We start from the raw sequence: 115,343 nt of genomic DNA, 5'->3' as shown, positions 1-115,343 counted from the left end.
AAAAGGCATCCTTAAAACAGAGTTCACTTCTGAGTTTACAAAGGATGAGTTCGAAGCAGTTGTTAAAAAGACACAGCACTACATTAAGGAAGGGGATATCTTCCAATGTGTTGTATCTAATCGTCGTGAAGCTGAGTTTGAAGGTAGCTTGTTAAATGCATACCGCGTATTGCGTACGTTGAACCCATCTCCATATATGTTCTACTTATCTGGTGGCGATGTAGAGCTTACAGGTGCCTCGCCAGAAACATTGGTAAAATTAACGGACGGCAAAATGTATACCTTCCCAATTGCAGGCACTATGCGTCGCGGTAAAAACGAAGCAGAGGATCTCGCTATTGAGGAAAAACTCATCAATGACGAAAAAGAGTTGGCTGAACATAACATGCTCGTTGACCTTGGCCGTAACGACTTAGGTAAAATTGCTAAATTCGGTTCTGTAAAAGTTGAAGCATTGCATATGCTGCAACGTTTCTCTCATGTAATTCATATTACATCTACTGTAAGCGGTGACATTCAAGACGGCAAAGATGCTCTGGATGCTATCGGTGCTACATTGCCGGCAGGCACATTGTCCGGGGCTCCTAAAATCCGTGCTATCGAGATTTTACACGAACTTGAAAAAAGCCCACGCGGTGTATACGGTGGCGCTGTAGGTTACATTGATTTCTCTGGTAACATGGACGTATGTATCGGTATCCGCATGGCTATGAATAAAGGCGGTAAGGTCTATGTTCGCGCTGGCGCAGGTATCGTTCGTGATAGCGTACCTGCTAGTGAATACAATGAAACATTGATTAAAGGCCAATCCATGATTTCCGCAATTACAGATGCACAGGAGGTAGAATAATGGTACTCCTTATAGATAATTACGATAGCTTCTCCTTCAATTTATACCAATTAGTAGGCTCTATCGATCCAGATATTAAAGTCATCCGCAGTGATGAATTAACAGTTGAAGAAATCCGTGCTTTAAAACCAGACTATGTAATACTTTCACCAGGACCTGGCAGACCAGCTGATGCGGGCGTATACGAAGACCTATTGCGCGAATGCAAAGGTGAATTCCCAATCCTCGGCGTATGCCTTGGTCACCAAGCCATCGGCGAAGTATTCGGCGGCACCGTTTCCTACGCAAAACAAGTTATGCACGGCAAACAAAGCGTAGCCAAACAAGTACACCCATCCAAAATCCTTAAAGGCGTACCAGAACAATTTGAAGTGGCTCGCTACCACTCATTGGCGATTATTGACGAAACAATGCCAAGCGAACTCATCGTTACATCCATTACCGATGACGGCGAAGTAATGAGCGTAGAACACAAAGACTACCCAATCTACGGTGTGCAATTCCATCCGGAATCCATCATGACACCGAACGGGGAACAAATGATTCGCAATTTCTTACAAAAATAGCTACAGTCTATTTTAGGTATTCGAGGGGCTATTTTTAAGATCTAGAACGATAAGGCAGAAATAAGGTCTCTCGGAACTCCGATGGCCACCCACCCCACTATGTGGGGCCGCCAAGTCGTTCCTTAAGATCTTATTTCCTGCCAACTGAATCTAGACAGTACCTAATAATAGCCCCTCTACAATACATTAGATGAACTGTAGATATATTTTCTAAAAAATATGCGAATCAGAACCCCTTATCTAAGAAGTGGTGGTGCGTAGCACCACCATTCCCACCCCCTATAAAGGAATGACCTGTGCGTTACTCCATATAATGCGCAGGATCATTTGATAATAGTTTGTTTGAGGGATATCTATTAAATTGGTATGATTTTGTTGATAGGTTCGATTGGGTTATGTGTGAAGCCGACTTGGCGCCCCGCATAGCGGGGGGTGGCCTCTTGGAGGCTGAGGGCATGACCCAATCGGTACCGACTAGGTAGAATGGTATTAATTTAATAGATATCCTCAAAAGGAGATTTAAAATGATTAAAGACGCATTATATGCAGTAACGCATGGTCAGGATTTATCCTACGATCTTGCTAAAGATACAATGAATAAAATTATGAGTGGCGAGGTAGCCGAGGTTCCTATGGCTGGTTTCTTGTGTGCTCTTGCAGCGAAAGGCCCTACTGTAGATGAGGTTACGGCTTTCGCTGAGGTTATGCGCGAGAAGGCTGGTTCTGTGCCTCATGAAGGTACTGTTGTAGAAATCGTAGGTACTGGCGGCGACGAAGCTAATACGTTCAACATTTCTACTACATCTGGTTTTATCATTTCTGCAGCAGGTATTCCTGTAGCGAAACATGGTAACCGCAGTGTATCTAGTAAATGTGGCGCTGCTGACTTAATCGAAGCATTGGGCGCTAAATTAGAGCTTAATGGCGAACAAAACGAAGCAGTTCTTAATAAAGCAAATATGTGCTTTATGTTTGCCCCTGTATATCACCAAGCTATGAAGTATGCAGGACCTGTACGTAAAGCGTTAGGCGTTCGTACCGTATTTAATATCCTTGGACCTTTGGCAAACCCAGCAGGTGCTACAGTAGAGTTGATGGGCGTGTACGATAAATCTTTAGTAGAACCATTGGCTCGCGTATTGGCTAACCTTGGCGTTAAACGCGGTGCAGTGGTACACGGCTTTGACGGCCTTGATGAAATTACAGCTACCAACAAAACGTACGTATGCGAAATTAATAATGGCACTTTCACAAGCTATGAATTCGACCCTAAAGAATATGGTTTCGAATATGCTGATAAAACTGAGCTTGAAGGTGGCGACGCTACTGTAAATGCTGCGATTACACGCCGCGTTCTCGGTGGTGAGCAAGGTGGTAAACGCACAGCCGTTCTTCTTAACGCTGGTATGGCGATTTATCTTGCAAAAGATGGCATTACATTAGCAGAAGGCATTGAAGAGGCGAAAAATATGATCGACTCTGGCAAGGCGCTTGCCACAATGGAACAATTTGTGAAAGCAACCCAAGAGGTATAACCATTGATTTTAGATAAGATTGTAGAGGCTACCAAAGTTCGAGTGGCCCAAGAAAAAGAGGTGGAAACGCCTGAGGCTGTGAAAGCAGCGGCCTTAGCGTTACCATCCGATACAGGATTTCCTTTTGAAGCAGCCCTTCGCCAGCAAGACTTTAACTTCATTTGCGAAGTAAAGAAGGCGTCTCCTTCAAAGGGTATTATTGCTGAACATTTTCCATATTTAGACATCGCCAAAGAATATGAAGTAGCTGGTGCAGCAGCCATCTCTGTATTGACTGAGCCAGACTTCTTTAAAGGGGACAAAAAATATTTGCAAGAAATTGCTAGTACTGTAAAAATCCCTGTCCTTCGCAAGGACTTCATCATCGATGAATACCAAATCTACCAAGCGAAGGTGTGGGGCGCTAGTGCTATCCTCTTGATTTGCGCGTGCTTAGATGTGCCTACATTGACGAAGTTCCGTGAGTTAGCCGACTCTCTTGGCTTGTCCTCCTTAGTAGAGGCTCACGATGAGCATGAGGTACAAATGGCTATCGATTGCGGTGCCCGCATTATTGGCGTTAATAATCGCAACTTGAAAGACTTTACTGTAGACGTACAAAATAGCGTGCGCTTGCGTAATCTTGTTGAAGACGATGTGATCTTCGTATCTGAAAGTGGCCTAGAAACGCCAAAGGATATCCAAGTATTGCGCGATAACAACATCGGCGTAGCCTTGATGGGTGAAACCTTTATGCGTTCGCCTAACAAGGTTGAGAAACTGGCATATCTCTACGGCCCGACTTACTACACTCCGAAGGTTAAGATGTGTGGCATCTCTAAGGTGGAAACAATCCCTGCTGTAGTAGAAGCAAAGCCAGACTACATGGGCCTTGTATTTGCACCAAGTAAACGACAAGTTACTGTAGATCAAGCTAAAACATTAGTGGAAGAACTACATAAACAATATGCAAAAACTTATGATACAAATACGGTGCCAGTGAACGCTGAGGGAACACAAGATACTAATGGATTTGGCGAAGAAAACACCAATTCTGAAGCTATTAAAACGGTAGGCGTCTTCGTCAATGAAACGTTAGATAATCTCGTTATAATCGTTAAAGAAGTCAATCTTGATGCGGTGCAATTGCACGGCGATGAAGATGAAGCTTTCATCCAAGCTCTCAAAGAGAAAACAGACGTAGAGGTTTGGAAGGCTGTTCAAATCCGAAGTGCTGCAAATGCAGAAGAGTGGATCGATAGCAGTGCTGATATGTTATTATTTGATGCGTACCACAAGGACGAGCGTGGCGGTACGGGTGAAGTGTTCGACTGGTCTTGCTTGGATGAGTTTGAACGTCCGTTTATGCTTGCAGGTGGGATCGACAGTACTAACGTGGCGCGTGCTATCCGCACAGTTCGCCCTTATGGCATAGATATTAGTAGCGGCATTGAAACAAATGGCGTGAAAGACGATGAGAAGATTAAAGCTTTCACAAACATCGTGAGAACCATAGCTCACTAAATGTTGAAAGAATAAGGCCTATTATAGGCGAGTAATCATAGAAAATACATAAATCTAAGATATAATAATATTTTAGACACATCCGATGGAATTCATCGATTGTTGAGATAGATGCCAGTAGTAACGCTATACAGGCGTGCTAGCAGGAATGGTATATGGAAAGGTAAGTTATATGAGTGAACAAAGACATGGTTATTTTGGCTCCTTCGGTGGCCAATTTATGCCAGAAACATTGATGAATGCAGTCATCGAATTGGAAGAGGCATACAACAAGTACAAAGATGATCCTGATTTCGTGCGCGAACTTGAGGATTTACATAAAAAATATACAGGTCGTCCATCCCTTTTATACTATGCAGAACGCATGACAAAGGACCTTGGGGGCGCTAAAATCTACTTAAAACGTGAAGATTTGAACCATACTGGGTCTCACAAATTGAACAATGTAATCGGTCAAATGCTATTGGCAAAACGGATGGGTAAAACTCGTGTTATTGCTGAAACTGGTGCAGGTCAACATGGTGTGGCAACAGCTACTATTGCTGCGTTAATGGGCATGGAATGTGAAGTATACATGGGTGCTGAAGACTGTGAACGTCAAGCGCTTAATGTATATCGCATGGAGTTATTAGGCACTAAGGTGCATCCTGTAACAAGTGGTACTAGTACGTTAAAAGATGCTGTTTCTGAAGCATTGCGCGAATGGACAAACCGCATGTCTGATACGCACTATGTGTTGGGCTCTGTTATGGGCGCTCATCCATTCCCTATGATCGTTCGTGACTTCCAATCCATCATCAGCCGTGAAGCGCGTGAGCAAATCCTTGAAGCAGAAGGTAAATTGCCAACAGCTGTTATGGCTTGTGTAGGTGGCGGTTCCAATGCGATGGGGATGTTCTATCACTTTATTCCTGATGAAGGCGTTCGCCTCATCGGTTGTGAAGCAGCAGGTCGCGGTATCGATACAGAGGAACATGCAGCGACAATTGCAAAAGGTTCTGTTGGTATCTTCCATGGCATGAAATCTTACTTCTGCCAAGACGAAGACGGCCAAATTGCTCCAGTATATTCTATCTCCGCAGGTCTTGATTACCCTGGTATCGGTCCTGAACATGCGTACTTGCACGATAGTGGTCGCGCTGAATATGTACCTGTAACGGATGATGAAGCAGTAGATGCTTTCGAATATTTGTCTCGTTTAGAGGGCATTATTCCAGCTATTGAAAGTGCTCATGCAGTGGCACATGCGCGTAAAATTGCGCCTACTATGAGCAAGGACGATATCATTATTATTTGTTTATCTGGTCGCGGTGACAAAGACGTAGCGGCTATGGCGAAATATAGAGGGGTGGATCTTCATGAGTAAAATTAAAGACGCTTTCACAAAGGGCAAGGCATTCATCCCATTCATCAGTGCTGGTGATCATGGCATTGAGAATACAGAACGTTATATTCGCGTCATGGTGAAAGCCGGCGCCGACATGGTAGAAATTGGTATTCCTTTCTCCGATCCAACAGCGGAAGGCCCAGTAATTCAAGAAGCGAGCACACGCGCATTATCTACAGGCGTAAAAATTCACGATATCTTTGATATGGTGCGTCGTTTGCGCAGTGCTGATGATGCAGTGACAGTACCACTCGTGTTCATGACCTACTTGAACCCAATCTATGTATTCGGTCGTGAAAAATTCTTTACCCTCTGCGAAGAGGTTGGTATCTCTGGTGTTATCGTGCCAGACATGCCCTTTGAAGAAAAAGGGGAACTCGGGAGTGTAGCCAATAAACATGGCGTTGAAGTGGTATCCTTGATTGCTCCTACATCTGAAAACCGCATCGAAATGATTGCAAAAGACGCAGAAGGTTTTGTGTACTGTGTGTCTTCCCTCGGGGTTACAGGCATGCGTAGCGAAATCAAAACGGATATTAAATCCATCGTTGAGACAATTCGCAAATATACAGATATTCCTGTAGCCGTTGGTTTTGGTATTTCTAAGCCAGAACAAGCGGAAGCAATGGCGCGCGTATCTGACGGTGCTATCGTAGGCTCTGCTATCGTTAAAATCGTGGCAGAACACGGCGAACATGCAGACCAAGCGTTGTTTGATTACGTACAATCTATGAAACAAGCTGTGCTAAAAGCTGACGCATAATAACAGCTACCGCATAATAAAATAGATAATACAATACATAATAAAAGGACGTTATACATGTGTATAACGTCCTTTTTAGGTTAGTTAGTTTAGTTATGTGTTATATGACTGGATAACCAGTTATGAAAGGGGAATGATTAGCCGTTTGTAGATTCGGAACGTTGATGACGTTCACTGCGTTTTGCAGTTGCATTTTTGTCATGTTTTTCACGTTCAGAAATTTTGTGTTTTCTATGTTTCTTTTGATCTGGTTTGAACCATGGATGAGCACTGCTATCTACTGTGCCATCATCGTTCTTTTCCATGCGATGGTTTTCACCAATTTTGAAGTGGTAATCTTTGGCTTGTGCTACATTGGCACCAATACCAACTGATAAGAATGCTGCCAAGCTGGCCATAGCTACTACTTTAGTCAATTTAGCGTTCATAATTATTATCTCCTATACAAACTTAATTGCACGAATTTTAGTTGTAAAAAATATATTATTAGTATAGATAAAATTGATGAACAAAAAATGAAATGATAGGGTTGGTAAAGCATAGTATAATAGGGTTATCTAAGTTTGTATCATATCTAAATATAGTAGGAGATTTATGAAGCAGAGAGTATTTGAAATCCTCTATCGTGAGCTAGTAGAAAACTATGCGAATCATAAGGGACGAACAACGACAGCCGACTTTTGGCTTACCATCAGTGCTATGACCTTTGTATACGGTCTAGTTACATTTATAACAGGTCTTGCCACCTTCATACCTTCTGGATTTTTATATGCCATATCCTTAGGGGGTGGCGTATTGACGGCATTAACAGTAGTGTTAGTGTTGCCCACCATTATGATGGTAGCGAGACGGTTACGTGATTCTAATAATGATCCAACCTTGATGATTCTCATCTTTGTGCCTATTTTAGGATGGATTGCGTTGCTCTTTTTGTTGTGTAAGAGATCGGCCCCCACACAAGAAGCAAGCATAATTAATGAACAGATATCTGTAGAACCTAGTATACATGAGAAGCGATCTGTTTCGGGAGCCTTCATCGTGGCTCTTCTTGTTTTAGGCTGGGTTGTAAACAGTGTAGGTACATCTATGATGGGACATAACTATATGATAGAAGAAACTGCCTTTGGAAACTTGGGGCAGGGGGCTTTCACCAAAAAAGCAAATCGTTTATTACATAGTGATTCTGCTACTACAGAAGGCTATTTAGTGGTACAAGAGTATTACAAAGCACTTGCTAATGGCGATTATCATAGTGCGTATCGCGATTTGAGCAGTCGTGAAATGGAACGATACGGCACCTTTGATCTCTGGCAGCAGTCTAAGGCAAAGGAACAACGCTCTGCTGTGGAATCTATACGATTAGACTATGTATCACAAGATACTGATGATGATGTAGAGGTGGACTATTTAGGATATAGGGTGGACTTCGTAGATGGACAACCATCTATGCTAGTACGTTTATATAATATTGGTAACGGCTGGAAAATCATTGGTTTTGAAGAGTTTGAGGAGGACTAGTATGGCATCTGTAAATGTATACGATTTAAACTATACCGATGCCTTCGTGCTAGGCATCAAAAACTACGCTAATTTTAAAGGTCGTGCGAGCCGTAGTGAATACTGGCGGTTCATGGCTGGAATGATGATGGTTCAAGGAGTGCTAGGGGTTGTAGCGATCCTCTGTAAAGGTGTGGGTCTCTATAATTTTGAGTCTATAATTGACACGATTACTCTATTAGTAACTCTGTTTTTCGTGATTCCTAATATTGCCATCACAACGCGACGTATGCATGATATTGGGCGCAGTGGCTGGACCCAGATAATTTCCTTTATTCCAATTATTGGGTTATTTATATTCTTAACCTATGAATTGAAACGTGGCGATGAAGGGGAGAATGGTTACGGTGAAAGAACTGCCTATATTCCTATTACTACTAGTATAAGTCAATCCACGGGTCTCGAAGAAACTCCATCTCGAAAACAAGACTGGATTATGGGTATTACCATCTTTGTTCTTCAATCCATCGTCTTTGGTGATACTATCGGTGATATATTATGGTATGGCATTAATGCCAATGGCTATATATAGTAATAACCTGTATCAAATAGCATACTTATTATTTTATTTTATAAAAGTTTAACAACTCCTTTATAGACAATATAACACTTTGTAGTAAAATGAAATCAAGATGAATTCAAAAATATAGATATGATTACTTCAAAACATATCTAAGTTACTATATGTGTTAAAGCAACAGGACTTTATGAGCTTCACTGTTTCCTGCTGTGGATGGAAGGAGTTTATTATGAGACCTTGTCCATATTGTGGACATGAGGTGTTAAAAAGTGAACGATACTGTCCAAACTGTGGACGTATCCGCAAAGCACCCATTTCGCTAGATAAATATAGTCTAGGAATGATTGAAAACTTTAAACAATGCTTTGTTTATAAATACGCTGACTTTGAAGGCCGTGCTAGCCGTAGCGAATATTGGAATTTCTTTTTGATGTACCAATTGCTCTTTGTAGCCATTCTATTTACCTGTGCGTTCTTGAGCTATATTAGTCCGCTCTCTAGTGCCGTTGGTGTAGGCTTCGGGCTAGTTATTCTTGTACTTATGTCCGTTGTTATGGTCATTCCTGGCGTAGCTGTTGCCGTACGACGCTTGCACGATCAAGGCCGTTCTGGTGGTCTTGTGTTTATTGGTGTTGTTCCTGTCATTGGTACAATTATATTGTTAGTGTTGATGGCTCTTCCTGGTGAAAGCCACGACAACCGCTTTGGCTCACCAACAGGCCATGTTATCCTAACGAAACAAATGGCTCATGAAATTGGTTTAATAGATGCGACACCTACAACAGGTCTTACAGCAGGACTACTATGTGCGATCTTTGTACTATGGTTCCTAGTGGATCGATTGCTAATGACTAGTGCGATGTAAACTATATATACAAATAACAGCCTCTTGCATGGTGCAGGAGGCTGTTTTGTTGTATAATAAATTAATTTCAATTTGTCATTTTATAGGAGAGAATTATGACTGATTTAAACATTAAAAACTTGGCGTATATTGATAACTTCAAGCATTCTGTAGTTGGTAATTTTGTTAATTTTAGTACTAGAGCTAGTCGCAGTGAATATTGGCGCTTTACAGCAGTTACAGTTGTCATAGGTTTTGTACTTACTCTATTAAGATTTATTTTTGGACATTCATTCTTGGGATCCTTCTTTAATTTATTATCCTTTGCTTACACTTGTGCTGTATTCTTACCGTCTGTTGGTATTGCAGTTCGTCGTTTGCATGATATTAATAAATCTGGATGGTTTTTGCTACTTCCATTTGTTCCAATCATCGGTCTTGTATATGTCATTTATTTATTGGCTAAACCAGGTGATGTAGGCGATAACCAATATGGTTCCCCAGTAAGCTATGAAACAATCACAGCTGAAGAAGCTGCCCGTACTGGCCTTAAAGAAACACCATCTGAAAGTATGGACCAAAAAGCAATGCTAGCATGTATTTGTCTCACAGTTCTTAATATTTGGATGTCCTTTTTAGGACTATAATGTAAAGTCTATTTATATGAATATGCCACCTTTATTGGAACATAATAAAGGTGGCATTTTTATGTGTTACATCTATAAATTTAAACTATCTATACAGTTGACAACTCCCCCTCACGAGACATATAATTATCTATTATATGAAGATTGCGTTGAAAAAGACGGCATGTCTCAGAAGGATTTAGTAGAGACCAAACTCATGGGCTGAAAGGTTTGGAAATCTAGAGATTTGCGGATCACTTTGGAGCAAGCAGGAACCCTGCCGGTGAACACCGTTATATGTCTAAGTGGCTTTCACAAAATGAAGCCTAGTTATTTCGTATGCTCGGAATATTCTAGCTTTCACAGAAGGTCAGTAGGGTGGTACCACGGATATTACGTCCGTCCCTTCGGGGGCGGGCGATTTTTTTATGTAAAAGGAGCACATCATGGATTACGGTAAGACGTTACATTTGCCTGAAACAGAATTCCCAATGCGCGGCAATTTGCCTAAGCGCGAACCAGAAATCTTAAAATTCTGGGAAGACAACAAAATTTATCAAAAACGTTTGGAATTGCGTAAAGACGCAAAACCTTTCATTTTGCATGATGGCCCTCCATATGCGAACGGTAAATTGCACATCGGTCATGCCCTCAACAAAACGTTGAAGGACATTATCATGAAATACAAGACTATGACTGGTCATTATACACGTTATATCCCTGGTTGGGATACACACGGTTTGCCAATCGAGCATGCGGTTATTAAAAACACTGGTCTTAACCGTCATGAAATGGCTCCATTGGACTTGCGCAACAAATGTAAGGAATATGCATTGGAATGCGTAGAAAACCAAAAGCAAGACTTCATTCGCTTTGGTGTATTAGGCGAATGGGAACGCCCTTATTTGACATTGCGCCCTGAGTTTGAAGTAAAACAACTTGGCATCTTTGGCGAAATGGCGAAACGTGGCCATATCTACAAAGGTCTTAAAACTGTATACTGGTGTACTCACTGCGAAACTGCATTGGCAGAAGCAGAAATCGAATACGCTGAGAAAAAATCCTTCTCTATCTACGTAAAATTCCCTTACGTATCCGAGAAAAAGGTGACATTGCCAGCTGGCGTAGATCCAAAACAAGCATACTCTGTTATTTGGACAACTACTCCTTGGACAATGCCTGCCAACGTAGCTATTTCCGTTAACCCTGACCTTGAATATGGTTGGGTAAAAGTAGGCGACGAATACTACTTGATGGCTACTGAACTCGTTGATGCGGCTATGAAAGATATCGGTATCGAAGACTACGAAATCGTAAATCGTTTCTCCGGCGCAGACTTAGAATTGGCTGAATTCAAACATCCATTCGTAGAACGTAATTCTACTGTATTGTGTGGCGATCATGTAACACTTGAAGCAGGTACTGGTTGTGTACATACAGCTCCTGCACACGGTGAAGACGACTTTAACATCGTTATGCGTTATAACAAGGAAGGCAAAACTGAGCTTCCTATCGTATCCCTTGTTAACGAAACTGGTAACTACACTAAACAAGTAGACGACAACCGTTATGGCGATACTGAATTCCCATTGGCTGGCGTAGAAATTCACGATGCAGAAGTGCCTGTTATTAAAATCTTGGCGCACAACAATTCATTGCTTCACAAATCTAGCTTGCGTCACCAATATGCTCACTGCTGGCGTTGTAAAAATCCTGTAATCTACCGTGCTACAGAACAATGGTTCTCCTCTGTAGATGGGTACCGTCAACAAGCGCTTGATGCGATCGACAACCAAGTACAATGGATTCCTAAATGGGGCCATGATCGTATCTTCAACATGGTTCGCGACCGTGGTGACTGGGTAATTTCCCGTCAACGTATTTGGGGCGTGCCAATTCCTATTTACTATTGTGAAAGCTGCGGCGAGCATATCATCAACGATGATACTATCAAAGCATTACAAGCAAAAGTAGCTGTAGAAGGCTCTGATGCTTGGTGGGCTCACAGTGCAAAAGAATTATTGCCAGAAGGTTTCAAATGTCCTCATTGTGGTCATGATGAGTTCAAAAAAGAAACAGACATCATGGACGTATGGTTCGACTCTGGTTCCTCTTGGGCTGGCGTACTTGAAGTTAACGGCTTAGATGTACCATGTGCTATGTACCTTGAAGGTTCTGACCAACATCGCGGTTGGTTCAACTCTTCCTTGTTGACTGCAGTGGCAACAACAGGTAAAGCACCATACAACTCCGTATTGACTCACGGCTTCGTTGTGGACGGTGAAGGTCGCAAAATGTCTAAATCTGTAGGTAATACAGTAGCTCCTAGCGACATCATCGACGTATACGGCGCTGACGTTATGCGTTTGTGGGTATCCTCCGCGGATTACCAAGCAGACGTACGTTTGTCCAAAGACATCGTAAAACAATTATCCGAAGTATATCGTAAAATCCGTAATACATTCCGATTCTTGCTTGGTAACTTGGATGACTTCAATCCAAACACTGACAAAGTGGCTTATGCAGATATGTCCGAATTCGATAAATGGGCATTGTTGCGCTTAGAAGAAGTACGTCAAAAGGTTACTGAAGCATACGAAAACTATGAATTCCACATGTTATACCATGCAATTCATAACTTCTGTACAGTAGACTTGAGCTCCATCTACCTTGATGTAATGAAAGATACTATGTATGCTGAAAGCAAAAACAACGTAGCTCGTCGTTCTGCTCAAACAGCAATGTACGAAATCTTGAAAACATTGGTAGCTATGGTATCTCCTGTACTTTCTTTCACAGCAGAAGAAGTTTGGAAATACATGCCTAAAGAAGAAGGCATGCCTGAATCCGTTATGCTTCAAGATTGGCCACAAGGTCATCCTGAACACTTCAACCAAGAATTGGCTGATAAATGGAACCAATTATTAGACTTGCGTACATCCGTACAAAAAGCATTGGAATTGGCTCGTCAAAACAAAACAATCGGTCACCCATTGGATGCATCCGTTACAGTATATGCTGAAGGCGCTGCATTCGACGCATTGAACGCTCTTGGTGAAGAAGGCTTGGCTAAACTTGTTATCGTATCCGAAGCTCACATCGTAAATGGCGCTGCTCCAGCAGAGGCTGTAAAAGACGAAGAAACAGGCGTTGCAACAGTAGTTGCTCCATCTGAACTTGAAAAATGTGAACGTTGCTGGATCCACCGCGATACAGTAGGTCGAGATAGCGAACACCCTACACTTTGTCATCGCTGTGCAGAGGTTGTTAAGTCTCTATAATCAAAAGTGTGTAATACTTAAGATAACCTTGTGTATTATGCTTTGACTGTTAAATAGAAACCCTTTTCTATACTATCTTTAGTTATTCTTATACTAAAGTAGTGAGAGAAGGGTTTTCTTGTTATATGTATCCCTCCTGTAAGTGCGTTTATGAAAATCTATATCTCTTAGTTTGTTGATTATTAAAATTTTATAGAAATTTATGAATTCATTGTATGCTATCTTTCTCATGTAACTATTCATATCAATTAAGACTTCGTTATTTGGTTCATGAAATTTTAATGTGTAAATTTTTACGCATTTCATATAAAAACTAATTTCCTGGTTTAAGATGTTTATAGTTAGTTTAGTTCTTGTTCTTATATGAGAAGGAGGAAGAGAAATGGTTGCAGCAATCGTTAAAGCAATCTTGGCAGCGCTTACTGGTTTAGCTAACGCTTTACTGCCTTTATTCAAATAACAATTTCATTCCCCAGCAAAAAGACCACCCAGCTTGCGGGTGGTCTTTTTCTTATATTATTGTCTTTAGACTGGTTCGCGATGTAGTCGCGAATCATTAAACCACCCGCTATGCGGGTGCGGCAACGAAAGTTATACAAAAAAATCACCTTGCTTAAGTATAATGTAGGTGTTCAAGCCGCATTATATGCAAAAGAAAGGTGATTTTATATGGCAACAAAGACACAGAGCCTTGCGCACACAAAATGGTTATGCAAATACCACATAGTATTTACACCTAAGTATAGACGTAAAGTTATATATAATCAATACAGAAATAGTTTACGTGAAATATTGAGACGTTTATGTGAATATAAGGGCGTCAAGATTATCGAGGGGGAGCTTATGGCTGATCATGTGCATATGCTAGTATTAATCCCACCTAAAATATCAGTATCATCTTTTATGGGATACTTAAAAGGGAAAAGTGCACTAATGATGTTCGATAAACACGCAAACTTAAAGTATAAATTTGGAAATCGACACTTTTGGTCCGAGGGTTATTATGTTAGTACAGTAGGTTTAAATGAGGCTACAGTAAAGAAATATATACGTGAGCAAGAGTTACATGACCAAATGAAAGATAAGCTTAGTGTAAAAGAATATGAGGACCCTTTTAAGGGTAGCAAGTAATACACATCCCCTTTAAGGGGAACGTTACGAGTCAATGGCTATGCGGCTTGAACGTAGTGAAAGCCAGCGCCTTTAGACGCTGGCCTAGTACTACGGGCTTATAGCCCGTGAGCAAACCACCCGTTTTACGGGTGGTTCTGATTGTACGCCGAATAGGCATGACTAACCCCAGTTAAACTGGGGGTCAGTAAAATCTCTTGATTCCAGCACATTTAAGTGTATCGAATTTTATGGGATATTTAAAAAGCAAAAGTAGCCTCATGATATTCGATAAATATGTAAATATAAAATATTAGTATGGAAATAGACATTTCTGGTGTAGAGGATATTATGTGGATGCGGTAGGACGATACGAAGGAGCGATAAAAGAGCATATTAGGAATCAACTACAAGAAGATATAGCACAAGATACATTAAACTTTAAAGAATATACCAATCCGTTTACGAGTGAGCCAGTAAAATAGGCAAAAGAAAAGCCTTCGAGTAGGGAGGCGGCCAGTGGTAATAGGGGGGATTAGATTATTCAATGCGCTCTTTAGAGGGATACCACTAGAGAAAGCCCCTTATAGGGTCAGAGTAAACTACCTGTTCTACGGATGGTTATGATTGTATTTTATTGGTAATTAAAAGTGAGTTATTAAAAGTGAGTTATGATGATTTAGATGTTTTTTAAATCTCGTTTATATACAAGTATTCGTGTTGACCTTATCGAAAATCATTCATATAATTAAAGTGAAATAACAATGAAACATTCTCTGTGTGGAGATATAAGAGGGAGAAGATAGAATGAAAGATTATTTAATATTAAAATCTATGGTCTTGGGGACCATAGCATGTGCATTTAGTGCTATAGGTTTTGCAGCAGATGTACAAAATGGACATGGCCAAGGTATTGCAGACTCTACTACAGAAGTGAATGGGGCTAAGCATGAAGCAGTTCGTTCTAGCTGGATGGATCGTACTGATGTGGTAGTCGGCGTTGGTATGAAAGATTCGAAAGAGACGCATACACAGCACCATGCTGTTGGGTCACCACCGAGAACTGATCTACATACTGTAACTTCGAAAAGTTTAAAATCTACTGAAATCAATAAATTGTATATTGAGACCTTGCAACCTATAACCCATTATGATGAAAATGCTAAAAGCGTTGTCTTTGTACAAGGTCGCATTGGGCGCAGTGGAGAAAAAATTTCATCTTATAAATTAGATAGTTATTTGGAGCCAGCCAGACCTGCAGGGACGTTTATAAGACACGATAAACAAACAGATAAGAAAGAATCCTTAGGGATGAATGCTAATATTGGTATTGGCTATCGTCGCCTTAGCAAAGGTGAACATGCTTATGTTGGTGTTAATGCGTTCTATGACCATGTGTTTAAAGGTGGTTATAAGCGTGTTAGTGGCGGTGTAGAATATGTGGCAGGCCTGAATGAATTTCATGCTAATCTGTACCGAAATCTGGGGACTGATGATAGAAAATATACAGGGCTCCATGGGCGTAGTGTTGTATTGGGTGATCCCGCAGGATTGTATCCATACGGTAGAGATTCTGATACAAGTCTTTATAATTATGGTGTGGTTTCTTATGAAAATCATTGGATGCTATCAGAAAAGGTTGCTGCCAGTGGATTTGATGTAGGATACTCACGAACTTTCAAAAATGCTCGTTGGGCTCGTGTCTATGCGGACTATTATAATTGGCGTGGTAGAGAGGCTGTAAGAGTAGGGTATCATAAATTAAAAAAACGTGATGCCATAAAAGGTTTTAAAGTGGGTGCAGAATTCCATATCACACCGCATCTTACTCTTGATGCGGGTTACCAAACAGCATCTCATCATTTGAGTGGTCCTTATGCGACCTTGAAATATACCATCGGTACATCCAAGTTTGCTTGGCGTGGTGGTAAACATAGTGAAAGCGCTATTACAACGGCTCGTTCTAAGATGCTTGATAAGGTACATCGTAGCGACATGATTGTACAAGAAACTGTGGAAAATACTTATGAACAGCAGTTTGTCGATGTTGGTTTATAGGGGATTACGTGTTCATTACCCTCATGATCATCTATAATAGTTTAGCTTGTTCATAGGTTATAAAAAGGAGCTAGTACATTATGTACTAGCTCTTTTTATGTTCTCGGTTATTTCTATTGTAATGCCTTAGGTACGCTGAGTTTTTTCCAGTTGTCTAGCTCAGGAATTTCTAAGGTATTAATCGTTTTTTGAATCCAGTAGTTTAATGATACTTCGTTACCTAAATGTTGTTCAAATAGATAGGTATTACCTGGCGTATTTAGAGGGTTTCCATCCTTGTCGATAGAGTGGCGCACGGATTCTTTTAGATAGAGTTGAACTCTAAATGGATTTGCGTGATTGCCTCTGAAAATGAAATAGGATGGGCCAATAAAGTCATGAGTACGGACATTAATTTGTTCGTATTTTTTGTCTTTTAAGCCTTGTAGTGCAGTTTGTATCATGGCGTTAGCATCGTCGTATTCTTCAAGTAGGAATGCTTGTTGATCTACATCGAGTACATAATGCCAAGTCGGCTTTTCCTCGTTCGTTTCGATAGACCAGTTGTCTCCTAATATAGGCAATTGGTGCGTATCGTAGAGGTCTTTTAATAGCTGAATGGTATTCTCTTTTTTGAATAGTGCTCGATAGATCATCTCTTGACCTTCTGTAGGGTCATAACCATGTATTCTGACTTGGTACGTATCACGTAGCATACGCTTTACATCTAGCTTAAAAATGTTGCGTAGCTTGTCTGGAACGGATAGGAAATGATTGTAAAAGCTAAGTTTCATTTCGTCTTGTGATGCTAAGGCGTGCTCGATGGTTTGCCAATCATATAAGGTAGTGTCCCATAAGAAGTCATCCATGTTTACAGATAAACGTGCTGCATTTTGAGGCCATTCCGTATGACCAGGACGTACTGTGGTTGTAGACTCTGTAATACCTTCCTTGTAGCGCCAATGGCCATCAACCTCTTCAAAGGCCGCTAACCGTTCTTCTGCTTCATCATCGATAGAAATATCTTTTAACTCTTCATCTAGATTAGCCTTGTGAGACAGAATGTATTGATGGGATTCTTCGTAATAGGCTACTGCAGAATCTAAATCAGGTTTGCCTGAAACATAGCCTTTTTCATAGGCATAGCCTAAGGCAACGCGCGTTAAAGCTCGTGTAATATTATAGAAGAGAACGCGATCTTCCTCTTCTAATGCGCGCTTTTCTTCATCTAGTACACGTGTTAAGGATTGTACACCAAAGCGTATATTTTTCGTTACACCAAAACCATGGATGCGCATGTAACCAATGTATGGCAAGGAGAACATAAAGCGTTCTTTGGTCGCTGCCATGTGAGTTAGATCTGCAATGAGGCCCCAGTCGAGCGGTAGGTGGCCAATGTGGAAGATATAGCCAAAGGCAGCTTGTAATGCAGCATAGCCGGCATCACTGAAATATTTAGTAGCTGCACGGCGGTAGAGTCCAATCGCTTTTACAGGATTATAGGGAATGACTCTGCGGAGCTCTTTTGCATCATAGAAATGATAGTAATAATCTGCCAATTCAGCGGTGCTTTCAGCTTGACCTAAGGCGGCACCTTTCGTAAACCATGTGAAAGCGTCCTCAAATTTTCCATGTTCATGACAGTCTAGGCCGGTGTAGAGCATCATCGTAGGATTGCCTAGCTCAGCAGCGGTTAAAGCCACGCGGCGGGCGTTATCAAAATCGCCTTCATCGATATAAATGTTGCGTAAATTGCCTTGGAACATGGCGAGACCGTTATCGAGTGCTCTATTAAACCATTCCTTGGCGAGATTCGTAGCATTTTCCTGTAATGTTTCATTGGAAATAGTACCTTGTAAGGCTATAAGGCGTTCCTGTATAGAACCTTTTTGCAAGCTCTGTTGGATACGTTTTGCCAAACTTAGGCGCGGTGGTGTAATCATATTCCTCGCAAGACTAATGCGGTCGTCATCACGCCAGAAAAAGACATTGCCTATAATGTATTGGCAGAAGGCATCACCTTGCTCTGCGTAGTCGTAAACAATACGAAATGCATCGTCAAAAGATATTAACATATCCTTTTCGACTGTAGGTGTAATCGTTCCATTGATACGCAATGCTTGTAAGGTACCGATAGGACTACAACGGCGAATGCTATCGTGCAAGCATTGATAGGTGCGCATGTTATTTTCTGGGAAGTTTGATTCCTCCCATGTAAAGCGTGGCCCTGCATAGATACGAGCCAATAAAGCATACGCATCAGCTAACTCACGAGCCTCTGAATCGCTGGCTATTTTTAATGCGTCCTCTTTAGATTCGATTTCATTTTCAATCGAGGTCGTCATATCGTTTCTTAATGCCCGGTGATTCGGTTGTTCAGGAGTATGTTGATTATTTACAATCAGTTCTAATTGGCGCAAACCTTCTTGAGCCATTTCTTGATTGTAAGATGTGAAAATCATGTGGAAGACCTTTTGTAGGCGTTCCGTAAAGTACTGTGCCATAAGGCCTCCTTTGATTAATTACATTTACTATAGAATACGTATTTATTATATAACGAACGCGAGGGACCGTAAAAGAGGGATTAGAATAAAAAATCCCCTCTGAAAGAACTTTGAAATCACAATACTGTGAGTCCTGTAGTCTTTCAGAGGGGGCATATTTATCCTAGTTCATAGAGATAGATATTATTTTTTGTTGTAATCGCCGAACCATTTGTCGTAGATTTTTTGGTAAGTGCCGTCTTCTTTAAGTTCTTTAAGAGCTTTGTTAACAGCTTCTTGTAAAGCTTTGTTGCCTTTTTTCACGCCAAGAACTGTACCTTCAGCTTTAGTAGGTTCGCCTACGAGTTTAAGGTCTTGATCAGCACCTTGTTTGAGGTAGTACATAGCTACTGCGTTATCGATGATAGCACCGTCGATTGTACCAGCTTTCAATTCCATGAAGATATTAGCATTGGAATCGATTTGTTTTACTGTTGTACCAGGAATTTTTTGAGCCATTTCAACAGGGATTGTACCAATTTGAGCACCTACAGTTTTACCTGCTAATTCATCCATGTTGTGGATTGTTGTGTTGTCTTTACGAACAACTGTGATGAAACCGCCTTGATCGAAGTATACATCGGAGAAGTCCAATGCTTTTTCACGTTCAGGTGTAGCATTGATACCTGCTGCGATCATGTCGATATCGCCAGATTGAACTGCTGGAATCAAAGCATCGAAGCCCATAGATTTGAATTCCATTTTTAAACCAAGTTTTTTAGCAATTGCTTCGGACAAATCAACGTCGAAACCAACGTATTTGTCGCCTTCAGTAAATTCGAATGGTGGGAATGTAGTTTCAGAACCTACACGCAATACACCTTCTTGTTGTGTCATTTTTGGTTTGTCATTGCCACAACCAGCCAATAAACCCATTGCTGCTACCGCTACGAGGGCGATGGCTGTCAATTTTTTGAACTTAAACATAGAAACCTCCTCAAACATCCATATACATGGTTTATCAAATTCTGTTTATATTGTACGGAATTTTACAATAATAGGCAATAACATTGTATAATTAAGAGTAAATGAGTTTTATATTTATCATTATATTTAAAATTTTTATTTAAGATGGCTCACTCTTAGGCCATACTTTATAGTAATATAAGATTTTCTATTTTAGGTTGTAGAGTATCTTCATTCTTTACAATCATTGGCGTATATACATGGAGGCACTATGTCCCTTACGAATACCTTTTCTGATCTTTGTAAAAGCTTCGCACTTGATGCGTTTGCCATCAATTATACATTAGCTAAGAACCCTGAACTTTCCAGTCGTGAATTTGAATCCGTCAAAACGATCGGCGCCGTTCTTGAAAAACATGGCATGGATGTAACCTATGAATTCTGTAATTTGCCGACAGCGTTCAAGGCTTCTGCAGTGAAAGTAGATAACTCAAAAGGTCGTTTGGCAATTTTATGTGAATATGATGCACTCCCTGAAGTAGGCCATGCATGTGGTCATTCTGCCAGTGGCTCTATGAGTGTTCTGGCAGCATTAACCCTACATAAAATGCAACAAGACGGCGTTGCTTTCAATATGGACATCGATATCATCGGTACACCTGATGAAGAAGCCACAGGTTGCAAGGTGGATATGTGTAACGCAGGGGTGTTTAAAGAGTATGATTTTGCTATCATGGTTCACCTTGATGGAGAAGAAACACGACCTAATTCCCAATTCTTGGCGCTCGACTGTTTCCGCGCTCGTTATCACGGTAAACCAGCTCATGCAGCTGGTGAACCTTGGAATGGTATCAATGCTGTAAACGGTGTGCAACTCGCTATTCATGCGATGGATATGATGCGTCAACAAGTACGTCCTGAAAGTCGTATTGGCACGTGGATCATTGCCGGTGGTACCGCATCCAATGTTATTCCTGAATTCGGTGAATTAGAAGTGACGGTGCGTCATACTGAACGTGAATATTTGAATGGCTTATCTGAACAGATTAAGAACATCTTTGAAGGTGCCGCCCTCTGTACAGGCACTACTGTAGATGTAGAGTTTTACGGTAATCCTTATGATGATATGAACCAAAACCATAGAGGCACAGCTCTCATTGAAGACGTAATGTCTGATATGGGCATTGATTTCAAACCAGGTCCAGCAGATATTGGGGGCAGCTCAGACATCGGTAATGTTAGCTATCAATGTGCTGCATTCCATCCAAAATTGCGACTCGCTGGGGAAGATAAGGTGTGCCACTCTAAAGAATTCGCTGCGGCTATGTTAGAATCTACCATTGAACAAACAATTGTGGACGGAGCTAATATTATAGGCCGCACCTTGTTAAGATTGGTAGAAAATCCAGCTGTATTAGAAGAAATCGTTGCTGAATTTAATGCAACTAAATAAAGCTTTTTCTATATCTATCAGGATGGCTGTAATAGTGTAGGTAGAATTCATGGTCTTTTTCAGATCTATTAATGATGGATGATAATGAGATGTTTCCGTTTATGAAGCTCTGAATCTTGGTGAAATAGGCACCTAACTCACGGTCGTGATAATAGAGCGCCCAGACCACGTTATTTCCAGCGATGACTGGAATGTACTTAAACTCAAGAAATTCAAATAAACCAGCGATAGTGATATCATCTGGAACGACAAATTCCTCCCGATGATGATTCATATCATCGCCTGCACAAACTGCATCTCGATCCATTATGATGCGCATATGATTTCACTTCCTATCTATGTCGATTACTATTTACGTATTTTTATAGAGATATTTGGGACGGGATTACTTTACATTTTAATGCTATATTTCAATCCCTAAATTTCAATCGTTATATTTTTGCTTATATATACATCTAAATATTACTGTACTACTGATTTACAATAATATCTATCCATTTATATACCATATTGAAGGAGGCTTCATGTCCTCAACTGAAACATTACAAATTAAAAACTATATAGGTCTTACTGGTGATAAACCCATCCGATTCATTGCATCTGATGTAGATGGTACGTTGGTTAACGATGCCAAGGCCATCCCCGATGACGCTATAGAGGCGATTCGTGCAGCTCGTGAAAGTGGCATTCGCGTAGCCATCGCTTCTGGTCGTGCTTGGAATGAGATGAATGATGTCATCGAGAAACTGCCATGCTTACGCTATTTCATGTGTACTAATGGTGCTTATGTAATGGATAAGGAAGAAAATCGCACGCTGTTCCATGTTACCTTTGATAAAGAACAAGCACTCTATTTGTTGCGCAAACTCTTAACCTATGGCGTCTATGTGGAGGCCTATGTGAAAGATAAAATCTATGGCATGTATCCACCATCTCGTTGTATTACACCGGAACGCTTAGGTGCATGCTTAGATGAACGTAAGGAAGGTAATGATAGTGATGCAAAGAGTTCCCATAGCGTAATGGACAATCATATACCTTCTGATACAGAAAAACATTTGCCAGGTGAAACACATGATCACTATGCTTTAGCCGAAGGTGATGCAGCGGCACATGCAAATATGTCTGAGTGTGAAGTAGAACAGTCTAATTTCTTCTTTAGACCTAATATCCGTCCATTTATCTTGGCAACCCGTACGATGGTATGTGATTTGCTAGCTCATATGGAATTCTTAGACGAAGGTCCTGAAAAAATGCAAATCTTCTACGGCGATGAGCCTATGCGCCAACGTATCTTACAAGACTTACGCGATGAATACCAAGGTATGTCCCATGATGGTACGGGCCGTGAACGTTTCTATGATGTACTACTCTCTAGTGAAGGTAACTTAGAATTCGTATTACCCCATACCACAAAGGGAACAGCCGTAGAGGCCTTGGCAAATCACTGGGGCTTTAATCCAGATGAAGTAATGACACTGGGCGACAGTGAAAATGATCTTTCCATGCTACGCTTTGCTGGTGCTAGTGTTGCTATGGGGAACGGTAAACCGAATATTAAAGAAGCAGCCCGTTACGTGACTACAGATAACAACCATCAAGGTGCGGCTAAAGCAATCTATTCAGCTATTGCTTACAACAATGAATTACTTAAGAATCAGTAATCATATCTAAAATTAAAGATACTACCAGTTAAAAGTAAATCTTTCTAATTTGGATTATGATTGATATATGTAAATCTGAGATACTACCAGTTAAAAGTAAAACGTTCTAATCTGGATTATGATTAATATATGTAAATCTGAGATACTACCAGTTAAAAGTAAATCCTTCTAACCTGGATTGAGCTCGATATACATATAAATTTCAGATACTACCAGTTAAAAATAAATACTTTTAACTGGTAGTATCTGAAAAAACTATATATTTAATGGTTGGTTTTTATCCAAACCATAGGAGGTGATGTAGGATGGGGAATCTAAAATTTCATATAGATGATACATGTGTTAAATGTGGTGCATGTGCCGTAGATTGTCCTGTTCAATGCATCACCAAAGGGGAGACTCGATTTAATATTGGAAAAGGCTGTATCGGTTGTGGCGATTGTTATTCAATCTGTCCCGTTGGAGCTGTAAAAATGACTCCAAAATCCGAACATTAAAATCTTTTCTATAAATTTCATACGGAATATATGGAGTCCATATACTTCGTATGGTATAATGAAATGTAATGAAAATTAGCGTTTGCTTCGAAAAAACGCACCCCCAGTACAGAAATGTATGGGCATTAAAAAATAGTGAATATACTTTCACAAATAGATGCATATGGAGGAAGGCATGGAAAACAAGGAATTTGTTATTGTTGTTGACTTTGGTGGTCAATATAATCAATTGATCGCGCGCCGTGTTCGTGAAAATCACGTATACTGCGAAGTATATCCATACAACAAAGCGCTGGACAAAATTAAAGAATTAAAACCGCAAGGTATCATCTTCACAGGTGGCCCTAACAGCGTGTATGAAGAAAACTCTCCAAAAATCGAAAAAGAGATTTTTGAACTTGGTATTCCTATCCTTGGCATGTGCTATGGTATGCAATTTATGGCGCATACATTGGGGGGCGAAGTTAAATCTGCGGACAACCGTGAATTTGGTAAAACACCTACTAAAGTGGATACTACATCCCCATTGTTCAAAGGTTTGGACGAAGACCAAGTTGTTTGGATGTCCCACGTTGACTATGTAGCAAAAGTACCTGAAGGTTTCGAAATTGTTGCTCATACAAAAGACTGCCCTGTTGCATCCATGCAAAACAAAGAGCGTAAATTATACGCTATGCAATACCATGCAGAAGTATTGCACACTGAACATGGTAAAGAAATGCTTCACAACTTCTTGTACGAAGTATGTGGTTTCACAGGCACATGGACAATGGCAAACTATGCAAAAACTGCTATTGAAGACATCCGCAACACTGTAGGCGATGGCAAAGTATTATTGGCATTATCCGGCGGTGTAGATAGCTCCGTTGCAGCAGCTCTTATTTCTAAAGCCGTAGGCGACCAATTGACTTGTATCTTCGTTGACCATGGTTTAATGCGTAAAAACGAAGGTGATGAAGTTGAAGCAGCTTTCAAAGATTCCGGCATGCATTTCATCCGCGTCGATGCAGAAAAACGTTTCTTAGATAAATTGGCTGGTCTTGAAGATCCAGAAGCAAAACGTAAAGCCATCGGCGAAGAATTCATCCGCGTATTCGAAGACGAAGGCCGTAAAATCGGCTCCGTTGACTTCTTGGCGCAAGGTACAATCTACCCTGACGTTATCGAGTCCGGTACTGGCGAAGCAGAAGTTATTAAATCTCACCACAACGTAGGCGGCTTGCCTGCAGTTGTAGACTTCAAAGGCCTTATTGAACCATTGCGCAACCTCTTCAAAGACGAAGTGCGTGAACTTGGTTCTGAATTAGGTTTGGCTGATTACCTCGTATGGCGTCAACCATTCCCAGGTCCTGGTCTTGCTATCCGCGTAATGGGCGAAATCACGAAAGAAAAACTCGACATCTTGCGTGATGCGGACTACATCTTCCGCGACGAAATTGCAAAAGCTGGTCTTGATCGTAGCATCAACCAATATTTTGCAGTATTAACATCTACACGTACTGTAGGCGTTATGGGTGACTTCCGTACATACGATTACACATTGGCATTGCGTGGCGTAACAACAACAGACTTCATGACTGCTGATTGGGCACGCATCCCTTACGACGTATTGGATACAATCTCCCGCCGTATCGTAAACGAAGTACAACACATCAACCGTATCGTGTACGATATTACATCTAAACCACCTGCAACAATTGAGTGGGAATAGATACCTTAGCTTTATTTTACGGTTATGGAGGTATTCATGAATCCTTCTCCACTGCGCTACCCAGGAGGAAAACATAAACTATATAATTATGTTTCTCGTTTAATAAAAGAAAATGGTTGCACTACATATATTGAGCCTTTTTGTGGTGGAGCAGCAGTTGCATTGGAACTTTTATTTAATGGACTGGTTAATCGTATAATATTAAATGATTATGATTTTACAATTTTTTGCTTTTGGGAAAGTATTTTATATCGTACAGATGAATTTATTCAGTTAGTAACAAACACAGAAGTGACTATAGAAGAGTGGCATAGACAAAAAGCAATTCGAGATAATCTTTCAAATCATAGTAATTTAGAAATTGGATTTTCAACATTTTTTTTAAATAGAACCAATCGTTCCGGAATTGTTGATAAAGCGGGTCCTATAGGTGGATTAGAACAAACCGGAGAATACTTAATAGATTGTAGATTTAATAAATTAAGGCTTATTAAACAAATTGAAAGAATTGCAGCGTATAGAGAAAAGATTAGTATATATAATTTAGAAGCCCTTGATTTTATTGAAAATGTAATTTTAAACAAAAGAAAGACCTTTACTTTTTTTGATCCGCCTTATTATAGTAAAGGTCCTGGGTTATATAAAAATTTTTATTCTCATGGTGATCATGTTAATTTGGCTAATATGATATTAAGTAGATTAAAAAATCGGATGTGGATTGTTACATATGATAATATAAATGCCATAAAAGCGATGTACTCTAGTGTATGTAATATTGAGTTTAAATTGAATTATTCTTTACAAAATAAACGTTCAGCTAGTGAAATAATGTTCTATGCGAGAAAACTTAAAAGACCAAAAAATGAAGAAGAATATCTAACAATTTTATTTAATGGAGCATAATAAGTAATGGGAGAGATTAAAAAATTAAAAATTAAAGATCTACTCAATTATTTTGAAAATCCTCGACATGTTATCGGAACTAATGAAGTAGATACTTTAAAAAAATTATTTAATTCTGTTGGTGTTCAATATATGCTTAACTTAGCTGATGATATACAAAAGAATGGTTTATTAGGTAATCAGCAAATTGTAGTTGTTTATTCAAATGATTTAAAAAGGTATATTGTTTATGAAGGTAATCGAAGAGTTGCGGTATTAAAACTTCTTTTAGAGCCAGATAAATTTAGTTTCTTAGATGTAGCAACTAAAGATAAAGCTCAGAAAATTAGTCAAAAAGGGAATATTTCTGAGGAAATTAGCTGTTATGTTACTAATGAAAAAGATGCTTTTTTTATTATGGAGAGATTACATTCAGGTGAAGACAAAGGCAAAGGAACTAAACAGTGGTCGGCACGTGAAAAAGAAAATTTTAAGGTTAGGATGAATCATGAAAAAACACTCTCATATTTGGTGGATTTTTATGTAAAAAAATACTTTGATGATTTAGATATTACCAATATCTTACCATTTACTACTATTGAAAGAATATTTAATAATAGGGTAATAAAGAGGAGAATTGGTTTAGATGTTTCTGATGAGGGAACTTTTACAAAAAAGCGCATGCAATTAGTAATAGATGCTTCTAAATGGGTTGTAAAAGAGTCAGAGAACGCAGGGATTGCTGTCACTCGTTTATTTAATAAAGCAGGTACTATAGAGGATAAATTATTACCTTGGATTAGTGATTATAATATTAGATTACTTAATAAGGAAAAGGAAAGTCTTAATGATGAAATAGGTTCTGATAGTCAATCTAAAGGTATAACTGTTACTAAGAATCAAAAGAATGATGAAATACCTATTACGAAAAATCAAGACCCTTTAAATGTTAATGATATAAAATCAGTTAAACCGGCACAAAATAATATTATAACTACTCAGGGGAATACTAAAATTTTACCGTATTTTTTCCAAGGGCTTAATTATAGTAATTTATTGCCATCAGATGTAGATTCGCATGGTGTATCCGCTATATGTAAAGAGTTAGAATTATTTTCAGAAAAGAAACTTGTGAAATATTATCCTATAGCAACAGCATTTCTTGTACGTGCAATTATTGAGCAAGCCATAATATATTATTCTAAAAAACATACGATTCAAGGATCAGATCAACTGATTTGGTCCCGTGTAAAAAAAGATTCAGGAAAACTTAGTAGGATTATAGATAACTATAATAAAAATTTAGCTAACTATATTACAGATAAAAAAATTCAGGGTTATTTTAATAAACTATTTAAGGATTATAGTGAAAATGTGGATCCGTTAAATTGGGTAATACATAGACCTCATGAATTTCGTTTAGATGCCAATAGTTTAATTCAATTACCACAAAAAGGTTTATTAACGATTATAAACTATTTGTTATCTAATGAAGCATAGGGTTAGAAACTAGGTACATCTTTAAGCATGGTATATTAAAAAATAATAAATGTTGGAATGATACATTTTGTATTGTTCCAGCATTATTTTTATATATAATATAAGATTAATATTTTAAGGAAGAACAAGCTATTTTTAATATAATGATAGATTGGATTGACTGTATTTTAATTGGTTAATCATAGTTATATAATGAGGTCCTATGAAAATCACAAGATCTTTTGGAGCGTATTTTAAATATTCTCTCCATGATGCAAGGGTACAAAAAATAGAATACGCAGATGGTAATTTAACGTTTACCTTTAATTATATTTTCTCTTATGATAATAGTGGTGAACAGACTCACAAGGCTAAGATTGTATTTGAGAAATGTGATATTGATGATTTAGAAATTCTCGTCTTTGATAGTACAATATTAGATACTTTCACAGGTAAAAGAATTGAGTTACCTCAGTATCAACAGGAGTATAGTGAAAGTGAGTTTGAGGTCATTACGGAGACCTATAATTGGGGACGTGCTGCATTCCAAGGATGGTTGTGGACTGAAGGAAATCCTGTTCACTGTATAATGAACATATACTTTACAGGCAAAATGGTATATATAATCGATGAGGCCTAATATGAGTTAATATGTTGTTAGTTTTTGAAATTGTAAATTACTTTGTTATAAAAGCAGATACGGAGTTCTTTATTATGGAAGGTGTTAATTCTGTAAGGATGTAAGGATATGAAAATTTTAAAAGAATTTTTAGATAGCCCTAAATATTTAGATATTATAGAGGAATTAGGGCCTGATAACTTTAATAAAGAACTACAAAGTATAGAAATTCAAGAGCTAAGAAATCGATTGAATCAAAGACAATTCTTATTAGAAGGGTTTAATTGCAAGTTATATTCTGAGGAAGAGTTAATGCAGTTTTTCGAGCAATTAATAGAATACAATCGTAAAGAACTGATTCTTTGGAGTAAAGCCTTTTGGCAATACAGTGATGAAACTTGTGAAGAATATCCTGATGGGGATTTTACGAAAGGCGAAGAATTAGATAGAGAAGATACATCAACTATACTTGAATTAGGAAAATATTCTATAACAAGTATTGCTTTGTATATGATTGAATTTGATATTTTGAAAAATCACCCAGAAATATTAGAAGACTATTATAAAAGATTGCATATTCCCGGTGCAGTGAAATACGGACGAGAAATTAAGGCGCTTTATAAAAGTCTTTTTAGTTAAAATATATAGAAGATAAGGAAATTAAAAAAAGGTTCTAGATTGATCAGATAATCTTAACATAGAACAATTTAGCTTTTGCTCGGATATACTTTACAGGCAATATGGTATATGTAATTGATGAGGCCTAATATGAGTGATTTAGATTTTACTATTAGTTGCACTGTTACCTTCTGTAGCAAGAAGAATACGAAACCACCAAATTTGAATAATGGAAAGTATAGTCCTCATATAGTTATCAAAGGTAGTGAGGAACATTTTGAAATCAACGTTATTGATGGTGAGGATGTTATCTTTAATGAGCCCATACGAGCCAATGCGTTGCCAGTGAATGAGGATGTAGATTATTCTAGCTTACAAGTTGGTACAGAGTTCTTTATCCTGGAAGGTAGTACTATTGTTGGAGAGGGAGTTGTAAAAGAAATCTTCCAACATACACCATATGAGAAGAAATAGTTGTGAGGATTGTATCCTCTGGAGTGTATATGATTAACATAGTTGATGGCAAACCGTATTTAGATCAAGTAAAGGCATTAATTCTTGAGTATACCCAATGGCTTGGTCGTGATTTGTCCTTTCAGAATTTAGATAAGGAATTAGCAGATATTGCTGAGAAATATACGGCTCCCAATGGTGAGTTATTAGTAGCTATCGATGATAATGACACGATACTCGGCATGGTGGCGTATTATCAGCATAGTGAGGCCCGTTGTGAAATGAAACGTCTCTATGTACGTCCTGAGGGGCGTGGACATGCTCTTGGCGATCGTCTTATTGAAAGTATCATGGATCATGCTAAGGCCTCTGGTTATAAAGAAATGGTATTAGATACAATTGAACCATTACAAGCAGCCATCCATTTGTACAAGAAGCATGGCTTTACTGAATGTGAGCCGTATTATCATAACCCTATGGATGATGTTATCTATATGAGTAAATCACTTATTTGATAGCATCTATTAGATAGTGTATGTATAAGAATCTTGAAATCTAGGTTCTAAGAAACTAGGAGTTCATTGGAGGAGCTGTTATGGCGATTACCTATACTGAAGAGCGAAATTTTACGCCCCAGCAGGTAGCAGATTTATCTCTATCTGTTCGTTGGGTGGTAGGCAAGTATCCTGATCGATTGCATAAGGCTCTGATGAATTCATCTCGTGTGATTTCTGCGTGGGATGGTGACCGTTTAGTTGGTCTTATCCGGGTCATGGATGATAGCGAGCTAGTGTGCTTTATAAACTATGTGCTAGTTCATCCTGATTATCAGGGGCATGGCATTGCAGGTCATTTACTAGAAATGGTGAAAACCGCTTACAAGTCTTACTTGTATATCAATGTTATGATTGGCGACAGCAAGAATGCACCATTTTACGAGAAACACGGCTTTAAGGTAAAAGAAAATTCCTTGCCAATGCAGTATCGTAACGTGCCTAAATACACAGATAAATAATTAGCAAATTACTATAAGGCTACACATAGTTATATGTATGTGTAGCCTTTATGGTGTAAACCATTTATACTAAAAATGGTTTATTGTTAACGGATTTACCTTAAAAGGTAATCTTTACAAATATAGGGTTATATAAATAGCTCAATACATAAAGATATTAAGAAGGACATTAATATGTTAATACGAAAAGCGACAATTGCAGATTTAGATTTAGTGACACATATAGAAGCAACGTGCTTCCCACCTGCTGAGGCAGCACCTCGTGAGGCTTTTGAAGAGCGGTTAAGGTATTATGCTGGTCAGTTTTTAATTGCCTTTGAAGGCGATACGCCAATAGGTTTTATCGATGGCTTCGTAACAGATGATGAAATTTTAACGGATGAGATGTTTGCTGATGCATCCTTACATGATCCTAACGGTGCATGGCAGATGATATTTGGTTTGAATACAATGCCAGAGTATCGGAAACGCGGTGTAGGTGGTAAGTTAATTGAGGCTTTCATTGACCTTGCGAGAGAGGAAAAGCGTAAGGGTGTTATTTTGACTTGTAAGGAAGAAAAGATTCATTATTACGCCAAGTTTGGCTTTGTCAATGAAGGTGAGTCTGAATCGGATCACGGCGGCGCTAAATGGTACCAAATGCGGATTGTGTTTTAGGTGCTTAGAAATGAGTAGGGATTAACTATTTATGGTTTTACAATAAAACTGGATATAATAGTTCCCATAAAAGAAGCTGAAATCTTTGCAGTGCAGCATTGATTTCAGCTTCTTTTTGTTGGGAAGATATGTATTTTGAAGGAGTCTGATTAAAAATAATTAAATAATTTCTTTAACTTGTGCCACGCCTTTATCGGTCAGCATATAGTACCCATTTGTTACATACAACAAGCCTTGTTTCTTAAGGTGTGATGCGGCTTGGTGTGTATAGTCTGGCTTCCAGTTCAAGTGTTCGTGAATGGTGCCGATACCATTTTCAATGGCTGCCACAGGTGTATTCATATGGGTATAGATGTGGCAGAGCATCATCGTTTCTCGATAGTGACGACGCAAGTGGCGTTGGCGAAGATAGGTTGCAATATAGCCTGTCTTTGGCGTGCAAATAACGGCAACTAATAAGGCGAGACCGATCGTTGTTGCGATAGCGCCTGCAATGGATACGTCTAGGGTGAAAGCGACTTCCGTACCGATAACGGCACAGATAATGCCGATGATGATACTGCTAGTGAGCATGGCTTTCACAGAGTCAGTCCATAAATAAGCGATAACCGCAGGTCCAATCATGAGGCCGATAACGAGGATAGCACCTACCGCTTGGAATGAAGCCACCACGGTAAGGGATACCATGGTCATCAGCACGTAATGGATGAGGGCTGGCATGAAGCCGAAGAGCCCTGCTAATAATGGGTCGAAGGTAGATAGCTGCAATTCCTTGTAGAAGAGCATAACTAATACGAGGTTGATTACCGCTACCCCCAGGGAAATCCATAGTGATACAGGACCTAGGTCGGTACCGTTTACAATCCATCTGTCGAATGGGGCGAACGCGATTTCCCCTAGAAGTGCCGTATCTACGTCAAGGTGTGCGTTACCACTATAGAGACTGACGAGGATGATGGCAATGGAGAAGAGGAGCGGGAAGATGATACCAATGGACGCGTCTTCGTTGACGAGGCCCGTGTTATGAATCATCTCTGTAAGCCACACCGTTCCTACGCCAACTACGGTTGCCCCTACTAAAAGCAAGGGGGAGTTTAAGTCTTCCGTTACAAAGAAAGCGAGCACGATGCCGAGGAATACGGTGTGCGTAATGGCGTCAGCCATCATGGACATGCGGCGTAGCACAAGGAATACACCAGGGATAGCGCACGCGATGGATACTGCGATGGCGATGAGTAAAATCTCTGTATGTACTGTCATGGGGTACCTCCTATGCGAGGCTGTCCACCCTCTGCTCTATATATCTTTTGTTGTAAATCGGCAGGACTTATCCTTGCAGTTTTTGATAATAAAGCTTGTTTTGATTGTTTGTTTTTACGATATTGCCACAAGATGCCTCTATTAGGTGCAAATATGAGACTCAATAGTACGATAACCGACAGAATGACGATGATCGCAGGACCTGTAGGTAGTTTTTGTACTGTTGTACTCCAAATGGTACCGCCGATAGCAGATACCATGCCGAAACATCCTGCTAGTATACACATGGTACCTAGCTTGTTCGTCCACTGACGGGCCCCTACGGCCGGTGCAATGAGTAGGGAACTGATCAAGATAGCACCTACTGATTGAATGCCGATGATGATGGTCATGATCAATAGTGAACGATATAAAATGAGTGTAAAGGTGACGGGAATTTGCAATGTTTTAGCGTATTCTACGTCAAAGGAAATGAGCTTTAGCTCTTTCCAAAATAAGGCTGTTAAAACGATAATGATGAGCGCTGCCGCCGATGTAATGTACACATCGCGAGCTAATATAGTGGCGGCCTGTCCAAATATAAATTTTGAAAGCCCCGCCTGACCTGCATTGTTCAGACTTTGAAGGTAGGTGAGTAGAACCATACCAAGACCAAAGAAAGCAGATAGTATAGTAGCCAGAGCACCATCGAATTTGATTTTACTATTTTCTACGGTGATGGTAATGAGCCATGCCGCAGTGATAGAGGATAGGGCGGCACCTATAATGAGTACCTCAATGTCTTTTATACCGGTTAGCAAGAACGCGATGACTACACCAGGCAGTGCCGCGTGGGAGAGGCCGTCACCGATGAGGCTTTCCTTGCGCAGTACTGCGAAGGTGCCTGCAATACCACTGGCAAGGCCTAAGAGCGCCGTGCCGAGCAGTACCATCTGCGTCGTATATGATTGGAGTATAGTCATACAATCCTCCCCTTGCCGTAGGTGCGCTCGATGGCTTCCTCTGTAAACGTATCTGCTACAGGGCCGTAGGCAACGGTCTGTTTGTTCACCATCGTTACCCAGTCGAAATATTGAGGTACCGTATTTAAATCGTGGTGCACGACGATAACTGTTTTGCCGCGCGCTTTCATTTCTTGTAAAAGGGAGATAATAGCATGTTCTGTTGTTTTATCGACGCCTTTGAAAGGTTCGTCCATGAGGTAAATGTCTGCTTCTTGTACGAGGGCACGAGCTAAGAATACACGCTGTTGTTGTCCCCCTGAAAGTTGACGAATTTGCCTGTTTACATAGTCACTCATGCCCATTTTATCAATCATGGAGAGGGCGAGATCTTTATCCTTTTTACTAGGTCGTTTGAACCAACCTAGATGACCATAACGGCCCATGAGTACGACGTCTAATACGGTAGTAGGAAAGTCCCAGTCGACACTACCACTTTGAGGGACGTAAGCGATTTTCTTGTAATCATGTTTGTCCATCGCTAAGTGGTGATCGATATAAAACTTAACACTCCCTGAGATAACTGTTAATAAGCCAAGCATGGCCTTTAATAATGTAGATTTTCCGGCTCCATTAGGGCCGACGATAGCCGCTAAGGAACCGATGGGCACCTTCATATCTACGTCCCATAATACGGGTTTCGTCGTATAGGCTACGGTCATATCTTCAACTTCAACGGCCCATTCCATAGAGACCTCCTTTTAATAATGAGTGCTACCAGCAATGTATTACTAGTAGCACGTGTACTTACATAGGGACATACATTTTATGTCGTCCTTGTTTTGAAACGTTATTTGTTATTTAAGTGCTTTAGCGATGGTATCGATGTTAGCTTTTACCATGCCAATATATGTGCCACCTTCAGTGCCTTCAGAACCGAGGGAGTCGGAGTATAATTCACCACCGATAGCAACGTTCCAGCCTTTAGCCTTAGCTGCTTCTTGAACGGCTTCGATTGTTTTATGTGGTACAGAAGATTCTACGAAAATCGCTTTAATTTTGTGATCTACGATAAATTGAACAAGTTCATTCACATCTTGTGTGCCAGCTTCTGTAGCAGTACTTACACCTTGCAAACCTTTTACTTCAAAGCCATAAGCGCGAGCAAAGTATTGGAAGGCATCGTGTGCTGTTACGAGAACGCGAGATTCTTTAGGAATGGATTCTGCTTGTGCTTTAATATATGCATCTGTTTCATCTAATTTAGTGAGGTATGCATCATACCGTTTCTTGAAATCCTCTTTGTGAGCTGGATCTGCTTTAGCAAGACCTTCATAGACAGCTTTTGCTGCTAGTTTCCAGTTAGCTACATCGAACCAAATATGAGGATCTTTAGTTTTCACGCCATCTTCTTCATCAAAGTCGAGTAGAGTGGCTGGATCAATAGCGTCGGATACGCGGATAGTAGCTTTATTTTGTTTTGTTAAATTATCGAAAATGGAAGCCATTTTACCTTCTAAGTGAATGCCGTTGTATACCACAACATCTGCTTTAGACATAGTTGTTACATCGCCGGCACTCGCTTGATAGAGGTGAGGGTCTACGCCAGGTCCCATGAGACCTTGTACGGACACATGGTCACCGCCGATTTCTTTTACCAAATCCGTTAACATTGTCGTTGTAGCAACGACGTTTAGTTTTTTCTGACTGTCTTGTGCTGCATCTTTTCCACAGCCTGCTAATGCGAATAACATAAGTGCTAATGATACGACGATTAGTAAGATTCGATTGAATTTCATAATAAACCTCCTTTTTTAGTTAGTAAATTTAAAGTCTTTAGTTATTTTGTTAATTACCCTTAATTTAAACGGAAAAATAGCCGCTACTAACGTAGCGGCTAGTGGCAGTTATACGTTCTTCTACTAAGGTCACGATTGTTTAGTGGATGAGAGATTGTAGATGGTTTGGCCCAATGAGGGCAACAATACCAAGTACCATCATGACCTTCATTTGAATACGCTTTCTACGTCTCATGATGAACCTCCTTTGTGTAATTTTTTTGTCATATCAACCTGATATGTGAGTCCGAACAGTTATCTTGGTACTAATATATCACAAATGAGAAATTTTATCAATAAGAAAATGTTCTTTAAATATTCATCTTTATTTAGTATGATATTATTCATAGACTTACAATAAATAAGGAGGCATATTATGAATAAATTATTCCGATTCACTGCGGCAGCTTTACTTGTTGCATCCTTTGGCGTATTAGGTAACTATACAGCTGATGCGGCTAAGTTCTTAGAATCTCCGCGCGAAGTGGAAATTGTAAAACCTGAGTTGCCTGAGGTTCCTCAAACAGCTACGGTAGCGCCTAATATGCGCGTACGCTTCTTAATTGATAAAAAAGGTAATGTTAAAAACGTATTCGTAGAACGTTCCTCTGGCTATGCTCCAATTGATGAAGCAGTGAAAAAAGCCATTCTACAATGGAAATTTACACCTGCTATCGGCGTGGACCAAAAGGCTCATGAATCTATTATTGGGATGACCATTACTCTACCTAAACAAGCTGTAACAGCTAAATAAGGAGAATGTGATGAATAAAGTGTTGCGTTGTACTGTATTAAGCGCATTGTTTGCAACGAGTCTGGCAGCCACTGTGTTGGCGGCTCCATTTCAATTGCCTGTAGCAATATCTACACCATCTGTAGATCAAATTAATATTGCTGGTTATGGCGATTCGATTCATAGTGCAGATGTGCGTTTTACAATTAATGAAGATGGTTCTGTAGGGGATATAGAGGTTGTAAAATCTAGTGGGGTTACTGCTCTTGATGAGGTTCTTGTTGAGAAAATCTCCACATGGCGTTTCAACCCGGCTACAGACTCTAATGGTAATCCTGTAGCATCTTCTAAAACTGAATATATTGATTTTAGAAACTAATCAAAGGCGCTCATACAGTGTATGGGCGCTTTTTTAGAATCTTTCAAATATATCTAAATATGTATCTGTGGCAACTGAAAATTACTTTCAAAATGGGTATACTAAAAATAGATTATATAGAGCAATAACATATTGCATATAGGAATAGCATTGACCCATGGAGGTATAAGCATATGAATCCATTACAGCAAAAGCTAGATATTAATAGTGATCGTTACAGAATTATTGTGTCTGTAAAAGAAGATTATTTAGATGGTAAATTGTCCTTGGAAGAGGGCAATCGTATTTTGAAAGAAAAATTAGGCACTTGTACACCTGATGAGTTTGCCTATGCAGAGCAAAGTTTGAAAGGTGTATATAAGGATGAGGAAATCCTAGATAAGATGGATGATCTATTGAACTTATTTGATGGCGTATTAGTGCGTGCTGAGAATGAGTACCCTGAAAATCATCCATTATGGGCCTATTTGGAAGAAATCAATGCCGTTGAAAAGGTAGCTCTTGAAGTTGATGAATTGTTGAAACAAGAGAAGTTCATCAAGAATTCTTGGCTCGGTGTATTTGATTCCTTAGCGCAATGGCGTATTCATCTATCCCGCAAGCAAAATCAATTATATCCAATGCTTGAAGAACATGGATTTGATCGCCCTACACGTATCATGTGGACCTTTGATGATGGCGTGCGTGATGCCATCTCTGCGTCGTATGCATTGCTTCGAGAAGATAAATACGAAGAATTTTTAGCATCCGTTCCTGAAACGTTGGCGAAATTGCGTGATTTGAATTCTAAAGAGTTAGAAGTACTATTGCCAACATCCTTTAAATTATTAGGCGATGAAGAGTTTGTGCGCATGAGCAAAAACGATCATGAAATTGGTTATGCTATCATCAATCCGCCAGGTTTGTATGTCGTGGCAGGCATCAACGATTCAGCAGCTCAATTAAATGGAAATAACACTGGTCAAAATGGTGCAGTATCTAATGAGTTCCTAAATGATTTAGCAGGGTTATTATCCAAATACGTTGGTCCTGTAGGTGGGGCACAAGTTGGCAAGGATGCTGTTCTTGATGTAGCTACTGGAAAATTGACATTAGAACAAATCAATCTATTGTTCCGTCATCTTCCTGTAGATTTGTCCTATGTAGATGAAAACGAACTTGTTAAGTTCTACAGCGATACGCCACATCGTATATTCCCTCGCAGTGCCAATGTTATCGGTCGTGAGGTGAAGAATTGTCACCCTGCGAAATCCGTTCACGTTGTAGAAGAAATCGTTGAGAAGTTCCGCTCAGGTGAGCAAAGCCAAGCTGAATTCTGGATTAATAAACCGGGATTATTTATCTATGTTATCTACACTGCAGTACGTGATGAAAATGGTAAATTCCGTGGCGTTCTAGAAATGATGCAAGATTGCACTCATATCCGTGAATTGGAAGGTTCTCGCACACTATTAACTTGGGATAAGACAGAGTTTGTAGGAAATGCAGAAAATAGTACTGGTAAGGGTAATGATACTGATAAATCCTTAGCCCAAGAGGCTGCAGAAGAGGTAGATGAAGAGCCACTCGCTACCGATGCTGACGGTCGTTTCCATATCGATGCAAAGACAACTCTCTCTAATTTAATCAAGCAAAGCCCTGAGGTTGTAGATTATTTGATTTCTTTAAATCCTAAATTTGAGAAATTGAAAACACCGATGGTGAAAGTGATGGCAAAAGTGGCAACGATCAAGATGATTGCCGAACGTGGTGATTTTAACGTAGATGATCTTGTTGGTAAAATTGATGCCTTCATTAATAAAGCTAAAAAATAAATATTTGCTTTTTTAGAATAAATGGCTAGGTCCTATGACCTAGCCTCATTTCATTTTTTGATTAGCTGTTATATATTCAGCATACTTTTTTACACTGATTTTTACTGGGGTGAAATCAATAAAATAGATAGAGATATCAAAACTATTTATATATAATGTGTTGCACTAATTCATAATAAGCATGCATTAATTTCTTATAATTCATCTATTTTGTGTATACAAATTTGTCTGAAAAGGGTACAATAAAATATAATGAAAGTATTTGCGGATGCAGTATTTTCTTATCTTAAACTACTTTTACAAGAGAAATTACGTATATATTAAAGGTGAGGATCTGGATACTATGTCGACAAGACGCGTTTGGAAGCAAAGTGAAATTAAAACAAACCCATTATTTTCTAAGATGCGCAGTACTATTGAAACTGCATTTTATGGAAACAATGTAACGCCTATTACATCTGTGGCACAAGCGTACCAATTGGCCACTGAAGAACCTGGTGTTATCGTCCTCGATATGTCTGTATATAAACCATGCGAGCAAGGTTTGCCAGCTGATGCAAAGGTACTTGTTACAAACGATGGTAAAACTACAGGCCGTTATGCAAAAGCTCGTCGCATTATTGGCGATGAAGGCATTGACGAAGTGGAACTTGCTAATATTGCACGTGATGCAGTCTATGATAGCCGTGGTAAAGAATGGATTTCTGCTGATACTATCGTAGGTCTTGATAAAAAATTTACTGCTCGTGCGCATTTGATGATTCCGAAAGACCATGCATCCATTTTGTATTCTTGGATCATGAACTTTAAGTTCTTTGATGCAGCCGTAAAAGAATTCTACAATGATAGTGTAGAAATTCCAGAAGGCGATATTTATATCTATTCTGATCCTGACTATGTGGTACCAGGTCATCCGGGTGGGCTTGCTATTTTTGACCCAGCTCATAACTGCGCTATGATTCTTGGTATGCGCTACTTCGGTGAGCATAAAAAAGGTACCCTTACATTGGCTTGGTCCTTGGCGAATCGTTTTGATTATGTAGCATGCCACGGCGGTATGAAACGTTACAATCTTGACAATGGTAAAAGCTACACTATCGGTGTATTTGGCTTGTCCGGTTCTGGTAAATCTACATTAACTCATGAAAAGCATGATGGTCGTTATGATATTTCTATCTTGCATGACGATGCGTATATCATTAATACTAATGACTTGAGTTCTATTGCTCTTGAACCTACATATTTCGACAAAATGCAAGACTATCCTGTGGAACATCCTGCTAATGAATTCTTGTTGACTCTACAAAATGTTGGCGTAACTATGGATGAGGATGGCCGTAAGGTTGTATTGGCAGAAGATGTGCGTAATAATAATGGTCGCGCTATTAAATCTCAATTCTGGACAGATAATCGTGTAAACTACGTAGATCAACCAGTTAATGCCATTGTATGGCTTATGAAAGATAAAACTTTGCCACCAATCCTTAAAATTAATGATCCTGTTTTGGCATCTACAATGGGCGCAACACTGGCGACACGTCGTTCTACTGCTGAAAAGCTGGATGCTCACGTTGATCCAAATGCACTTGTTATCGAACCATATGCAAATCCATTCCGTACATATCCATTGGTTCGTGACTATGAAAGCTACAAAAAATTATTCTCTGAATGTGGCGTACAATGTTACATCATGAATACAGGTTTCTTCTTGGAAGACAAAATTCCTAAAGAGGTAACTCTTGATTTATTGGAACGTTTGGTAGAAGGCACATTGGACTTCAAACCATTCTATAAATATGAAAACCTCTCTTATGTTGAGGTTTCTGGTTTTGAACCACCATTCCAAGTGCGTGAATACCATCACCAATTACACAAAGCGTTTGAGTTCCGCTATGACTATGTAGAAAAACTTATTGGTCATAAAAACGAATTACCTCAAGAAGTATTGGATGTATTGAAAACTCTAATGTAGTCTCAAAATTTATTAAATCCTCAATATAATATTGAGATTGTCTAACTGCTCAAATAAAAGGCCCTCCTTGTGGAGGGCTCTTTCTTTTGTGGTAATATATACTTATGATAAATCAATAATGTTTTGTTATAAGGTGTTTTTATGGATATAAAGGATATTAAATATATAAGTACCATCGTTGAGATGGCATCATTTTCAAAGGCATCTAAAAAACTATATATCTCTCAACCCGCATTGAGTCAAAGTATTCGTCGCATTGAGGCTGAATTAGGTGTACCTTTATTTGCTCGAGATCGGACAAAGGTTGTACCAACCGCTGCAGCCTTACAAATTGCTAAAGAGGGTATGCCTTTAGTAGGAAAGGTAGAGGCTTTAACGCAGTCGATCATTAATCAAGGGTCTGATGCGGCTTATCATGTGCGTATTGGATTATCTCAATTCTATGGTCACCATATGTTGGGAAAAACATTAAAGAGCTTTCAACAAATTGAGCCATCCTGGGAATTTCACGTAGTAGAAGGGGAGTCCCATTTTTTGGAGCAACAAATTTGTGATGGATTGGTTGATGTAGGTCTATTCCCAACACCAATCTACTCTCAGGCCCTTGAAAGTTATCCTGTGTTAGATGAGCAAATTTTATTAGCTGTTAGTGTAGAGAATAAAAAAGCTATAGCTATTGCTGACTCGCTCATGACACCGAATGGAATACATGAGATAGCACCATTTGGGTCTTTTCCTTTTATTCTCATAAGAGAAGGCCTTAAGTTGCGAACCTTGGTAAATCGTCTATGTCAGGCTGAATCCTTTGTGCCTAAAGCGGTTATTGGCTCTGAAAATCTTGACACTTGTAGATCCTTGGTAGAAGATGATTATGGTATTACTTTCTTGCCAAGTACATTAAATAGTAAGGGCGATGATGATAAAGTTAAATTCTATCCTTTAGCATCGAAACTATGTTTCCGTCAATTAGTTCTTGTAGCGAGATCAGATAGAGCAAAGCGATTCCATTTGCCTGAAGTGGCTCAAGTTATGCAACAATTCTTATAAATTATACAGATGGAATGTTAGAGTATTAAGTACTGTTTGCAAATAATAATTCATATAAAACAATATATAAATATAGTATTCTATAGATAAAAGAGGTTAATTCCCTAAGTTCACAGGAATTAATCTCTTTTGATTTGTGAAAGAAAACTGAAAATATCGAATTTAATAAATATAGTAATTACAATGTTTTTTGAAGTAAATGAGTCAAAAAATTCTCAAAAAATAATTGACAAATGTCCTGTCAAAAAATATACTATAATTAGGTTAAAACATATTTAGGAGATAGGATTTAAAACCCACAAGTGTGGTGGATTTAAAAAATAAAATAAAAGTAGAATATGTTTTCTTATTATTGTTAGTTGGCCTACGTAGGCCCCTAGGAGGTTTATTATGAATAAAGATGTGGAAAACAAAAACACCCATGACCACAGCCATGGCGAATATCATCACCATCATGATCATGACCATCATCACCATGACCATGACCACTGCCATTGTGGCGGTCACCATCACGATCACGACCATGATCATCATCATGACCATGACCATAGTCATGGTAAAGCGTTGCCAACGGATAAATGGGTGCCACACACTCATGAACCAGGGGTACCTCATGAACATGGCGTAAACGATTACATGAAAGCCGTTGCTGAGTATCGTAAAACTTGGCCTACAAAACAAGATGTTATCGAACAAACACCAGATCCAGCTGTACGCGAAATGATTCTTCGCATGGAGCAAATTGGTTGCGATACAGTATTTGACCGTTTCGATAAACAACAACCACAATGTACTTTTGGTATTGCAGGCGTATGTTGTCGTGTTTGCTTCATGGGTCCATGTAAAATTACACCTAAGAGCCCTCGTGGTGTCTGCGGTGCTGATGCTGATCTTATTGTAGCTCGTAATATGACACGCGCAGCAGCTGGTGGCTTAACACAACATGGTGCGCATGCTCGAGAAATCTTGATTTCTTTGAAAGCTGCTGCTAACGATCAATTGGATATTCCAATTTTAGGGGAAGAAAAAATTCGCACAGTATGTAAAGCTTTCAACATCCCTGAAGAAGGTCGTTCCTTAAAAGAAGTGGCTAATGACTTGGCAGATGTTCTATTAGAAGATTTGAGCCGTGCATTGCCTGGCGAATATAAAACAATTACAGCGTTAGCTCCAGCTGAGCGCCGTGAAGTTTGGAAAAACCTTGATATCTTACCTATTTCTGCGTACAATGAAGCCTTTGATGCATACCATCGTACATGTGTAGGTACAGATGGCGATTGGGAAAGCAACATGAAACAATTCTTGCGTTGTGGTCTTGCTTTCACATTCACAGGCGTAGTAGCAGCGGACATCGCAACAGATGCATTGTTCGGTCAAGGTGGTCGTCGTACATCCAAAGTTAACATCGGTGCATTGAAAAAAGGTTATGTTAACATCGCTGTTCATGGTCACTTGCCAACATTAGTATCACAAATTTGTACAATTGGTGCCTCTGAAGAGTACTTAGAAAAAGCAAAAGCTATCGGTGCTAAAGGCATCCAATTCTACGGTATCTGTTGCTCTGGTTTGTCCAGTATGTACCGTTATGAAAACGTTATTCCATTGTGTAATGCTATCGGTGCGGAACTTGTACTTGGTACAGGCGCTCTTGATTGCTGGGTAGCTGACGTTCAAGACGTATACCCTGCTATCATGGACGTAGCACGTTGCTTCAACACAAAAGTTATCACTACATCTGATGCAGCTCGTTTACCAGGTGCAGAACACATTGGTTACGATCACCATCATACTAACTTGTCTGAAACAAAAGCATTGGCTCGCAAAATCTTGGATCGCGCTCTTGAAGCTCATGAATTGCGCAAAGGCATGCCTGTATTCATTCCGCCATACGAAATCACTGCTGAAGTTGGTTTCTCTCCAGAATCCACTGTTAAACATTACGGTTCCTTCAAACCATTGGCAGAGGCTTTAAAATCTGGTAAAGTTCGTGGTATTGTAAACGTAGTAGGTTGTTCCAACCCTCGCGTTATTTATGAAAAAGCAACTGTAGATATTGTTGATACACTTATCAAAAATGGCTGTATCATCTTAACAAATGGTTGTGCATCCTTCCCATTGATGAAACTTGGTTACTGTAATACAGATGCTATTAAGAAATGTAGCCCTGCATTGCAAGAGTTCTTGGGCGATGATCAACCACCTGTATGGCATGTCGGCGAATGTGTAGATAATGCACGTTCCTCCGGTATTTTTGCTGGTATTGCTGGTGAATTAGGTCTTAACTTACCACAAATGCCATTTGCTATGTCTAGCCCTGAATGGTCTAACGAAAAAGGTATCGATGCATCCCTTGGCTTCCGCTTGATGGGTATTAACTCTTACCATTGCGTTGAGCCACCTACACAAGGCTCTGATGCTGTTACAAAATGGCTTAAAGAAGACACTAAAGACATCTTAGGTTCTGTTATGTATGTAAATACTGATCCTGCTAAAGTAGCTGAAAAAATCTTAGCTGATATCGATGCTAAACGTGCTGCTTTAGGTTGGGCTGAAGTAAAATAGTTTATCCTTTGATAGATTATAATTTGTAGTTGCGTATAAAAACACCCTCTATAGATCTTATAGTTATTATGACTATTAGAATTAAGAGGGTGTTTTTTATTGCTTGTGGATAGATTTTTTACTTGTCTTGTATTAGCCGTAGTATAATGTACTAATTGTTTTAGACCTATTAAAGTGTGATGGTTTCACCATCTTCAGGCACTGCTACATGGCTTTCAATATTGTTGCCTTTGATAAATTTGCGTACATCCTTACGACTTGTTGCAGTATGATTAACTGTATCCATGTGAACCGCAATAATTTTAGCCTCTGGTTTGCGTACCACCATGCGGCCAATATCTTTTGTACCCATAATAATACTATCTTCAAAGCCTAAAATTTGAGCATATCCAGTGTTCATAATAATAACGTTAGGGTCGAAGCGAAGGAGGGCCTTCTCTACATCACTTGTCCAAACTGTATCGCCTACAAGGTACACAGTTGGTTCGTCTGCTGCTTCAAAAATAACGCCCATCGCATCGCCTGCTAATTGTGCGAGAACTGGATTTGCATACATTTCTAGAGTGCCGTGGGAGCCACCTGTTTTTCTTAATGTGATACTATTAAACTCTAGACTTTCAAAAATGATGCGTACATCATTAAAGCCTTGTGAAGTAATAAGTTCTTTGTCCGCTGTATTTTGTACAAAAATAGGAAGTGATTTTGGAATAGCATTAATTGCCGTATCATCCCAATGGTCAAGATGTGTGTGTGTGACTACCACTGCAGTTACATTGCTTAATAGATTGTCCATTGATAGAGGTAAATCAACCATAGGCATTCTTTGTTGATAGTTAAATGTTCCTTCAAAGCCAGGATAAGTATCTTTTGGTGCTAAAAATGGATCAATAAGGAATGTTGTATTTTTTATTGTTAATTTTCCTGTGGCGTTTCGAATGTGAGTATATTGTGTCATAGTTATCTCCTTAATTAGATTATTGTCGATTTAATTGAATAGATTATTATTTGTAATCTCTAGAACTAGTGTACCTTGTTTTGGTATACTAGTCTCAACAATAATTAACACTATGTTTATTAATAGACACATTGTATAAAAGTGTCTATATTGGAGGTTATATGATAACTCGAAAAGAAATGACACGTATGTTGTTAAAAGAAGGCTTGCTTAGTTGTTTAGCAAACAATTCTTTTGAGTCTGTAACAGTAACATCGTTGTGTAAAGCTTCGGGTATAACTCGTTCTACTTTTTATTTACACTATAGTAATATCATGGAAATTGTTGATGATTTAGTGGATGATGCAATCGCTTATTCAAAGCCAGGAATGGTAGATAACAACAATTTACAAACCATAGCTAACACCTTATCAGCTGCTTCTAATTCTGTTTCGTTGAGAGAAGCATACGATTCTATTTTTGATAGATTGCCTTTATGTCAGCGTATTATACGACATAAAAAGTATTTACCTTTATTTTTAGATGAACAAATTTCAGAATATGTATTACAACGCATTATAGGACGTGAAAAAGATCGGCAAGGGCTCGTTATGGCAGAATCTCTTGGCGTTTCGTTTGATGTGGGGGTATCTATTTTTATATTTTTAGTACACGGTCTATATGCTGTTAATAAACAATATAAGTGGTCTCAGAGCGATGAGTGGTTAGAAGCTCTGAAAATTATTTTTGAACTAGTTTATCGTGGATTACAAAGTAAATAGAATTTATACACGTTTATATTTTGAGATTCATTAAAGTTTTATACAACGAAAAAAGGACTCCAACTGGAGTCCTTTTTTCATGTAAGGGGAGTGTTAGTATTAATATCAAATGAACCATGTATTTAAACAAGTAGTAGGTTTGGGGTTAGTAATACTTGTCGGGAGATAAATACACGTATGGTAACCAGGGAATTGTTACCTCTATTTATCATTTGACATTGTCATTATAAGAACAAAAAATGAGTTGAAAATGAAATTTTTTAAGAAATTTCTTTTAATTTCTTGAAATTCTAAAAAAGATAATAATTAAGTTTAATTATTGTTGATAAATATGGGACAATTTTGGTATTATATATAAAGGAGAAGTTGTATATTTTATAAAGGTTTAATGGCTATTAGAGTTTTATAAAGTATACAGCTCTATAGCATGAGAGGAGCAGTCATATGAGGAAAATATTTACCATATTGTCCCTTTTGTGGCTACTCAGTATAGGGGGGACTGCTAACGCAACGGACTGGTACTATGTTGGACCAGATGCATCAGGAAACCAATTATTTATTGACAACGACAGTGTTCAAAAAAGTGATTATGATGCGCTTTTGTGGCTGCGGGTCAATGAACTGGGTGGCGACGAATTGCGATATAAAGTGTATATAAGTAGATATAACCGTACCATGGAAACATTAAAGGTAGATGCATACATGGCAGACGGTACACCCTATGAAAATGTAGAGTTCAATGAAAACCCTGAACCTATTGAAGGTAATACAAATGGTCAAGCCATTTATAATTTATTATGGCAATAAAAGAACCATCTAGCACAGCAAACTAGATGGTTCTTTTTATATGTGTAAAAAATTTATAAATCTTAGGAATATTTTTTATATACAACATCCTCAAAGGAGAATGGTATATACAGAAATTTAAACTTGGGCAGAGTTGCGGCTTAATTCCAAGTCTTGAATCATTTGGAGATCGTCTTGTGGAGAGCGACCGCCAGTTGTTAAGTAGCCACCAACCATGATACCGTTAAGGCCACCTTTTAAAGCATAAGCTTGTAAGTCACGAAGATTTACTTCACGACCACCAGCTGTACGAATCAATGCATTTGGCAAGATGAAACGGAATACAGCGAAGGTACGTAAAATATCTAATGGACGTAATGCTTTATTGCTTTCAAATGGCGTACCTTTAACAGGATTCAAAATGTTGAGTGGTACAGAGTCAATATGTAAGCGTTTAAGCTCAAATGCCATTTCTACGCGTTGTTCTAATGTCTCGTTGAGTCCAAGGATGCCGCCAGAGCAAACGCGAATGCCTGCTTTTTGAGCGTTGTCGATGGTAGACATTTTATCTTCGTAGGAATGGGTTGTACAAATATCTGGGAAGTGACTAGGTGCTGTTTCGATATTGGAGTGGTATCGAGTTACACCCACTTCTTTCAATTTGAGAGCTTGTTCATAAGTTAACAAACCAAGAGAACAGCAAATTTCGAGGCCTACTTCATCTTTAATGCGGCCTAATACGCGAATGATTTGATCGAATTCGTTTGGGTTATTAGTATTACGACCACTTGTTACGATGGAGAAGCGAATAGCGCCTGCCTCTTTAGCTTTGCGAGCCGCATCGAGGATGCTTTCATCATCCATGAACGGATATACTTGAACGCCTGTTTCGTGATGTGCAGATTGAGCACAGAATTTACAGTTTTCAGGACATTTGCCAGATCGTGCATTTACAATGGCGCATACATCTACGGAGTTGTCATTGAAATGTTGACGAATTTTATCTGCCATAGCGAGCAGAATCATCGTATCATCATCAGATGTATGAATTAACTCAATTGCTTCTTCTTTTGTAATTTCACCACCATGCATAATACGATTTGCTATAGTAAGGATTTTTTCGTATGTTCCCACCTGGGATGGTTGTTGATCTGTAGGCAAAGCCATAATAGCCTCCTAATTGTTAACTTAATAAAAATATAAAATATTGACAATTTGATTGTAAACGTTAGTGCATAAATTGTCAACTTAATGTATTTTTGAGTTAACAAAAATATGTATGTAGTTTTTAGAGCGCTTTTAATACAGAGGAATTATATGACTTACAACTAATTTTAGAGGCTATATTTTACTATATATATTAAGGTGTTAAATCTATGTTAAGGTTTTAATTGATAGTTATTTTTAAGTAATCTTTAGGGTTTTGTAGTATAATAGAGTATTGTAATTACTATATATAACTATAATAAAAGTATTAATATAAGGAGTGGATATAGATGCAGCCATTTCGATTTATACACTGTGGTGACCTGCATTTAGGGGCACCCTTCCAATATGCTACAGGTATTAGCCGCGCCGTTGATCGCGCCGTGAGCGAAGCTACCTATGTAGCCTTTGATACAATTATTGACACTGCTATCGATGAGCATGTTCATGCTGTTGTCATAGCTGGTGATATTTATAATAGCGAAGACCATAATTTAGAGGCTCAAGTGCGCTTTGTACGTGCCATGTATCGCTTGGCAGAGCATCGCATTGCAGTTTATATGGTGCAAGGTAATCATGACCCTGCTGAAAGCTGGAAGGCTCAATTACAGATGCCTGACAATGTACATGTATTCTCTAGTGAACAAGTACAACGTTTTCCATTGATTGTTAACAATATTGAAATTGGTGGTGTTTACGGTATTAGTTGTGGCCATGGTAATGAAAGCGATAATTATGCGCGTCAATATCGTGCCTTTGAACGTGATGAGTTTTCTCTTGCAGTTATGCATGGTACAGTTGGTTCTAGTGCGGGATCTGAAAATCATAATGTAACTGGTCCGTGTAGTTTAACAGACCTAGCAGAAGCAGCCATGGACTATTGGGCGTTAGGACATATTCATAAATCTCAAGTTCTTAGCGAGGAACCTCTCGTTGTATATGCTGGTAATCCTCAAGGTTTACACCGCAAAGAAATAGGCCCTAAGGGGTGCTATCTTGTTTCTGTATCCCATAATGGTCATTGTGAACCTCGATTTATTGAAACCAGTGCTATCCGTTTTGAAGAAATCAAAATTGATATTGCGGGCATGAAAACTGAAGCAGAATTCTTAGAAATTTTACGCCATAAAAAAGAGAATTTGCGTAAACAGTATAAGAAGAACATCTTGCTTTCTATTGTTCTCGTAGGCACAGGGCCATTGCATCGTTTATGTACACAAGAAGGTGTGCGTAAATTATGGTTGCAAGAGTCTCAAAGCGAAGAGAAGAGTAAATCTATATTCGTTATGCCATACCGCGTGATGTGTAATACGCGTCCTAGTATCAATTTAGCGGAGCGTAGATTGTTATCTGATGTGGTAGGCGATTATTTGCGCGCCTATGACGATATGGTTGATGGTAATGCAGTACAGACGGCACGTCAAATTTTGGCAGAACGTCCTGAATTTAAACGCTTAGGTGTATATGCCGATTTGTTGAGTGATGAGTTATTATTGCGTGCCTTGAAGCGCTGTGAAATTGAAGGTGTTACTGTATTGATGGGGGCTAACGATGAACATTAAACGCATACGATTTGATGAATTTGGCCCGTATCGCGACTGGTCTTTCACTACCGGTGATCATGGGGTTCAGCTCATGTATGGTCCTAATGAAAGTGGTAAAACATCTCTTCTTGAAGGGATGCGCACCCTTTTATTCGGCGGTACGCATAAGGCTTATGGTCCTATGACGGGTGCCCTCGATGTGGAGCGTAATGGTGAAAGCTACTACATCGGTCGTAAGGGTAAACAATTAGACTTTTACAGTCCTGGACATCCTGCCATTCATGAAGAGCCTGCTCAACATTGGTGGCATGGTATCGATAAAAAAACATATAACCACATTTTCGGATTAACCCTTGATGATTTACAAGGCCTCGATGTGTTGCAAGAGGTAGAGATTCGATCCCGCTTCTTCGGTGCTGAAGGTGGGGAACACTTGGGCTCTGTTGTAAAAGACGTTGAAAAAGGAGCTACTGATTTATTGGTAGCGTCCTCCAATGGTAAACGCCGCATCAACGTGTTGATGGATGAGCTTAAGGAAAATCGCCAAAAGTTAAGCCATTTAGCTGAGCATGAAGCGCAATATGTAGAACTGCAAAAGGCCTTCCACAGTACGGAACAGACTGAAGCAGAATTACAAGGTCAGTTGCAAGAGTGGAAGGAATACCGCGATGGTATAGACGTCGTATTGCGCGCATGGGATACGTATCGCCGTAGCGAAGAAGCGCGTATGCATATGCAACAGTACAATAGTGAGCTTGCCTTGAGTCGTGATGAGTTCCTTCGCATCGATGAGGAAATCAAACGAGCTCGAGACAATATGCAGTTGTGGCAGGAAAAGGAAGCGGCCTTGATGCCAGCTAACTTTAGCCCGGATAGTCCATTTGGCACATATGGTCAAGATATTGAAGACCTTATTCAACAAGGCGCCAAGTGGGAACAATTGCGCCGGGAGTGTGAAGAAGGGGATGCGTATATCTTTAAGGTACGAGAACAATTAGAGTTTTCTCGTTCTATGCATTCTGCGTGGCGTGATGATGAGCCGATGGCTGATGATGTGAATTGGTTTGAAGGAGAGCGCTTAGCAAGTCGCTTGCGCACTGCTAAAAATCAATTATTACATTGGCAAGATCGCAAGCCTGCTGAGGCATCCGATGATTTGCCAGTAGCCAATCTCGACGGAGCATCATTACCAAATTACAGCGAAGAGGATTTGGCGAAAAAAGAGCATCTCGAACGTGAACTAGAGCTTATCTTGATGGATATAGATCGGGTTACAGAAAAACGGGATAGCTATGGTCCTGATGCACAACCGAGTAATTTGCCAAAGTGGTTACAACGCATTAGTGGCGTAGCTGCAGTGATTGGCGTTTTACTCGTATTAGCAGGCTTATTAGTATTAGAGTCTGTACTTTATACGATTGGCGGCTTTATACTATTAATCCTATCTATGGCATTGTTCTGGTATGCTACATGGCGACGTCATAATGGTAATTCTGATGTATCTAAACTGAATTATGAGTTACAAATCTTGTCATCTCGTAAATCCGATGTAGAACATCAGTTAGAGGCACTTGTGAAAGCCGCAACACCTGTGGTGAGCCCAATTCCATCCATAGAGGGTGCAGCGCATCTTGATCGTTGGATCCAAGAAGGTCATACGTTGCAAGCTATTTATGATGAAGCCCTTGCAGCATGGCAGAGTTGGTTGCCTCAAGGTGCGGCGAAGAGCCTTAACGAAGATGATTTCTTCGGGCTCAAACAAGAGTACGATCAGTATCATGAACAGTTACGTACTATTGAAGGTTATGAAAAGCGCTTAGCAGAGCATAAAGAAGGCTTACGAGTTATTGAAGACCAAGCCATGACCTTGTGGTATAACCTTGGTGTTGAGGCCCCTGTATCTCCTACAGAGTTAAAACGTATTTATAACCAATATAAAAACTTCCAACAAAATAAAATTGTATGGGAACAAAAGGAGGCACAACGCAAAAGCTTCCGCAATGAATACGATAATTGGCACCGCAAAGAAAAAGAATTGCTACTTCGTCAACAAGAGCTATTGCACAAGGCTGGTATGGAAAGCTCCAACGAATATCGTCAACATCTTATTGATGAAGATCAATACAAGCAATGGCAAACCATTTACAAACAAAGTCAGGTTCAGTTAGACTTACTAGCACCTGATGCGGAGAATAGAGATTTGTTCTATCGTCGTTTGCGTGAAGGCAATAAGGATAATTGGCTTGATGAATTGGCGCATTCTGAACGAGAAATAGCATCCATTGAAGACAAATTGGCAACTTTATATGAGCGCCGTGGTCAAATTGTAGAATCTATGCGTGCCCTTGGTTCTGACCAAGAGCAACACCAAATGCTTCAAGAGCGTGAAGCATTACAAAATGAACTGGAATCTGCTCTTGAAGATTGGGCTACACAAGTGTTGATGAGCCACTGCATGGATAAGGCTCAACAATCTTACGAGCAAGAAAAACAGCCTCATATGTTAGAACTTGCATCTTCTTATATAGAACGGTTAACTGGTGGCATGTATACCTTCGATGTTCTCGGTATTAACGAAGGTGTAGCCTTGATTAATGGTAATGGAGAGCGATTAGAGCTTAAGTACTGGTCTAGCGGCTTGGCTGACCAAGTATACTTGGCATTGCGACTAGCATTAGCTAAGGTATTCTCTTACCAAGTCGAATCCTTGCCGATCATATTAGACGATATTCTCGTACGCTTTGATGAAAACCGTCAACGTAGCGCGTTAGAATTATTAGCGGAAATCGGAAAGAACCAACAAATCTGGTTATTTACATGTCAACGTTCTGTATTTGATATGGCTCAATCTATTACAGGCATTGATTGCCACAGATTGAGTCGCAATTAAACATTGATTGCCACTGATTAAGTCGGAACTAAATTGAACCCCTGTGAAGGTATTTAGCTTTCACAGGGAATATTCATAGTGATGATATATGTGATGTAACTAAAGTAACTGTTTTAGTTATCATAGTGTGTTAGTATAGATTAGAAAGAAAGGGGTTGAGTACTTGAATACAGCATATTTAGATATGATCCAAGGGAAGAACCCTGGTGTAACACCTGTATGGTATATGCGCCAAGCTGGTCGTAGCCAAGCGGAGTACCGCAAAATTAAGGAAAAATATACGCTCTTTGAGATTACAAAAGAGCCTGAGTTATGCGCTCGCGTTACGGAATTGCCTGTAAAAGAATACGGCGTTGATGCTGCAATTCTTTACAAGGATATTATGAGTCCTATGGTGGGGATGAATGTAAAGGTAGAACTCAAGGCTGGTGTGGGCCCTGTGTTTAATACACCGATTCGCTCCATGGCTGATGTAGATACATTAGATGCCTTTGATCCTACAAAGGTAAACTATATTGGAAAAACAATTACACTGTTAACATCTGGTATGCTCGACGTTCCGCTCATCGGGTTCTGTGGCGCACCATTTACGATTGCGTCATACCTCATCGAAGGGGGCCCGACAAAGAATTACAATAAAACTCGTGGCATGCTCATCGGTGCGCCTGATGTATGGAATGCATTGATGACAAAGTTAGCAGATATGTCCATTGAATATTTGTCTATGCAAGCCGAAGCCGGTGCGAATGCATTACAAATCTTCGACTCTTGGGTTGGTGCAGTGAATGCGGACCAATATAAACAAGGTATTTATCCTCATATGGAACGCATTATTAAGACTGTAAAAGATCGATACCCTCATTTGCCTATGGCTATGAATGGTGTTGGTACCGATCATTTAGTATCTATTTGGTCTCATTTACCATTGGATGTAATCGCTCTTGATTGGCGTAGCTCCATCGTTATGGCTAATGAACGAGGCGTAACACAAACGGTACAAGGCAATCTTGATCCTGCCTACTTATTCGCCGATGAAAAAACATTAGCTCACGAAGTAGATCGTATTTTACTTGACGGTGTTCGTTACGGTCGCCATATCTTTAATTTAGGTCATGGCGTATTCCCAGAAGCGGATCCTAAGAAGCTTCATTGGCTCACAGACTATGTACATGAACGTAGTCGTGAACTATGGGCTCAAGAGGGGTAGTCTAGTGAACATTGAGAAAAAAGGATTATTATTTTTATCCTATGGTAGCCCTTCAAGTAAGGATGATTTAGTGCCATATATGACGAGCATTCGTCATGGTCGTGTGCCTACAGAAGCTGAGGTTGCTAATCTTACACGCCGCTATGATGCAATTGGGCAATGGTCCAATGTAGAATTACAAACAATGGCAGAGCGTCAATATAAAACTCTTCTTGCCTTGATGCCATCAATGCCATCAGCTATTGGTTATCTTCATATGAAGCCATCTATTGCTGATGCGGTAGATGATTTAGTCCAACAAGGGGTAGAACATATCGTTGCTATTGTAACGGCTCCATTCTTTACGTCTCTTGGTACAGGGGCCTATGAGAAGCAAGTACAAGCTGCAATTGGCACGCATCAAGGTGTAACCTTTGATGTGATTCGCTCCTGGTGGAATCAACCTTCCTTTATCGAGTATTGGGTAAAAGCAGTTTCAGACTGCATCAATGACACTAAAGATGTATTTGTTATTTTTAGTGCTCATAGTATACCGCTTATTAATAGCCACAATGGAGATTCTTATGCGTTAGCCTTAGAGGAAAGTGCCCGAGAAATCGCAGAACGTTGTGGTTTATCTAATTGGTCTGTGGCTTGGCAGAGCGCGGCCCCACATGGTCAATGGTTAGGTCCTACCGTAGAAGAGGCCATCAATCAATCTCTACGTAATGGTGCGATACATATCGCCTTTGTACCATTTGGCTTTGTCAGCAATCATGTAGAGGTGTTGTACGATAATGATGTGGAGTGTAAAGAACTCGTTGATGCGGGCGGCGCTGTATATATGCGTGCACAGATGCCGAATTGTAATGAAACATTCTTGCAAGCGATGGCGAGTGCAATAATAGAAAGGATTCATTCGTGAATGTAACAATAGTGGGCGGTGGCTTAACTGGATTGACAGCGGCTTATTATTTAGGCCGTGCAAAGCCGGACTGGACCATCACTCTTTATGAACAAGCACCACGATTTGGTGGGAAAATACAAACACAACGCGTCGATGACTTCGTGGTTGAGCTGGGACCTGATTCTTACTTAGGCCGTAAAACGGAAATGACGGATCTCGTCTATGATCTCGGATTAGGGGACACCCTTGTATCGAATGAAACAGGGCAAGCCTTTGTGTATGACAAGGGTTCCATACATCCTATTCCAGGTGGTTCTATCATGGGGATTCCAACGGAAATGATGCCTTTTGTGAAAGCAACGCTCATTTCGTGGCCTGGGAAATTGCGCGCTAGCTTAGATTACTTTAAAAAGCCTTATCAGCTCGATAAAAATGGTGATGTATCCATTGGTCACTTCTTTAAATACCATTTGGGACAAGAAATGATGGATAAGCTCATCGAACCATTATTAGCTGGTATCTATGGTGGCGATATCTATAAAATCAGTTTATTGTCTACGTTCCCTCATTTTATTCAAGTAGAACAAAAATATGGGAATATGGTAAAAGGTATGATGGCTGCTAAGATGGGCCACTCCAAAGCGGGGGTTACTAAAGCGGCTAAAGGTGCTGTTGCTGAAGGTGACGTACCGCGTGCTGGTAAAGGGACTATGACAGACCGTCAATTTGAAAGTCATGAAGCGAAGGCCACTAAGGCACATGCGGATATGGCAAGTCGCAAGGGCACTGCTGCTCAATCTGGCATGTTCCGTCAATTGACAGGTGGTCTTGAAAGCGTTATTACGGCCATCGTTGAAGCAATGCCTAGCAATGTATCACTACATACCAGTGCATTAGTCTCTGATATTCGCTACACCGATGGTCAATATGCATTAGACGTCGTAAAACAAGATTCCGAGGACTGTAACTGTAACGGTCAATTAGCAAGTCATGAAAATTCCAATGTAGAATTAGGCCTTGATATGAGAACTAGTAGTGATGACGTTACTGCTAATGCAGATCACGTGATCATCTGCACACCGCCGGCAACGTATAATCAGTGGTTTAAAGATGATACTGGTTTTGATTTCTTGCGCTCCATGGAACAGTCTAGTTGCGCTATTGCCATCATGGCCTTTGATAAAAGTACCTTCGATGGTGAATTAAAAGGCTCTGGCCTGTTGATTACACGCAACACAGATACACCGCTCACGGCATGTACAATCCTTAATCAAAAGTGGCCACAAACAACGCCTGACGATAAGATTGTATTGCGCGTCTTTATCGGTAAACCTGGCAATGATGTAGTAGAACATCTCAATGATGAGGAACTTTCAGAATTAGCAGTGAAAGAAATTCAACGCATTATGAGTTTCTCTACGCAACCTGAATGGGTTCGTATCAATCGTCTCATCCACTGCATGCCGCAATATAATGTGGGCCATCGGGCAGGTATTACAGCTGTGCGTAAACATGTAGCCGAGAATTATCCAAACTTACACCTTATTGGCACTCCATTTGATGGAATTGGTATTCCTGATGGTGTGAAACAGGCGAAAGAACTCATACAGTCTATTGTAGGCAGTAATGAAAACTAATATTAAGTAGTGAGAACTAATATTAATAAATAATTATAAGAAAAGACTCCATATGCTATAATAGTATATGGAGTCTTTTCGATTCTTATAGTAATAGAAATATATCATTTTAATATAATCACCATAGATAGGAGTGATCATAATGGGGAAAGCAATCCCTACAGTAGAAGGTTGGCATAGCCAACACATGGTATTTGCCATGGACTTTAGCGCATGGAACTGCTTTACAGCTGAAGAAAAAGCGGAAGCGCGCAACGAATTAAAAGTATTTTTAGCGGATCTTGAGGCTAAACATCAAGCTAAAGAAGGTAGCTATGCATTCTATGATTGCAATGGCGCAAAAGGGGATTTAATCCTATGGATCCTTGGTCCATCCCTTGAATACTTGGCACAAGTAGAACGCAAATTCCGTCGCCTCGCTATTGCAAGCGTATTAGTTCAAACATATTCCTATACATCTGTAACAGAAGTCAGTGCTTACGTTAAAGCTAAACTCGATACAGAAGAAGTCAACCAAAAACTGTACCCTCATGTACCTCGCGATAAATACATCTGCTTCTATAACATGAGCAAAAAACGTGAAGGTGATGACAACTGGTTCATGCTACCACCACAAGAACGCGGCATGTTGATGAAATCTCACGGCGAGCTTGGTAAAACATATTTAGACGTTCTATCTGAATTTACAACAGGTGGCTGTGGACTAGACGACTGGGAATGGGGTATTACTATCTTCAGTAACGACGACATCCAATTCAAAAAAATCGTATACGATATGCGCTTTGAAATCGCCAGTGCAAAATACGGCATCTTTAGCGACTTCTACGTTGGTACCATCATCGACGATGCATTACTAGAAGAAATCTTTGGATAATAAAAGGGACTGCTTAGCAGTCCCCTTTTCTTCCCTTGAAATGAAGGTTATAATTTTGAACAGAAAATTTGTTAACGTCTTGTACTGCGTAAAATATAATTCACTATGTTTGAGTAGGATATCCATAACTATATTCTTATAAAAGAAAACCCCGCATCGATCCGACTTACGAGGTCAAGGCCCTAGGCCGCAGACCTGATACGTATGGAGGAGAGATGCGGGGTTTCTTTTACCACTTAGTTTAGAAAAGTGAATTATATTTTGTTGTACTGTGGAGTGAACGTAAATTTTCTGTTTCCAGAAAATTATACGTTCATGTTTGCGCTTTTACGCACATAGAACCAGTAGCATACTGCTACAGTTACGATGTTGAAGGCTAATAGTACAGCAAAGGCTGGATGGATATTACCAAATGTGGAATATACAAAGCCGAAGATTTTAGGTGTAATAAAGGCACCGTATGCAGCTACGGCAGCAACGAAACCTGTAATTAAAGAGGAAAGCAATGGATTGCCGAATACGTGAGGAATCATACGGAATGTTGCACCTGTTGCGAAACCACAGCTTACGAAGGTCAACACGGACATAGCAAAGAAGAATGGGAAGTTGTGCATATCTACGCCAACTGCAATTAGCGCTGTTGTTACACATAGACCGAGAAGGCTTACAAAGGTAACTTTTGTACCGCTGTTAATCTTATCAGCTAACCAACCGCCTACAGGACGAAGGGCACCTGCTACAAGAGGACCAACAAATGCGATAGAAGCAAATGGAACTTCAGGGAATTCTTTACCTACTAATAAGCCAAGTGCTGCCGCATAACCAGAGAAAGCACCGAAGGAACAAGTGTATAGCAATGTAAGTGCCCAAGTGTGTTTGTTCCCAAAGATTTGTACAAGATTTTTAGGATTTGGTTTTTCTAGTGGTAAGTTATCCATGAAACGTGTCATAAGTGCAAGGATAACAACGAGTGGTACGATCCACATGAAAGCTGCATTGGCAAGGTATACTGCGTTACCTTTGATGATAGCTGGTGTTACACCAAATACACTACCTAGTGCAGCAGAACCCATAGCGAATGGAGCCAAGAAGTAGATTACAGAAATACCAAGGTTACCAACGCCGCCGTTGATACCAAGAGCAGTACCTTTTTCGGATTTAGGGAAGAAGTTGCCAATGTACGCCATGGAGGACGAGAAGTTGGCGCCCGCTAAACCGATAAGGGCAGTCAAAATCATGAATGTCGTATAAGAAGTTGTTGTATCTTGAACGGCAAAGCCGAGCCATACAACAGGAACTAATAGAATAAGTGTGGAAATAAATGTCCAGTTTTTACCACCGATTAAGGCTGGCATGTAGGTATATACAAAACGTAATGTAGCACCTACAAGGCCTGGCAATGCAGCTAAGGTAAATAATTGATCTGTTGTAAAGTTAAAGCCAGCGCCATTTAGTTGCGCTGCAATGGTTGCCCACAAGTACCATACACAGAATGAAAGGGTTAATGCGATTGTGGATATAACCAAGTTTTGTTTAGCAATTTTTTTACCAAACTTTTCCCAAAATTCTGGATTATCTGGTTGCCAATTAGCCACAATTTCGCTACGGCTTGCCCCTACTTGAGGCATTTTTAGTTCGCTCATTTTGAACTTCTCCTTACTGAAAAACTATACATGCAATGAAGACATGGAGGATACAATTATCAGTCAATGTATATGAATATTGCAATCTATAGAATTTCTATAGAAAGTATTCGAATTACTTAGAGAACTGAGTTATAATTATTGTATCAACAAAATTTTCAATGTCTTATATCACAAATATATTATATATTGTAAAAATTTTTGTGAATGTGACATAAAACACACATATTCTGAAATTAATAAGTTATAATAATCTTATATATACAAAAAAGTATATAATACATGTACTTTTACTATAAATAGATTAGTATAACTAATGGATTTTATTTTAAAAGTACAATGGAGTGGTGAAGGTATGGATGAAAATTTAATTAACCAATTACTTGCTTTGCCGGGCGAGGAACTCCATCTTAAAAAAGGTGATTTTCTCTTCCACGAGGGGGACAAGGCAGAACACTTTTACGTAGTGTTAAAAGGTAGAATGAGCATTAAGAAATTCGAGTCTAGTGGGCACATTTTTGCGTTGCGTCTAGTAGGTCCGAATAATGTAATTGGTGAGGTTCCGTTGTATGAGGAGAACACAAGAACGTATGTGTTCAACGCCATCGCTCGGGAGGATTGCTCTGTTTATTCCATTCGCTATGATGTGTTAGAGTCAGCTATTGCAAAAGATCATTCATTGGCTATTGCGATGATGCAAATCTACACATTACATATGCGGCGTCAACAGGCAAAATACCGAGACTTGCTACTATATGGCAAGAAGGGAGCATTTTATTCTACCTTGTTGCGCTTAGCCAATAGTTATGGTGTAGAGCGCGAGGATGGTATCTTTATCGATATCGCCCTAACAAATCAAGAGTTGGCTGAATTTGCTGCCACATCAAGAGAAAGTTTAAATCGCATGCTAAGTGAGTTGCGTAAGTTGGGCTATGTAGCCTATGACAAACACCATCTAGTAATCTGTGATTTTGATGCTTTAATCGGATTGCTTGATTTAGAGGTTGATAATATAGACCCTAATATTAGTAATATCGAATAACAGTATTTTCTCCTTTGTGTTAGCTCAGCTAGCACAAAGGATTTTTTTGTAGTTTTGAAGGAGGACACGAGATGAGCTTGTTGTCTCAAAAGTTTAAGTTTCTTCGCAAGAAGAACGTATCTCCAAGCGGCCATCAAATAACTGAAGATGGCGGTCGCGAGTGGGAAAATTTTTATCGTGACCGTTGGTCTTACGATAAAGTTGTCCGCACAACGCATGGCGTAAACTGTACTGGTTCTTGTAGCTGGAATATCTACGTTAAGAATGGTGTTGTAGCGTGGGAAAATCAGGCTACTGATTACCCTGAAACACCAGATGATATGCCGGATTACGAACCACGTGGGTGCCCTCGTGGTGCAACATTCTCTTGGTATCTCTATAGCCCATTGCGCGTAAAATATCCATATGTGCGCGGCGAATTGGCTGAGCTTTGGAGAGAAGCTAAAAAGAATGCTAAGAACCCAATCGAAGCTTGGAAATCTATCGTAGAAGATCCTGAAAAAGCGAAGAAATACAAATCTGCCCGTGGTATGGGTGGCTTTGTGCGCTCCACATGGGATGAAGCGACAGAAATTACTGCCGCATCCTTATTATATACTGCAAAAACATACGGCCCTGACCGCAACGCAGGCTTCTCTGTAATTCCAGCGATGTCCATGTTGTCCTATGCAGCAGGTGCTCGTTTCCTTAACTTAATGGGTGGTTCACCATTGTCCTTCTATGACTGGTATGCCGATTTACCACCTTCTAGCCCTCAAGTTTGGGGTGAACAAACTGATACTCCTGAATCTGGTGACTGGTACAATGCTGGTTACATCATGACTTGGGGTTCTAACGTACCATTGACTCGTACGCCAGATGCTCACTTCTTAACAGAGGTTCGTTACAAAGGTACTAAAGTAGTATCCGTATCCCCTGACTATGCGGAATCTACAACTTCTTCCGATGCTTGGCTCAATGTAAAAGCCGGTACTGATGCGGCTCTTGCTATGGCAATGGGCCACGTAATCTTAAAAGAATACTACATCGATAAAGAAACTCCATACTTCAAAGAGTATGCTAAAGAGTTCACAGATATGCCATTCCTTGTACGCGTTGAAGACATCAACGGCACAGTTCAACCTGGTCGTTTCTTGAATGCTAAGGACTTGGGTCGCCAAGAGGAAGGCGCAGACTTCCAAATGGTATTGATCGATGAAACAACAAATGAAATCGTTATTCCTAATGGTACAATGGGCGAACGTCATACAAATCCACAAAAATGGAATTTGCGCCTAGAAAACCGCGATACAGGGGCTAAAATCGATCCTCGCTTATCCGTGTTTGATCAACGTGAAGACGTGACTGTTGTTAAGTTGCCATACTTTGGCGATGAAGAGCACGAAGGTGTTATTGAACGTGCTATTCCAACTATTACAGTACAAACTGTAGATGGTCCTGTAAAAGTAACTACCGTATATGACCTTATTCTTGCTAACTATGGTATCGATCGTGGTATCGGTGGTGAAGTGGCAACATCTTATACAGATGACACTCCTTACACACCTACATGGCAAGAAAAAATTACTGGCGTAAAAGCAGATATCGCTATTGCTACAGCTCGTGAGTTTGCAGATAATGCAGAAAAAACTAAAGGTCGTTCCATGATTATCATGGGCGGTGGTATCAACCACTGGTACCATGCTGACGTGATTTACCGTACAATCTTGAACCTTATCATGTTCTGTGGTACAGAAGGTGTTAACGGTGGTGGCTGGGCTCACTACGTAGGTCAAGAAAAACTTCGTCCTATTGAAGGTTGGGGCGGTATCATGACAGCTAACGACTGGAGTAAAGCTCCTCGTTTGCAAAATGGTACATCCTGGTTCTACTTTGCTACAGAACAATATCGTTCTGATTGCATCGACTTGGCAGACCGCGTATCTAAATTAGCTAAGCCTCGTTACCGTCACCCTGGTGACTACAACGTATTGGCTGCACGTTTAGGTTGGTTGCCATCTTACCCTACTTTCAATAAAGGCAGCCAAGACTTGATTAACGATGCTCGTGCAGCTGGTGCTGGTACAGAAGCAGAAATTAATCAATATGTGGCGCAAGCGTTGAAAAATAAAGAATTACAATTCTGCGTAGAAGATCCTGCGGCTAAAGAAAATCACCCACGCAACTTGTTCGTATGGCGTGCGAACCTTATCGGTTCCTCTTCTAAAGGCCATGAATACTTCTTGAAACATCTATTAGGTACTAAAAATGCGGTATTAGAAGATGACGATGCACCTACACGTCCAGAAGAAATAAAATGGCGTGAAGCTGATGGGGCAGGTAAACTTGACCTTCTCATCGACATCGACTTCCGTATGGCTTCTACAGGCTTGTACTCTGATATCGTATTCCCTGCAGCTACATGGTATGAAAAAGAAGACTTGTCTTCTACAGATATGCATCCATATGTACACGTGTTCCAAGCTGCTGTTGATTGCGCATGGGAAACTAAATCTGACTGGGATACATTCCGTACCCTTGCAGAAACAGTATCTCGCGTAGCAAAAGAGTCTGGCTTCACAGAATACGAAGATATCGTAGCATTGCCTCTTGGTCATGACAGCCCAGGTGAAGTGGCTCAACCAGAAGGTAAGGTTCTCGACTGGAGCAAAGGCGAATGTGAACCAATTCCTGGTAAAACAATGCCTAACCTCGTTCATGTAAAACGCAACTATAGCCAAATCTTTGAAAAATTCATTGCTTTGGGACCTAACATCGAAAACAAAATGGGGGCTCATGGCTTGGCTTGGGATGTATCTGATGAATATCAAACATTGTACGCACAAAATGGTACAATCGATAATCCAGAATTCATTTCTCATGGTCGTCCAAGCATTTACGAATGTAAAGAAGCTTGTAATGCTGTATTGACATTGTCTTCTTGTACAAATGGTAAATTGGCTGTTCGTTCTTGGAAGGCAATGGAAGAAAAAACTGGTCTTTCTAATCTTGAAAAGAACGCAAAAGGTCGTGAACAAGAAAAAATTACCTTTGATGACATGGTTCGCCAACCACGCTTCATCATTAGCTCTGTAACAAGTACTGGTAAAAACGATAAAAACCGTCGTTATTCCCCGTTCACAACATCTACAGAAGATAAAGTACCATTCCGTACCGTAACAGGTCGTCAATCCTTCTATTGTGATCATGAAATGATGCGCGATTACGGTGAAGCTATGGCGTTGTACAAACCTGTATTGTCCTATAAACCGGTACAAGGTGACTACAAACAAGAAGGTGTTCCAGAAATTACATTGAAATACTTAACACCACATAATAAGTGGTCTACTCATAGTATGTATTTCGATAGCCAACAAATGTTGACATTGTTCCGTGGTGGTCAAACTATTTGGCTCAACGAAGATGATGCAGCAGAAATTGGCGTTAAAGATAATGACTGGGTAGAAGCTTTCAATAAAAATGGTGTAGTTGCAGCTCGTGCAGTTGTATCTCCACGTATTCCTCGTGGCATTTCCTATATGCATCACTCTCAAGATCGTCACATCAACGTTCCTGGCACGCAAGTTAAGAAAGACCGTCGCGGTGGTACACACAACGCACCAACTCATATTCACATGAAACCGACACACATGATTGGCGGTTATGGTCAATTGAGCTATGGCTTTAACTACTATGGCCCAACTGGTAACCAACGTGATATGACAATTGTGGCTCGTAAGTTGAAGGAGGTGGATTGGCTTGAAGATTAAAGCTCAAGTATCCATGGTCCTAAATTTGGATAAGTGTTTAGGCTGTCATACATGTTCTATCACTTGTAAAAATACATGGACGAACCGCGAAGGCGCGGAATATATGTACTTTAATAACGTGGAAACTCGCCCAGGTGTAGGCTATCCACGTAATTGGGAAGACCAAGAAAAATGGAAGGGCGGCTGGACGCTAGATAACTCCGGTAAATTAGCTCTTTCTACAGGTTCTAAAACAAATCGTTTGATGAAATTATTCTTCCATCCTGAACAACCAGAGTTGAAGGATTATTTCGAACCTTGGACTTACGACTATGAAACATTGATTCATGGCGGTCGTAAAAATAACCAACCAGTTGCTCGTCCTCGCTCTCTTGTAACGAAACAAAAAATGGAAGTTACTTGGGGTCCTAACTGGGATGATGATTTGGCTGGTGGTCAACATGCTCGTTCCGATGTGAACTTGGCTAAGATGGGCGAAGATATCGTATTTGATTACGAAGAAGTATTTATGCGTTATTTGCCTCGTCTTTGTAACCACTGCTTGAACCCTGCGTGCGTAGCTGCATGTCCATCTGGCGCCATCTACAAACGCGATGAAGATGGGGTGGTTCTTGTATCTCAAGACGTATGCCGCGGTTGGAGACATTGTGTTCCATCTTGCCCATACAAAAAAATCTTCTATAACTGGGAAACTAATAAAGCTGAAAAATGTGTGTTCTGTTACCCACGTTTGGAAAATGGCTTGCCTCAAATCTGTGCTGAAACATGCGTAGGTCGTATGCGCTACGTAGGCGTTGTATTCTACGACATGGACAAAGTCGAAGAAATGGCAGCTACAAAAAATGAACAAGATATTTACGAAAATACAGTAGAATTAATCTTGGATCCTCATGATCCAGAGGTTATCAAAGCAGCTCGTGCAGAAGGAATCTCCGAAGCATGGATTAAAGCAGCTCAAAAATCTCCTGTATACAAACTTGTAAAAGAATGGGGCGTGGCGTTGCCATTGCATCCTGAGTACCGTACATTGCCAATGGTTTGGTATGTGCCACCACTCAGCCCAATCTTGCAACGTGTAACATCTGATGTATACTTGCCAGATGCACACGAAATGCGCGTGCCTGTACAGTACTTAGCTAATCTGTTTACAGCAGGTAATACAGAAATCTTAGCTCGTACATTGCAACGTGTTCTCGACATGCGTGAATACATGCGCCGTCGTGAAACAGGTGATGGCCCTATCGAACACAAAGTTGATTTAACAGAAGATCAAATGTACGCTATGTACAAATTGTTGGCATTGTCCAAATACAATGATCGCTTTGTTATCCCATCTGATGTTAAAGTATCTCGCGAAGGTCGCCTAGAAATGCAACATAATCGCGGCTTTGCTTGCCCTACAGGGGGATGTCAATAATGAAGGATGCTCAGAAAATCGCTCTTATTGCGTCATTTCTTCTACGCTATCCTGATGAACAATGGTATAACGAATTACCTGAATGGAGAGAGGACGCCCAATCCGTTGAGCATCCTCAACTTCGTCAAGGTTTGTTAGAATTCTTCGACTATGTAGAGGACTCCGATAAAAAAGAATTCGAAGACCAATATGTTCGTACCTTTGATTTCAGTCAAAATACAACAATGTATTTATCCACTTATGAGTTACAAGGTACAGGGGAGCAAGCGGAAGAGCTCGTAAAATTTAAAGCTTTCTTCCTCGAAAACGACTATGATTTACCAAAAGAAATGCCTGATTATATTCCAGCACTTCTTGAACTCTGTGCCGTTATCGATGAAGATAAATCAAAAGAAATTTACGACTATTGTAAGCCAAAATTGGAATACATTAGAGAACGCTTCATTGAGGCTAAACTGCCTTATGCATTCTTGTTTGATATTATCTTGTCTGTTGCAAATGGATTGGAGGACGGTGCACGATGAATCTATTCCTTTGGGGCGCTTTGCCTTACATCGCATTCACCTTCTTAATCGTAGGTACCTTGGTTCGTTTCTTCTACTTTGAAAGAAACTGGACTACAAAATCGAGTGAATTTTTAGAGAAAAAACAATTGCGCATCGCTAATCCATTGTTCCACTTTGGTTTACTATGCGTTATCGGTGGTCACGTTGTAGGTGTATTAATTCCTAAAACTTGGACTGCTGCTATTGGTATTAATGACCATATGTATCATCAAGGTGCGTTATATATGGGTGCTGTAGCTGGTATTATTTTCATCGTAGGCTTCTTGCTCTTGATGAAACGCCGCTTTACAGTGCCTGCTATGAAAGTTAACACATCTGGCCTCGATAAATGGTTATATTTGTTCTTAACATTAGCCATTTTCAGCGGTATGGCTGGTACATTGCTTAATGCATCTGGTTTCTTTGATTACCGCGTATCTATCGGTCCTTGGTTCCGTAGCTTACTATCCTTTATGCCTGATCCATCCTTGATGGAAGGCGTACCATTCATGTTTAAATTCCATATGTTAGCGTGGATGGTGGTAGCTATTATCTTCCCATTCAGCCGTTTGGTACACTGCTTGAGTGTTCCACTCAACTACTTAACACGTCCGTTCATTGTATATCGTAAACGAGACGAAAAATAATTAGGATGATGATTGATTTGTATGCCCTTCATGATATGACAAATTAATCGTAGCCCCTTGTAATAGTGAAAGCTGATGCTCACTACTACAAGGGGCTTTTATTTATTAATTTTTGTTAGAGTAGTTTAGATAACATAACATAACATAACACTATTTCTGATTGAATTACCTAACTTTTACCGAAACACTTTTGAGTTGTTTATATAGTTAGAATGAAAGACTAAATTAGAATTATTCTTATAATGAATGCTACCTATCTAATATAAGTAATCTGCAAATTTCGATTTAAATGATAAAATATGTTAAGTAAAATTGATATTTCAGGAATTATGTTAGAGAGGTTTATGATGAATCAAGTGGAAACGAAACAGTATAAGAGTATTTACCATATCTTTATATGGATTGCAGTATTCTCCTTAATTATGATCGGTTTGCTAGAGTGGGGCTATATGGTAGGTGGTCGTGCCTTTGGTAACTATAAAGTATATACAGGCCTTGTGCCTTGGTGTGCATGGATTGTGATGACTTACTTAGCAACGCGCCCTAAATGGTTTACAAGCCGTTATAACTTAGGTGAAATGTTCAAGGTTCACCGTGCATTAGGTATTGCATCTGTAGCTGTTATTGCATTCCATTTATATCTCTATTTTGGTAAAGCTGCTAAATCCGTTCTTGGTTGGTGGGGGGGCTATGTGGCCCTTACTTCTTTCGGCATTGGTACAATCTCTGGACTTGCGTTCTTAACTCCAAAACTTAGAAAAGTAACGGCATCTAGCCGTAATATTGGTATTTGGTTGCACCGTTTCAACTTAGTTGCATTAGTAGCTGCAGATATACATATTCATGGTTTTAATCGCATTTCCAAAATGGTACCATTCTTACAAGTATTTGATATCATCACATATGGCCTTGTTATCTACTGCATCTACTTGATGTTTAAAAAGAAATAATATGAATCACGAGAATCCCTTCTGTATTACACGGAAGGGGTTTTTTATTTATATGTTTATTTCCTAGTGAATTAAATATGGATATTATCAGTTTGACGCATAAATGATTGTGAGATTGATATACATTTTCTCTTTACTCAATTAATGAAAGTTGTTATTATTTTTTGTGTTATATGTGATAATGATAATGAACTTCAAAATTTCATTATCTACTCATTTTATTTTTCTTATTTTAGTGTGTGAGGTTTATTATGATGAAGCGTAAAATGACTAGTGCTTTTGCAGTAGCAGCCATGATGGGTGTGGCTACAGCCTTTGCTGTCAACCCCTTCTCCGATGTTCCGTCCGATAGCTGGGCTTACCAAGCGGTAGATCAATTAGCTACAGCTGGTATTATCAATGGTTATCCTGATGGTACTTTCAAAGGCCAAAATAACATTACTCGTTACGAAATGGCTCAAATGATTGCGAAAGGCATGGCTAATCAAGATCGTGCTAATGCAGAACAACAAGCTATGTTGAACCGCTTGGCCGACGAGTTCTCCAACGAATTGAATACACTTGGTGTGCGTGTAGCTAAATTGGAAGACCGCGTAGGCAATGTAAAGGTTACTGGTGATGCTCGTATCAACTACATCGGCAGAGAGGGTATCGATGGTTATGATTATGAAGATAAAATTACAGCCCGTGTACGTTTAGGTCTAGATGCAAAGGTTAATAAAAATACATCTGTTAAAGCACGTATTACAACAGGCTCTATTGAGTTAGGTGATAGTTCTAAAGAAGCTCAAGCTAACTGGGATTTGGCATATGTAGAGCACAAATTTGGTAAAAATGTAGTCGTTGATGCTGGTCGTTATACTCAAAAATTTGGCGGCGGCTTGATTTATAGCTCTAACTTTGATGGTGTAGGTGCTACAGCTAAGGTAGGTAAAAAAGTTACATTAAATGGTGCGTATGGTTATATGACAGCAGGCCGTTTTGCTAAGACGAGTAAAGCTGATAATGGTGATGTAGGTCTTATCAATGCCAATGTGGCTGTTAATGATCGCTTTAGCTTTGGCGGTATGTTTGCTCATGTTGGTACCACGAATGTACGTATGGGTAATGGCAAGAAAAATAACGAATTCGATAATGTATATGGCTTTAATGCTAAATACAATGTTGGTAAACTCGGTATTGATGGTGAGTGGGTAAAAGCATCTGGCTTAAGTGATTCTGATATTTGGAACGTAGGCGTTAAATGGGGCGATTATAAAATTAACAAGAAGAACTCTTGGATTATCCGCTTAGATTACTTTGATCAAGCTAAAAATGCACCTGTATTTAAAACGCAAAAATATGAATCTAATGATTTATTAAAGAAAACACGGTATGAAGGTTATAAAGCATGGCAATTAGGTGCATCTTATGCACCAGAGAAAAATATTGGTATTAATGCATACTATGGCTTTAATGCTAAAACACAAGACGGCAATCGTGTAAATGATTACTACCGTGCAGACCTTAACTTCAAATTCTAATTTTGATGCTTACGATTAGGCTGATAGTTAATCAATGATTAGTTCTAAGTAGAATGCTATGTAGATTGAAATTGTTTAGCATGCTACATTAGACCAACTAGATGTATACTAGTAGTTTGTATAAGAAATAGTGAGGTTTACATGGCAGAAGTAGTAAAAAAGCAGTTTAAAAGTAAATATCATATTTTAATTTGGATTGCAGTTTTATCTTTAATATTTATGGGTATGGTTGAATATGGTTATGTAACAGGTGGTAGATCATTTGGTAACTGGAAGGTTCATTTAGGCCTTGTGCCGTATGTTGCATGGCTTGTATTGACATACATTGCGACAAAACCCAAATGGTTTATCACACGATATAATCCTAAAGAGATGTTTGATATTCATCGCATTGTAGGGGTTGTCAGTGTTATCCTCGTATGTGCCCATTGGTATGTATATTTCTTGAAAGCTCTAAAGTCATTCTTAGGTTTCTGGGGCGGATATATCTCCCTTGTAGCGATGTTTATTGCTCTTATCTTTGCAGTGTTGTACTTATCACCTTGGGTTGGCAACATGGCAAAGTCCGTATCCCGTAAAAAAGCAATCTGGATTCATCGTTTAAATCTAATTGCCATCATTGCGGCAAATATTCACGTGCATGGTTTTGGCCGTTTATCTAAAATGGTGCCATTCTTACCAGTATTTGATGTAGTAACATATGCACTTGTTATCTATTACATCTACTGGATGTTCAAACAAAAATAGTATGATTGTCATACCTTTTGGATGAGGTTGAAAGTTATATAGTATAAAGACCATCTCTATCCTTTATGTGATAAGAGATGGTCTTTTTTTTCTGTTTAGGATACAATAATATTATGGGTTTATATTCTATAAATCCTTAAAAATATACAGTCTATTAATAAAATAGAGTATATAATAACTTTAAAAGTTAAGAAAGAAGGTCATTATGGATTCTTCTTGGAAACGAATTATTTATCTGATCTGTATTATACAGATCGGTGGGGGAATAACGATTATAGGGGTACTATCATTCCTTCCGTTATTTCTTATAGAGCTAGGTTTACATAATCCAGGTGAAGCTGCTATGTGGGCTGGTATCGTATCAGGTGTAACGCCTTGTATGGTAGCGCTCAGTGCACCGTATTGGTCGCGCAAGGCAAATCAACTGGGACCACGTAAGGTAATGATGTTTATCTTATTTACCTTAATGGTTACAGTAGGGGCCTGTGCTTTCACACAAACCCCGTCTCAGCTATTGGTTCTAAGAATTTTGCAAGGTGTAGTAGGTGGCTATGTACCGATAGGTTTAGCTATTATTGTCCTCATAACGCCTGAGGAAAAGGTGCCATGGGCGATGGGGCTATATCAAGCCTCTATGGTGATGGGGCTCGTGTTTGGACCTCTTATGGGGGGCTTAGCGGCCGATCTATTAGGCTATAGGGCACCATTCTTTGTATTTTCTGGATTGACTGGAATTTGCTTATTAGGTATTTATTTCTTAATGCCTAATCTGCAGTTTAAGCACAAGGTTGATGCTCAAGAATCACAGATTTCTTTGATTAAATCATTTCTAATGATACCCCGAGTTCGCCTATTAGTAGCGATGCAGTTTTTGTGTAATTTTGGTATTACTGGCATTGGTCCAATCTTACCGCTTTATATCAAACATTATATGTCTGTGAATGATGAATTTGTTGCTACTATTGTGGGCATCATTATCTTTGGAGCTGGTTTGTTTAGCGCATTGGCATCCATTTCAATCAGTAAGGTTACACAACGATTGACGATGCCACGTATTATCTTTACCGCTACATGGGCTGTGGGGTCCCTATTTATCTTGCAATACTTGATGCCTAGCATATGGGGCCTTGGTATATTCCGTGCTATTGCAGGATTCTTTATGGGCTTTATTGCACCAATCGCAAATACCCTAATATCTAAAGCTGTTCCTATTGAGCGGCGCGGTATTGTCTTTGGGGCCGTATCTAGTGTAGCTATGATGGGCAATGTATTGGGGCCTGTTATTAGTGGTATTATTGCACGTGCTTTTGGCTATGGTGCTGTATTCTGGTCTACAGCGGCTATATTCTTTGTAGCGTCCTGGTTTGTATACCGTAATTTAGTTGTGTCTAGCAAATACCAATGAGAGGGGTTGGTAGTTGTTGTGAAGTATGTTAGTGGTGTAGGTCACTAACTATAAGAGAGATGAGAGTGTATCGTTATGTTATTAAAACAATTAGAGTATTTTGTGTGTGTAGTTGATAATAATAGTTTTACCCAAGCTGCGACAGAGCAATATGTGTCTCAATCTGCTATTTCACAACAAATTAAAGCCCTTGAAACGAGTCTTGGGGTGGAGCTGATGGTGAGAGAAAAGAGAAGCTTTCACCTAACACCAGCGGGACAATATCTATATCGCTCTGGTAAAAAATTACTAGAACGGTTTCACGATATTAAGGTAGAAACAACCCGCATCGGCACAGATGCACGTGTCAGTTTACGGATTGGTTATTTGAATCGTTATAGTGGAATGGCTATGCAGCAAACGGTCATTCGCATGGCGAAGCGCTATAAAAATCTAGATATCCGTATGTATAGTGGCAGCCATGAAGAACTGTATGGCATGTTAGATGATCGCCGTGTAGATGTGATTTTTAATGATCAGTGGCAGATTTTATCTGATGATTTTGAAAGTCATTTGATCGATAAGGCGACTACCGTGATTGAGGTGCCACAAGGGTATACAAAGGAAGGCAGCGTTGAAATTAAAACGATTGATGATTTACCCCTTATCCTAGTATGCCGTGGTAAGTATACGATAGGAGAGGAGGAGCACTATCGTAAGGCCATTGGCTATGCTGGAGCCTTTGCGTATGCTCGTACTTTAGAGGAAGCGCGCTATTTAGTGGCAGGCCAACAAGGCTTATTGTTATTAGATCGCTTTAAATACTTAACAGACTCCATGCCTGGCATTGAGCGCAAGGTATTGACTAATCATGGCAAATCCATGGAACGTAATTACTACTTTGTATCTCAACGAAATCAAAGTAATACCTATGTAGAAGCCTTTAGAGAAATGTTTAATCAAGTTTTGTCAGAGTTTTAATATACTCAGAGTTTTACTATACGAAGATGAATTATAGTAAAACAAAATTCATCGTTATATAACAAAAGATATTTGTATAACAACAGATATTTGCAATATAAAAGCCGTTAGCATATGCTAACGGCTTTGTTGTTTAAGGATTATACTATTGGAGATATTTTGATTAAATATATTCTAAAAGCATTGTAACCCCATCGATGAACAATTTTATACCATAAATGACGAGGACAGCGCCACAGAAGCGGTTGATCCAAGCCATATGGGTGATTTTGATTTTTTTTGCTAACAGATGCATGGTAGCGGCTAAGGATCCAAACCAAATTGGTGTCATAACTAAAAAACCGCCAAAGAAGTGGTAAATGTTCTCTTCTGGGATATTAGCTTGAAAAGCACCGAGCATCATAGTTGCATCAAGTACTGCTTGAGGATTGCCCCAAGATACAGCGATAGCAGATATGATAATCTTACGAATAGGGATATGCGTGTTAACATTGCGCATATCTGGTTCAGTTCTGAATATATTAAAGCCCATGTATACAATCAGTAGGCCCCCAAAAAGGAGTACGATAAGCTTTGTAAGCGGCCACATTTCAAGAATGGCGCCGATGCCAAAGAAGGCTGCCGTACTGAGGCTCATATCAAATAGTGCCAATATGATAAGGGTCAATATGATACGACGTATAGGCTGTACCAATGCTGTGTTGATGATGAAGAGGTTTTGCATGCCAACAGGGGCAAATGTTGCGAGACCGACAAGAAGTCCTTGTAAGAAGTACATGTTAACCCTCCTAACTATAGTATGATAAAGTACTAATAAGGTGAATAGTAGCACGAAACCCCTCCATTACTGGAGGGGTTATTACTATTCTAACTATATACAATTATATCATATTAAAATAGGTATGTATATTTCTTACCATAAACCAATCATATGTTGTGTAGCTAGGCTGACTGCTGTGATGGCAATCCAGCAACAAGCACCCAATGCAAGGGCAGAACCACCGGATTTTATCAATTTTACGATATTAGTATTAAGTCCTATAGCAACCATGGCCATTGTAATAAAGTATTTGGAAATAGTTTTGAATACACTCAAGAATTGAATATCTACATTCGCATAGGATAATACTGTTGTAATAAGAGAACAAATCACAAAGTATAAAACAAATTTAGGGAAGATTTTAGCGATGCTAACACTGCTACCATCAGCTTGAGCAGCACTTTGTTTTGCTTTATATACTTGGTAACTTGCTAAACCTAAACAAATAGGAATAATAGCGAGGGTACGTGTTAATTTAACGATTGTCGCATATTCTAGTACTTGTGTACCAGTGCCTTTCATACTATCCCATACGGCAGCTGTAGCTGTTACAGAGGATGTATCGTTTACGGCGGTACCAGCAAATAGACCAAAGCCCATATTGGAAAGACCAATAGCATCACCAAATGGAGGGAATACAAAAGCTGCTACTACATTGAAGAAGAATACAACGGAGATAGCCTGTGCAATATCTTGATCCTCTGCCTTGATGACTGGTGCAGCTGCAGCGATAGCAGAACCACCACAAATGGAGGAACCTACGCCGATAAGTACAGCTGTATTAGAGTCGATATGAGTGAGTCGATAGATAACATAGGACACGATTAAGGATGTAGCGATGGTTGAAATGATGACAGGTAATGAAATCCAACCTACATGTAAAATCTGTGTAATATTTAAGCCAAAGCCCAATAAAATAACAGCCCATTGTAAAATCTTTTTAGATGTGAAGCCGATGCCGGCACCAGTTTTTTCGCGCTTCCAAGATGTGAATACGGAGCCAATAATTATACCTAAGATGATAGCAAAGATTGGGCTACCGATTAGATGAAACTCTAGGCCTAATAGCCAACAAGGAATAGCGAGGACTGCACAGAGCAGAATGCCTGGCAACGTTTTTTGATTGATACCCATAATAAAAATCTCCTTACTGTACATACAGTTCACGCCATATGTGGTATCATGTGGCGTTTCTCTTCTATAGTTTTAATAATACCACATTGGGGGAATTATAATCTACTAGTAATGTAAGAAATATACAGTATATTCATTTTTATAAATATATAAGAACGAAGAGTATAATAAATGAATATTAATTATAAATATTGAATTAATACGATTTTTGTGGATTTCTTATGAAGGATATAGGTTATAATAAATATTTATATGTGATGAAAATCTCTTGTTTTTCATTGAATATATTGTATATAATGAATAGAATCTATTTTATAGATAGAAATGTAAATGAGGTACCTTATGATTGATATTAAACAAATAATTGAAACCAATAAAGAGTATGTGAAAAACCACCCAGAATTACCAAAAGCAGGATTAACAAGCCATCCTACAAAAAAACTAGGTATTGTCACATGTATGGATACGCGTTTAGTCTGCATGCTAGAAGATGCACTAGGTTTTAACCGTGGCGAAATTATCGTCATTAAAACAGCCGGCAATAGCGTAACACAACCAATCGATAATATCGTACAAAGTTTGCTAGTTGCTACTTATGGTATGGAGATTGAAGACGTATTAATCATTGGCCATGAAAACTGTGGTATGATTGATTTCTCTGCTACTACATTTATGGAGTCAATGAAAGAAAAAGGTATCAGTGAAGATGCGATTCGCATGATCGAACCAGGCCTTATTGACTGGATGGATCGTTTCCATATCTCCGAAGACAATGTAATCTATACAGTTAACTTCTTGCGTCACCATCCACTATTCCCAAAAGGAATGGGATTCTATGGAGGGATGATGGATCCTGATACAGGCGAATTCCGCTACCTTGAAATATAATCTGAGATTTGATGGGGCCCAAGTTGATTTGTACATTTAAGTGAAAAAGAGTGATGACTAAAGTCATCACTCTTTTTTCTTTCCCCTTATATAGCTAACCTATTATTCTCGCATTTAAGGTTGCGGTTAGGACTATATGGGACTATTACATAAGTACAGCCATAAAAATCACAGAACCTAGTAAAGAGCGACTTAGTTTACTATGGAGCGATGAGCTAGGTTCTGTGATTTTTAATTTAGCTCCCACTGATGTATTGGGGCCCCATATAGTCCTATCATGGTTAACCTTAAGCGTAATAATAGGTTGACTATATATTCCGTTTGGCTGTATATTGTAATTAGATTGTAAACTTACTCACATAAATTAGTTAACCTATGCGGCGTTAAGTATCGCTGAGAGGAGACATGTATGAAGCAGTTAGGTATTTCTATAATTGGTACAGATACAGATGTAGGCAAGACGTTTGTGACAGGGCTGTTAGGGGCCATGGCTGTAGATGATGGTTTTGCGGTTGGTATGGTTAAACCAGTGTCCTCTAGTGCGGTACCTTTTCCTGAATGTGTAACGATGGATGAGGATAATTATAATGTTGGCCTTGAAAGCAAGGATGCTACGCATTTAATGCGTTGCGCAGGTATTCCTGAATCTCGTCGTCATGAGGTTAACCCATATGCTATCGCTGGTGATTTTTCTCCCCGTCTTGCAGCAGAGTTATCTGGTATAGAAATCGATTATGATGGTGTAGTAGCTCATACATTAGATGTTGTTAATCGCTATGATCTAACCTTTGTAGAAGGTGCTGGTGGTATTACAACACCTCTTTACGGCGATAAAACATTCACGGATTTAATGAAAGATATTAAATTACCAGCCATCGTTGTAGCTGATGGACGATTGGGCTCCATTAACCGCGCGATTTTGACTTGTGAATACGCGAAGATGCATGGTATTGAGGTGAAAGCTATCATCGTAAATGATACAACGGCAGTAGATCCATTCTTATTGAAAACAAATGTAGAGGATATGGAACGATATACAGGTATTCCTGTAGTAGCTGTTGTACCGCCATACCAAGGGCCAGATATTCAAAAGGTTCAGCTTGGTTGGGCTCGATCCTTTGTGGATTCTAAGAAGGTATGGAATACAGTATTAGGTATATAGTAGTTAGATATTTTAATTTAATTTAGACTAATTATTTATGGTAATAGACTGTTATAGTAATTGAGTATTATAGGTATTGAGAGTTATAGTTTGTAGAATTTGTACGTATGAGGTGACGAAATGGCAGAGAAACAGCTTTCACAAGCAGCACAGTGGGACCATGAGTTTGTATGGCATCCATTTACACAAATGCAAGATTGGTTAGCACAAGAACCAGTAGTAATCGAACGTGGTGAGGGGGTATACCTCATCGATGAGAACGGTAAAAAGTATTATGACGGCGTGTCCTCCTTATGGGTTAATATTCATGGACACAATCATCCTGTATTAAACCAAGCCTTGAAGGAACAAGTGGATAAGATTGCTCATAGCACATTGCTCGGTCTTGTAAGCCCGCCATCTGCACAGTTGTGTAAAGAATTGGTAGAGCTCGCGCCAGAAGGCTTAAATAAAGTATTCTTATCCGATGATGGCAGTACGGCTATTGAAGTTGCTATCAAGATGGCCTACCAATATCGCCAACTTGTAGGACAAACAAAGAAAACTAAGTTCATTGCCCTTAATGCAGGCTATCACGGGGATACATTAGGCACCGTATCTGTAGGTGGTATTCAATTATTCCACCAAGTATTCCATAATTTATTATTCAAACCTTTGACATTGCCAAGCCCTGGTGTATATCGCGATGTAGCTGATCGAGAAAAAGCCTTTGAAGAGTCTTTGGCCGAATTAGAACGCATCCTCAACGAAGAGGGCGATGAAATCACAGCTCTCGTTATGGAACCATTAGTACAAGCTGCAGCAGGCATGCTTGTTATGCCTCATGGCTATTTGAAACGGGTTCGTGAATTAACGGCGAAACATGACGTATTCCTCATTGTCGATGAAGTAGCCACAGGCTTTGGTCGTACAGGTAAATTCTTTGCCTGTGAACACGAAGGGGTAGCGCCAGACTTCATGACCTTGTCCAAAGGTATTACTGGCGGTTATATGCCTCTCGCTGCTACATTGACGACACAACGTGTATTCGATGCCTTCCTCGGTACATTTGAAGAAAAGAAAACCTTCTACCATGGCCACTCCTATACAGGGAATGCCTTGGCTTGTGCCGTCGCACTAGCTTCTTTACAAGTATTCCGCGATGAAAAGGTTATCGAAGGATTACCTAAGAAAATCGAGGCTTTCACCAATGCATTGAAGCCAATCGAAAACTTGAAACATGTTAAAGAGGTTCGTCAACGAGGCCTCATCGTAGGGATTGAACTTGAAAAAGATGTGGCTACTCATGAGGCGTATCGTCCAAATGATGCGGTAGGGGCTAAAGTGGCCATCCTTGCTCGTGAACAAGGCCTCATCTGCCGTCCAATCGGTGATGTGGTAATCCTCATGCCGCCATTGGCGTCCACTGTGGAACAATTAGAGGATATGGTTCGCATTGTTGGTGAAAGTATCCAACGCGCTACTGAAGAAGAGGGAATCCTCGAAGACTTACGACCAATAATTCTATAACAATTTACGGCTAAGTATTTTATAAAGATTTAAGGTAAACGTAAAAGCTATATATGTCATGATTCTACGGTTCTAGAGTCGTCGGCATATATAGCTTTTTATATGTTTAGCGGATAATGTTTCGTTAAGTCTTTAAACTATAGACTATACATTGTGAAAATTCGATGATATTTTTGCATATCTATGATACTATATACGTATAAAGGAGGTCATCGTATGGACATTTATGTAATTATGCAAGTTATTATTTTATTTGGTGCCATCTTCCTCGGCGTTCGTCTTGGTGGGATGGGCATCGGTTACGCTGGCGGCCTTGGTGTAGTGTTGTTAAGCCTTGGCATGGGGATGTTCCCAGGGCAGATTCCTTGGGATGTAATTCTCATCATCATGTCTGCTATCGCTGCTATTTGTGCTTTACAACTCGCTGGCGGTCTCGATTATTTGGTGCGTATTGCAGAAGGTATTTTGCGTAAAAATCCTAAGCATATCAACTACTTAGCACCAACAGTTACGTATTTCTTAACGCTATTGGCTGGTACAGGTCATACAGCATTCTCTATGATTCCTGTTATTGTAGAGGTGGCAAAAAGTGAAAACATTAAGCCATCTGTACCATTATCCATCGCCGTTGTAGCAAGCCAAATCGGTATTACAGCGAGCCCAGTATCCGCCGCAGTTGTTGCTATGAGTGGTTTCCTTGAACCATATGGTGTCAACTATCCAACATTGCTTGCCATCTGTATTTCTACAACATTCGTAGCGGTTATGATTACGGCATTTATCATGTCTACCTTCGCGAATAATGATTTGTCTTCCGATCCAGTTTACCAAGAACGTTTGGCAGCAGGTCATGTGGCTCCACCTCGTGAAAAGAGTGCTGATTTCCACTTGAAACCAGGTGCGAAAACTTCTGTATTGATTTTCTTGATTGGTATTATTTGTATCGTATTCTATGCAACTGCTATCTCCAAGAACATTGGTCTTATTAAACCAGTTATCTTTGGTCGAAATGATGCCATCGTTGGTTTCATGATGATTATTGCAGCGGCTATTACATTTTTCTGTAAGATTGATACAGCACAACTTGTTAATACAAGCACATTCAAATCCGGTTTATCCGCATGTGTCTGCGTACTAGGCGTAGCATGGTTGGGCGATACTTTCGTAAAAGGTCATATCCCTGAAATTAAAGCTCTAGCATCTAGCTTGGTAACAGCCTATCCATTCCTATTAGCGGTAGCATTCTTCTTTGCTAGTACATTGTTGTATAGCCAAGCGGCAACTACACAAGCGTTGGTACCGGCTGTAATTCTGGCTCTCGGTATTACTCCAGAAAACCCAGGATCCGTATATATCATTATCGCATCATTCGCAGCCGTATCTGCCCTCTTCGTATTGCCTACATACCCAACACTCTTGGGGGCTGTACAAATGGACGATACCGGCTCAACACGAATCGGGAAACTTGTATTTAACCATCCGTTCTTCATCCCTGGTGTACTTGCCATCGCTATCGCAGTAGCACTTGGCTTCGTAGTGGCTCCATTGATGTTGTAATTGGTGAAAGTTCATTAGAACCATTACTAACGATAATAAAACTACAAAAGGACGTAACTCTTACAGTTACGTCCTTTTTCTTGCATTTGTTTATAGAGTTTTATTAACCTTTATTCTTGCAGTCCTTACAGATCCCCGCTATTTCCAAGTGATGTTCTGTCACTGTAAATCCTGCATCTGTTAGTTCCTGTGGCATTTCTACGACAGGGCAGGTGTGGAGCGGAATCATGGCGCCACATTTAGTACATACTGCATAGTGACGATGCGTATGAGGGGTAATCTCATAATAGGCCATATCGCTACCCATGAGTGTTGTACGGGTAACAATATCTTTTGTTTCTAATAATTCAAGGGTGCGGTAAATGGTAGACATCCATGTGGTGCTACCATCGCCCAATCGCTCTGCGATTTCCATAGCAGTAATCGGTTTATCTGTAGTTGTTAATACGGACCAAATGGCTTCGCGCTGTTTGGTCTTTTTTATGCCTTCAGGCCAATTTGTTGTATTCATAACGCTCTTTCGATTCTGTTTTAATACTAAACATGCTACACAAGTATAAGTAGATAATTTATTTTGTACAGAATAGCTATCTTATTTTGCTAATAGAATAGCTATATATATATATATATGATTATCTTTGTTTACTTGCTAAATTGCATACGGCGTAGGATGGTTCTGATATTTTTGATAACTAATACTACGAGTAGAATTGCAACCGATGTGAGAGATACAAAACCACCTGGAGCTACGTTGAGATAATAGGATCCGAATAGGCCGATGACCATGGCTAGCAAACTAAATCCAATAGAACAGAGTAATGTGGTTCTAAAGCCTTTTTCTAATTGTAATGCCGATGCTACAGGTAAGGCAATCATGGCACTTAATACGAGAACGCCAACGATTTTAATAGAAATAGATACGGCTGCAGCCATCAAGATAGCAAAGATGTAATTGATAAAATCAACCTTAACACCGGCTACACGAGCTGCCTCTTCATCATAGGCGATGTAGAGGAGTGAGTTATATAAGAAATATAAGGTTAAAACAGATAAAATAGTTAGGGCTGCAATGCTAATCATATCTGTTGTGTTTACGGTTAAGATACTGCCGAAGAAGAACACATTAGCATTAGCTTTCAACTTGCCTGAACTAATTAGCGTAATAGCGGTACCAATACTAAGTGACAAGATGATGGTTAGGATCAAATCGAGATGGTGGGAGAAGTATTTTCGTAAGAACTCGATGAGAGCACCGCAAATAGCAGTAAAGATAAATGCTCCTAGGATAGGATTTGTGTTTGTTAATAAGCCTAATGTAATACCTGCTAGCGATGCATGGCTCATGGTATCGCCAATCATACTAGAACGGCGTAGAACCATGAAAATACCGATGCATGGACAGAGTAGAGAAATGCAGATGGCTACGAAGAAGGCATTTTGCATGAATTCATAACTAAACATGGTGCACCTCCTTAGCTGTAGTATCATCGGCCTGAGCCTGAGCCTGAGCCTGAGCCTGAGGTGTTACATCTGTAAAGCAAGCACAGTTTTCATGATCCATAGGATTGCGCCCTGTGCTGTGCATGATTTCACTAGCGTATTGTTCAGGAGAGCAAAGGTGACCTTGGCCATTTGCAATGTGGTAGATATTAGTTGAATTGGCTAGGGCCATTTCAAGATTATGCTCTACGGAGATAATTGTAATATGGTGTACTTGGTTTAACTCGCGCAACAGGGCGTAAATGCCTTCTTGGCTTTTTCGGTCGATACCAGTAGATGGCTCGTCGAGGATAATAAGGTCAGGACTACCGATGAGGGCACGAGCGATAGATACGCGTTGTGCTTGCCCCCCAGATAGTTTGCTGATTAAACGGTCTTTGAACTCGGTCATATTGGTAAGCTCTAATACGCGATCTACTTCATGTTTATCTTTAATTTTGAGCAATTTACGATAGGAATCGAGTATTTCTTTTACCGTAATAGGAAATCCGGCATGGGAGAAATCATTCTTCTGAGATACGTAGCGAATGTTGTTTGTATTTCGTTTGATAGAGCCTTTTACAGGTGTCAGGAACCCTAAAATGAGACGTAGAAGAGTACTTTTACCGCACCCATTGTCCCCAACGATGGATATATAATCACCACTGTGAATATGTAAGTTAAGGTCATTCAACACATAAGGTGGCTGACCTTGATAGGAAAAATAAAGATGTTCAATAGATAACATATAAAAACCACTTTTCTAATTGACAAAATCTTGAGTAAGTTTATACTATAACTATATTACAAATGCAACTGAGTCGCAACTGCAACTAAAGAATGGTTACTATTCTATGAAAGCATAGCGATCAGGATTTCACAAAGGAGGACTACGATGGTCAAGAAGCTGGTTTTGTTAATGATAGGCATCATGATGGCTGCATTATTTGCAGGCTGTGGCAATGATGCACCAAAGGAACAAGCAGGTAAGAAGATCCAAGTGGTAACAAGTTTTAACGCAATGGCTGAATTTGCAAAGGCTATTGGTGGTGACAAGGTAGAGGTATCTACTATTATTCCAGATGGCGTAGAGCCACATGATTTCGAGTTGAAACCTGAAAATATGAAACAATTGGCAACAGCTCAAGTATTCGTTTACAACGGTTTTGGTATGGAACCTTGGGCACAACAAGCAATTGATGCGGCTAAAAATAGCAAACTCATCACTGTTGTTGCTACAGATGGCGTAGAAGCTATCAAAAATACTGATCCTGAAGAAATTAAAGAACATGGTGCAGAAGATCCTCATGCATGGTTATCTTTGAAAAATGCGAAAATCGAAGTGAAAAATATTAAAGATGCTTTTGTAAAAGCTGACCCAGCAAACAAAGATTACTATGAAAAGAACTATAATGAATATGTTGCTAAATTAGATGCAATGATCAAAAAATATGAAGATCAATTCGCTAAAGCTCCACATAAAAACTTCGTTACTGGTCATGCAGCATTTGCGTACTTATGCCGTGACTTTGGGTTAGAACAAAATAGTGTAGAAGATGTATTTGCCGAAGGTGAACCAAATGCGGCTCAATTGGCTGAACTCATCAAATATTGTAAAGAAAACAATATCACTACTATCTTTGCAGAAGAAATGGCTAGCCCAGAAGTTTCTAAAACTTTGGCAAGCGAAGTTGGTGCTAAGGTAGAAACTATTTACACAATCGAAAGCAACGAAGATAATAAAACATACTTAGAACGTATGGATGAAAACCTTACAAAAATTGCAGCATCTTTACAATAAGATGAACGAAAAAGCAGCCCTTATAGGGCTGCTTTTTTAGCTCTACGCATTGTACGTAAGATTTAAAGTTGTAATATCTATAATTTTGGAGCCTATAGTATAATATATATAATGAAAATAAATCAAAAGGAGGTCCAACATGGTTATCACTAATAGATTGGGGATTACCGATTCCCCAACATTGGCTAGAGAAGAAGAACGAATTAGTAAAAAAGCAGCAACAACACTGTTTGAAGAAAATCTACTTAATGATATGCCGAGTGGTACGTGGACTACCTTGCAAAGAATCCATACTATATTATTCCAGGATATATATGATTTTGCCGGTGCATTGCGAACTGTGAATATTGCAAAAGGAAATTTTCGCTTTGTTCCGGTTATGTATCTTGCTGAAGCCGTTAAAACCATTGAAGATATGCCCCAATCTACCTTTGATGAAATTGTAGAAAAGTATGTAGAAATGAATGTGGCGCACCCTTTTAGAGAAGGTAATGGTCGTAGCATGCGATTGTGGCTTGATCATATGTTGTGTTCAGAGTTACAAAAGACTATTGATTGGAGTCAGGTAGATAAAGAGCAATATTTGTCTGCTATGGAACGAAGTCCAGTAAATGACTTAGAAATAAAAGCTATTCTTGCTAAAGCACTTACCAGTGATATCAATAATCGAGAACTATTTATGAAAGGCCTTGACCATAGTTATTATTTTGAAGGATATCAATTATTTAAAAGTGAAGATTTATAAGGTATAGAATTATGAATAGTTTATTTGGCCCATATATAGAAAAATGGATGCACTTGATCACTATTAAAAATATGTTATTATTAGCGATTATATCAGCGATTGTAACTGACTTGGGATTACATATTTTAACGCTAATTTTCCCCAAAAGTCCATTTTTCAAAACATTTATTTGGGAGATTATAAGCCCCGTAGAGATTGAGTTAGTCCCTATCATTGGATATGTACTTGGAATTGTAGCGTTTGTTCTTGTATCTTCTGGTATTTTATATGGTATTTTTAAGGTTTTTAAGGGGCAGGTTACATATAAGCAACTAGTGGCAGACATGCTTTTAAATAGTTGTATTACTAGTTGGATCCATTTGATTTTTGTACTTTTTGCTGCGCCTATTTATCTTTTCTTGGATTTACATGCTAAAGGCGGATCCGGTGGATTAAGCACCATAGAACTCATTAATGTTTTTGTTATGGCTCAACTGATGTCTAAGCAATTTGGATTGAGTCCTTGGATAACAGGTATTGCATTTTATATCGTATCCTTTGTCTTTGGCATAGGTGGTATTATCTTGTCTATGTCTCTTTAAATACATATGTAATAGAAATGTTGATAGATGCTATTAGGTGTCTATCAACTTTTTTATTACTATATTTGTTTGGATAGTTTATAATGAATTTATATTTAATTTAAAAGTGTATTATGATACAATGATAGAAATATATGTGCTTTTGATGTATTTGGAGGGGAACATATGGAACGAAAATGGTATTTAGATCTTTGGGCACTCATAAGAGAGCCTTTTAAACGTGGCATTCCAGAGATTGTAGAGTTTGGTACAATCCAACGCGGATTCGCGTGTACCATGGGGATGCTTGCCATTAGTCTGCTTGTGAGTTGGATTATACAAGCGGGAATGGCTTATTCTTTAGGTGTTTCGGCTCCACAGCTAGGAGCTGCATTGGGGGTTCTTGCTGGGGCTGGATTTTTTGTATTAGTATTATATGCATTATCAGCATTTGTTACATTAGCCATTTATTCGGTGCTCTTTAGTTGGGTAGCCAATAAATTTGATGCTCATACTAATTATGAGTCTATACTAAAGATTTGTTGGTATGAAAGTGCATATTCGATGTTCATATCCCTTGTTTTATCGATTATTCAAGTAATTTTGATTCTTATCATTCAGGGGCTGAGCTTAGATATTTACGCACCTCAGATTATTTTGCATATCATTAATTTTACCTATATTATTTTGCAAATTGTCTTATACATTTGGTATTTCTGGTTGAGCTTAACACTTATGGCACGTCAAATCGAAAAGGGACGTCTAGCAACATTTGGTATTGGGCTTTTGGCATCTTTAATTCCAGTAGTACTTATTGGCATATTGGTGGGCATGGTTATGCTTGTTTCATCTAGATAATTACATAGTATGAAAAATATGAAAGCAAGGTATGAATATACCTTGCTTTTGTGCTATAATGATGAACAGAGTATGAATTAAAAATAAAATAATTGTTATAAATTCGTAATCGTTGTGTTGTGTGTTGCATCATTCTAAATAGAATGATGCTATTCTTGTTGAGTAAAAGGTGGTGAGAGGTATGATGGCAGGTTTAGTAGAGTTCGTATATCGCTTATTAAACCCCATTGAAGAAAAAAATCCACGAATGTACCACTATGATGTTACCTATGGACAGCTTTCTTGGATGCTCGTATTGACGCTCATATGCTATCAATTTACCATCGTCGGTGAAAGTGTATATCTAGATGCTATACGTGCTTTGATACGCAACTCATCACTATTAGTGAAGTGGCAAATGTTTGCGCTTCCCGTAGGTCAACATGAGATACAAGTCTTTTTTGAACACTTAAGTAAACCGCGTGAGTTTTGGAATATCGGTCGGTTTGCGTGGGTAATTTTAAAAGCGGCGCTTATGTCCGGTATCTTGCTAGGTTACGCAATGTTGCAAAAACGTAAGTTCTACATTCGTGGCGTAGTTACCGGTGTATTACATATGATGGCCTTTGCCCAATTAGTAGTAGCTATGATTACGCTTACGGCAGGTATTATGTTGATTCTTACATCCATACCGATTATATTGCAAGCCATTATTGGTTTTTGCATGATTGTTTTATGCATTCTTAGTACTGTATTGTTATTACAGACCATGGGTCGTATTGCAGGGGCATGTATTAATGGCAGTTTTTATGAAGGACTAAGCATTATGTTAATCGCTATTTTAGCATCACTATTATGTGAAGTGCTATATACATTAACTCGATAATATATAAGGAGTATTATGGCTTGGTATAAGGATATATTACATTTATTTACAAAACTGAGTGATCGTTCCTTTCAAAATATTATTAAGAATGGATCGTATGCTCGAGCTATACTAAATCTTATAATATCTACAATTGTATTATATGTAGTGACCTATGCTTTGCCGTTCATAGTGAAAGCTGTGTCTCCCGCATTAGGCATAAAACGAATGACTGGTCTCACACATTTTGATCTAGTTAGTGCTTTGGCAAATGCATCATTTTTAATTTTTCAAATTATCATAGGTGCCTTTGTAATATGGCGATTACTAGTATTGCTAGGTGGTACTGGTACCTATAGGGGCGTGATGCGAAACTATATCTATGGTTTAGCCTATACGAATGCACTTCGTACTGTAGTATTGGTGTTGATCCATATAGTGGGGCTCATATTATTTTATTTATCTATGCCGAAATATGTAGGAGATATGGCCTACCTTATTACCATGTTTAGTCAGTATTATGCTGTCTTTATTGGGGCCCAGCTCATGCGCCGCTATGTTGAATTAGGTATCGTAAAAACATATATTATTATGTTTATTGTGGCGTTGCTATCAGTGTCAGTATTGCCTCAATGGATCCGATTTGTACATACCCTAGTTAAATAATATAAGACTGTAATGCAGTATAACCGCAAGATGAAAGTCTTGCGGTTTTTTTATCGTTTAATTTATATTAAAATTAATTATATATAATTTAAATCTGGGAATTTATGATATAATTAATCTTATAGTGTAGTTGAGAGCGGAGTTAGTTATGGATACGACATTTTTACGAGAAATATCCCTGCTGGTGCGTTCACCGAAGAAGGGGATCGATGAAATCTTCTGGTTTGGTACCTTAGAGAAGGGTATCAAAGCTGGCCTCGCCGGTTGGTGTGCCACCCATATTTTGGGATTTGCTTTAGGCATTATACTATTACCTTTAGCCATGACCTTTGGTGGGTTTTTATTTGGCTTTATACCAGCTGTATATGGCATATTTTCTATATTGAGAGAGATTTTAGGCCTTGGAATATATTGGTTTGTAGGTAGCTTTATACTTTGGAAATTACTGAGTGTTCTCTTAGAGCGTGACTTTGATTTCAAGCAAGTATTAATGGGCACTGCCTATGTGGAAGGCTATACAGGAGCACTTGGATTAGCATTAATTTTGGTATCTATTATTTGCATTTATATTACGCCATTTTTAATGATCCTATTAGTTCCCTTAGCATTAGCTTACGTTGGTGCCGTTATCTACGTAGCCGTCATGCTTTTATCTCGGATTATGAAAGTAGAGCCTCTTACAGTCGGCGCTGTATATATAGTTCTATATATTATTAACCTTTTATATAACTGGATTATGCGCATACTATTTGCGTAAATACATAAAACCTCCTAGTTTTATACTAGGAGGTTTTTATTGCTTTGAATAAAATTTTAGTAAAAGTAGTTTGTCATTATTGAAGAGAATCATAATGTTGTAATAGTAAGTCTACATTGTCTTCATCGTATTCGATTTGTTGGGACCATCTTGCGACTTGTTTAAGCGGTGAGCCTTCTATAGCACTTGTAATTAGTATGTATTCCACACTATCTTTTGCGTAGGAAAGGATAGATTCCAAAGAATAGTCTGCTAGCATATCGATTTGACGATATAAGATGTATTGGAACACCTTGTTGAATAGCCCCATATCGTGAGTTGCTATATAGGTTTGTACAGCGGTAATTAGTTTATCTGTGTCATGAGATAATGCATTGATTTGTGCAGTCCATTCTTCATCGATAGGCTCTGTTGTACCATATAGAGTTAATAGTTTTTCATAATACTGTACATCAGGATTTGGGCTGTATTGAAAGTATGATGAATCTATATCAAGTGCTAATAGTTCAAATATATTTTGAATAGTTAAACGCTCATCAGGACTAAACTCACCATCATCGTCTTCAATGGTAAAGATTACCTGATCAGATTGAGTATCCTCTGCGAGTAGTTCAACTGATGCTTCACAGGATAGACCAACCCCACATAGTTCGAGGTCTTCAATATATTTATAAAAACGTGGATGCATATGGCATGTATCGCATAGGCCTTCTTCACCGAGTTCGAGCACAACCTTACAGAGACCGTTTTCATTGAGTAACGGACACATTGGTTGTTCTTTAGAAAACACGAAATGGCTGCCCTCATCATCCACAGTGATAGCTTGGCGTAAGCTTTCACCAAGAGGGCCTGTCATAGTATGATAGCGTTCAGCAGTGGCCTCGTCGATATCGATGGTCCAAAGTTGACAACATGTATTTTCACATCGATCTGCTTTGCATTGAAATGTGTGATATATGGTAGGATATAATGAAATCATAATCGTCTCACTTGTAGTAAAAAATATTCTACGTGCATTGTATCATAGGGGAGTTGTCTATGCATTAATATTATAAATAAAGATTAATAAATCGTATCGATTTAGTGTATAATTGTATATATACACACTATGGTCCTGTTTGAGAGATGGAGGAGCCTATGAAATCCTTATTTGTAAAAGGTAGCCTTGTATTAGCCTTGGCAGCAGTGTTTGGTATGCCAAATGCAAGTGCAGCCCATTTAGTAGCGGTAGAACCAACTGTTGCCGTTGTTGATGGAAACCATGCAGCGATTGTAGGTGCCAATGGTTTATTAAATGCATTTATTCAGAATCATCCAAATGCAGCTATCACTGAAATCGCCTTTGATGCGGATGGTGGTCAAATTAGATATGATGTAGACGGTTTTGATGAAAGTGGCAAATATGAGCTTACGTATATCTATGCTACAAATCAAATCTTTGAAAAACGTGAAGGTGACTTCCATAAATCCTTAAAGAAAAAATCCTTTGATCCTCGTGAAATCTTACCGCCAGCAGCAGTAGTTAACTTTGCGTATGCTCAAACGCAAGGCAAAGCGACAAGCCTTAATGGGTGGTCTGTACAGTATGATAAAGGTAAAATAGTGTACAAAGTTAGCTTCGGTACAGAAGGCGACAAAGAGGTAGATGTACGAATTGATGCTATGAATGGTACTTTATTATCTGTTAAATTTGATGATTAAACCTTTCTATAATTAGTAAATACAACTTAATAGTTAAGGGCTTATTATTTTAAATATAACAATTAAACTCCTTAAAACTGTCTTTTTTGTAGTAAATGATAGTTTTAAGGAGCTTTTTTTGTGAAAGTTTGCTCATGAAATGGGATGTTTAGATTATGAGAAGTGCAATGAGAGGCCGTGGTTCCTTTATACATGGGATATATAGCTTTTTAGATTTGGTTCATATAATACTTAATTGTAAATCGAATACTATAGAATTTCATTTAAATTACATATAAATTCATTTTAGACTCACGCCAAAATAAGCTGGACCGATGGGTTCTACATTTTTATTTCATAGATTATGGATAATATGTGTCCAGTCAAAGGACAGAACTCAAATATATCGGGAATTTCCAGACTATATATCTACAGTCCACGCTAGATATATGTTTTGGAACTATAACGATAACACCGAGTTGGTTAAAAATATATATGCGTAGTTTTGCATATATATGGATTATCAAGGAGGATATTATGAAAAAATCTATTTTGAAAAGTAGTATTGCTTTAGCAGTAGCTGGCGTATTTGGTGCTACTGTAGCAGTAACAGCGGCTGAACAAGCAACACCAGTTCCTGTAACTCAAGAGGTAGCAGCTACTACAGCTCCTGTAGCACAACCTGCTACTCATCAAGCAGTTCCTACAATTCAAGTAACTCCAGCAGCTAAAGTAGAAGCAGCTCCAGCAGCAGCTAAAACAGAAGTAGCTCCTGCAACAGCTAAAGTAGAAGTAGCTCCTGCAACAGCTAAAGTAGAAGTAACTCCAGCAGTTAAAGTTGTACCAACAGCGGCTAAAGTTGAAGTGGCTCCAGTTGCACCAGTAGCTCAGGATACTACACCAGTTCCAACAGCAACTCAAGACGTAAAAGCTCCAGTAGCTCAAGACACTGTAGTTCCAGCAGCAGCTAATCCTGCAGCAGCAACTCCTACAATTGAAACTGCAGCAGTAGCAAAAGCTCCTAGCGAAGCTAAAGTAGTGCGTGCAGCAGATAAAAAAGTAGAAGCTAATAAAGAAGAAAAAAATACTAAAAAAGCGCAAGCACACAAAGCACCTAAAGTAAAAGCTGACAAAGCAGTTAAAGCTGATAAAGCTGTAAAAGAAACTAAAGAAGTAAAAGCAGATAAAAAAGCTGACAAAAAAGAAACTACTAAAGAGGAAAAAAAACTCTAAAAGTGGAAAATCACAACCTAGCACAACAAGTAAGCAAGCAGGCGTAGTCGATCAAAATAGTATTTTCGTAATTGGTGCGAATTATTTAATTGATCAATTTGAAAATAAATATGGCGACTCTAAGATTACGAATGTATCCTTCAAAGCTGCCGATAAAACTGCTATCTATGAAGTAGACGGTTTCAATACTAGTGGTGCCCATTCCATGACTCTAGATGTGGCATCTGGTAATGTAACTGAAGGTACTCCTAAAGCATACGATGCATCCATGGAAGCTAGTGCTATTGATGCTGGTACTGTGTTACCTCCACATGTGGCGATCAATGCAGCCTTCGCACAAACTGGCAATGTAGCAACTGGTATTAACTCTTGGTCTGTAGCAAACCAAAACGGTAAACCTATTTATACTGTAGAGTTCCATGATGCACAAAATAAACCTGTATCCATCGTATTGGATGCAAAAACAGGTATGGCAGTAAAATAAGCTAATCTATATCCTATGCCACTGTAAAGCAAACCCCTTTAATACACGAACACTAAACACACAAAACTATACACACACATACTTACACACATACACAATACACTTACACACACAATAAACAATTACACACGCAGCCCTCTGGATTGGATAGACAAACATTGACTCTCTCCTATGCCGTCTGTCGTTCAGAGGGCCCCTTATGCATTGTGGTTCCCTCCCAATCATAAGATTATATACTTGGTATATAATACTCTCTCTCACAATAAGAACGTAACTGCTTTACAGTACGCTAGGTATAGGGGAGCAGGAAAGCCCGTAATACATGTAGACCGCTGCATGTACTACGGGCTTTTTTCGTTGAAAAATTTCTTATATGAAATAGTAAATATAGGCCTTGAAACTTTCTAGAAATATAAATGAGCAGATATAAATATATCTGCTCATTTTGTATGTATCTAAATCTCTATGAGGTCTAAAATGATTGTTTTAAATATATTGTCTAGGTACGCGCTCAGAGAAACCACAGAAGATTTCATAAGGAATTGTTGAGGCTAAGGCAGCAATCTCTAATGCAGAGATGCTCTCATGACCTTGAGATCCTAAGAGGACAACCTTATCACCAGGTTGTACAGTAATTGTATCAGGCACGGCCACCATGAATTGGTCCATACAGATACGGCCCACTACAGGGCATCGTGTACCATGAATAAGGACGGTACCGCGATTAGATAAGCTGCGAGGATAACCATCTGCATAGCCTACAGGGATGGTAGCAATTGTCATTGGTTCTGGTGTTATATAGGTAGAACCATAGCCGATACCTTCGCCAGCTTCCAAGCGCTGTACATGTACTACTTCGCTGTGGAAGGAGAGGACTGGTTTCAACCCCAATCGATTTGGTACATCAAGGGATGGCATAATACCATATTGGATAATGCCAGGACGTGCATCGGTAAATAAGCTATCTTTTACAGATAATAACCCAGCACTATTGGCAAGGGAGAATCGATAGTCCGCATCAGGTCTAAATGCACGGATTTCGTCTACCATTTTATGAAATTTTTGTGCCTGCCCATGCGCGTGGCTTTGATCAGCTGCATCAGCGTTACTCATATGAGAAAAGAAGCCGTCTACTTCAAGATTTTCATAGGATTCAACGCGTTTTATAAATTCTACTGCATCCTCTGGTTTGATACCGATGCGATGCATGCCTGTATCGACAGCGACAGCAACGCGAATGATCATATCATGATTTTCTGCTACTTTGTCTAGTGCTTCCAAATCTGTAGATTCACATACGGCAGGGATGGAATTCGTGTCTGCTACAAGCTCAAATGATTGTGGGCGTGTGAGACCTAGTAGGTAGATTGGCACCATAATACCTGCATTGCGAAGCGGCACAGACTCTTCAGGAATGGCAACCGCTAAGGATTCATAACCCTCCTCAACGGCAATACGGCCCATCATAACGCTGCCGTGGCCATAGCCATTGGCCTTGATAACAGCTGTAGATGTGCTCCATTCCGGTAAACTATCTTTAATTTTGCGCAAGTTCTCGCGAACAAGACTTGTATTTATGGTCAAATAGGTGGGTCTCATGGTATTCCTCAATTCTATATAACATTACTTTTATTGTATAACTTTTGGGGAATTAAACAATACTTTTGTGAAAGTTTTATACAGAAATATTGGTATTATTTTGAATTTTATAGCTTTTCTGCATATATTATATACAATATTTGTGAAAGTATACTAATTAATATAGCTTCCGATGCTATTTATAGTATAATTTATATAGATAGATTATTTATATACTTTTATGTAACTAGTGTATTATATATGCTATAAATAGATACGGTATGCTTACTAATTGTACAGTATATATGATGAAATAGAGTGCTGAGGTATATATGGAATATAAAATTGTTATTTAAGGAGGTTCTCATGAGCGAACGTGTAGTAGTAGTAAACGCAAGTAAAATGAATTATGACCATGCATTAGATTTCTCCGTATTATCTAATGATGTACAGGTTTATGATAATAGTACAAATGAAGAGCTTATTGAGCGTATCCAAGGGGCTCGCGTAGTAGTAACAAAAGAGTTACCAGTAGGGGCTGAGTTGCTTTCACAATTTCCAGATACTGTAGAGCTCATTGTAGAAGCAGGTACAGGCTACAATAATATCGACCTCAACGCTGCAAAGGAGAGAGGTATCACTGTGTGCAATATTCCAGCGTACAGCACAGAACGTGTAGCACATACGGTAATCATGATGATCCTCAATTTTGCGTCCACAATGCAACAACAAATCGGCATGCTTGCTAAAGGTGATCGCAGTAATTTCACAAAGCATTTACAAGTGAGCCATACCGAAGTGAATGGTAAAACCTTAGGTGTTGTTGGTGCTGGTCACATCGGTATGGAAGTCATCAAGGTAGCAAAAGCACTAGGTATGAATATCTTGGTTTATACGCGTACACCAAAGGCTGATGGCGACGGTGTTCGTTATGTAAGCCTTGATGAATTACTAGAAAATAGTGATTATATTACATTGCATTGCCCATTGAATGACCAAACTAAGTACATGATTAATAAAGAAACCATCGCTAAGATGAAGCCAAATGCAGTCATCGTCAATACAGGTCGTGGTCCTCTTATTAATGAAGCTGACCTTTGTGAAGCATTAGCGGCTAAACGCATTGCAGGTGCTGGCCTCGATGTACAAGAGGTAGAGCCTCCAGCAGAGGACAGCCCTCTATATACATTAGATAATGTTATCATCACACCTCATATGGGCTGGAAAGGTCTCGAAACACGCCAACGCTTGGTAGGCATCATTCGTGACAATGTACAAGCCTTCTTTAAAGGTGAACCTATTAATGTAGTATCTAAATAAAAGATATTAATAGAGCGAATATTAGATTAAATAGGTTATGTACCTAAATGATGTGCTGATTATTCAAAATCAGTGCACAAATAATAGAAACTAAATAGTCTATAAATACAATAAGAGCCGTCCCCGGTTGTGTGGGGGCGGCTCTATTGTTTTAGGGCTATCATAGATCAAGTTTTTAATATATATGTGTATATATATCAAGGGAGGTAGTTATCCTCGAACTTGATTATGATTGATGTTGTGTTTTGATGGGACTCCACCAATGGCGTCGATAGGCCTTGATGCCTTCTACCACGGTTCTTGTCGCTTTAGCCGCTATATCTTTTGATGCGGCCGGTATGCCCTCTAGGCGATAGGTAAGACCTAACTCCTTATATTTAGCAGTACCCATAACGTGATATGGCAAGCAATCAACGGCTTGTAAGTTATTCAGGGATCCTAGGAAAAAGCCTAGACGATAGTGATGATCTGCATTATCTGTGATGGTAGGGACTACAACGTGACGAACCCAAATAGGAACTTCTACGTCTGCCGTTAATCTAGCAAATCCGAGAATGGGCTCTAACGGTTTGCCTGTTAACCACAGATGTTTATCAGAATCGATTTCTTTAAGGTCTAGGATGACGAGACTAGTGACACTGAGTAGCTTACGGTAGGCCACCTCTTGGTGGGGATCAAAACAAATTCCACTTGTATCTAAACAGGTATGGACGTTTCTTTCACGGAAATATGTGAAAAGCTCAGTAACAAAGTCGATTTGCATTAGAGCTTCCCCACCTGTGACGGTGATACCACCATTAGTATAAAATTGGCGGTTACGTTCGTACTGGTCCCACAATTCCTCGACGGTCATGAGCTTAGCATCATCGCTAATTTCATTCCATGTGTCAGGATTGTGGCAATAAGCACAACGCATGGGGCATCCTTGGAGAAAAGCCACCATGCGCATGCCTGGACCATCAACCGTACCCATCGTTTCGACCGAATGAATACGTCCTGTCATAGGTAACCTCGATTAGATTTGTTGATGGAATGTACGAGAAATAACTTCGTCCTGTTGTGCTTTAGTCAATTTGCTGAAGTGCACTGCGTAACCAGACACACGAACAGTTAATTGAGGATACAACTCAGGATGTTTTTGAGCGTCTAACAATGTTTCGCGAGTGAACACGTTAACGTTCAAATGATGACCGCCTTTTTGGGAGTAGCCATCTAATAACTCTACCAAGTTATCAATTTGTTGTTGGTTGCTCATTGGTATTGCCTCCTTTCAACCAAGACTAACACTCATATCGGTGCCGGTGAAAGCATTCCGATACTATGGAAGATATTATTTATCTTCCTTTATAGTAACATTCGGTTCACTGCAAGCGAAGTTTGTATTAGAGTTAGGCAATTGAGATGGATCTAACTCAATATCAAAATCGCTGAGGGACACAAATGTTTCACCAGATTTACCTAATGCGTCAGGAATGATAGAGAAGGTATTGGAAATACCATCGGAGCTATCACGCCATGGCATTTTTGCTACGGATGCCAACGAAGAAATAGCACCGTGAGTGTCACGACCGTGCATTGGGTTAGCACCAGGAGCGAAAGCTTCACCAGCTTTACGGCCATCTGGTGTAGAACCTGTTGCAGTACCATATACTACGTTGGAAGTAATTGTTAACAAGCTCATCGTAGGAACAGATTGACGGTATGTAGGATGTTTACGAATCTTGTTCATAAATGTGGAAACAACTTTTGCTGCCAAGCTATCTACACGATCGTCATCGTTACCATATTTAGGGAAGTCACCTTCGATTTCGAAATCAACAGCGATGCCGTTTTCGTCACGAATAGGTTTTACCTTAGCATATTTAATAGCAGACAAGGAGTCAGCTACTACGGATAAACCAGCAATACCAGTTGCAAACCAACGAGTTACCTTGCGGTCATGCAATGCCATTTCTAGTTTTTCATAAGCATATTTATCGTGCATGTAGTGAATGATGTTCAATGCGTTTACATATACGCCTGCCAACCATTCCATCATGTCGTCGAATTTTTCCCATACTTCGTCGAATTCTAAGTATTCGGACGTGATAGGGCGGTATTTAGGACCAATTTGTTTTTTCAATTTTTCGTCAACGCCGCCATTGATTGCGTAAAGCAAGCATTTAGCCAAGTTGGAACGAGCGCCGAAGAATTGCATTTCTTTACCAATACGCATTGGGGATACGCAACATGCGATAGCGTAGTCATCACCAGAGTTAGGACGCATTAAGTCGTCATTTTCGTATTGGATGGAAGATGTTTCAATGGATAATTTCGCACAGAAGCGGCGGAAGCCAATAGGCATGCGAGGGGTCCATAATACAGTGAGGTTTGGTTCTGGAGCCGGGCCAAGATTAGTCAATGTATGCAAATACCGGAAGGACATCTTGGAAACCAAAGTACGGCCGTCAGTACCCATACCACCGATGGATTCTGTAGTCCATACAGGATCGCCTGTGAACAAGTTATTGTATTCGTGGATACGCGCGAAGCGAACCATACGCAATTTCATAATGAAATGATCTACGAATTCTTGGATTTGTTCTTCTGTATATGTGCCATTGCGAAGGTCGCGTTCCGCGTAGATGTCGAGGAATGTAGAGTTACGGCCGATGGACATAGCAGCACCGTTTTGCTCTTTAATCGCGCCAAGGTAGCCGAAGTAGATCCATTGCATAGCCTCTTTAACGTCTTTAGCTGGTCCAGAAATATCGTAACCATAAGACGCAGCCATTTCTTTCAATTCCTTCAAGGAACGAATTTGATCTTGGATTTCTTCACGATCGCGAATCACTTCTTCCAGCATATCGCCCATTGTGATACTGAGTTGTTCTTTTTTGTCTTCGATAAGGTAATCAACACCATACAAAGCGATACGGCGATAGTCACCGATGATACGGCCACGGCTGTAAGCGTCTGGCAAACCAGTTACGATATGAGCTGTACGAGCGGCACGCATTTCTGGTGTATATACATCAAATACGCCGTCGTTGTGTGTTTTACGGTGTTTTTTGAAGAAGTCTTCTGTTTGCGGATCCATTTTGAAGCCGTATTCTTCAATAGCGGATTTCGCAGTACGCAAGCCACCATAAGGGAACATGGCGCGTTTTAATGGTTTGTCAGTTTGCAAACCAACGATTGTTTCAAGGTCTTTGTCGATATATCCTGGCGCATGGGCAGTAATGTGTGTGGCCACAGAAGTATCGGCATCGAGCATGCCGCCTTTTTCACGTTCTTCTTCATAAAGCTTCATTACTTGGTCCCATAATTTTGTCGTTCTTTCTGTAGGGCCAGCAAGGAAGAAATCGTCCCCTTCATAGGGGATATAGTTTCTTTGAATAAAGTCGCGTACATCAACGGCTTTATCCCACACACCTGTGTTAAAATCTTTCCATGCAGTATGTTGCATTTTGCACCTCCATAAAAGGATATAACTATAGATTTCTATGCCTATAGTGTACAATGTTTGTCTCGATTTCACAAATTTTAAATGATATATATTTTCAATATATGCTATGCAATTTTCATAAGAATAGTTCTTATTTATAATTTATCCATATTAGCAACACTATATAAAATGCTTTAAATATGGCGATAGTATTGGTTTGTGCGAATGTGTAACTTTGAAAAATTTGATTTTATATTATCTTTAAATAATGAAAATTTATATCAATAAATAGAAAGTATTCGATATAGTATGATGTATTTTCTTGGAATAGTAGGGACTTATTGTGGTAATATTTAGATAGTATTGATTATGGAATTGCGTAGAAAGGTAGATGCTAATGACAAATCGTATGAAAGCCATTTTAGGGGCATCTGCCACCATTGCCGTTTGGGCTACGGCGTTTCCTTTTGGTAAAGTAGCATTGCAATCAGTAGATGCATTGACACTCTCGGTAGCGAGGGTTGTAGGCGGCGCTATACTCATGCTAATTATTGGTGTATTTAAGGGATTACACATCCCTACATCTTGGCGTGAATGGGGTATATACATTTTGTTAGGCGCTACAGGTAACTTCGTTTATCAAATTGTGTTTAATGAGGGATTGCGAACAATACCGGCCGCTACATCTAGTATTATTATGGCTTTAACACCAATGACAACAGCACTGATGGCATTGGTAGTCTATAAGGATAGAATACGCCCTATAGGTTGGCTCTTCACTATAACTGCTTTTGTAGGGGTAGCCATCATTATCCTTTGGAATTCCACTCTGACCATTCCAATGGGGGCCATATGGACGTTGATTGGTATGATACTGTTTGCTGTTTATAATATTCTAAATCGCGGGCTTAGTCTGAAAGGTTATGACTCGATTACTATCGCTATGTGGTCCATGTTTACAGGTGCCATTATGGCACTACCTTTTGCAGATCATGCTATTGAAATGATTGGAGCCGCACCAATTACTGCGAAGCTTGCTATGATATACCTAGCATTCTTTTCCAGTGCATTAGGATTCGTATTCTGGAGCTATGCCTTTGAACATGCTGAAAAAGTTTCGGATGTAACCAATTTTATGTATATCTCGCCAATCGTGGCAGCCGTAGTAGCAGCCTTTTTATTAGGAGAATATCCTAATATGGGACTCTATATTGGAGCGCCTATTATACTAGGATCATTGTTCTTATTTAATCGATATAGATGATAGGTTTGATGTAAAGGACCAAAAGTATATAGATACGAAAAGAACCTCAACATTTTTGTTGAGGTCCTTTTTGTGTTTGACAGTCATTATAAATTGTAGTAATCTAAGTATACAATTAAAACATACCTTAAAGATATGTTTTAGAAAGATATTAATTCCTACTAATTTGTAGGGAAAGAGGTGGTACAGTGATTGCTATACGAAATGTAACGAAAGAGTTTGACGTTAATAAGCAAAAGGTTACTGCATTATCTGATGTAAACTTTACCATAGAAAAAGGCGATATATTTGGCATTATTGGCTTTAGTGGAGCTGGTAAATCTACACTGCTTCGCATGATTAATGCCTTAGAGGTACCTACCTCTGGTCATGTTGAAATAGATGGTGTGAATATCAATGGTTTAAGTTTTAATGAGCTTAGAAAGGTTCGTAAGCGCATCGGTATGGTTTTTCAACAGTTCAATTTGTTGAATGCTAAATCGGTGTATGATAATGTGGCTATCCCACTAATTCTTAATAAGGTGCCAAAATCAGACATTGATAAAAAGGTTAAAACCTTATTAAACTTTGTTGATTTGGGCGATAAAGCAAATGCATATCCTGGAGAATTATCTGGGGGTCAAAAACAACGCGTTGGTATTGCTCGTGCATTAGCTACAGATCCATCCATATTGCTTTGTGATGAAGCAACTAGCGCTCTAGATCCTGATACAACAGAATCTATATTACAATTACTAGAACGTGTTAATCGTGAACTAGGAGTAACAGTAGTTATCGTAACTCATGAGATCGATGTAATTCAGAAAATATGTAATCGAGTTGTAGTTATGGAGCATGGAAAGCTCATAGAGAGCGGATCTGTACTTGAGGTGTTTAGTAAACCTAAACACGAAACAACAAAGCGATTTGTTAGGACTGTAATTCCTAATGAAATTCCATCAACAGTGAAACATACATTAGCTTGTGATAAAAGGCCATACACAATTCTTAAGATGCATTTCTTAGGAAATAATACGACAGATAATGTTCTATATCATATTAATAAAACCTATGATTTAGAAACGAGTGTATTATTTGCTACGGTAACAGAGTTAGAACATACTGTACTTGGTATATTCATTGTTCAGTTTATTGGCGATGATCTTGAGGTGGGCAAGGTAAAAGAGTATCTTGTTGCTCAAGGTATTGAATGGCAGGAGGTGACACTATAATGGATTTCTTCATGCAAGAACTTGGTGTTCCAGGATCGCAGTTATTATTAGCTGCAGAACAGACATTATATATGGTGTTCCTATCTCTATTCATTGGTACTGTATTAGGTCTAATTATCGCAGTTACACTGGTAGTAACAAATCCTAATGGTATCGTTAAAAATAGTATTGTTTATACCATTACAAATACAATTGTTAATATTGTGCGTTCCGTACCATTTATCATTTTAATGGTGTTTATATTACCGTTAACTAAGATGATTGTAGGTACTCGTGTTGGCACAACAGCGGCTATTGTACCACTTGTTATATTCATTGCACCGTATCTGGCTCGACTTTTTGAGAACTCTATTTTAGAGGTTAATAAAGGCATTATCGAGGCAGCACAATCGATGGGGGCCTCTCATTTTGAAGTGATTTGGCATTTTCTTTTACCAGAAGCAAAAGGTTCGCTTATTTTATCTATTACAACGGGTACTATTGGTCTAATCGGTGCTACTGCTATGGCTGGTGCTATTGGTGCAGGTGGTGTAGGTGATTTGGCCCTCACCTATGGTTATGAACGGTTGAACTTCCCATTGATGTTATTTACCGTAGTTATTTTGATTATTTTTGTTCAAATTATTCAAACAATAGGAAACTACTTTGCACGTCGTGCGCGTCGTTCCTAATTTGATGAAATAGATTTTAGTTATATTGATTGTGAAAGTATAGGAGAAAATACTATGAAATTTAAAAAGCTTCTTGCCCTTGGTGCGGCATTAGTATTTAGCGTAGCTTTTATCGCCGGCTGCGGTTCTAATAATAGCGATAATGGTGCAAAAAAAGAGTTAACCTACAGTAAATCTCAAGGCCCTTACTCTGAATTGTTTGAAAAAGGTGTAAAACCAATTTTGGAGAAACAAGGCTATACCTTTAAAGGCGTAGATATGTCTGATTTGGTACAAGCTGACCAAGTATTAAGTGATGGTGAGGTTGACTTTAACGTTGAACAACATACAGCATACATGAAAAACTTTAACGAAAAACAAAATGGTCATCTTGTAGCATTAACACCAATTCCAACAGTACCAGCAGGTATCTTTAGTGGGTCTAAAACATCTTTAGATCAAGTGGCAGATGGCGACACTATTGCTGTACCTAATGATGCATCCAACATGGCTCGTGCTTATGCGTTATTGCAAAAAATCGGTTGGATTAAGCTTGATCCTAACAAAGATTTAGCAACAGTAACTCAAGCAGATATTATTGAAAATCCTAAACATCTTAAATTTACAGAAATGAAATCCCTTACAATTCCTTCTGTACGTACTGACTTTGATTATATCGTTATTACAGGCGCTATTATCTATAATGCAAAAATTGATCCTAAATCTGCATTGGCAAATGAAGACGTATTACCACAATGGTTATTACAACTCGTAGTTAATGAGAAAAACAAAGATGCACAATGGGCAAAAGACATCGTAGCAGCTTACCACTCTCAAGAATTCAAAGACTACATGGAAAAAAATAACAATGGCCTATGGTTCGTACCAAAAGGTGAATAGAATATAATAATGTGATATATAGGCACGAACAGCTATATAGGAATAAATAAAAGAACCTCTAATAAGTTTTTACTTATTAGGGGTTCTATTTATATGAGATAACATGAGGATATTATTGGCTGATACAAGGTGGAACTTTTGTTAGATTGACTTATACTGTCATGCCTGCCGCATAGTTTTCATAGAGTTCTTTATAGTGACCACCACGCTCTATCAGTTCGTGATGTGTCCCTTGTTTCACAATGGTGCCGTTTTCTACTACTAGTAGGATGAAATTTATTACTAAAAGTTTATTATCAATTAATAAGTATTATGATTAAGTTTATATCATCTTATTAAAATTTTTGATATACTAAATAGGCAATTTTTGCAATTTTTGTTTTGAAGTAGTAAGGAGAGTTTCTAATGAAGTTGAATTGGAAATTATTCGCACCGCTTGTAGTAGCTATTCTTGTATGGCTCATCGGTGCTCCTGAAGGTCTTAGCGCAAATTCTTGGATTTATGTAAGTATTTTCGCTGGCCTCGTGGTAGGGTTGATTTTAGAACCAATGCCACCAGCTTTTATCGGTATCATTGCAGTTACCGTATCTATGTTGTTTAAAGTAGGTCCTGCACCTGTTGTAGATAAAGCAACTGGTGTAGCAAAGGCGATTACTGATGCACAAGCTATCAGTTGGGGCCTCAGTGGTTTCTCTAATGCCATCGTATGGTTGATCTTTGCAGCTTTCATGATCGGTATTGGTTATGAAAACTCTGGTCTTGGCCGTCGTATTGCCTTGTTCTTGGTAGCAAAGCTTGGTAAGTCCTCTTTAGGTCTTGGTTATGCCATTGCTATTACTGACCTTGTGTTGGCTCCATTCATTCCAAGTAATGCGGCTCGTTCCGGTGGTACGATTTATCCAATTGTATCTAGTATTTGCCCAATGTTCGATTCCTATCCAGATAAGAACCCTCGTAAAATTGGTTCTTATTTGAACTGGGTAGCATTGGCAACTACATGTGTATCTAGCTCTATTTTCTTGACTGGCGCAGCGCCAAACCCATTGGCTCTAGAATTGTCTGCTAAATCTGGTATCGTAGCTGCTAACTGGGGCACATGGTTCCTTGCATTCTTGCCAGTAGGTCTTATTTTGTTCATCATCACACCATTATTGACCTATGTATTCTGCAAACCAGAGGTAAAAGGTTCCCCTGAAATTGCAGCATGGGCAAAAGATGAATACAAGAAATTAGGTTCTATGACACGTAGTGAAATCTTCATGGCCTTGATTTCTGTATTGGCTCTTGTACTATGGATTGGTGCTTCTACATTCAAAGTAAACCCAACTACAACGGCTTTAATTGTTATTATCTTGATGATTTTCACTAAGATTATGACATGGCAAGACTTCCTTGCTAACAAACCAGCATGGAATGTTTTGACTTGGTTCGCTACACTCGTGCCTATGGCTTCTGGTCTTAAGAACGTAGGCTTCTTAGAATGGCTTGCTAAATCTGCAGGTGGTTCTTTAGTTTCTTTAGATCCAACAATGGCTGTTCTAGGTTTATTGTTAGCATTCTGCTTGCTTCGTTACTTCTTTGCTTCTGGTACAGCGTATGTAACAGCTATGGTAGGCTTGTTTGCTACTCTAATTCTTCAAATTCCTGGTGTTGATCCAGCTCAAGTTATGTTGATTCTATTAGTACCAATGGGTATTATGGGTATCCTTACACCATATGGTACAGGTCACAGCCCAATCTGGTTTGCTAGTGGCTATAACAAAGGTCCTGAATTCTGGAAATTAGGCGCTATCTTTGGGATTATCTACCTCGCAATCTTTATTGTGGTGGGTATTCCATGGATTGAGTTCGTAATGCCACTTTTAGGATAATTAAATAGAGCCCCTCGTAGCATTCTGCTCGCTCTCCATCCCTTGCAAGTCGAGCTTACAGAACACTACGAGGGGCTTCCTTTATATCCGAAAATGGCATAACTCACTTCGGGAGGGCAAGTCGCTTAGAAGATACAATGCGGCTTTTTTATCCTGAAATGGCAATACTCACTTTGAGAAACGCAAGTCGCTGGACAGACATATGGCGGCTTTTTCTATCTTAAAATGGCAAAACTCACTTCAGGTGGGCAAGTCGAGCTTACAGAACACTACGAGGGGCTTCCTTTATATCCGAAAATGGCAATACTCCACATAACTCGACAAATTTAAAAAAATAAATATAATAGTAGAGTGATAGTAAATTTCTTGTCTGGTTTCTGATGGAGGTGTTTGTTATGTCTGCTTCAGAGCGTGTGGTACAGTCGATTTTGTATGAGGTTGGTTGTATTTTAATCGGTTGTTTGGTAATGTTGTTTGTTCCGCATGATGGACAGCCCTTTGTATTGATGGTTATTTTTTCCTTGCTAGCTATGGTTTGGAATTTTGTGTTTAACTGGATATTTGATAAACTAGTACCAGGTGATCGATTAGAGCGAGGACCTGTAATCCGTACGATTCATGCGGTATTGTTTGAAGGTTTATTTATGATTGCTACTGTACCGATTATTATGTACATGATGCATATGAGTTTTTGGATGGCTTTTGTGACGGATATAACGATGACATTGGTTATCCTAGGTTATACTTATGTTTATAATTGGGTATATGATCGGGCACGTCTATATTTCGTAGAAGCTTAGTTTTACTATATGAGGTAAGTACCTCTTAAAAATCTATATTGTATAGTAGGAGGTTCTTATGTCTACCAAATCTATTACGGGCACAGGCCTATTGTTGGCCGTAGCCTTATTGGCGCAAAGCTTGCGCCTTATTTTCCCATTTATTCCGAATCAGGTGAGTATGTTCCTCATTGGTTCCATCACGTCTGCTACGTTTGTACTCGCCACATGGCGCTATGGTTGGAAGAATGGTCTCGTTATTGCCTGGATTGCACCAGTTGTGGCACACTTACAAGGCATGTTGCCGTTGCCACCGTTTATTTTGATTACGGCCCTTGGTACGACTGCCTATGTATTTGTAGCCTATTGGTTACAACATAAACCAAAGGTATTGCTAATCATTGTGGCGGCTTTAGTGAAAGCAGGTGTTCTGTTCGGCGGATATTCCTTGTTCTTTTCTCTATTCCAATTTCCACCAAAGATTGTAAATACCATGTTGTTTGTGTCTAGTTGGCCGCAACTAGTAACATCTTCTTTAGGCATTATCTTGGCATTGCTTATTACAAAACGTACAAAAAAATAGGCTAACTTAACCTAGAGTTATGGCAAGCCATTCAAAATAGATATGACTTTTTAGGGGCACTCATGGCGTATGAGTGCCCATTTTTGTTGACCTTAATCATTGTCTACTTTTATAATTAATATATTGTATACAAATATGAGGAGTTGAATGGAATGAAATTTAATACAAAATGCGTTCATGGCAGCGGTAGACCAGATAGCACTGGTGCAATTTCCCCTGCAATTTATATGTCTAGTACATTTTCCCATCCAAAGTTGGGTGATACAACAGGATATCAATATACACGTGAGTCTAATCCAACACGGGATCGTTTGGAACAATTGATTGCAGGTCTTGAAGATGGTAAGGATGCATTGGCATTCTCCTCCGGCATGGCCGCAGTGGACGCTGTATTCCATCTATTCTCCCCTGGGGATCACATCATTTTAGGTGATGATTTGTACGGTGGCTCTATCCGCATGTTCACAAATATTTACGAACAAAATGGCATTGAGTTCACCTATGTTGGTACATCCGATCTTGATGCGGTGAAAGCAGCTTTCAAACCAAATACAAAGGCTGTTTATATTGAAACCCCAACAAATCCGATGATGGAGATTACTGATATTCGTGCCTTGTGTGCCTTAGCTCATGACCGCAATGCACTAGTCATTATCGACAATACATTCTTGAGCCCTTATTTCCAAAAACCATTGAACTTAGGTGCCGATATCGTTGTTCATAGCGGTACTAAATTCATCGGTGGTCATCACGATGTTATTTCTGGTTTTACCATTGTAAATGATGATGAATTAGCTGCTAAGTTGCGCTTAACTTATAAAACGGTAGGTGCTTGCTTATCTGCTATGGATAGCTGGCTCGTTATCCGCGGTGTTAAAACATTGGCACTTCGCATGGAACAACACCAAAAGAATGCCATTGCTCTTGCTGAATGGCTTAAAAAACAACCTAAAGTTACAAAAGTGTTGTTCCCAGGCCTTCCTGAACATCCAGGTTATGAAATCAATAAAGCTCAAACTACAGGCTTTGGCGGTATGTTGTCCTTCGAAGTAGATAGTGAAGAAACAGCTAAACAAATCCTAGAAGGTATTAAACTTATTCAATTTGCTGAAAGTCTTGGTGGTACTGAGTCCTTGTTAACATATCCTGTAACGCAAACTCATCCGGACTTGAAACCGGAAGATGCAGAGCGTAAAGGTATTACACGTCGTTTATTGCGCTTATCTGTAGGTATTGAAGATACAGAAGACTTGATTGCAGACTTGGAACAAGCTTTTAATAAATAAAGGAGTTCCTATGGGACAATATAATTTTGATCAAATTTTAGATAGAACTCACACAAAATCTTTGAAATATGATTTTGCTGTGAAGCGTGGTAAACCAGCCGATGTATTACCATTCTGGGTGGCAGACATGGACTTTGAGGTGCCACCTGAGTTGAAGCAAATTTTGCTAGATCGCGTAAACCATGGTGTATTTGGCTATACAGAATCCGATGATGAATACTTTGAAGTGTTGAAAAATTGGTTCAGTACGCGCTTTAACTGGACGCCAGAGCAAAAATGGCTTGTTAAAACGCCGGGTATCGTCTTTGCCTTGGCCATGGCGGTTCGTGCTTTCACAAATGAAGGGGAAGGCGTGCTCATCAATCAACCAGTGTACTATCCATTTAGCATGGTTATCGATGATAACGATCGCCGTCTTATCAATGTGCCATTAATCAAAGGGGAAGAAAAATATACTATCGATTTTGAAGGTATCGAGCGCGCTATCGTGGAGGAAAATGTAACATTATTCCTCTTGTGCAACCCACATAATCCTGTAGGCCGCGTGTGGACTGAGGATGAGTTAAAACGTCTTGGCGACATTTGTATTAAACATAACGTACTCATCGTGAGCGACGAAATTCACGCTGACTTTGTTTGGAAAGGCCATACACACAAGGTCTTTGCTGATCTTGGTGAAAGCTATGCAGAACACTGTATCGTATGTACAGCTCCTAGTAAGACTTTCAACATCGCTGGCTTACAAGTAAGTAATATTTTCATTCCTAATGATTCCTTACGTCGTCGTTTTATTAAAGAAATCGACCGCGCTGGGTATAGTCAATTAAATACGATGGGGATTGTTGGCTGCGAAGGGGCCTATAAAGTGGGTGCACCTTGGCTCGACGAGTTAAAAGAATATATTCAAGATAATATTCAGTTCACCATTGATTATGTGGCAGAATATATGCCGAAAATCCACGTATATCGTCCGGAAGGGACATATCTTATGTGGCTAGATTGCTCTAAGTTGCCATTAAGCCCTAAGGAACGCGATGAATGGATTATCAATGAAGCTAAGTTGTGGCTAGATACAGGGTCCATGTTTGGCGTTGATGGGGAAGACTTTGAGCGCATCAATGTAGCGTGCCCTCGTAAAACATTAGAAGAAGGCCTTGAAGCTTGGCGTCGTGCCTACGAGGCTAGAGGCTTTTAATTATATCGGTTAGAATGTTTAGATTAGGTTATCAAATTGTTTAGTGTGTAGAGGTGATAGTATGCCTATTAAAGTAATAAAAAATTTACCGGCCATTACGAAATTAGCTCAAGAGAACATTTTCGTTATGGATACAGAACGGGCGGAGACTCAACAAATCCGACCTTTGCAAATATTGCTAGTCAATTTGATGCCTACTAAAGAAGTTACAGAAACTCAAATCTTGCGAGCTCTTAGTAATAGCCCGTTGCAAGTTAATTTAACCCTTTTGCATACTGCATCTCGTAAGGCTAAAAATACGGACGAGCAATATTTAGATACCTTCTACCGTACCTTTGATGAGGTAAAGGATGAATTCTTTGATGGCATGATTATTACTGGTGCTCCTGTAGAACTAATGCCCTTTGAAGAGGTTGACTATTGGTCTGAATTGGTAGAAATTATGGACTGGGGCGAAGAGCATGTATACTCAACGTTCTATATCTGTTGGGGTGCTCAGGCTGGTTTATATCATCATTTCGGCATTAATAAATCCGTTATGGATGAAAAGTTGTTTGGTGTATACGAACATGATATCTATAACGATCGACCAGTACTCTTGCGTGGCTTTGATGAAAAGTTCTGGATGCCACACTCCCGTCATACTACCGTTTCCTTAGAACAAATTAAGGAAAATCGCAACTTAGAATTGTTGGCAGGTTCTGAACCGACTGGGGCAGCTATCGTTCGTAGCTTAGATAATAAACATATCTTTGTATTCGGTCATGCTGAATACGATTGGGATACACTCAATCGTGAATACGTACGAGACATCAAGAAGGGGATGGATATTGCAGTTCCTGAAAATTACTTCCCTGATGATGATCCAAAACAACGTCCTGTAGTACGTTGGCGTTCTGTAAGTACATTGTTGTTTACAAACTGGTTAAATTACTATGTATACCAAGAAACACCATACATCATTGAACAAATCCAAAAAATGAAATTTGAACGTGATAAAAACTTAGGTGCTTATATCTAAGTTATAATTAGTAGAAATACCCCTAATTACTTTTAAAGGTCTCTATAGTGAGATTGTTTTAGACAAGTAATTAGGGGCTTTTTTTAGTGTAAGGGCTATATATAGCTAGAATTGGCATCTTTTGGATAGGTGTTTTATGAGTAAAAACATGTTTGCTATAGTTTCAAGTTATGGCTAACTGTATAAAATAGTAGTAGACATAATTTTTAAAACATAGTAGTATACTAGGTATAAAGAACGAACTCAATTCACAGTTAATATAAAGGAGTTGTTATAATGAGCAAACAATACAGATTTGAAACATTACAATTACATGCTGGTCATACAGTAGATCCAACAGGTTCTCGTGCAGTACCTATTTACCAAACTACATCTTTCGTATTTAAAGATGCAGAAGAAGCGGCTGGCCGTTTTGCATTGACTAATCCTGGTGGTATTTACTCCCGCCTTGGCAATCCAACTACAGATGTATTGGATGCTCGTGTGGCACAACTTGAAGGTGGTGCAGGTGGTATCGCCGTAGCATCTGGTTCTGCAGCGATTACATACTCCATCTTGAACGTAGCAAGTGCTGGTGATAATATCGTAGCAGCTTCTACATTGTACGGTGGTACTTATAACTTGTTCACAGCAACATTGCCACGTTTGGGCATCGAAACTAAATTCGTAAACCCTGATAATTTGGAAGAATTCGAAGCAGCGATTGATGACAATACTAAAGCTGTTTACATCGAATCCATCGGTAACCCAGGCATCAACCTTATTGATGTACAAGCCGTAGCTGATATTGCACACAAACACAATATCATCTTGATCGTAGATAACACATTTGCATCCCCATACTTGTTCCGTCCATTAGAACATGGTGCTGACGTAGTTGTACATTCTGCTACTAAATACCTTGGTGGTCATGGTACAACATTGGCTGGCGTAGTAGTAGAATCTGGTAAATTCGACTATAAAGGTTCTGGTAAATACCCAGGCTTCTCCGAGGGTGATGAACACTACAATGGTTTAGTATATGGTGATTTACCAATTCCATTCACTGTAAAAATTCGCGCTCAATTGCTTCGTGATACTGGCGCATGCATTACACCACTTGCAGCATGGCAAATCTTACAAGGCGTTGAAACATTGTCCTTGCGCGTAGAACGTCACGTAGAAAATGCTCGTAAAGTAGTAGATTTCTTGAGCAAACATCCTAAAGTAGCATGGGTAAGCTACCCAGAATTAGAAGACAGCAAATACAAAGCGTTAGCAGATAAATACTTCCCTAACGGTGTTGGCGCTGTATTCACATTCGGTGTAAAAGGCGGTAAAGAAGCAGGTATTAAACTTGTGGATTCTTTGGAAATCTTCTCCAACCTTGCTAACGTAGCAGATGCTAAATCTCTTGTTATTCATCCTGCATCTACAACACATGCACAACTTAATGAAGAACAACAAAAATCTGCTGGCGTAACACCAGATATGATTCGCGTATCCATTGGCCTTGAAAATATCGATGACATCATCGAAGACTTGGCACAAGCTTTGGATAAAGCATAATTTTTGTACTTCCATTATGGAAATACTATAGATCAAACTTTCAGAACATACAAATGACATCCTTAAGCTAGACCTCGCTTAAGAAATAGAACACAAACTATCAGACCTATAAAAACTTATACATAAGACCTCCCTTCGTGGGAGGTCTTTTGGTTTATCAATTATTAATTTTATGAATGATATTTTATTAATATGGTGTTATTTTTGTGATAGAAAGAATATTACGAGATTTTTTGTTAGTAAATATAAAATATAGAATTATTTATTTTTTTATATAAATATGAAACAATATAGATAACACTGATTCATATTTATATATAACGAGAATATCTTTCTTAGTAGATTTTTATATTTTTTTAATTGGATAAAAAGGGTGACATGCTAGAGTATAGTCAATATTAAAGCTTATTAAAAGGTTCATATTGGTATATTTATCTAATTGTTTTAAAGTATTATATGTTAAAAATATTAATACTGAATTTTAAAACTGAGATTGTTAGGGGATTATAAGGAGATATCTGTATATGACAATAATTTCTCATGAGTTACTGCCAAAACAAAAAACTCGTAAACACAATATGAAAGTTGAGATAGATCTTTATGCTTATGCTACAGAATTATGGGATGAACTTGAAAATAGTGGATTTATTACTCGTGTAAAAGAAATACCTCAATTAGGTGTTATTAAAGTAGTAAAAAAATTAGCTAAGAGTAGATATGATTATATTATTCTACAATTATACTTTCATCAGATAATAAAAAAAAATTTACAAAGTCACTTAAGACTGAGTTATAACAATTTAATTTCAGGAGAGGACTTTCAAAGTACTTTTGATGGTATCGATAATAAGCCGTCAATTGCGGATATACTGCAGTTGCTTTGTATTATTTATAATATTGGACATTTTTATAATACCTTTACAGCATCACGAGCTGTTACTATGTTAGCATCGGAGGATAGGTCATTTTATGATGAGATAGTGAATGCTTCGGAAAATGAAAGGTATAAATCTACAGCGAAGAATATTTTGGATTGCAAAAATTATCACCGGCTACATTTATTGAATTCAATATTAATTTTAGAGCGATGTGATCAAGGGAAACAATCAGTATTATTAGCATTAGAAATCTTATATGCTTACATAAATGAGTCTATGTTACCTGAAGACAGCAAGTTAAAATATGTATTTGAAATATTTCGGAATGTGAGACTTGTATCATATATGGCATATGACTTACATATTGCAGAAACTCCACTGATAATTGATCTATGTAATGAGAAAGCAATGATACTATTATTTAGAGAGTTATTATCTGAGTATAATAATAATCAACCATCTTATTCATTAGTACAATCTGCCACGAAGTTACTTGATGATACTGTTTATAATGAGAACTCAAATGCTATTTGTTATTATAAAATTTCACGGAATATGGTTTCTAAAATTAAAAAAAATAATAATATTGCTAATATATGCTATTACGATAATCTATTTCTCGATAAAAGTAGTATTTTGAATAAAAATTATATCCATAGAAAAGATTATACGTATAATGAGATTTTAAAGATTACTTTTTCTATAGAGGAATATGGCTGTATTACAGGGCTGCTTGCTGAACTTGAACGAATTAATAATACACGAGTTGGATATTATAACAGACAATCTGGTGAACAAACTATCTTGGTTTCAGTAAAAAAAAGCTGTAGTAGACAAATAAAATGGTATGCTGCATTTAAAGTTATGCGCTGTGTAGTGAAATATTTACGTAAAATACGCCCTATTAAATCTACGGATATACGATTCATTCTTTGTGTGAAGTTCTTCTTGTTTTATTTGTTTGATGAAAATCCTACGGTTATTAAACCAACAGTAGATAAGAAAAAATGTGTTATATGTACTCGGGGGAAAACTTCTCGATTGAATGAATTAAGAAATTTATTACGTGGCTCCTGTGAAACAGCAGATATTAATCATGAGGTTGAATTTATTTTAGGTTTGCTAGAAAGAGATTTAAAAAATGATACAAGCATTAGCATACCTGCAAGTATTGTAGTTTATAAAAAGGATACTGTGGGGCGTAAATTATGTGAGTTTGATGGTATGATTATTTACCCTACAAGAACAACAAATCAGGTCGTTTTTGTTGAAGCCAAAAATCGAACAGAAGAACCAATTTATGGGAAGAGGTGTTTAGAGGAAAAATTAAATAAATTGTCAATTGAGTATAATTCTGATGATATAAATATAGATAATTACGATGCTTACTTGGAGTATACAATAGGGAGAGAGCTAGTGGCTGATAATTAGAAGCAATTATGTGAAATAAATTGCAAGTTAATGAATCTTTACTCTCCAATATAACCTTATTGTACCTCTATAAATTATATTTTTATTAGAATTTTTTTGATAAGTATAGTTAGATAATCATAAAAGACCTTGGATTCAACGATCCAAGGTCTTTTTAAGGGAGTATAGTGTGTGTAACGTTTGGTCTGTGGTGTGTGAGCACAGACCATTTACCTATTGTGTGAGATAGGATTTTGAGAGAGCCCTGTGTGAGTCATGGGGGCTCTCTAAGTTTGTGTGTTAGTTTGTGTTAGAGAGTGTATCCAATGGATACTGTGTGTATAGTATGTGTGTTATATGTGTAGTGTGTCATCTTAGTGGGTTAGGATAGGGGTTCACTAGATGAAAGGAAATTCTTAGTATTTTGTAGTTTTTACTTTGGAGCTCAATACTTTACCGTTCATGCCATCAACTTTTACTTCAGCTTTTTTGTCGCCACCAGTTGTCATATCGAATTTGTATACAGCTCGGCCGTTTTCGCGTTCAACGGACCATTCCATAGTTTGGAAATCAGAACCTACTTTTTCAAGAGCTTTTGTTTCAGCTACTTCAGGGATGATGATGTTTTGAACGTTAATAGTTTTGTGAGAGATTGCATAACGTTTTACTTCTTTACCAACGATTTGACCAGTTGCTTCGTCTACTTTAATTTCTACTTCACGGTTGTTGTAGTAACCTTCTACTTCATAGTAAGGGTTGTGTTTAGCATCGTAGGAAATAGATTTAACAGATGCGCCAGGGAAGTTTTGTTGGAATACTGTAACAGCGCCCATGTAATCAACAGAATAGTTAGCTTGAGCGGATGGAGCTACGCTACCAACACCGTTCCAGTTGCTATTATTGTTGTAAGCATGGTTGCTAGCTGCGCCAACTACACCTGCTAATAATACTGTACTAACGCCGAATGCACATAAAACTTTGGATACTTTCTTAACATTTTTCATAATTAATGCCTCCTGATACCAAAATATCATTTTTCTTTTTTTACGATTTTGTGAAAGTAGATTTTACTCAATCTACTTACATATAATTTAATATTGTTATATGAATATAAGATGAAATTAATGAGTTTTTGCATGAAGATGAGTATATCTTTTAGTTATTATAAATGATTGATAATAACTATAATATATGGTCAAAAAAACAAAAACCTTGAAATCATTGTATATATAGTATTAGACTACATAGTTAACTAAAAGTCAACATGCGTAGTTGACAATTAAAAATACAAGTGTTTTAATTTAGGTAGTTAGTAGTTTGTTGATGTGTTATCAATGGAGGTATACCATGAGTTCCACAGTATCGAAACAAGGTCGCATTACCACCCGTCAATTAACGATGACAGCACTCTTTGTGGCATTAATTGCCGTAGGTGCTTTTATACGGGTACCATTACCAAATTGTCCATTTACATTACAAATCTTATTTACTACCCTCGCAGGCATTGTGTTAGGTAGTCGATTAGGAGCCGCTAGTGTTGGCATTTATATTGTATTAGGATTAATTGGGGTGCCAATTTTTACATCTGGTGGTGGCCCTGGTTACATTTTACAACCTACCTTTGGTTATTTAATTGGTTTTATGGTGGGTGCTTATGCAGTAGGCCGTATTGCAGAGTCTATGGAAACATTGTCATTTAAACGATTATTGGCAGGATCCATATTAAATCTATTTATCGTGTATGGCCTTGGTATGATTTATCTATACTTCATTATGAATTTGTACTTAGGTAAACCAATTGGGGTAGAGGCCGTTATTATTACATGTTTTTTGATCCCAGTAGGTCCAGACATCTTCCTTTGTGCCGTTGCTGCATCTCTTGGCAAACGAATTGTTAAAGAATTACATCGATAATATAGTTCTTATATAATACAATTATATGTTTGTTAAAATTATATATTTATTAAAACCGAGGCGTTATGCCTCGGTTTTATTTGTTTTAGGTATCTTATCTAAGATGATTTGATTCTATCTATGTAAGTGTCTGTGATGATATCGATTTAAGGCCGTTTAGTGTAGCCTATTTCAGACTGTTTAAGGATATACATACCCTAGAATTGGCTCAGCTGATTTTATTTTTGTAATTTCTACGTATGGTTGTTGACGACCGTGGAAATCTCGTGTAGATACTTTGCCTTCGATAGATACCCATTGTTCATTGGCTAAGCTATCGCCATCGGCTTTATGGGCGGTCATGCCAATCGGTGCCACGTCAGCAATACAGCAGGACATAGCCATACGAGAAATAGTAAACTCATTAGATTTTAGCGTGTTATCATCGCGGTTTACATAGCCTGTCATATATACTGTGTAGTCTTTGTATTGGTCTACATTAGATCCAACCTTTACGATAGTTTGATAAAAATTGTCTGAGTTTAATACAATTTCTTTTTTGTCTTTAGAAATGCCTGGCTCTTTACTTTCACTATTAACAGTAATCACCTCGCCGATGGCATCATTTGTAAAATCAAAGTTGTTTGTATCGTCATTGATGCGTGCTGCACCTTGAACACCAGTTGTAGGCACTAGGACAGGCGGCACGATGAGCAAGACTACGGGAATAATGATAGGTACGATAGAGCGCCAGTTGTGTTTATAATAGCGCGATGGAGCCCAAATAACCGTAGCTAATCCACCTAGTATGAGAGCTACACTACTAATACCTAATAGCAGTTCATATCGTGGTGCAATATAATTCAAATAACGACCGGTTACGATTAGGTATACACAGCAGATACCTAAGATAAGGTAGAGTAAACCTTTCACAATGGAAAAGCGATCTTTCAGTCCAAATTTCATAGAATCATCTCCTTTTATATTCATGAAGAACTGAAATAGTAATGACTAAACATTAGCTTAAAAAGAATTGAAAACCTAATGCTGCTAAATAGGATATAACTACAATTGTTAAGCCTAGACGAAGAATGAATGATGTAGGCATATATTGTTTTAAAATATATACATTTTTAATATCCAGCATAGGTCCTAAGATGAGGAAACCCATGACTGAGCTCATAGGGAACAGGGTGCTCAAGGATTTGCCTATAATAGCATCTGATGTAGAGCAAACAGAGAAGAAGAATGCCAATATTAGCAGAATTGGGATAGCCCACACGTCAGGTAATGTGATACCGGCATTGATGAGCCAAGGCTTCCCATACACTTGAACTACGGATAGTACACAAGCTGCAATAGAGAAATAGAATAAGAGTTGGGAGAACTCTTTTTCCATATGAATTAGTAATCTTCTTTTATTGATATGCTTACTTTTCGACGCTTCTAATACGATTTCTTCATAGCTTAGGTTCTGTGCCGTTTTAGCTTTCATCATAGACGTAGATGGTGGTATAAAACGGAATGATAAGGCTACCAATAAAGCTACGCCCAGGCCAAGTACGATACGCCATACAGAAATCATTGGATTATCCGGGAAGGCATACCAAGTGGATAGAATCGTAATAGGATTGATGATTGGGCTGGCGAGCATAAATAGGAGGGCCACAGATAATGGTACGCCTCTATCTGTGAGTGCTTTAAATAATGGAATAATAGCACAGTCGCAAACTGGTAAAGCTAAGCCGCTAACCATAGCGGCACCATAGCTCTTCCAAGAATGGTCTCCTAATAGTTTTAGCAGTATTCGTTGAGGTACGAAATAGCGAATAACTGTTGAACCAATGGTTCCTAATAATAGGAACGGGATAGCCTCGATAATGAGCCCTGTAATGATGGCAAAGCATTGGTGAATGGAGTAAGGAATGTCATGACGGAAGGCAGTGACTAATAGTATGTAGGCGGTAATGCCGATAACTAATAGATTCGGTATGAGTCCCCACGTAGAATTACGGCATAATTCTGCTACCTTTTCTGGTGTTGGGGCTGTTACAATCTTGGCGTCACTGTTATAGGTCCGTAATAAGGCGTGATGTGTATCGGTTTCTGTGATGATACAATCGGCACTATATAATTGGCTTGTTACATCATTACCTAAACCAGGCAAAATGGATGCGACGAATTGGTCTGTACAAAGATATAATACCTTTTCGATTTGTAATAAATGGCCTAGCTTATCATTATATAATAAGGCTTCTAGTTGGTGAAAGCTGATCATACCGTTCCATTCAATCCATATTTCTTTAGGTTTTCCCTTGTCGATATAGCTTACGATTTCATCAGCTAAAGAACTATATGTATCAGGTTGATTTGGCGTAATTGCACTAAGAACATCAGGATTGAGTTGTAATCCTTCTTTGATGAGCGGTACAGCACCTTCTTCGGCGCTGATACATGCCGTGCCACCAAGCTTTTTACGATGTTGTAGTTGTTCATTTATGAAAGTACTTTTACCAGAACCGATGAATCCGGTAACGATATAAACAGGTATCATGATTGACACACTTCGTTATGTACCATTGGTACATTAAAATCTGTACCAATAACAACTAAGCTATAGTCCGTGGACTCACTAGGGGATAGGGAACAGTAATGAGTACCGTATTGCAACTCATGAGGTCCTTCGACGGTCGGTACAATCCCTTTAGCACGGAGTACGGTATCTGGCATACCTTCTAAGATAGTTTTCCACTGTACTAAGGTGAGTGTACGCAAGTCTTTGAATGTATGGCTCATAAATAGATGCTCATCATGTAAGGAATTGTCGTCATGACAATGGTAGAGGCGTTTGATATAGTCTCGTAACGCAATGGTGTTCCATGCTTCTTCATGAATTGGAGTATTTGGTGCTAACTCGTGAATCATACGTTTTGTAATGCTTGTTTGTTGGATATCTTCGGTATGACTTAAGAAGATGGCATCACTATTTGTGATTTGATCCTTAAAGAAGAGACCAAAGTTTTTGATAAACATAGGTGCTTGCATGGCATCTACGGTGGTTACCGATGCATGAACATAGGCGGATTTTGCAATCTCTTCATCCTCACATGTATGGATGATTTCGCTTAATTTGCTGACCCCTGATGGTTCAATATAGATGGTATCTACATCGTAATTTTGCAGAATGTCGAGCAGTGCTTGTTGGAAATTTCCTTGCAAGCTACAGCAAATACAGCCGGATGTAACTTCACGAATGGTAGCCCCTGTTTTTGCAAGATTGGCTGCATCGAGGCTGGTTTCACCAAAATCATTTTCTATAATTAAAATTTTATCTGTAGATTTATGTTCTTTTAGT

The 115,343-nt window shown here is 39.0% G+C and carries 102 protein-coding genes and 1 pseudogene (2 of these 103 running past the window's edge); 78 read left to right on the top strand and 25 right to left on the bottom strand.

The genetic code is table 11. From position 1 onward, the window contains the following. The 6 genes from ACDF53_RS02615 to trpA all read left to right on the top strand — a co-directional run. Nucleotides 1–850 carry the 3' portion of an anthranilate synthase component I family protein gene (locus ACDF53_RS02615; protein ID WP_370815393.1) on the top strand. 620 nt of this gene lie to the left of the window's left edge, so 850 of the gene's 1,470 nt are visible here — the last part of the coding sequence; the start codon falls outside the window, past its left edge; it ends in the stop codon at nt 848–850. Continuing rightward, a complete protein-coding gene (locus ACDF53_RS02610; protein WP_370815392.1) occupies nt 850–1,416 on the top strand; it encodes an aminodeoxychorismate/anthranilate synthase component II in 567 nt (188 codons plus the stop codon). The genes ACDF53_RS02615 and ACDF53_RS02610 overlap by 1 nt, the downstream gene beginning before the upstream one ends. Nucleotides 1,417–1,940: 524 nt before the next feature. Continuing rightward, nucleotides 1,941–2,951, top strand: coding sequence for an anthranilate phosphoribosyltransferase (trpD, locus tag ACDF53_RS02605; protein ID WP_370815391.1), 1,011 nt, complete (start codon nt 1,941–1,943; stop codon nt 2,949–2,951). 3 nt (nt 2,952–2,954) lie between these two features. Then, entirely contained in the window at nt 2,955–4,454 is a 1,500-nt protein-coding gene (gene trpCF / locus ACDF53_RS02600) for a bifunctional indole-3-glycerol-phosphate synthase TrpC/phosphoribosylanthranilate isomerase TrpF (RefSeq protein WP_295825013.1), read from the top strand. A gap of 172 nt (nt 4,455–4,626) precedes the next feature. Then, nucleotides 4,627–5,820 (top strand): tryptophan synthase subunit beta, encoded by a 1,194-nt coding sequence (gene trpB, locus ACDF53_RS02595; protein ID WP_295825015.1) that lies wholly within the window; start codon nt 4,627–4,629, stop codon nt 5,818–5,820. Next, nucleotides 5,813–6,604: a tryptophan synthase subunit alpha gene (trpA, locus tag ACDF53_RS02590; protein WP_370815390.1), complete on the top strand. Its 792-nt coding sequence runs from the start codon at nt 5,813–5,815 to the stop codon at nt 6,602–6,604. Before trpB ends, trpA begins: the two co-directional genes overlap by 8 nt. A gap of 137 nt (nt 6,605–6,741) precedes the next feature. On the opposite strand, the gene ACDF53_RS02585 is transcribed toward trpA, so the two are convergent. Then, nucleotides 6,742–7,032: a hypothetical protein gene (locus ACDF53_RS02585; protein WP_296007302.1), complete on the bottom strand. Its 291-nt coding sequence runs from the start codon at nt 7,030–7,032 to the stop codon at nt 6,742–6,744. A gap of 166 nt (nt 7,033–7,198) precedes the next feature. Between ACDF53_RS02585 and ACDF53_RS02580 the strand changes: the two genes are divergently transcribed. The 8 genes and pseudogenes from ACDF53_RS02580 to ACDF53_RS02545 all read left to right on the top strand — a co-directional run bounded on the left by ACDF53_RS02580 (nt 7,199) and on the right by ACDF53_RS02545 (nt 16,600). Beyond that, nucleotides 7,199–8,122: a DUF805 domain-containing protein gene (locus tag ACDF53_RS02580; protein ID WP_370815389.1), complete on the top strand. Its 924-nt coding sequence runs from the start codon at nt 7,199–7,201 to the stop codon at nt 8,120–8,122. Nucleotide 8,123: 1 nt separating this feature from the next. Beyond that, nucleotides 8,124–8,693, top strand: coding sequence for a DUF805 domain-containing protein (locus ACDF53_RS02575; protein WP_105089621.1), 570 nt, complete (start codon nt 8,124–8,126; stop codon nt 8,691–8,693). A gap of 217 nt (nt 8,694–8,910) precedes the next feature. After that, nucleotides 8,911–9,546 (top strand): DUF805 domain-containing protein, encoded by a 636-nt coding sequence (locus tag ACDF53_RS02570; protein ID WP_370815388.1) that lies wholly within the window; start codon nt 8,911–8,913, stop codon nt 9,544–9,546. Between the two features lie 95 nt (nt 9,547–9,641). Next, nucleotides 9,642–10,172 carry a DUF805 domain-containing protein gene (locus tag ACDF53_RS02565; RefSeq protein ID WP_370815387.1) on the top strand — a complete coding sequence of 177 codons (531 nt, stop codon included), beginning with the start codon at nt 9,642–9,644 and terminating at the stop codon, nt 10,170–10,172. 425 nt (nt 10,173–10,597) lie between these two features. Then, nucleotides 10,598–13,432, top strand: a complete 2,835-nt coding sequence (gene ileS, locus ACDF53_RS02560) for an isoleucine--tRNA ligase (RefSeq protein WP_370815386.1) — start codon at nt 10,598–10,600, stop codon at nt 13,430–13,432. 669 nt (nt 13,433–14,101) lie between these two features. Further along, complete coding sequence (gene tnpA, locus ACDF53_RS02555) at nt 14,102–14,563, top strand: IS200/IS605 family transposase (RefSeq protein WP_005380067.1); 462 nt, start codon at nt 14,102–14,104, stop codon at nt 14,561–14,563. Between the two features lie 200 nt (nt 14,564–14,763). Continuing rightward, a pseudogene (locus ACDF53_RS02550) lies at nt 14,764–15,027 on the top strand (transposase); the annotation flags it as partial. Between the two features lie 322 nt (nt 15,028–15,349). Further along, nucleotides 15,350–16,600 (top strand): inverse autotransporter beta domain-containing protein, encoded by a 1,251-nt coding sequence (locus ACDF53_RS02545; RefSeq protein ID WP_370815385.1) that lies wholly within the window; start codon nt 15,350–15,352, stop codon nt 16,598–16,600. Nucleotides 16,601–16,713: 113 nt separating this feature from the next. Here the strand turns inward: ACDF53_RS02545 and ACDF53_RS02540 are convergent, their stop codons facing one another. After that, on the bottom strand, nt 16,714–19,083 hold the full coding sequence (locus ACDF53_RS02540; protein ID WP_370815384.1) for a tetratricopeptide repeat protein: 2,370 nt from the start codon (nt 19,081–19,083) through the stop codon (nt 16,714–16,716). A gap of 183 nt (nt 19,084–19,266) precedes the next feature. Further along, complete coding sequence (locus ACDF53_RS02535) at nt 19,267–20,049, bottom strand: basic amino acid ABC transporter substrate-binding protein (protein ID WP_101928688.1); 783 nt, start codon at nt 20,047–20,049, stop codon at nt 19,267–19,269. A gap of 250 nt (nt 20,050–20,299) precedes the next feature. On the opposite strand from ACDF53_RS02535, the gene ACDF53_RS02530 reads away from it, so the two are divergent. Further along, entirely contained in the window at nt 20,300–21,481 is a 1,182-nt protein-coding gene (locus tag ACDF53_RS02530) for an amidohydrolase (protein WP_370815383.1), read from the top strand. Here the strand turns inward: ACDF53_RS02530 and ACDF53_RS02525 are convergent. Then, nucleotides 21,474–21,788, bottom strand: coding sequence for a hypothetical protein (locus tag ACDF53_RS02525; RefSeq protein WP_370815382.1), 315 nt, complete (start codon nt 21,786–21,788; stop codon nt 21,474–21,476). The genes ACDF53_RS02530 and ACDF53_RS02525 overlap by 8 nt on opposite strands. 217 nt (nt 21,789–22,005) lie before the next feature. Here ACDF53_RS02525 and ACDF53_RS02520 point away from each other — a divergent pair, with 217 nt between their 5' ends. From ACDF53_RS02520 to ACDF53_RS02470, 11 genes are all read left to right on the top strand, one after another. After that, nucleotides 22,006–23,145: an HAD family hydrolase gene (locus ACDF53_RS02520; protein ID WP_370815381.1), complete on the top strand. Its 1,140-nt coding sequence runs from the start codon at nt 22,006–22,008 to the stop codon at nt 23,143–23,145. Nucleotides 23,146–23,450: 305 nt separating this feature from the next. Continuing rightward, the gene (locus tag ACDF53_RS02515; RefSeq protein WP_296008867.1) at nt 23,451–23,642 is read left to right on the top strand and encodes a 4Fe-4S binding protein; all 192 of its coding nucleotides are present in this window, start codon (nt 23,451–23,453) and stop codon (nt 23,640–23,642) included. A 175-nt stretch (nt 23,643–23,817) separates the two neighbouring features. Then, nucleotides 23,818–25,353 (top strand): glutamine-hydrolyzing GMP synthase, encoded by a 1,536-nt coding sequence (guaA, locus tag ACDF53_RS02510; protein ID WP_370815380.1) that lies wholly within the window; start codon nt 23,818–23,820, stop codon nt 25,351–25,353. 36 nt (nt 25,354–25,389) lie between these two features. Next, a complete protein-coding gene (locus tag ACDF53_RS02505) occupies nt 25,390–26,256 on the top strand; it encodes a DNA adenine methylase (protein WP_370815379.1) in 867 nt (288 codons plus the stop codon). A gap of 6 nt (nt 26,257–26,262) precedes the next feature. Next, complete coding sequence (locus ACDF53_RS02500; protein ID WP_370815378.1) at nt 26,263–27,735, top strand: hypothetical protein; 1,473 nt, start codon at nt 26,263–26,265, stop codon at nt 27,733–27,735. 202 nt (nt 27,736–27,937) lie between these two features. Then, nucleotides 27,938–28,354: a hypothetical protein gene (locus tag ACDF53_RS02495; protein ID WP_370815377.1), complete on the top strand. Its 417-nt coding sequence runs from the start codon at nt 27,938–27,940 to the stop codon at nt 28,352–28,354. Nucleotides 28,355–28,462: 108 nt separating this feature from the next. Continuing rightward, on the top strand, nt 28,463–28,972 hold the full coding sequence (locus tag ACDF53_RS02490) for a hypothetical protein (protein WP_370815376.1): 510 nt from the start codon (nt 28,463–28,465) through the stop codon (nt 28,970–28,972). A 129-nt stretch (nt 28,973–29,101) separates the two neighbouring features. Next, complete coding sequence (locus ACDF53_RS02485; protein ID WP_370815375.1) at nt 29,102–29,425, top strand: hypothetical protein; 324 nt, start codon at nt 29,102–29,104, stop codon at nt 29,423–29,425. Nucleotides 29,426–29,454: 29 nt separating this feature from the next. Next, nucleotides 29,455–29,919, top strand: coding sequence for a GNAT family N-acetyltransferase (locus tag ACDF53_RS02480; protein ID WP_370815374.1), 465 nt, complete (start codon nt 29,455–29,457; stop codon nt 29,917–29,919). Between the two features lie 80 nt (nt 29,920–29,999). Next, nucleotides 30,000–30,419, top strand: coding sequence for a GNAT family N-acetyltransferase (locus ACDF53_RS02475; RefSeq protein WP_370815373.1), 420 nt, complete (start codon nt 30,000–30,002; stop codon nt 30,417–30,419). Between the two features lie 174 nt (nt 30,420–30,593). After that, nucleotides 30,594–31,076 carry a GNAT family N-acetyltransferase gene (locus ACDF53_RS02470; protein WP_370815372.1) on the top strand — a complete coding sequence of 161 codons (483 nt, stop codon included), beginning with the start codon at nt 30,594–30,596 and terminating at the stop codon, nt 31,074–31,076. Nucleotides 31,077–31,235: 159 nt separating this feature from the next. Here the strand turns inward: ACDF53_RS02470 and ACDF53_RS02465 are convergent, their stop codons facing one another. The 4 genes from ACDF53_RS02465 to ACDF53_RS02450 all read right to left on the bottom strand — a co-directional run bounded on the left by ACDF53_RS02465 (nt 31,236) and on the right by ACDF53_RS02450 (nt 35,076). Then, nucleotides 31,236–32,336: a metal ABC transporter permease gene (locus ACDF53_RS02465; RefSeq protein ID WP_370815371.1), complete on the bottom strand. Its 1,101-nt coding sequence runs from the start codon at nt 32,334–32,336 to the stop codon at nt 31,236–31,238. Beyond that, nucleotides 32,333–33,298, bottom strand: a complete 966-nt coding sequence (locus ACDF53_RS02460; protein ID WP_370815370.1) for a metal ABC transporter permease — start codon at nt 33,296–33,298, stop codon at nt 32,333–32,335. The genes ACDF53_RS02465 and ACDF53_RS02460 overlap by 4 nt, the downstream gene beginning before the upstream one ends. Further along, a complete protein-coding gene (locus ACDF53_RS02455; RefSeq protein WP_287534135.1) occupies nt 33,295–34,026 on the bottom strand; it encodes a metal ABC transporter ATP-binding protein in 732 nt (243 codons plus the stop codon). The genes ACDF53_RS02460 and ACDF53_RS02455 overlap by 4 nt, the downstream gene beginning before the upstream one ends. Nucleotides 34,027–34,134: 108 nt before the next feature. Next, complete coding sequence (locus ACDF53_RS02450; RefSeq protein WP_370815369.1) at nt 34,135–35,076, bottom strand: metal ABC transporter solute-binding protein, Zn/Mn family; 942 nt, start codon at nt 35,074–35,076, stop codon at nt 34,135–34,137. 415 nt (nt 35,077–35,491) lie between these two features. Here ACDF53_RS02450 and ACDF53_RS02445 point away from each other — a divergent pair, with 415 nt between their 5' ends. From ACDF53_RS02445 to cooS, 6 genes are all read left to right on the top strand, one after another. Further along, nucleotides 35,492–35,869 (top strand): energy transducer TonB, encoded by a 378-nt coding sequence (locus ACDF53_RS02445; RefSeq protein ID WP_119208833.1) that lies wholly within the window; start codon nt 35,492–35,494, stop codon nt 35,867–35,869. A 10-nt stretch (nt 35,870–35,879) separates the two neighbouring features. Further along, nucleotides 35,880–36,227: an energy transducer TonB gene (locus ACDF53_RS02440; protein ID WP_308518877.1), complete on the top strand. Its 348-nt coding sequence runs from the start codon at nt 35,880–35,882 to the stop codon at nt 36,225–36,227. 173 nt (nt 36,228–36,400) lie between these two features. Beyond that, nucleotides 36,401–38,041 (top strand): PAS domain-containing protein, encoded by a 1,641-nt coding sequence (locus ACDF53_RS02435; protein ID WP_370815368.1) that lies wholly within the window; start codon nt 36,401–36,403, stop codon nt 38,039–38,041. 343 nt (nt 38,042–38,384) lie between these two features. Continuing rightward, nucleotides 38,385–40,013 (top strand): phosphoenolpyruvate carboxykinase (ATP), encoded by a 1,629-nt coding sequence (locus ACDF53_RS02430; protein ID WP_370815367.1) that lies wholly within the window; start codon nt 38,385–38,387, stop codon nt 40,011–40,013. A 141-nt stretch (nt 40,014–40,154) separates the two neighbouring features. Then, entirely contained in the window at nt 40,155–41,060 is a 906-nt protein-coding gene (locus ACDF53_RS02425; protein WP_005387617.1) for a LysR family transcriptional regulator, read from the top strand. 390 nt (nt 41,061–41,450) lie between these two features. Then, nucleotides 41,451–43,622 carry an anaerobic carbon-monoxide dehydrogenase catalytic subunit gene (gene cooS / locus ACDF53_RS02420; protein ID WP_195186282.1) on the top strand — a complete coding sequence of 724 codons (2,172 nt, stop codon included), beginning with the start codon at nt 41,451–41,453 and terminating at the stop codon, nt 43,620–43,622. Nucleotides 43,623–43,791: 169 nt separating this feature from the next. On the opposite strand, the gene ACDF53_RS02415 is transcribed toward cooS, so the two are convergent. Continuing rightward, complete coding sequence (locus tag ACDF53_RS02415; protein WP_005387622.1) at nt 43,792–44,577, bottom strand: MBL fold metallo-hydrolase; 786 nt, start codon at nt 44,575–44,577, stop codon at nt 43,792–43,794. A 161-nt stretch (nt 44,578–44,738) separates the two neighbouring features. Here ACDF53_RS02415 and ACDF53_RS02410 point away from each other — a divergent pair, with 161 nt between their 5' ends. Together ACDF53_RS02410 and ACDF53_RS02405 are read left to right on the top strand one after the other, a co-directional pair. Beyond that, the gene (locus ACDF53_RS02410; protein WP_227720522.1) at nt 44,739–45,338 is read left to right on the top strand and encodes a TetR/AcrR family transcriptional regulator; all 600 of its coding nucleotides are present in this window, start codon (nt 44,739–44,741) and stop codon (nt 45,336–45,338) included. A gap of 444 nt (nt 45,339–45,782) precedes the next feature. After that, nucleotides 45,783–46,145, top strand: coding sequence for a hypothetical protein (locus tag ACDF53_RS02405; protein ID WP_105090068.1), 363 nt, complete (start codon nt 45,783–45,785; stop codon nt 46,143–46,145). A 117-nt stretch (nt 46,146–46,262) separates the two neighbouring features. On the opposite strand, the gene bioB is transcribed toward ACDF53_RS02405, so the two are convergent. Further along, nucleotides 46,263–47,291 carry a biotin synthase BioB gene (gene bioB / locus ACDF53_RS02400; RefSeq protein ID WP_227720516.1) on the bottom strand — a complete coding sequence of 343 codons (1,029 nt, stop codon included), beginning with the start codon at nt 47,289–47,291 and terminating at the stop codon, nt 46,263–46,265. Between the two features lie 329 nt (nt 47,292–47,620). On the opposite strand from bioB, the gene ACDF53_RS02395 reads away from it, so the two are divergent. The 6 genes from ACDF53_RS02395 (at nt 47,621) to hemQ (ending at nt 56,368) form a co-directional block, all read left to right on the top strand. After that, a complete protein-coding gene (locus tag ACDF53_RS02395) occupies nt 47,621–48,892 on the top strand; it encodes a DNA repair exonuclease (protein ID WP_227720514.1) in 1,272 nt (423 codons plus the stop codon). Then, nucleotides 48,882–51,764, top strand: a complete 2,883-nt coding sequence (locus ACDF53_RS02390) for an AAA family ATPase (RefSeq protein WP_370815366.1) — start codon at nt 48,882–48,884, stop codon at nt 51,762–51,764. Before ACDF53_RS02395 ends, ACDF53_RS02390 begins: the two co-directional genes overlap by 11 nt. 163 nt (nt 51,765–51,927) lie before the next feature. Beyond that, nucleotides 51,928–52,971 (top strand): uroporphyrinogen decarboxylase, encoded by a 1,044-nt coding sequence (hemE, locus tag ACDF53_RS02385; protein WP_295821278.1) that lies wholly within the window; start codon nt 51,928–51,930, stop codon nt 52,969–52,971. A 4-nt stretch (nt 52,972–52,975) separates the two neighbouring features. After that, the gene (gene hemH, locus ACDF53_RS02380; RefSeq protein ID WP_295821279.1) at nt 52,976–53,875 is read left to right on the top strand and encodes a ferrochelatase; all 900 of its coding nucleotides are present in this window, start codon (nt 52,976–52,978) and stop codon (nt 53,873–53,875) included. After that, nucleotides 53,872–55,494: a protoporphyrinogen oxidase gene (hemG, locus tag ACDF53_RS02375; RefSeq protein ID WP_370815365.1), complete on the top strand. Its 1,623-nt coding sequence runs from the start codon at nt 53,872–53,874 to the stop codon at nt 55,492–55,494. Before hemH ends, hemG begins: the two co-directional genes overlap by 4 nt. A 142-nt stretch (nt 55,495–55,636) precedes the next feature. Further along, nucleotides 55,637–56,368: a hydrogen peroxide-dependent heme synthase gene (hemQ, locus tag ACDF53_RS02370; RefSeq protein WP_005387634.1), complete on the top strand. Its 732-nt coding sequence runs from the start codon at nt 55,637–55,639 to the stop codon at nt 56,366–56,368. A 305-nt stretch (nt 56,369–56,673) separates the two neighbouring features. Here hemQ and ACDF53_RS02365 read toward each other — a convergent pair whose 3' ends face one another. Beyond that, nucleotides 56,674–58,011 carry an MFS transporter gene (locus ACDF53_RS02365; protein WP_370815364.1) on the bottom strand — a complete coding sequence of 446 codons (1,338 nt, stop codon included), beginning with the start codon at nt 58,009–58,011 and terminating at the stop codon, nt 56,674–56,676. A gap of 355 nt (nt 58,012–58,366) precedes the next feature. On the opposite strand from ACDF53_RS02365, the gene ACDF53_RS02360 reads away from it, so the two are divergent. The 10 genes from ACDF53_RS02360 (at nt 58,367) to ACDF53_RS02315 (ending at nt 70,996) form a co-directional block, all read left to right on the top strand. Beyond that, nucleotides 58,367–59,053, top strand: a complete 687-nt coding sequence (locus ACDF53_RS02360; RefSeq protein WP_370815363.1) for a Crp/Fnr family transcriptional regulator — start codon at nt 58,367–58,369, stop codon at nt 59,051–59,053. Between the two features lie 71 nt (nt 59,054–59,124). Further along, nucleotides 59,125–62,802 (top strand): nitrate reductase subunit alpha, encoded by a 3,678-nt coding sequence (locus tag ACDF53_RS02355; RefSeq protein WP_370815362.1) that lies wholly within the window; start codon nt 59,125–59,127, stop codon nt 62,800–62,802. Further along, nucleotides 62,792–64,219 carry a nitrate reductase subunit beta gene (narH, locus tag ACDF53_RS02350; protein WP_370815361.1) on the top strand — a complete coding sequence of 476 codons (1,428 nt, stop codon included), beginning with the start codon at nt 62,792–62,794 and terminating at the stop codon, nt 64,217–64,219. The genes ACDF53_RS02355 and narH overlap by 11 nt, the downstream gene beginning before the upstream one ends. After that, nucleotides 64,219–64,743 (top strand): nitrate reductase molybdenum cofactor assembly chaperone, encoded by a 525-nt coding sequence (narJ, locus tag ACDF53_RS02345; RefSeq protein WP_295821227.1) that lies wholly within the window; start codon nt 64,219–64,221, stop codon nt 64,741–64,743. Before narH ends, narJ begins: the two co-directional genes overlap by 1 nt. Next, nucleotides 64,740–65,411: a respiratory nitrate reductase subunit gamma gene (gene narI, locus ACDF53_RS02340; protein WP_060923920.1), complete on the top strand. Its 672-nt coding sequence runs from the start codon at nt 64,740–64,742 to the stop codon at nt 65,409–65,411. The genes narJ and narI overlap by 4 nt, the downstream gene beginning before the upstream one ends. 347 nt (nt 65,412–65,758) lie before the next feature. Next, nucleotides 65,759–66,361, top strand: coding sequence for a hypothetical protein (locus ACDF53_RS02335; protein WP_227720698.1), 603 nt, complete (start codon nt 65,759–65,761; stop codon nt 66,359–66,361). A 251-nt stretch (nt 66,362–66,612) separates the two neighbouring features. Then, a complete protein-coding gene (locus ACDF53_RS02330) occupies nt 66,613–67,884 on the top strand; it encodes a putative porin (RefSeq protein ID WP_370815360.1) in 1,272 nt (423 codons plus the stop codon). Nucleotides 67,885–68,025: 141 nt separating this feature from the next. Then, a complete protein-coding gene (locus ACDF53_RS02325) occupies nt 68,026–68,631 on the top strand; it encodes a hypothetical protein (protein WP_227721199.1) in 606 nt (201 codons plus the stop codon). A 205-nt stretch (nt 68,632–68,836) separates the two neighbouring features. Further along, a complete protein-coding gene (locus ACDF53_RS02320) occupies nt 68,837–70,036 on the top strand; it encodes an MFS transporter (protein WP_227721198.1) in 1,200 nt (399 codons plus the stop codon). Nucleotides 70,037–70,111: 75 nt separating this feature from the next. Beyond that, the gene (locus ACDF53_RS02315; RefSeq protein ID WP_005387647.1) at nt 70,112–70,996 is read left to right on the top strand and encodes a LysR family transcriptional regulator; all 885 of its coding nucleotides are present in this window, start codon (nt 70,112–70,114) and stop codon (nt 70,994–70,996) included. Between the two features lie 163 nt (nt 70,997–71,159). Here ACDF53_RS02315 and ACDF53_RS02310 read toward each other — a convergent pair whose 3' ends face one another. Beyond that, nucleotides 71,160–71,774, bottom strand: a complete 615-nt coding sequence (locus ACDF53_RS02310; protein ID WP_105090086.1) for a LysE/ArgO family amino acid transporter — start codon at nt 71,772–71,774, stop codon at nt 71,160–71,162. 135 nt (nt 71,775–71,909) lie between these two features. Next, complete coding sequence (locus ACDF53_RS02305) at nt 71,910–72,950, bottom strand: YeiH family protein (protein ID WP_227721197.1); 1,041 nt, start codon at nt 72,948–72,950, stop codon at nt 71,910–71,912. Between the two features lie 342 nt (nt 72,951–73,292). Between ACDF53_RS02305 and ACDF53_RS02300 the strand changes: the two genes are divergently transcribed. The 4 genes from ACDF53_RS02300 to ACDF53_RS02285 all read left to right on the top strand — a co-directional run bounded on the left by ACDF53_RS02300 (nt 73,293) and on the right by ACDF53_RS02285 (nt 78,066). Then, nucleotides 73,293–73,838, top strand: a complete 546-nt coding sequence (locus ACDF53_RS02300; RefSeq protein ID WP_227721196.1) for a carbonic anhydrase — start codon at nt 73,293–73,295, stop codon at nt 73,836–73,838. A gap of 409 nt (nt 73,839–74,247) precedes the next feature. Beyond that, nucleotides 74,248–75,000 carry a dethiobiotin synthase gene (gene bioD / locus ACDF53_RS02295; protein WP_227721195.1) on the top strand — a complete coding sequence of 251 codons (753 nt, stop codon included), beginning with the start codon at nt 74,248–74,250 and terminating at the stop codon, nt 74,998–75,000. 120 nt (nt 75,001–75,120) lie between these two features. Further along, nucleotides 75,121–76,509: an adenosylmethionine--8-amino-7-oxononanoate transaminase gene (gene bioA / locus ACDF53_RS02290; RefSeq protein ID WP_105090089.1), complete on the top strand. Its 1,389-nt coding sequence runs from the start codon at nt 75,121–75,123 to the stop codon at nt 76,507–76,509. A gap of 216 nt (nt 76,510–76,725) precedes the next feature. Then, complete coding sequence (locus tag ACDF53_RS02285) at nt 76,726–78,066, top strand: anaerobic C4-dicarboxylate transporter (protein ID WP_295782084.1); 1,341 nt, start codon at nt 76,726–76,728, stop codon at nt 78,064–78,066. Between the two features lie 103 nt (nt 78,067–78,169). Here ACDF53_RS02285 and ACDF53_RS02280 read toward each other — a convergent pair whose 3' ends face one another. The 3 genes from ACDF53_RS02280 to ACDF53_RS02270 all read right to left on the bottom strand — a co-directional run bounded on the left by ACDF53_RS02280 (nt 78,170) and on the right by ACDF53_RS02270 (nt 80,293). Beyond that, nucleotides 78,170–78,577: a Fur family transcriptional regulator gene (locus tag ACDF53_RS02280; protein ID WP_295782080.1), complete on the bottom strand. Its 408-nt coding sequence runs from the start codon at nt 78,575–78,577 to the stop codon at nt 78,170–78,172. Between the two features lie 131 nt (nt 78,578–78,708). Further along, nucleotides 78,709–79,527: a metal ABC transporter permease gene (locus tag ACDF53_RS02275; protein ID WP_296008694.1), complete on the bottom strand. Its 819-nt coding sequence runs from the start codon at nt 79,525–79,527 to the stop codon at nt 78,709–78,711. Further along, nucleotides 79,520–80,293, bottom strand: coding sequence for a metal ABC transporter ATP-binding protein (locus tag ACDF53_RS02270; RefSeq protein WP_370815359.1), 774 nt, complete (start codon nt 80,291–80,293; stop codon nt 79,520–79,522). Before ACDF53_RS02270 ends, ACDF53_RS02275 begins: the two co-directional genes overlap by 8 nt. Before the next feature lie 147 nt (nt 80,294–80,440). On the opposite strand from ACDF53_RS02270, the gene ACDF53_RS02265 reads away from it, so the two are divergent. The 7 genes from ACDF53_RS02265 to ACDF53_RS02235 all read left to right on the top strand — a co-directional run bounded on the left by ACDF53_RS02265 (nt 80,441) and on the right by ACDF53_RS02235 (nt 85,776). Beyond that, nucleotides 80,441–81,346 carry a metal ABC transporter substrate-binding protein gene (locus ACDF53_RS02265; protein ID WP_005387669.1) on the top strand — a complete coding sequence of 302 codons (906 nt, stop codon included), beginning with the start codon at nt 80,441–80,443 and terminating at the stop codon, nt 81,344–81,346. A gap of 139 nt (nt 81,347–81,485) precedes the next feature. Beyond that, on the top strand, nt 81,486–82,091 hold the full coding sequence (gene fic / locus ACDF53_RS02260; protein ID WP_370815358.1) for a protein adenylyltransferase Fic: 606 nt from the start codon (nt 81,486–81,488) through the stop codon (nt 82,089–82,091). Nucleotides 82,092–82,102: 11 nt separating this feature from the next. Then, nucleotides 82,103–82,672, top strand: a complete 570-nt coding sequence (locus ACDF53_RS02255) for a hypothetical protein (protein ID WP_370815357.1) — start codon at nt 82,103–82,105, stop codon at nt 82,670–82,672. Nucleotides 82,673–82,837: 165 nt separating this feature from the next. Beyond that, on the top strand, nt 82,838–83,509 hold the full coding sequence (locus ACDF53_RS02250; RefSeq protein WP_370815356.1) for a hypothetical protein: 672 nt from the start codon (nt 82,838–82,840) through the stop codon (nt 83,507–83,509). A gap of 181 nt (nt 83,510–83,690) precedes the next feature. Further along, complete coding sequence (locus ACDF53_RS02245) at nt 83,691–84,374, top strand: hypothetical protein (protein ID WP_370815355.1); 684 nt, start codon at nt 83,691–83,693, stop codon at nt 84,372–84,374. A 15-nt stretch (nt 84,375–84,389) separates the two neighbouring features. Next, on the top strand, nt 84,390–85,019 hold the full coding sequence (locus tag ACDF53_RS02240; RefSeq protein WP_370815354.1) for a hypothetical protein: 630 nt from the start codon (nt 84,390–84,392) through the stop codon (nt 85,017–85,019). Between the two features lie 148 nt (nt 85,020–85,167). Next, entirely contained in the window at nt 85,168–85,776 is a 609-nt protein-coding gene (locus ACDF53_RS02235; protein WP_370815353.1) for a hypothetical protein, read from the top strand. Between the two features lie 76 nt (nt 85,777–85,852). On the opposite strand, the gene fliB is transcribed toward ACDF53_RS02235, so the two are convergent. Further along, entirely contained in the window at nt 85,853–86,755 is a 903-nt protein-coding gene (fliB, locus tag ACDF53_RS02230; protein ID WP_370815352.1) for a flagellin lysine-N-methylase, read from the bottom strand. Between the two features lie 158 nt (nt 86,756–86,913). Between fliB and ACDF53_RS02225 the strand changes: the two genes are divergently transcribed. From ACDF53_RS02225 to ACDF53_RS02215, 3 genes are all read left to right on the top strand, one after another. Then, nucleotides 86,914–87,477, top strand: coding sequence for a PepSY domain-containing protein (locus ACDF53_RS02225; RefSeq protein WP_187359568.1), 564 nt, complete (start codon nt 86,914–86,916; stop codon nt 87,475–87,477). A gap of 516 nt (nt 87,478–87,993) precedes the next feature. Further along, on the top strand, nt 87,994–88,689 hold the full coding sequence (locus ACDF53_RS02220) for a ribonuclease E (RefSeq protein ID WP_370815351.1): 696 nt from the start codon (nt 87,994–87,996) through the stop codon (nt 88,687–88,689). A gap of 205 nt (nt 88,690–88,894) precedes the next feature. Beyond that, on the top strand, nt 88,895–89,173 hold the full coding sequence (locus ACDF53_RS02215) for a PepSY domain-containing protein (RefSeq protein ID WP_105090104.1): 279 nt from the start codon (nt 88,895–88,897) through the stop codon (nt 89,171–89,173). Between the two features lie 486 nt (nt 89,174–89,659). Here ACDF53_RS02215 and alr read toward each other — a convergent pair whose 3' ends face one another. After that, nucleotides 89,660–90,772: an alanine racemase gene (gene alr / locus ACDF53_RS02210; protein ID WP_370815350.1), complete on the bottom strand. Its 1,113-nt coding sequence runs from the start codon at nt 90,770–90,772 to the stop codon at nt 89,660–89,662. Nucleotides 90,773–91,117: 345 nt separating this feature from the next. Here alr and ACDF53_RS02205 point away from each other — a divergent pair, with 345 nt between their 5' ends. Then, nucleotides 91,118–92,071: a 2-hydroxyacid dehydrogenase gene (locus ACDF53_RS02205; RefSeq protein ID WP_370815349.1), complete on the top strand. Its 954-nt coding sequence runs from the start codon at nt 91,118–91,120 to the stop codon at nt 92,069–92,071. 226 nt (nt 92,072–92,297) lie between these two features. On the opposite strand, the gene pflA is transcribed toward ACDF53_RS02205, so the two are convergent. The 3 genes from pflA to pflB form a co-directional block, all read right to left on the bottom strand. Beyond that, nucleotides 92,298–93,074, bottom strand: coding sequence for a pyruvate formate-lyase-activating protein (gene pflA, locus ACDF53_RS02200; protein WP_370815348.1), 777 nt, complete (start codon nt 93,072–93,074; stop codon nt 92,298–92,300). Nucleotides 93,075–93,086: 12 nt separating this feature from the next. Then, a complete protein-coding gene (gene grcA3 / locus ACDF53_RS02195) occupies nt 93,087–93,326 on the bottom strand; it encodes an autonomous glycyl radical cofactor GrcA3 (protein WP_005387698.1) in 240 nt (79 codons plus the stop codon). Nucleotides 93,327–93,401: 75 nt separating this feature from the next. Then, nucleotides 93,402–95,519: a formate C-acetyltransferase gene (gene pflB, locus ACDF53_RS02190; RefSeq protein WP_370815347.1), complete on the bottom strand. Its 2,118-nt coding sequence runs from the start codon at nt 95,517–95,519 to the stop codon at nt 93,402–93,404. A gap of 376 nt (nt 95,520–95,895) precedes the next feature. Here pflB and ACDF53_RS02185 point away from each other — a divergent pair, with 376 nt between their 5' ends. The 12 genes from ACDF53_RS02185 to ACDF53_RS02130 all read left to right on the top strand — a co-directional run bounded on the left by ACDF53_RS02185 (nt 95,896) and on the right by ACDF53_RS02130 (nt 110,116). After that, complete coding sequence (locus ACDF53_RS02185; RefSeq protein ID WP_105081598.1) at nt 95,896–96,762, top strand: DMT family transporter; 867 nt, start codon at nt 95,896–95,898, stop codon at nt 96,760–96,762. A gap of 188 nt (nt 96,763–96,950) precedes the next feature. Further along, the gene (locus ACDF53_RS02180) at nt 96,951–97,973 is read left to right on the top strand and encodes a methionine ABC transporter ATP-binding protein (protein ID WP_370815346.1); all 1,023 of its coding nucleotides are present in this window, start codon (nt 96,951–96,953) and stop codon (nt 97,971–97,973) included. Continuing rightward, a complete protein-coding gene (locus ACDF53_RS02175) occupies nt 97,973–98,644 on the top strand; it encodes a methionine ABC transporter permease (protein ID WP_005381510.1) in 672 nt (223 codons plus the stop codon). Before ACDF53_RS02180 ends, ACDF53_RS02175 begins: the two co-directional genes overlap by 1 nt. 54 nt (nt 98,645–98,698) lie before the next feature. After that, on the top strand, nt 98,699–99,523 hold the full coding sequence (locus tag ACDF53_RS02170; RefSeq protein ID WP_005384421.1) for a MetQ/NlpA family ABC transporter substrate-binding protein: 825 nt from the start codon (nt 98,699–98,701) through the stop codon (nt 99,521–99,523). Nucleotides 99,524–99,928: 405 nt separating this feature from the next. Further along, nucleotides 99,929–101,395, top strand: coding sequence for a DASS family sodium-coupled anion symporter (locus ACDF53_RS02165; RefSeq protein WP_105090113.1), 1,467 nt, complete (start codon nt 99,929–99,931; stop codon nt 101,393–101,395). Between the two features lie 395 nt (nt 101,396–101,790). Beyond that, on the top strand, nt 101,791–102,195 hold the full coding sequence (locus tag ACDF53_RS02160) for a PACE efflux transporter (protein ID WP_295868955.1): 405 nt from the start codon (nt 101,791–101,793) through the stop codon (nt 102,193–102,195). Nucleotides 102,196–102,253: 58 nt separating this feature from the next. Next, a complete protein-coding gene (locus tag ACDF53_RS02155) occupies nt 102,254–102,757 on the top strand; it encodes an ECF transporter S component (RefSeq protein ID WP_370815345.1) in 504 nt (167 codons plus the stop codon). 152 nt (nt 102,758–102,909) lie between these two features. Continuing rightward, the gene (locus ACDF53_RS02150) at nt 102,910–104,043 is read left to right on the top strand and encodes a PLP-dependent aspartate aminotransferase family protein (protein ID WP_370815344.1); all 1,134 of its coding nucleotides are present in this window, start codon (nt 102,910–102,912) and stop codon (nt 104,041–104,043) included. 10 nt (nt 104,044–104,053) lie between these two features. Next, on the top strand, nt 104,054–105,238 hold the full coding sequence (locus ACDF53_RS02145; RefSeq protein ID WP_370815343.1) for a MalY/PatB family protein: 1,185 nt from the start codon (nt 104,054–104,056) through the stop codon (nt 105,236–105,238). Nucleotides 105,239–105,299: 61 nt separating this feature from the next. After that, on the top strand, nt 105,300–106,259 hold the full coding sequence (gene metA, locus ACDF53_RS02140) for a homoserine O-succinyltransferase (protein ID WP_295782004.1): 960 nt from the start codon (nt 105,300–105,302) through the stop codon (nt 106,257–106,259). A 276-nt stretch (nt 106,260–106,535) separates the two neighbouring features. Then, nucleotides 106,536–107,807 (top strand): O-acetylhomoserine aminocarboxypropyltransferase/cysteine synthase family protein, encoded by a 1,272-nt coding sequence (locus ACDF53_RS02135; RefSeq protein WP_370815342.1) that lies wholly within the window; start codon nt 106,536–106,538, stop codon nt 107,805–107,807. 524 nt (nt 107,808–108,331) lie between these two features. Then, the gene (locus tag ACDF53_RS02130; RefSeq protein WP_370815341.1) at nt 108,332–110,116 is read left to right on the top strand and encodes a hypothetical protein; all 1,785 of its coding nucleotides are present in this window, start codon (nt 108,332–108,334) and stop codon (nt 110,114–110,116) included. Nucleotides 110,117–110,511: 395 nt separating this feature from the next. On the opposite strand, the gene ACDF53_RS02125 is transcribed toward ACDF53_RS02130, so the two are convergent. Beyond that, a complete protein-coding gene (locus ACDF53_RS02125; protein WP_370815340.1) occupies nt 110,512–111,099 on the bottom strand; it encodes a PepSY domain-containing protein in 588 nt (195 codons plus the stop codon). A 343-nt stretch (nt 111,100–111,442) separates the two neighbouring features. On the opposite strand from ACDF53_RS02125, the gene ACDF53_RS02120 reads away from it, so the two are divergent. Beyond that, nucleotides 111,443–112,009, top strand: coding sequence for a biotin transporter BioY (locus tag ACDF53_RS02120; protein WP_024066798.1), 567 nt, complete (start codon nt 111,443–111,445; stop codon nt 112,007–112,009). Between the two features lie 180 nt (nt 112,010–112,189). Here the strand turns inward: ACDF53_RS02120 and ACDF53_RS02115 are convergent, their stop codons facing one another. The 3 genes in view from ACDF53_RS02115 to ACDF53_RS02105 are tightly spaced (at most 52 nt apart) and all read right to left on the bottom strand, a layout consistent with a single transcriptional unit that may run on beyond the window. Then, nucleotides 112,190–112,954: a TIGR03943 family protein gene (locus ACDF53_RS02115; protein ID WP_370815339.1), complete on the bottom strand. Its 765-nt coding sequence runs from the start codon at nt 112,952–112,954 to the stop codon at nt 112,190–112,192. Nucleotides 112,955–113,006: 52 nt separating this feature from the next. Further along, a complete protein-coding gene (locus tag ACDF53_RS02110; protein ID WP_370815338.1) occupies nt 113,007–114,542 on the bottom strand; it encodes a permease in 1,536 nt (511 codons plus the stop codon). Next, nucleotides 114,539–115,343: the 3' portion of a GTP-binding protein gene (locus tag ACDF53_RS02105; protein ID WP_370815337.1), read on the bottom strand. The gene runs 65 nt beyond the window's last position; the window shows 805 of its 870 coding nt (coding positions 66–870); the start codon falls outside the window, past its right edge; the stop codon is at nt 114,539–114,541. The genes ACDF53_RS02110 and ACDF53_RS02105 overlap by 4 nt, the downstream gene beginning before the upstream one ends.

Source organism: Veillonella sp., assembly GCF_041333735.1.
Taxonomy (GTDB): Bacteria; Bacillota; Negativicutes; order Veillonellales; family Veillonellaceae; genus Veillonella.
Note: the sequence above shows the minus strand (reverse complement) of the source record. Positions and strands in the feature narration are given on the sequence as shown.

Coding starts and splice junctions, on each gene's coding strand:
- ACDF53_RS02610 (WP_370815392.1), top strand. CDS start 850: ATGGTACTCCTTATAGATAATTACGATAGCTTCTCCTTCAATTTATAC.
- trpD (WP_370815391.1), top strand. CDS start 1,941: ATGATTAAAGACGCATTATATGCAGTAACGCATGGTCAGGATTTATCC.
- trpB (WP_295825015.1), top strand. CDS start 4,627: ATGAGTGAACAAAGACATGGTTATTTTGGCTCCTTCGGTGGCCAATTT.
- trpA (WP_370815390.1), top strand. CDS start 5,813: ATGAGTAAAATTAAAGACGCTTTCACAAAGGGCAAGGCATTCATCCCA.
- ACDF53_RS02585 (WP_296007302.1), bottom strand. CDS start 7,032: ATGAACGCTAAATTGACTAAAGTAGTAGCTATGGCCAGCTTGGCAGCA.
- ACDF53_RS02580 (WP_370815389.1), top strand. CDS start 7,199: ATGAAGCAGAGAGTATTTGAAATCCTCTATCGTGAGCTAGTAGAAAAC.
- ACDF53_RS02575 (WP_105089621.1), top strand. CDS start 8,124: ATGGCATCTGTAAATGTATACGATTTAAACTATACCGATGCCTTCGTG.
- ACDF53_RS02570 (WP_370815388.1), top strand. CDS start 8,911: ATGAGACCTTGTCCATATTGTGGACATGAGGTGTTAAAAAGTGAACGA.
- ACDF53_RS02565 (WP_370815387.1), top strand. CDS start 9,642: ATGACTGATTTAAACATTAAAAACTTGGCGTATATTGATAACTTCAAG.
- ileS (WP_370815386.1), top strand. CDS start 10,598: ATGGATTACGGTAAGACGTTACATTTGCCTGAAACAGAATTCCCAATG.
- tnpA (WP_005380067.1), top strand. CDS start 14,102: ATGGCAACAAAGACACAGAGCCTTGCGCACACAAAATGGTTATGCAAA.
- ACDF53_RS02545 (WP_370815385.1), top strand. CDS start 15,350: ATGAAAGATTATTTAATATTAAAATCTATGGTCTTGGGGACCATAGCA.
- ACDF53_RS02540 (WP_370815384.1), bottom strand. CDS start 19,083: ATGGCACAGTACTTTACGGAACGCCTACAAAAGGTCTTCCACATGATT.
- ACDF53_RS02535 (WP_101928688.1), bottom strand. CDS start 20,049: ATGTTTAAGTTCAAAAAATTGACAGCCATCGCCCTCGTAGCGGTAGCA.
- ACDF53_RS02530 (WP_370815383.1), top strand. CDS start 20,300: ATGTCCCTTACGAATACCTTTTCTGATCTTTGTAAAAGCTTCGCACTT.
- ACDF53_RS02525 (WP_370815382.1), bottom strand. CDS start 21,788: ATGGATCGAGATGCAGTTTGTGCAGGCGATGATATGAATCATCATCGG.
- ACDF53_RS02520 (WP_370815381.1), top strand. CDS start 22,006: ATGTCCTCAACTGAAACATTACAAATTAAAAACTATATAGGTCTTACT.
- ACDF53_RS02515 (WP_296008867.1), top strand. CDS start 23,451: ATGGGGAATCTAAAATTTCATATAGATGATACATGTGTTAAATGTGGT.
- guaA (WP_370815380.1), top strand. CDS start 23,818: ATGGAAAACAAGGAATTTGTTATTGTTGTTGACTTTGGTGGTCAATAT.
- ACDF53_RS02505 (WP_370815379.1), top strand. CDS start 25,390: ATGAATCCTTCTCCACTGCGCTACCCAGGAGGAAAACATAAACTATAT.
- ACDF53_RS02500 (WP_370815378.1), top strand. CDS start 26,263: ATGGGAGAGATTAAAAAATTAAAAATTAAAGATCTACTCAATTATTTT.
- ACDF53_RS02495 (WP_370815377.1), top strand. CDS start 27,938: ATGAAAATCACAAGATCTTTTGGAGCGTATTTTAAATATTCTCTCCAT.
- ACDF53_RS02490 (WP_370815376.1), top strand. CDS start 28,463: ATGAAAATTTTAAAAGAATTTTTAGATAGCCCTAAATATTTAGATATT.
- ACDF53_RS02485 (WP_370815375.1), top strand. CDS start 29,102: ATGAGTGATTTAGATTTTACTATTAGTTGCACTGTTACCTTCTGTAGC.
- ACDF53_RS02480 (WP_370815374.1), top strand. CDS start 29,455: ATGATTAACATAGTTGATGGCAAACCGTATTTAGATCAAGTAAAGGCA.
- ACDF53_RS02475 (WP_370815373.1), top strand. CDS start 30,000: ATGGCGATTACCTATACTGAAGAGCGAAATTTTACGCCCCAGCAGGTA.
- ACDF53_RS02470 (WP_370815372.1), top strand. CDS start 30,594: ATGTTAATACGAAAAGCGACAATTGCAGATTTAGATTTAGTGACACAT.
- ACDF53_RS02465 (WP_370815371.1), bottom strand. CDS start 32,336: ATGACAGTACATACAGAGATTTTACTCATCGCCATCGCAGTATCCATC.
- ACDF53_RS02460 (WP_370815370.1), bottom strand. CDS start 33,298: ATGACTATACTCCAATCATATACGACGCAGATGGTACTGCTCGGCACG.
- ACDF53_RS02455 (WP_287534135.1), bottom strand. CDS start 34,026: ATGGAATGGGCCGTTGAAGTTGAAGATATGACCGTAGCCTATACGACG.
- ACDF53_RS02450 (WP_370815369.1), bottom strand. CDS start 35,076: ATGAAATTCAATCGAATCTTACTAATCGTCGTATCATTAGCACTTATG.
- ACDF53_RS02445 (WP_119208833.1), top strand. CDS start 35,492: ATGAATAAATTATTCCGATTCACTGCGGCAGCTTTACTTGTTGCATCC.
- ACDF53_RS02440 (WP_308518877.1), top strand. CDS start 35,880: ATGAATAAAGTGTTGCGTTGTACTGTATTAAGCGCATTGTTTGCAACG.
- ACDF53_RS02435 (WP_370815368.1), top strand. CDS start 36,401: ATGAATCCATTACAGCAAAAGCTAGATATTAATAGTGATCGTTACAGA.
- ACDF53_RS02430 (WP_370815367.1), top strand. CDS start 38,385: ATGTCGACAAGACGCGTTTGGAAGCAAAGTGAAATTAAAACAAACCCA.
- ACDF53_RS02425 (WP_005387617.1), top strand. CDS start 40,155: ATGGATATAAAGGATATTAAATATATAAGTACCATCGTTGAGATGGCA.
- cooS (WP_195186282.1), top strand. CDS start 41,451: ATGAATAAAGATGTGGAAAACAAAAACACCCATGACCACAGCCATGGC.
- ACDF53_RS02415 (WP_005387622.1), bottom strand. CDS start 44,577: ATGACACAATATACTCACATTCGAAACGCCACAGGAAAATTAACAATA.
- ACDF53_RS02410 (WP_227720522.1), top strand. CDS start 44,739: ATGATAACTCGAAAAGAAATGACACGTATGTTGTTAAAAGAAGGCTTG.
- ACDF53_RS02405 (WP_105090068.1), top strand. CDS start 45,783: ATGAGGAAAATATTTACCATATTGTCCCTTTTGTGGCTACTCAGTATA.
- bioB (WP_227720516.1), bottom strand. CDS start 47,291: ATGGCTTTGCCTACAGATCAACAACCATCCCAGGTGGGAACATACGAA.
- ACDF53_RS02395 (WP_227720514.1), top strand. CDS start 47,621: ATGCAGCCATTTCGATTTATACACTGTGGTGACCTGCATTTAGGGGCA.
- ACDF53_RS02390 (WP_370815366.1), top strand. CDS start 48,882: ATGAACATTAAACGCATACGATTTGATGAATTTGGCCCGTATCGCGAC.
- hemQ (WP_005387634.1), top strand. CDS start 55,637: ATGGGGAAAGCAATCCCTACAGTAGAAGGTTGGCATAGCCAACACATG.
- ACDF53_RS02365 (WP_370815364.1), bottom strand. CDS start 58,011: ATGAGCGAACTAAAAATGCCTCAAGTAGGGGCAAGCCGTAGCGAAATT.
- ACDF53_RS02360 (WP_370815363.1), top strand. CDS start 58,367: ATGGATGAAAATTTAATTAACCAATTACTTGCTTTGCCGGGCGAGGAA.
- ACDF53_RS02355 (WP_370815362.1), top strand. CDS start 59,125: ATGAGCTTGTTGTCTCAAAAGTTTAAGTTTCTTCGCAAGAAGAACGTA.
- narJ (WP_295821227.1), top strand. CDS start 64,219: ATGAAGGATGCTCAGAAAATCGCTCTTATTGCGTCATTTCTTCTACGC.
- narI (WP_060923920.1), top strand. CDS start 64,740: ATGAATCTATTCCTTTGGGGCGCTTTGCCTTACATCGCATTCACCTTC.
- ACDF53_RS02335 (WP_227720698.1), top strand. CDS start 65,759: ATGAATCAAGTGGAAACGAAACAGTATAAGAGTATTTACCATATCTTT.
- ACDF53_RS02330 (WP_370815360.1), top strand. CDS start 66,613: ATGATGAAGCGTAAAATGACTAGTGCTTTTGCAGTAGCAGCCATGATG.
- ACDF53_RS02325 (WP_227721199.1), top strand. CDS start 68,026: ATGGCAGAAGTAGTAAAAAAGCAGTTTAAAAGTAAATATCATATTTTA.
- ACDF53_RS02320 (WP_227721198.1), top strand. CDS start 68,837: ATGGATTCTTCTTGGAAACGAATTATTTATCTGATCTGTATTATACAG.
- ACDF53_RS02315 (WP_005387647.1), top strand. CDS start 70,112: ATGTTATTAAAACAATTAGAGTATTTTGTGTGTGTAGTTGATAATAAT.
- ACDF53_RS02310 (WP_105090086.1), bottom strand. CDS start 71,774: ATGTACTTCTTACAAGGACTTCTTGTCGGTCTCGCAACATTTGCCCCT.
- ACDF53_RS02305 (WP_227721197.1), bottom strand. CDS start 72,950: ATGGGTATCAATCAAAAAACGTTGCCAGGCATTCTGCTCTGTGCAGTC.
- ACDF53_RS02300 (WP_227721196.1), top strand. CDS start 73,293: ATGATTGATATTAAACAAATAATTGAAACCAATAAAGAGTATGTGAAA.
- bioD (WP_227721195.1), top strand. CDS start 74,248: ATGAAGCAGTTAGGTATTTCTATAATTGGTACAGATACAGATGTAGGC.
- bioA (WP_105090089.1), top strand. CDS start 75,121: ATGGCAGAGAAACAGCTTTCACAAGCAGCACAGTGGGACCATGAGTTT.
- ACDF53_RS02285 (WP_295782084.1), top strand. CDS start 76,726: ATGGACATTTATGTAATTATGCAAGTTATTATTTTATTTGGTGCCATC.
- ACDF53_RS02280 (WP_295782080.1), bottom strand. CDS start 78,577: ATGAATACAACAAATTGGCCTGAAGGCATAAAAAAGACCAAACAGCGC.
- ACDF53_RS02275 (WP_296008694.1), bottom strand. CDS start 79,527: ATGTTTAGTTATGAATTCATGCAAAATGCCTTCTTCGTAGCCATCTGC.
- ACDF53_RS02270 (WP_370815359.1), bottom strand. CDS start 80,293: ATGTTATCTATTGAACATCTTTATTTTTCCTATCAAGGTCAGCCACCT.
- ACDF53_RS02265 (WP_005387669.1), top strand. CDS start 80,441: ATGGTCAAGAAGCTGGTTTTGTTAATGATAGGCATCATGATGGCTGCA.
- fic (WP_370815358.1), top strand. CDS start 81,486: ATGGTTATCACTAATAGATTGGGGATTACCGATTCCCCAACATTGGCT.
- ACDF53_RS02255 (WP_370815357.1), top strand. CDS start 82,103: ATGAATAGTTTATTTGGCCCATATATAGAAAAATGGATGCACTTGATC.
- ACDF53_RS02250 (WP_370815356.1), top strand. CDS start 82,838: ATGGAACGAAAATGGTATTTAGATCTTTGGGCACTCATAAGAGAGCCT.
- ACDF53_RS02245 (WP_370815355.1), top strand. CDS start 83,691: ATGATGGCAGGTTTAGTAGAGTTCGTATATCGCTTATTAAACCCCATT.
- ACDF53_RS02240 (WP_370815354.1), top strand. CDS start 84,390: ATGGCTTGGTATAAGGATATATTACATTTATTTACAAAACTGAGTGAT.
- ACDF53_RS02235 (WP_370815353.1), top strand. CDS start 85,168: ATGGATACGACATTTTTACGAGAAATATCCCTGCTGGTGCGTTCACCG.
- fliB (WP_370815352.1), bottom strand. CDS start 86,755: ATGATTTCATTATATCCTACCATATATCACACATTTCAATGCAAAGCA.
- ACDF53_RS02225 (WP_187359568.1), top strand. CDS start 86,914: ATGAAATCCTTATTTGTAAAAGGTAGCCTTGTATTAGCCTTGGCAGCA.
- ACDF53_RS02220 (WP_370815351.1), top strand. CDS start 87,994: ATGAAAAAATCTATTTTGAAAAGTAGTATTGCTTTAGCAGTAGCTGGC.
- ACDF53_RS02215 (WP_105090104.1), top strand. CDS start 88,895: ATGACTCTAGATGTGGCATCTGGTAATGTAACTGAAGGTACTCCTAAA.
- alr (WP_370815350.1), bottom strand. CDS start 90,772: ATGAGACCCACCTATTTGACCATAAATACAAGTCTTGTTCGCGAGAAC.
- ACDF53_RS02205 (WP_370815349.1), top strand. CDS start 91,118: ATGAGCGAACGTGTAGTAGTAGTAAACGCAAGTAAAATGAATTATGAC.
- pflA (WP_370815348.1), bottom strand. CDS start 93,074: ATGACAGGACGTATTCATTCGGTCGAAACGATGGGTACGGTTGATGGT.
- grcA3 (WP_005387698.1), bottom strand. CDS start 93,326: ATGAGCAACCAACAACAAATTGATAACTTGGTAGAGTTATTAGATGGC.
- pflB (WP_370815347.1), bottom strand. CDS start 95,519: ATGCAACATACTGCATGGAAAGATTTTAACACAGGTGTGTGGGATAAA.
- ACDF53_RS02185 (WP_105081598.1), top strand. CDS start 95,896: ATGACAAATCGTATGAAAGCCATTTTAGGGGCATCTGCCACCATTGCC.
- ACDF53_RS02175 (WP_005381510.1), top strand. CDS start 97,973: ATGGATTTCTTCATGCAAGAACTTGGTGTTCCAGGATCGCAGTTATTA.
- ACDF53_RS02170 (WP_005384421.1), top strand. CDS start 98,699: ATGAAATTTAAAAAGCTTCTTGCCCTTGGTGCGGCATTAGTATTTAGC.
- ACDF53_RS02165 (WP_105090113.1), top strand. CDS start 99,929: ATGAAGTTGAATTGGAAATTATTCGCACCGCTTGTAGTAGCTATTCTT.
- ACDF53_RS02160 (WP_295868955.1), top strand. CDS start 101,791: ATGTCTGCTTCAGAGCGTGTGGTACAGTCGATTTTGTATGAGGTTGGT.
- ACDF53_RS02155 (WP_370815345.1), top strand. CDS start 102,254: ATGTCTACCAAATCTATTACGGGCACAGGCCTATTGTTGGCCGTAGCC.
- ACDF53_RS02150 (WP_370815344.1), top strand. CDS start 102,910: ATGAAATTTAATACAAAATGCGTTCATGGCAGCGGTAGACCAGATAGC.
- ACDF53_RS02145 (WP_370815343.1), top strand. CDS start 104,054: ATGGGACAATATAATTTTGATCAAATTTTAGATAGAACTCACACAAAA.
- metA (WP_295782004.1), top strand. CDS start 105,300: ATGCCTATTAAAGTAATAAAAAATTTACCGGCCATTACGAAATTAGCT.
- ACDF53_RS02135 (WP_370815342.1), top strand. CDS start 106,536: ATGAGCAAACAATACAGATTTGAAACATTACAATTACATGCTGGTCAT.
- ACDF53_RS02130 (WP_370815341.1), top strand. CDS start 108,332: ATGACAATAATTTCTCATGAGTTACTGCCAAAACAAAAAACTCGTAAA.
- ACDF53_RS02125 (WP_370815340.1), bottom strand. CDS start 111,099: ATGAAAAATGTTAAGAAAGTATCCAAAGTTTTATGTGCATTCGGCGTT.
- ACDF53_RS02120 (WP_024066798.1), top strand. CDS start 111,443: ATGAGTTCCACAGTATCGAAACAAGGTCGCATTACCACCCGTCAATTA.
- ACDF53_RS02115 (WP_370815339.1), bottom strand. CDS start 112,954: ATGAAATTTGGACTGAAAGATCGCTTTTCCATTGTGAAAGGTTTACTC.
- ACDF53_RS02110 (WP_370815338.1), bottom strand. CDS start 114,542: ATGATACCTGTTTATATCGTTACCGGATTCATCGGTTCTGGTAAAAGT.